The sequence below is a fragment of the Phyllobacterium brassicacearum genome, assembly GCF_003010955.1.
In the GTDB taxonomy this organism is placed as follows: domain Bacteria; phylum Pseudomonadota; class Alphaproteobacteria; order Rhizobiales; family Rhizobiaceae; genus Phyllobacterium; species Phyllobacterium brassicacearum.
Window position 1 is genome coordinate 114,497 of sequence record NZ_PGGO01000010.1, and the last position, 81,786, is coordinate 196,282.

72 protein-coding genes and 4 pseudogenes (1 of these 76 running past the window's edge) are annotated in these 81,786 nt (G+C 56.6%); 36 read left to right on the plus strand and 40 right to left on the minus strand.

Annotation, left to right across the window (positions count from 1 at the left end; all coding sequences use genetic code 11):
• Nucleotides 1-2,418, plus strand: a pseudogene (locus CU102_RS14830) (ABC transporter transmembrane domain-containing protein) (it extends 299 nt beyond the left edge of the window).
• Nucleotides 2,419-2,473: 55 nt separating this feature from the next.
• Nucleotides 2,474-2,938 (plus strand): cyclic nucleotide-binding domain-containing protein, encoded by a 465-nt coding sequence (locus tag CU102_RS14835; RefSeq protein ID WP_106711880.1) that lies wholly within the window; start codon nt 2,474-2,476, stop codon nt 2,936-2,938.
• 65 nt (nt 2,939-3,003) lie between these two features.
• Here CU102_RS14835 and CU102_RS14840 read toward each other — a convergent pair whose 3' ends face one another.
• Entirely contained in the window at nt 3,004-4,194 is a 1,191-nt protein-coding gene (locus CU102_RS14840) for a ZIP family metal transporter (protein WP_106711950.1), read from the minus strand.
• Entirely contained in the window at nt 4,194-5,315 is a 1,122-nt protein-coding gene (locus CU102_RS14845; RefSeq protein WP_106711881.1) for a multicopper oxidase domain-containing protein, read from the minus strand. Before CU102_RS14845 ends, CU102_RS14840 begins: the two co-directional genes overlap by 1 nt.
• A 208-nt stretch (nt 5,316-5,523) precedes the next feature.
• On the opposite strand from CU102_RS14845, the gene mntR reads away from it, so the two are divergent.
• A complete protein-coding gene (gene mntR, locus CU102_RS14850; RefSeq protein WP_106711882.1) occupies nt 5,524-5,991 on the plus strand; it encodes a manganese-binding transcriptional regulator MntR in 468 nt (155 codons plus the stop codon).
• 35 nt (nt 5,992-6,026) lie between these two features.
• On the opposite strand, the gene CU102_RS14855 is transcribed toward mntR, so the two are convergent.
• Complete coding sequence (locus CU102_RS14855; protein WP_106711883.1) at nt 6,027-7,799, minus strand: metallophosphoesterase family protein; 1,773 nt, start codon at nt 7,797-7,799, stop codon at nt 6,027-6,029.
• Nucleotides 7,800-8,012: 213 nt separating this feature from the next.
• On the opposite strand from CU102_RS14855, the gene CU102_RS14860 reads away from it, so the two are divergent.
• Nucleotides 8,013-8,843 carry an MBL fold metallo-hydrolase gene (locus CU102_RS14860; protein WP_106711951.1) on the plus strand — a complete coding sequence of 277 codons (831 nt, stop codon included), beginning with the start codon at nt 8,013-8,015 and terminating at the stop codon, nt 8,841-8,843.
• A gap of 58 nt (nt 8,844-8,901) precedes the next feature.
• Here CU102_RS14860 and CU102_RS14865 read toward each other — a convergent pair whose 3' ends face one another.
• Nucleotides 8,902-9,654 (minus strand): polysaccharide deacetylase family protein, encoded by a 753-nt coding sequence (locus CU102_RS14865; RefSeq protein WP_106711884.1) that lies wholly within the window; start codon nt 9,652-9,654, stop codon nt 8,902-8,904.
• Nucleotides 9,651-10,745 (minus strand): glycosyltransferase family 4 protein, encoded by a 1,095-nt coding sequence (locus tag CU102_RS14870; protein WP_106711885.1) that lies wholly within the window; start codon nt 10,743-10,745, stop codon nt 9,651-9,653. Before CU102_RS14870 ends, CU102_RS14865 begins: the two co-directional genes overlap by 4 nt.
• A 205-nt stretch (nt 10,746-10,950) precedes the next feature.
• Between CU102_RS14870 and CU102_RS14875 the strand changes: the two genes are divergently transcribed.
• A complete protein-coding gene (locus CU102_RS14875) occupies nt 10,951-12,672 on the plus strand; it encodes an adenylate/guanylate cyclase domain-containing protein (protein WP_245425352.1) in 1,722 nt (573 codons plus the stop codon).
• Nucleotides 12,669-13,535: an FkbM family methyltransferase gene (locus tag CU102_RS14880; RefSeq protein WP_106711886.1), complete on the plus strand. Its 867-nt coding sequence runs from the start codon at nt 12,669-12,671 to the stop codon at nt 13,533-13,535. The genes CU102_RS14875 and CU102_RS14880 overlap by 4 nt, the downstream gene beginning before the upstream one ends.
• On the opposite strand, the gene CU102_RS14885 is transcribed toward CU102_RS14880, so the two are convergent.
• Entirely contained in the window at nt 13,515-13,997 is a 483-nt protein-coding gene (locus CU102_RS14885; RefSeq protein WP_106711953.1) for a class I SAM-dependent methyltransferase, read from the minus strand. The genes CU102_RS14880 and CU102_RS14885 overlap by 21 nt on opposite strands.
• Nucleotides 13,998-14,405: 408 nt before the next feature.
• Between CU102_RS14885 and CU102_RS14890 the strand changes: the two genes are divergently transcribed.
• Nucleotides 14,406-14,924 (plus strand): sigma-70 family RNA polymerase sigma factor, encoded by a 519-nt coding sequence (locus tag CU102_RS14890; protein ID WP_106711887.1) that lies wholly within the window; start codon nt 14,406-14,408, stop codon nt 14,922-14,924.
• On the opposite strand, the gene fhuB is transcribed toward CU102_RS14890, so the two are convergent.
• From fhuB to CU102_RS14925, 7 genes are all read right to left on the minus strand, one after another.
• Nucleotides 14,911-16,905: a Fe(3+)-hydroxamate ABC transporter permease FhuB gene (fhuB, locus tag CU102_RS14895; RefSeq protein ID WP_106711888.1), complete on the minus strand. Its 1,995-nt coding sequence runs from the start codon at nt 16,903-16,905 to the stop codon at nt 14,911-14,913. The genes CU102_RS14890 and fhuB overlap by 14 nt on opposite strands.
• Complete coding sequence (locus CU102_RS14900) at nt 16,902-17,849, minus strand: iron-siderophore ABC transporter substrate-binding protein (RefSeq protein WP_106711889.1); 948 nt, start codon at nt 17,847-17,849, stop codon at nt 16,902-16,904. The genes fhuB and CU102_RS14900 overlap by 4 nt, the downstream gene beginning before the upstream one ends.
• Nucleotides 17,776-18,555 (minus strand): ATP-binding cassette domain-containing protein, encoded by a 780-nt coding sequence (locus tag CU102_RS14905; protein ID WP_106711890.1) that lies wholly within the window; start codon nt 18,553-18,555, stop codon nt 17,776-17,778. Before CU102_RS14905 ends, CU102_RS14900 begins: the two co-directional genes overlap by 74 nt.
• Before the next feature lie 10 nt (nt 18,556-18,565).
• Nucleotides 18,566-20,671 (minus strand): TonB-dependent siderophore receptor, encoded by a 2,106-nt coding sequence (locus CU102_RS14910; protein ID WP_166648430.1) that lies wholly within the window; start codon nt 20,669-20,671, stop codon nt 18,566-18,568.
• Between the two features lie 239 nt (nt 20,672-20,910).
• Nucleotides 20,911-22,095 carry a PLP-dependent transferase gene (locus CU102_RS14915; protein ID WP_106711892.1) on the minus strand — a complete coding sequence of 395 codons (1,185 nt, stop codon included), beginning with the start codon at nt 22,093-22,095 and terminating at the stop codon, nt 20,911-20,913.
• The gene (locus CU102_RS14920; protein ID WP_106711893.1) at nt 22,092-23,504 is read right to left on the minus strand and encodes an MATE family efflux transporter; all 1,413 of its coding nucleotides are present in this window, start codon (nt 23,502-23,504) and stop codon (nt 22,092-22,094) included. Before CU102_RS14920 ends, CU102_RS14915 begins: the two co-directional genes overlap by 4 nt.
• Nucleotides 23,501-24,523 (minus strand): GNAT family N-acetyltransferase, encoded by a 1,023-nt coding sequence (locus tag CU102_RS14925; RefSeq protein ID WP_106711894.1) that lies wholly within the window; start codon nt 24,521-24,523, stop codon nt 23,501-23,503. Before CU102_RS14925 ends, CU102_RS14920 begins: the two co-directional genes overlap by 4 nt.
• A gap of 175 nt (nt 24,524-24,698) precedes the next feature.
• Between CU102_RS14925 and CU102_RS14930 the strand changes: the two genes are divergently transcribed.
• Genes CU102_RS14930 through CU102_RS14940 form a run of 3 tightly spaced genes read left to right on the plus strand, consistent with a single transcriptional unit; the run spans nt 24,699 to nt 30,317 of the window.
• Complete coding sequence (locus tag CU102_RS14930) at nt 24,699-24,947, plus strand: MbtH family protein (RefSeq protein ID WP_106711895.1); 249 nt, start codon at nt 24,699-24,701, stop codon at nt 24,945-24,947.
• On the plus strand, nt 24,944-28,936 hold the full coding sequence (locus tag CU102_RS14935; protein WP_106711896.1) for a non-ribosomal peptide synthetase: 3,993 nt from the start codon (nt 24,944-24,946) through the stop codon (nt 28,934-28,936). The genes CU102_RS14930 and CU102_RS14935 overlap by 4 nt, the downstream gene beginning before the upstream one ends.
• A 34-nt stretch (nt 28,937-28,970) precedes the next feature.
• Entirely contained in the window at nt 28,971-30,317 is a 1,347-nt protein-coding gene (locus CU102_RS14940; RefSeq protein WP_425351554.1) for a lysine N(6)-hydroxylase/L-ornithine N(5)-oxygenase family protein, read from the plus strand.
• Here CU102_RS14940 and CU102_RS14945 read toward each other — a convergent pair.
• From CU102_RS14945 to CU102_RS14965, 4 genes are all read right to left on the minus strand, one after another.
• Nucleotides 30,311-31,069: a 4'-phosphopantetheinyl transferase family protein gene (locus CU102_RS14945; RefSeq protein WP_166648429.1), complete on the minus strand. Its 759-nt coding sequence runs from the start codon at nt 31,067-31,069 to the stop codon at nt 30,311-30,313. The two genes, CU102_RS14940 and CU102_RS14945, sit on opposite strands and share 7 nt — an antisense overlap.
• Before the next feature lie 16 nt (nt 31,070-31,085).
• The gene (locus CU102_RS14950; RefSeq protein WP_106711898.1) at nt 31,086-31,985 is read right to left on the minus strand and encodes an alpha/beta hydrolase; all 900 of its coding nucleotides are present in this window, start codon (nt 31,983-31,985) and stop codon (nt 31,086-31,088) included.
• Between the two features lie 198 nt (nt 31,986-32,183).
• Nucleotides 32,184-32,507, minus strand: coding sequence for a hypothetical protein (locus tag CU102_RS14955; protein WP_106711899.1), 324 nt, complete (start codon nt 32,505-32,507; stop codon nt 32,184-32,186).
• A gap of 632 nt (nt 32,508-33,139) precedes the next feature.
• Nucleotides 33,140-33,469: a cupin domain-containing protein gene (locus CU102_RS14965; RefSeq protein WP_106711900.1), complete on the minus strand. Its 330-nt coding sequence runs from the start codon at nt 33,467-33,469 to the stop codon at nt 33,140-33,142.
• 447 nt (nt 33,470-33,916) lie between these two features.
• Between CU102_RS14965 and CU102_RS14970 the strand changes: the two genes are divergently transcribed.
• Nucleotides 33,917-34,426 carry a hypothetical protein gene (locus CU102_RS14970; protein WP_106711901.1) on the plus strand — a complete coding sequence of 170 codons (510 nt, stop codon included), beginning with the start codon at nt 33,917-33,919 and terminating at the stop codon, nt 34,424-34,426.
• Nucleotides 34,427-34,553: 127 nt separating this feature from the next.
• Here CU102_RS14970 and repC read toward each other — a convergent pair whose 3' ends face one another.
• The 3 genes from repC to repA all read right to left on the minus strand — a co-directional run bounded on the left by repC (nt 34,554) and on the right by repA (nt 38,159).
• Nucleotides 34,554-35,771, minus strand: coding sequence for a plasmid replication protein RepC (gene repC / locus CU102_RS14975; RefSeq protein WP_106711902.1), 1,218 nt, complete (start codon nt 35,769-35,771; stop codon nt 34,554-34,556).
• A 181-nt stretch (nt 35,772-35,952) separates the two neighbouring features.
• Nucleotides 35,953-36,939, minus strand: a complete 987-nt coding sequence (gene repB, locus CU102_RS14980) for a plasmid partitioning protein RepB (RefSeq protein ID WP_106711903.1) — start codon at nt 36,937-36,939, stop codon at nt 35,953-35,955.
• Entirely contained in the window at nt 36,936-38,159 is a 1,224-nt protein-coding gene (repA, locus tag CU102_RS14985) for a plasmid partitioning protein RepA (RefSeq protein WP_106711904.1), read from the minus strand. Before repA ends, repB begins: the two co-directional genes overlap by 4 nt.
• A gap of 397 nt (nt 38,160-38,556) precedes the next feature.
• On the opposite strand from repA, the gene CU102_RS14990 reads away from it, so the two are divergent.
• Nucleotides 38,557-39,216, plus strand: a complete 660-nt coding sequence (locus CU102_RS14990) for a dihydrofolate reductase family protein (protein ID WP_106711905.1) — start codon at nt 38,557-38,559, stop codon at nt 39,214-39,216.
• 83 nt (nt 39,217-39,299) lie between these two features.
• Here the strand turns inward: CU102_RS14990 and CU102_RS14995 are convergent, their stop codons facing one another.
• Nucleotides 39,300-40,100: a class I SAM-dependent methyltransferase gene (locus CU102_RS14995; protein ID WP_106711906.1), complete on the minus strand. Its 801-nt coding sequence runs from the start codon at nt 40,098-40,100 to the stop codon at nt 39,300-39,302.
• Between the two features lie 704 nt (nt 40,101-40,804).
• On the opposite strand from CU102_RS14995, the gene CU102_RS29885 reads away from it, so the two are divergent.
• The 3 genes and pseudogenes from CU102_RS29885 (at nt 40,805) to CU102_RS30840 (ending at nt 42,034) form a co-directional block, all read left to right on the plus strand.
• A complete protein-coding gene (locus tag CU102_RS29885) occupies nt 40,805-40,966 on the plus strand; it encodes a hypothetical protein (protein WP_166648428.1) in 162 nt (53 codons plus the stop codon).
• 116 nt (nt 40,967-41,082) lie between these two features.
• A pseudogene (dapA, locus tag CU102_RS30835) lies at nt 41,083-41,601 on the plus strand (4-hydroxy-tetrahydrodipicolinate synthase); the annotation flags it as partial.
• Between the two features lie 37 nt (nt 41,602-41,638).
• Entirely contained in the window at nt 41,639-42,034 is a 396-nt protein-coding gene (locus CU102_RS30840; RefSeq protein ID WP_245520343.1) for a dihydrodipicolinate synthase family protein, read from the plus strand.
• A gap of 473 nt (nt 42,035-42,507) precedes the next feature.
• On the opposite strand, the gene CU102_RS15020 is transcribed toward CU102_RS30840, so the two are convergent.
• The 7 genes from CU102_RS15020 to CU102_RS15050 all read right to left on the minus strand — a co-directional run bounded on the left by CU102_RS15020 (nt 42,508) and on the right by CU102_RS15050 (nt 51,200).
• Entirely contained in the window at nt 42,508-42,957 is a 450-nt protein-coding gene (locus tag CU102_RS15020) for a PTS sugar transporter subunit IIA (RefSeq protein ID WP_106711955.1), read from the minus strand.
• Between the two features lie 56 nt (nt 42,958-43,013).
• Nucleotides 43,014-43,706, minus strand: coding sequence for a response regulator transcription factor (locus CU102_RS15025; RefSeq protein ID WP_106711909.1), 693 nt, complete (start codon nt 43,704-43,706; stop codon nt 43,014-43,016).
• The gene (locus tag CU102_RS15030) at nt 43,703-46,405 is read right to left on the minus strand and encodes a sensor histidine kinase (RefSeq protein WP_106711910.1); all 2,703 of its coding nucleotides are present in this window, start codon (nt 46,403-46,405) and stop codon (nt 43,703-43,705) included. Before CU102_RS15030 ends, CU102_RS15025 begins: the two co-directional genes overlap by 4 nt.
• Nucleotides 46,406-46,466: 61 nt before the next feature.
• Nucleotides 46,467-47,036, minus strand: coding sequence for a potassium-transporting ATPase subunit KdpC (kdpC, locus tag CU102_RS15035; RefSeq protein WP_106711911.1), 570 nt, complete (start codon nt 47,034-47,036; stop codon nt 46,467-46,469).
• A gap of 12 nt (nt 47,037-47,048) precedes the next feature.
• Nucleotides 47,049-49,151 (minus strand): potassium-transporting ATPase subunit KdpB, encoded by a 2,103-nt coding sequence (gene kdpB / locus CU102_RS15040; protein ID WP_106711912.1) that lies wholly within the window; start codon nt 49,149-49,151, stop codon nt 47,049-47,051.
• 221 nt (nt 49,152-49,372) lie between these two features.
• Nucleotides 49,373-51,076, minus strand: coding sequence for a potassium-transporting ATPase subunit KdpA (gene kdpA / locus CU102_RS15045; RefSeq protein WP_106711913.1), 1,704 nt, complete (start codon nt 51,074-51,076; stop codon nt 49,373-49,375).
• A gap of 34 nt (nt 51,077-51,110) precedes the next feature.
• Nucleotides 51,111-51,200, minus strand: a complete 90-nt coding sequence (locus CU102_RS15050) for a K(+)-transporting ATPase subunit F (protein ID WP_106711914.1) — start codon at nt 51,198-51,200, stop codon at nt 51,111-51,113.
• A gap of 710 nt (nt 51,201-51,910) precedes the next feature.
• Here CU102_RS15050 and ccoN point away from each other — a divergent pair.
• The 12 genes from ccoN (at nt 51,911) to CU102_RS15105 (ending at nt 62,514) form a co-directional block, all read left to right on the plus strand.
• Nucleotides 51,911-53,566, plus strand: a complete 1,656-nt coding sequence (ccoN, locus tag CU102_RS15055) for a cytochrome-c oxidase, cbb3-type subunit I (protein WP_106711915.1) — start codon at nt 51,911-51,913, stop codon at nt 53,564-53,566.
• A gap of 3 nt (nt 53,567-53,569) precedes the next feature.
• Nucleotides 53,570-54,301 (plus strand): cytochrome-c oxidase, cbb3-type subunit II, encoded by a 732-nt coding sequence (gene ccoO, locus CU102_RS15060; RefSeq protein WP_106711916.1) that lies wholly within the window; start codon nt 53,570-53,572, stop codon nt 54,299-54,301.
• A gap of 1 nt (nt 54,302) precedes the next feature.
• A complete protein-coding gene (locus CU102_RS15065) occupies nt 54,303-54,473 on the plus strand; it encodes a cbb3-type cytochrome c oxidase subunit 3 (protein WP_106711917.1) in 171 nt (56 codons plus the stop codon).
• The gene (gene ccoP, locus CU102_RS15070) at nt 54,464-55,357 is read left to right on the plus strand and encodes a cytochrome-c oxidase, cbb3-type subunit III (RefSeq protein WP_106711918.1); all 894 of its coding nucleotides are present in this window, start codon (nt 54,464-54,466) and stop codon (nt 55,355-55,357) included. The genes CU102_RS15065 and ccoP overlap by 10 nt, the downstream gene beginning before the upstream one ends.
• The gene (locus CU102_RS15075; RefSeq protein ID WP_106711919.1) at nt 55,354-55,542 is read left to right on the plus strand and encodes a hypothetical protein; all 189 of its coding nucleotides are present in this window, start codon (nt 55,354-55,356) and stop codon (nt 55,540-55,542) included. The genes ccoP and CU102_RS15075 overlap by 4 nt, the downstream gene beginning before the upstream one ends.
• Before the next feature lie 45 nt (nt 55,543-55,587).
• Complete coding sequence (locus CU102_RS15080; RefSeq protein ID WP_106711920.1) at nt 55,588-56,376, plus strand: DUF2189 domain-containing protein; 789 nt, start codon at nt 55,588-55,590, stop codon at nt 56,374-56,376.
• A gap of 156 nt (nt 56,377-56,532) precedes the next feature.
• A complete protein-coding gene (locus CU102_RS15085; protein ID WP_208113833.1) occupies nt 56,533-58,632 on the plus strand; it encodes a heavy metal translocating P-type ATPase in 2,100 nt (699 codons plus the stop codon).
• Nucleotides 58,629-58,796 (plus strand): cbb3-type cytochrome oxidase assembly protein CcoS, encoded by a 168-nt coding sequence (gene ccoS, locus CU102_RS15090; protein ID WP_106711921.1) that lies wholly within the window; start codon nt 58,629-58,631, stop codon nt 58,794-58,796. The genes CU102_RS15085 and ccoS overlap by 4 nt, the downstream gene beginning before the upstream one ends.
• A 681-nt stretch (nt 58,797-59,477) precedes the next feature.
• A complete protein-coding gene (locus CU102_RS29890; RefSeq protein WP_166648427.1) occupies nt 59,478-59,627 on the plus strand; it encodes a hypothetical protein in 150 nt (49 codons plus the stop codon).
• Between the two features lie 58 nt (nt 59,628-59,685).
• A complete protein-coding gene (locus CU102_RS15095) occupies nt 59,686-60,252 on the plus strand; it encodes a hypothetical protein (RefSeq protein WP_106711956.1) in 567 nt (188 codons plus the stop codon).
• Between the two features lie 611 nt (nt 60,253-60,863).
• Nucleotides 60,864-61,709, plus strand: a complete 846-nt coding sequence (locus CU102_RS15100; protein WP_245425353.1) for a response regulator transcription factor — start codon at nt 60,864-60,866, stop codon at nt 61,707-61,709.
• A 214-nt stretch (nt 61,710-61,923) separates the two neighbouring features.
• Nucleotides 61,924-62,514 carry a sulfocyanin-like copper-binding protein gene (locus CU102_RS15105; protein WP_106711922.1) on the plus strand — a complete coding sequence of 197 codons (591 nt, stop codon included), beginning with the start codon at nt 61,924-61,926 and terminating at the stop codon, nt 62,512-62,514.
• 54 nt (nt 62,515-62,568) lie between these two features.
• Here the strand turns inward: CU102_RS15105 and CU102_RS15110 are convergent, their stop codons facing one another.
• Nucleotides 62,569-63,441 (minus strand): calcium-binding protein, encoded by an 873-nt coding sequence (locus CU102_RS15110; protein ID WP_166648426.1) that lies wholly within the window; start codon nt 63,439-63,441, stop codon nt 62,569-62,571.
• A 13-nt stretch (nt 63,442-63,454) separates the two neighbouring features.
• Complete coding sequence (locus tag CU102_RS30845; protein WP_208113832.1) at nt 63,455-64,090, minus strand: calcium-binding protein; 636 nt, start codon at nt 64,088-64,090, stop codon at nt 63,455-63,457.
• A 452-nt stretch (nt 64,091-64,542) separates the two neighbouring features.
• Here CU102_RS30845 and CU102_RS15125 point away from each other — a divergent pair, with 452 nt between their 5' ends.
• Nucleotides 64,543-65,826, plus strand: coding sequence for a Na+/H+ antiporter NhaA (locus CU102_RS15125; RefSeq protein WP_106711926.1), 1,284 nt, complete (start codon nt 64,543-64,545; stop codon nt 65,824-65,826).
• 133 nt (nt 65,827-65,959) lie between these two features.
• Here the strand turns inward: CU102_RS15125 and CU102_RS15130 are convergent, their stop codons facing one another.
• Both CU102_RS15130 and CU102_RS15135 read right to left on the minus strand, forming a co-directional pair.
• On the minus strand, nt 65,960-66,931 hold the full coding sequence (locus CU102_RS15130) for a DMT family transporter (protein WP_106711927.1): 972 nt from the start codon (nt 66,929-66,931) through the stop codon (nt 65,960-65,962).
• A gap of 100 nt (nt 66,932-67,031) precedes the next feature.
• On the minus strand, nt 67,032-67,754 hold the full coding sequence (locus tag CU102_RS15135) for an alpha/beta hydrolase (RefSeq protein ID WP_106711958.1): 723 nt from the start codon (nt 67,752-67,754) through the stop codon (nt 67,032-67,034).
• Between the two features lie 192 nt (nt 67,755-67,946).
• Here CU102_RS15135 and CU102_RS15140 point away from each other — a divergent pair, with 192 nt between their 5' ends.
• Nucleotides 67,947-68,384, plus strand: a complete 438-nt coding sequence (locus CU102_RS15140) for a MarR family winged helix-turn-helix transcriptional regulator (protein WP_106711928.1) — start codon at nt 67,947-67,949, stop codon at nt 68,382-68,384.
• A gap of 245 nt (nt 68,385-68,629) precedes the next feature.
• Here the strand turns inward: CU102_RS15140 and CU102_RS15145 are convergent, their stop codons facing one another.
• A complete protein-coding gene (locus CU102_RS15145; RefSeq protein ID WP_106711959.1) occupies nt 68,630-69,085 on the minus strand; it encodes a phasin in 456 nt (151 codons plus the stop codon).
• Between the two features lie 198 nt (nt 69,086-69,283).
• Here CU102_RS15145 and CU102_RS15150 point away from each other — a divergent pair, with 198 nt between their 5' ends.
• Nucleotides 69,284-69,943, plus strand: coding sequence for a LysR substrate-binding domain-containing protein (locus CU102_RS15150; protein WP_280951904.1), 660 nt, complete (start codon nt 69,284-69,286; stop codon nt 69,941-69,943).
• 65 nt (nt 69,944-70,008) lie between these two features.
• Here the strand turns inward: CU102_RS15150 and CU102_RS15155 are convergent, their stop codons facing one another.
• From CU102_RS15155 to CU102_RS15165, 4 genes are all read right to left on the minus strand, one after another.
• Complete coding sequence (locus CU102_RS15155) at nt 70,009-70,980, minus strand: dienelactone hydrolase family protein (protein ID WP_166648425.1); 972 nt, start codon at nt 70,978-70,980, stop codon at nt 70,009-70,011.
• A complete protein-coding gene (locus tag CU102_RS29900; RefSeq protein WP_166648424.1) occupies nt 70,980-71,162 on the minus strand; it encodes a hypothetical protein in 183 nt (60 codons plus the stop codon). The genes CU102_RS15155 and CU102_RS29900 overlap by 1 nt, the downstream gene beginning before the upstream one ends.
• 407 nt (nt 71,163-71,569) lie before the next feature.
• On the minus strand, nt 71,570-74,044 hold the full coding sequence (locus CU102_RS15160; RefSeq protein WP_106711931.1) for a spermidine synthase family protein: 2,475 nt from the start codon (nt 74,042-74,044) through the stop codon (nt 71,570-71,572).
• Entirely contained in the window at nt 74,041-74,793 is a 753-nt protein-coding gene (locus CU102_RS15165) for a protein-L-isoaspartate(D-aspartate) O-methyltransferase (RefSeq protein WP_106711932.1), read from the minus strand. Before CU102_RS15165 ends, CU102_RS15160 begins: the two co-directional genes overlap by 4 nt.
• Before the next feature lie 357 nt (nt 74,794-75,150).
• Between CU102_RS15165 and CU102_RS30415 the strand changes: the two genes are divergently transcribed.
• The 3 genes from CU102_RS30415 (at nt 75,151) to CU102_RS15175 (ending at nt 77,418) form a co-directional block, all read left to right on the plus strand.
• Entirely contained in the window at nt 75,151-75,300 is a 150-nt protein-coding gene (locus tag CU102_RS30415) for a DUF2332 domain-containing protein (protein ID WP_245425354.1), read from the plus strand.
• Between the two features lie 274 nt (nt 75,301-75,574).
• The gene (locus CU102_RS15170) at nt 75,575-75,754 is read left to right on the plus strand and encodes a YdcH family protein (protein ID WP_106711933.1); all 180 of its coding nucleotides are present in this window, start codon (nt 75,575-75,577) and stop codon (nt 75,752-75,754) included.
• A 359-nt stretch (nt 75,755-76,113) separates the two neighbouring features.
• Nucleotides 76,114-77,418, plus strand: a complete 1,305-nt coding sequence (locus tag CU102_RS15175) for a mechanosensitive ion channel family protein (RefSeq protein ID WP_106711934.1) — start codon at nt 76,114-76,116, stop codon at nt 77,416-77,418.
• Between the two features lie 47 nt (nt 77,419-77,465).
• Here CU102_RS15175 and CU102_RS15180 read toward each other — a convergent pair whose 3' ends face one another.
• On the minus strand, nt 77,466-77,651 hold the full coding sequence (locus CU102_RS15180; RefSeq protein ID WP_106711935.1) for a hypothetical protein: 186 nt from the start codon (nt 77,649-77,651) through the stop codon (nt 77,466-77,468).
• A 636-nt stretch (nt 77,652-78,287) separates the two neighbouring features.
• On the opposite strand from CU102_RS15180, the gene CU102_RS30850 reads away from it, so the two are divergent.
• Nucleotides 78,288-79,724, plus strand: coding sequence for an LTA synthase family protein (locus CU102_RS30850; protein ID WP_280951902.1), 1,437 nt, complete (start codon nt 78,288-78,290; stop codon nt 79,722-79,724).
• On the plus strand, nt 79,724-80,215 hold the full coding sequence (locus CU102_RS30855) for a sulfatase-like hydrolase/transferase (RefSeq protein ID WP_280951903.1): 492 nt from the start codon (nt 79,724-79,726) through the stop codon (nt 80,213-80,215). Before CU102_RS30850 ends, CU102_RS30855 begins: the two co-directional genes overlap by 1 nt.
• Before the next feature lie 106 nt (nt 80,216-80,321).
• On the opposite strand, the pseudogene CU102_RS15195 reads toward CU102_RS30855, so the two are convergent.
• Nucleotides 80,322-80,828: pseudogene (locus CU102_RS15195) on the minus strand (GTP-binding protein); the annotation flags it as partial.
• Between CU102_RS15195 and CU102_RS15200 the strand changes: the two are divergent.
• Entirely contained in the window at nt 80,817-81,158 is a 342-nt protein-coding gene (locus CU102_RS15200) for a MarR family transcriptional regulator (protein ID WP_106711960.1), read from the plus strand. The pseudogene CU102_RS15195 and the gene CU102_RS15200 overlap by 12 nt on opposite strands.
• Nucleotides 81,159-81,256: 98 nt before the next feature.
• Here CU102_RS15200 and CU102_RS15205 read toward each other — a convergent pair.
• A pseudogene (locus CU102_RS15205) lies at nt 81,257-81,786 on the minus strand (DUF5801 repeats-in-toxin domain-containing protein); the annotation flags it as partial.

Here is an 81,786-nt window from a genome sequence, read left to right on the forward strand (position 1 = left end):
AAACGGCCTGTTCAAGCTCTATATCAACACCTACAAGGGCCGTCTTGGCGAACGCATGCTACGGCGAATTCGCTTCGAACTGATCGACCGTGTGCTACGCTTTCCGCCCGCCAATTTCAAACGAGTGAAATCGGCTGAAATTGCGACGATGATCAAGGATGAGGTTGAGCCTATGGGCGGCTTTACCGGCGACGCTTTTGTCCAGCCGGCATTGCTCGGTGGTCAGGCGCTCACTGCCCTTATCTTCATCATTATGCAGAACTTCTGGCTCGGCATGATTGCAGCCGCCATCGTGGCCGTTCAGGGCGTTGTCATCCCGCGCATGCGCAAGCGGCTGATCGATCTTGGCCGGCAGCGCCAGCTGACGGCACGAGAACTTTCAGGCCGTGTCGGCGAAATCGTCGATGGCATCGGCACAATTCACGGCCACGATACCTCGAACTACGAACGCGCGGATATCGCAGCCCGATTGGGGCTGATTTTCTCCATTCGCTACGATCTTTATCAGTGGAAGTTCCTGGTCAAGTTCATCAACAACTTCCTCGCGCAGGTCACGCCGTTTCTGTTTTACTCCATTGGCGGTTATCTCGCGCTGCAGGGGCGGCTCGATATTGGTCAGCTGGTTGCCGTCATCAATGCCTACAAGGACCTGCCCGGACCGCTGAAAGAACTGATCGATTGGGATCAGGCACGGCAGGACGTACAGGTGAAATATGCGCAGGTTGTCGAGCAGTTCAACGTCGACCGCCTGGTCGACCCGCAGATTCAGGCTTTGGTTCCTGAACCCGTCGATCCTCTCCAGCATTCGATCAACGCCGTCAATCTGACGCTCCTGGATGATACCGGCGCCCCGCTTATCGAGCATGTGTCCCTGGAGATCAAGCCTGGTGAAACCGTCGCTATCGTCGGAACCAGTGGCAGTGGCGGTGAGGCCCTTGCCGAAGGCTTTGCGCGGCTTATCTGGCCCGAGCAAGGCCGCATTACCATCGATGGCAAGGACATCCTTGATCTGCCGGAATCGATTACCGGCCGGCGTATAGCCTACGCATCATCCGACACATATTTCTTCCATGGTACATTGCGCGACAACCTTCTCTACAGCCTCAAGCACGCGCCTCTGACCAAGGTCGAATATGAAGGAAAGAGCGCAGCGCAATATAAATGGAACATCAATGAGGCGCGCCGTGCCGGTAATCCCGAGCTCGACCTCAACAGCGACTGGGTCGATTACGTTTCAGCAGGCGTAACCGGCCCGCACGATCTTTTCACAGTGGTGCGGCCCGTGCTCGACGCCGTGCTGATGTCACAGGATATCCTCGATATGGCGCTGCGTTCAACGGTGAACACGGCGGCGCACAGCGGCCTGACCGATCGTATCGTTGAATTGCGTCAAGCCTTGCGGAAACGTCTGAAAAAAGAAGATCTCGAAGACCTGGTCGTTCCCTTAAAGCTCGATGCCTATAATCCGCAGGCAACGGTCGGCGAAAACCTTTTGTTTGGAACGATGAAGCGGCCGATGATGACCAACCGGAAACTGGCAGCACATCCTTATTTCCGTTCCATCCTCAGGGAGACCGACCTTCATCTTGATCTTTATGCGATGGGACTGGAGATCGCTGCCAATGCGGTTGAACTCTTTCAGGATTTGCCCCCTGACCATCCGTTCTTCCAGCAACTTACATTCATGACTGCCGATGACATTCCGCATTACCAGCAACTTCTGCAAAAACTGGAGGGTCGCGGATTTGACGACGCATCGCAGGACGAGCGCTCCAGCATCATCAGATTGAGTTTTTCTTATGTGGAGCCGAGACACCGCTTCGGCCTGCTGACCGACGAACTCATGGCGAAGATCGTCGATGCACGCGCACGGTTCCACAACAACATGCCGGACGAACTGAAGGCTGTTATCGAACGTTATGATCCGGAGCGCTACACCGCTGCGGCGACGCTCATGGATAACGTGCTTTTCGGCAGGGTTGGCTTCACGCAGGTCGATGGCTCGAGCGTATACGCGTCATCTTGCGCGAGATTTTCGACAGGCTGCAACTTTATGAAAACGTTCTCTCCATCGGGCTGGATTTTGATGTCGGCTCTGGCGGCAAGCGCCTGACCAACGTGCAGCGCCAGAAGCTCAACGTTGCACGGGCATTGCTCAAACGAGCCGACTATGTGATTTTCAATCGTCCGCTCCCCGCGCTGGACCAGCGCGTTCAGGATCAGATCACGCGCAATATCATGCAGGATCTGCATGAGGAGGGTCACGCCCCAGCGATTATATGGGTACTGGGCAATTCTTCGCTGGCAAATCTGTTCGACCGGATCATAGTATTCGATCGGGGCACGTTGGTTGAAGATGGAACGCACGCGACTCTTCTGGAGAAAAACGGTATATTCAAGGAATTGGTGTCATCATAAGCTGATACTCAGGCGGGGAACCAGATGGAGCGCTATAAGGGGGTAGTGGACGTTCATGCTTCTGAAAGATGAAGTCGAAATGTTGCGGCGGGTTCCGCTGTTTTCTGGAGTCGCGCCAGCCAAGCTCAAGCTTCTGGCGTTTACTTCTGATCGTGTCAGCTACAAGGCAGGGCAGACGCTGTTCCGGCAAGGAGACCCGGCAGATGCCGCTTACGTCATCCTGACCGGCGCTGCAGACATTCTATCCGATAGTCCAAGTGGCGAAATCAAGGTTGCAGAAATCGAACATGATTCCATCGTTGGCGAAATCGCCATCCTCTGCGACGTATCACGCACCGCCACCGTGCGGGCCAATTCAGCGTTGGAAGCTTTGCGTATCAGCAAGGAACACTTCCTCAAGCTCCTGAGCGACTATCCGGAGATGACCATTGAGATCATGCGGGTGCTCGCTGACCGGTTAAGCCATACGACAACCGAGCTCAGTGAAGCGCGGAGCAAGCAGAAGCAGGCAGCAAAGTAGCTGGCTGCCTGATTGTGCTGGGCAAGAGGCGCCTCTGCTGCGCCAATTGTTCCGCCATTCCAGCATCAAATTTTTACAAGCATGGCCGTGACGTACATGAAGGCCGTCCCGGCGGCCAGCCCGCCAAATGTTGAGGGGGTCAGCAGTGCAGCAGCGCCCAGATTGCGCGACCGGACGATCAATGCACTGACCTCGACAATGACCTGGGCGATGGCCCCGGCACCGATCGCGAGTGCAATCGCGGTCCACTGTGGGGCATAGGCAAGACTTCCAATCCATATTCCGAACACGGCGGGGCCTCCCGCGAGCAGCGTCAAGCCGACGAATGACTCGAGTTTGGGCGTCGTTTTCAGGAGCGGCGCGGCAATGCCGATCCCTTCGGTAATATTGTGCAGGGTAAAGCCGAGCACCAGGAACGTTCCGAGTCCCGCCGCACCCGCAGTGAAAGCAGCACCGATCGCCAACCCTTCACCAAAATTGTGCAGTCCGATACCGAGCGCAATATATGTCGCCAATGCAAGACCTGTTGGCGTTCCGTGCCGCCGCCCGATACTCATCAGCACGAGGAAGCTCGCCACAGCGACCAGCATAACCATCACACTGCCTTGGAACATCGCGGCCGACCGTTCAGCAAATTCGAGAGCTTCCACCATGGTATCGACCAGAAGGAATGCGAGAAGACCAACAGTCATGGCCAGAAGAAACGCCATCAATCCGGGGCCTGCTCCGCGCAAGGCCGGATAACACATCAGGCCAATGGCGACGGGCAGAATCCCCACGAATGCACCAAGAATAGCCTGAGACCACAGGCTTGCGGACGTGACGGCTGACGACGGCACTGCCACGGCAATCTCGTGCTCGAACGTTGCCCCGGTATTGGTGACGAAGTTCACTCTGTGCGTCTCGCCAAGAACCCACGGAAAAGGCAAGCTGATCCATGCGGTATCACCCCTTGCAATCGTTCCTTGTGGTGTTTGCTCGAATTCCCAATAGGCGTCGTCGACCTGGACCTGCGCGATTGTCATCGGTTCCGAACCACCCGCTCGAACGAGCAACTGCAATCCGTTGTGATCAAGTATGGTCCGCTCGATGGTCAGGTTTTCAACAGGCGGCGCACCATTGTTGAAACTCTGAAGAGGGTTTGCCTGCAAGAGCCAAACGATTGCCAAGGCCAGCACGGCTGCGGGGATCAGCAACCAGAAGAGGCGCGACGGCACGGCGACGTTTGACCGCCTGGAATTGACTGGTTCGTTCATCATGACAGCGTCTCCGAGACGTCGAACATGCCCATCCAGCCAAGTTCGGTGAATTCCGATTGATGGGCATGGAACATGTAAAGACCAGGCTCGTGTTCCTTGAACGTGAACTCAAGAATGCCGCGCTGCGCCTGACACTGCATGATCAGGTCCACTGTCTTCAGCGTCGGGGTCAAGGTCGTACCCTGATCGTAATAATCGAAAAAATTGGCATGCAGGTGGAACGAATTGATCGGGTCAAACTCGGTGATATTGACCAGGTAGATGCGAACAGGGCGGTTGCGATCGATCTTGATGGGCTCCTTCGCGTAGCAGTGAGCGATCGTGTTGCACGCGTAGAATTCATTCTCGCCGTCGAAGTTCGTGTCGAAGGCGTTCATGACCATGGCCATTTCCTGCCATTGTGCATTCTCTGGTGAGCCAAGGAGACGCGATTGTGCAACGTCGGCATATTCAAGATGGCGGGCTGGATCGGGATCGATCACAAACAGGCCATACATGCCCTTGTGGAGATGCCTGGTCAGCGGCAGTGCGTGACAATGATACAGATGGCAACCGAACGGCTTCGCATCGAACTCATAGACGAACTCTTCGCCGGGATCGATGACGCCAGCGCCAGGAACGCCGTCCATGCGCGCAGAATGGATTCCGTGGAAATGCAGCGAATGGGGATGTGACCCATTGTTCTTGAGGGTGATTTTCAGGCGGTCTCCCTCGGTCGCCCGAAGTGCGGGACCAGGTACGCGGCCGTTGTAGGTCCAGGCCGGAAACATAACGCCCGGTGCGATTTCGATTTCCTTTTCCTCGACCGTGATTTCGAAGCTGCGTTCTTTGCGCCCGTCCGGCAGTTCGCTGACGACGCCGGTGTACCAATCCGTTAACATTGCCGTCGGATCGAAGCCGTTGCGCTCGTTGTCAACCGCGCCAACAGTCATCATCGCACCATGCGCCGACCTGTGCGCCGGTATAGCAGCGTCAACGCCCGGCGTGGCGTCCCCGTGATGTGCATGGGTATCTTGCGCCGGCGCACTGCTTGTGCAGATCGCCGATGCGCCGATCGTTGCGATCCCTCCCCCCAACAGACGTCGTCTGTTTAGATTCGTCTGCGCCCATTTCAACATTATTCAACCATAACTCCGATTAGCAAATTAAATGAATTAAAGCATCGTAGTTACATTATAGCAAGTGCTATATTGGAAAAGTCGTCGGTGCGGATCCTGGATTTCGATTTTTCCGCCGGTTTAGATATTTGTCGTGTATGCTGGAAGAATAGCTGTGGCTATACAAGCGAATCCCTGGCTTAGAAAGACTCCGGAACTGAAGATCGAAATGAACCTTGACGAAAACTTGGACAGCGAACCCGAAAGTTCGCTTGTTGACCCCAACACCCATATGGAGAGCTTCCGGCAGACCCGTCACAATCGCCGGACCGAGCTCATCGAGGACTATGTCGAACTGATCGCTGACCTCATTGAAGATGGGGGCGAGGCCAGGCAGGTCGATATTGCACAGCGTCTTGGTGTGGCTCAGCCGACCGTAGCGAAAATGTTGAAGCGGCTGGCGACCGACGGTTATATCCAACAGCGCCGGTATCGGGGCGTATTCTTGACCGACATTGGTATGCAGCTTGCGGAACGGAGCCGCGAGCGTCATCACATTGTAGAGTCGTTTCTATGCGCCATAGGCATCAGTGTTGAAACTGCGCGGATCGATGCGGAAGGCATCGAGCACCACGTGAGCCCGGAAACCCTGGAGGCCTTCAAGCGGTTTGTGGCAAGGGGCGGTTCATCCCTCTAGCGCTTGAGATTGCCCTGCATAGTAAGCGCGTCTTGCTAAACCCGTTCCGTTGCGCCGGTTGCGAGATCAACCGTGAAATTGCGCGATGGCAGGCCGGACAAATAGCGATCCATTATCCGCAGCATCCGCGCAAAGCTTCCCTGAGCACCGCCGATTTCAATTGTAGCGGAACCGGCAAACGTAGAGATCAGGAAACGGTAGGCTGCAAGCCGCTCAGCCGAAATCCGATCGAGCGCCATCTCACTGCCCAGGCGTAGGCGATACCAATCTCCGAGCAGATCAAGCACCGGAATTGCGTCCAGCCCATCCAAAGTCATACCGCTCGCCCGCAGCAGCCGCTGTATGCCGGCTATCATAGGCGCGCGCGCCCGCTCCGCATGAATGAGCGCAACCGCTTCTACGACGGCAACGGGCTGCTCGCTGTCACCGAGTATCAGGAGGTCGCCAAGGTTGAGCTGCGGCATAATCCGCGCCAGGTCTTCGGGCCATTCGCGCCGCAGATACCTGTGCACCACAAGCTGGCTGATGTGCTCGGACAGGAATTCACCATAGTCGGCCGCATCGAGCATTCCGCCAACCTTCTTTCCCGTCAGATTGATTTCAATCCGGTATTGCTCGTTGATCGCGGGATCTATCGGAAGATGATCGAGGCTTACCGTTTCAACCTGCAGCTTCGGGCCACCTGGCGTTATCACCTTGAACGCTGGCGGAAAGGCAACAAGCGACGGTACCCCGATATTGACCAGCCAACCATTGTCCCTTCGCATCATCGCCGTATCATTGACATGGAGATGCCCGCTGAAATGGATGCGAAGGCCCGCATCAATAGCGGCACTGGCCACCGCTTCCGACGGCGTGCGCTCGGTCGAACTGGTCCTGCCAATCAACGCCAGTTCGTCTTCTGCCGTGCCATTGAGCATGTCCAGCATTGGGTAATGCGAAAATGCGAGCAATTGCTTGCCTTCACGTTTTGCCCTTGCGGCAACGTCTTTGACCCAATCCAGGACAAAGCCCTTGTGCCTGAGCATGGCATTCCAGCCGGCATTGGTACTGTCGACAAATGCGCCCGCATCGCCCCTGGCAAACTCGCCATTGCGCGGCTCGAATACATTCGCGTCGATCATCAATAGCCACAGGCCCGCGACCGGCTCGATCAGATAGGAGGCGTCCATCAACCGGTATTCGTTCTGGCCGTCGGCCGAGCGAGCTGTATAGAGCCTCGCCGCGGGATCGTCATTCGTGCCGAAAGGCGTTTCCCAGTAAAGGTCATCGGGTCTGCGGAAGAAGCCGATATCCGGCAGCATCTGCAAGCCATCTGGATAACCCGGGCAATACATCTTGCTGGTCACGACCATCCCGTCCGCATCGTCGTCGACGAACTCGCCGTCGCTCGCCACGATCGTATAGGTACCGTCGAGATTGAGCAGGCGCTTGGCATGGTGGCGGCCCTTCGGCCCGAAAATGTCATGATTGCCAGGCGTCGCGATAAAGACGAGACCATGGTCTCGCCGGTAGCCATCAAGCAGCTTGCGCAACGCGCCGAGCGTCGCCGCCTGGCCGTCATCGGAATAGTCGCCGAGCAGGACGACGTGGCGGATTTCCCGAGCCACCACCTCGTCAAGCGCCGCCCGTAGGGCCCGATAACTCTCATTGAAAACACGGGTGGAACGCACGGTATCGGTCAGCCGGCGCGCCGTCATCCTGCGGTCGCCGCCCATATCGATGCCAGCAAAATCATAATCGCCATAGAGATCGTGAAAATGCGGATCGGCAATAACGGCGACCGGCGGAAATTCCGAAAAAGACATGAATCTGGCGTCCCGTTGAAATGACTGCCGAACTTATACATTTGTAACGACAATTGTCATGAAGCTTAAAAAACAAATCGTTATCGCCTATATAGAGGCCAAGGCGGGGTTTTATTGCGCCGCTGACAAATAAAACGAAATCCAAGTCTCGCATTACGGATGCGGTTTGGTTACGATGCCCTGAAAAACGGGGAATTGGGTGTAAAGAGCGTAATGAACGACGAAATATTTCGGGTGAAGTTCTGGGGAACGCGAGGTAGCGTTTCCGTCTCGGGTCCCGAATTCAGGCGATACGGCGGCAGTACCGCTTGTGTCGAGGTGCAGTGCGGCAAGCACAAGCTGATCTTTGATGCTGGCTCCGGTGTGCGACAGGCAGGCGAAGGTATTTCCCGGGAGGGTAGCGATCAGGTCGACATTTTCTTTACGCATTGCCACTATGACCACATCATCGGCCTCCCCTATTTCATGCCAATGTACAATCCCATGATGAATGTGCGCCTGTGGTCCGGACATCTCGCCGGTGTCATGACCACCCGCGAGATGGTCAAGCAGTTCATGCGCCCGCCATGGTTTCCCGTCGACCCCGATATCTGCAAGGCGAGCCTCGGTTTTCGCGATTTCCGTTCTGGCGATGTGCTCGAGCCCTATGAGGGCATCAAGATCCGGACCGAGAGCCTGAATCACCCAGGCGGCTGTATCGGCTACCGGATCGAATGGGCAGGCCGCGTGCTCGCGCTTGTCTATGACACGGAACACGAGGCCGGAAAGCTCGATCCCGCGGTGATGCGCCTTATCGAGGGTGCAGACCTTGTCGTCTATGACTGTACCTATACGGAAGATGAGATGCCGCGCCGTTTCGGCTACGGCCATTCGACATGGCAGCATGGCGTCCTCCTGGCGGAGGCAGGCAAGATCGGCAAGCTGGCACTCTTCCACCATGCTCCATCGCGCACGGATGACGAGCTTGACGAATTCGAACGCTTGTCCAAGGAGCGTTTCGCCGGGGCCTTTTCCGCTCGCGATTTCCAGGAGATCGAGCTCTAAGGCGATTCCAGGAAAAGTGTGACGCGGTTTTCCGTCCGGAATTGCGTAAAACCAACAGTTAGAGCAATTCCCGGATCGAGACCCAGCGGCCACCCGGCGTCTCCGCCGTCACGGCAAAAAGCATGCGCAGGAACGTCCAGGCCGATTCATCATGCACCAGATGATGCGTGAGGATGCCGACCGGCTCGTCACTGCCGTCAAAACGCTGCTGCAATTCGCCGACCAATGCGGCGACCAGCTCGCCATGATCGCGGCAACCACCCGTGCCATGCCAGTCCATCAGATCCACATGCGTGTTGATGATCGGCAGGAAGGCCGCTTGCTTTGCCTTGACCCGTCCGAATACGGACAAGCCTTCAAAACCCGATGTTGCCAACTCCGGTAGCAGCAACGGATCAATTCGGTTCCAAGGGGGTACCAGGACCGGTACAAATCGCTCTGAAAACTGCTCCTTGAGGAACGCAAAACCACTGCGGAGTTCACCGGTCATGGTGCTCAACTGCCGGTGCGGGCCAAGCTCCTGCTTTTTTTCATGCGACGGTGCATGGTTTTTATGCGACCAGCCATGCACGGCAACAGTCGTGCTCTCCTCGCCCCTTAGACGTATGGCAAGCGCCTCGCCTGTATTCGCCGGGATCACGGCAAGCGTCAACGGCACTGTGTGTTTCTTGCCCAGCGCCAACAGCTGCTCCAGTGCATCGCCCGGCTTGACTGCATCATCATCACGCAGCCAGAAACGGGCACAGCGGTTCGCATGGATCCAGCGCGCAAGTTCGGCCCGCAATGGTCTCCACACTGCATCATCTGTCATTCGCCACGCTCCACACAGTCTCGCAACAGTTGATCCAGTCGTTTTGAAGCAACTTCCAGCGAACGTTCCTCGAGCACGAATCTGCGCGCCTCCCGGCCCATTGCACTGCGCCATTCGTCGCCATCCAGCATCTGCGCAATGGCATCCGCATAGGCACGGATATCGCCCGTCTCTGTCAATATCCCCGTCACGCCATGCTGGACTACCTCGGGCACGCCAGCAGTCGCCTGTGCCACCACCGGCAAGCCGGCTGCCTGCGCCTCCATATAGGCGATGCCGTAGGCCTCGCCGGTCCCGGGCCACACATACGTGCCCCCTTGGCCAAGAAGCTCTTCAATCTCCGCGGCCTGCTTCTGACCTAGCCATTCGACGCGATGCTGGCCGAAGTCTGCGAACATTGCCCGTACTTCGTCACGTGCTGGACCATCGCCGATGACAGTCAGTCGCCATTGCCTGCGCACGATAAGGGCCAGAGCCCTGGCGAGCATCCTGTAACTCTCGAGCTTGTCTCCCGGTCGCATCATTGCAACTGTTACAAGGCGTTTTGGATTGTACTGTGCAATTTTGGAGCGAAACGCCGAAACGTCGATAAAAGGCTCAAGGCGTTCCAGACGCGCTTCGGGGATACTGGCGGCAAGTCCCACCTCATCGCGCCTGGTGAAGCAAATGTTGACAGCAGCCTTCCGCACCATGTCAACCACCAGCGATTGCAATCCGGCCCAATCGGTGTCGGCCCGCCGTCTGGAATAGGAAGCTTCGGCAGTCACACAAGGAATTGTCCACGCGGCCACGAGCGGCGGTCCTATGAGATCCGGCGCCTTGTAATAGGGGTGATAGCAAAACCAGAGATCGGGCTTCCTGTCCCGGCGCCATTCGTTTGAAAGGCGTTCGACCTCGCGTCGCGCCAGCACAGCGAGCTGCCCTCGCCCCCCGGCCTCCGGCGTAGCAGAAAAGCTTCGCAGCTCCGAGGCAATCTCAACACTATGCCCCGCCAATCGTAGGGCCGCTATCAGCAGCCGTGCCATCTGCCGGTCGCCCGAAGGCACCGGATGATTGGGCGATTTGAGCGGGGCGTAGAAGGCAATGTGCATGTGGCTTTATGGATCATGAAAGCGGATTCGTCCTGCAAGAAGCTTGCACACCCATTTGCGCGCAATTGCAAGCAACTACACATAAATGTCATCCGGCTCGAACCTTGTGCTGCCATCATTGGAGAGCAATGCCGGAAGCGGAGTTCATCTCGCCAAATCAACATTCGTCGCTTAAGTTAGTTTGATTGAAATCAATCCGGTATCCATGACAGCAGCCTACACAGTGCCCCGCTTTTCCGAACGCTCCCTGCGCAGGGCACGACTGGCTTCCGGGCTGATCATGCTCGTCTTCGTGACGTTGCATCTTGGAAACCATGCGCTGAACCTGATTTCCCTCAACGCCGCGGAAGAAGGCCGACTGTGGTTTACGGCTATCTGGCGTAACCCGATTGGCACAGCCCTGCTCTACGGTGCCGTGTTCGTCCATATTACGCTTGTCATGCGATCGCTCTACCTGCACCGGACGCTTGTCATGCCGGTACGCGAGGCTCTGCAGGTCATTCTTGGGTTGCTGATTCCACTCCTCATTATCGAGCATGTCGTTGCAACGCGCGTACGCTTCGAAATGATGGGGCTGCAGGACAGTTACGAGTCTGTCATACGCGCACTTTGGATCGACTCTCCCATGGGCGGCCTGCGTCAATCGATTGCCCTCCTTGTCATCTGGACCCACGGCTGCATAGGCGTCCATTTCTGGTTGCGTTATCGTGATTGGTACTCAAGGGCCGCGCCATTCTTGCTGACGTTCGCAATCCTTCTGCCCGTGCTCGCTCTGCTTGGCTTTGCAGACACGGGGCGGATCCTTGAGAGTGAGCCCGTTCAGTCCAGCTACGGTAGCGGCTACGGCAGGACCTATGGCTCTACCGGATATGACCATGCGTCGTCGGCAATTGTTGAACATCAAATCCAGCGCGTTCAAACGGCCAAATACACGCTTTATGGCGGATTTGCCGGCGCGCTGATGTTCGTATTTGCCATGCGAACCCGACGCAGCTGGCGCGAACGCGCCAACCAGATTGAAATCCGTTACCCCGAAGGCGAGACCGTTCGTGTTCCGCGCGGCTTCAGTGTCCTTGAGGCGAGCCGTCTCGGCGGGATTCCGCACTACGCGGTCTGCGGCGGCAAGGGACGTTGCTCGACCTGCCGGGTCCAGGTTGTTGAAGGGTCGGCGACCCTGCCGCCGCCGGAATCGATCGAGCGGTCGACGCTGATCCGCATCGGTGCAGATCCCGGAGTGAGGCTGGCCTGCCAGCTTCACCCCATAAGTAATATCAGCGTGGTGCCTCTGCTCGTGCCAGCCGTTGAGGGTATCGTTCCTGTGGGCAGTCAGCAGGTCAAGCCGGGCCGCGAACAGGAAATCGCCATCCTCTTTTGCGATATCCGTAGCTTCACCATGCTCACGGAAGAGCGGCTTCCCTATGACATTGTCTTCCTGCTGAACCGCTACTTCGCCATTGTCGGCCAGGCGGTGGAGCGTTCGGGCGGGCGGTTGGACAAATTCATCGGGGATGGGGCCATGGCGCTGTTCGGCCTCAACAGCTCACCGGAAGAGGGTTGCCGCCATGCGCTCAAGGCCGCAGCTGTCATCATCAAGGAGATAGACCGTCTCAATGAGGAATTGGCCGCCGAACTTCCAATTCCGATCCGGGTTGCCATCGGCATTCATAGCGGACCGGCTATCGTCGGCGCCATGGGTTATGGATCAGTCAAGAACCTGACAGCCATCGGCGACACCGTCAACGTCGCCAGCCGCCTTGAGTCTGTCGCCAAGGAACTCGACGCAACGGTGGTCGTGTCGGAACCCACGATCGTCCGCGCGGGTTCGGATACCGGGAAACTTGAAAGCCGGGAGATCGCTATTCGCGGGCGGGCAGAGCCGCTGCGCGTCTATATCGTTTCCGGAGAGACAAGCGAACGGTTCACATGAACAAACTCTGGAAGCGCCGATTTCGCCGATTTAGAGATCGCCTGGCCGGCAAGTTCTTTGATACGCGTTACGGCCGCGAGCTGCTGATCAACGCGATTGGTCCACGGGTCCAGACCATGACCATCGATTGCGGAGACCATGTCATAACTTTCATGCCGGGCGACTACATCGGCAAGAAAATCTTCCGCAAAGGTCATTTCGAGCGGGACCATGTTGACCGCCTGCTCGCGATCCTCAAGGAACGGCAACTTCTGCGCGAGGGTTGCACCCTGCTCGAGCTTGGCGGCAACATCGGTACGCAGACAATTTACTTCGCCCTGAGCGGATCCTTTTCCCGAATTGTGAGCGTCGAACCCGACCCGCGAAACTTCGAGCTGCTGCGCACCAATATATCCCAGAACAAGCTGGGCGACCTGGTGACACTGGTCAACTCGGCCGCCGGCGAAACAGAAGGCGAGATCGATTTTTTCCAGCACCGGAACAACTATGGCAAAAGCAGCGCGTTTCGGCAGAGTGCAGCGGACAGCAAGATTGTCGTGCTGGTGCAGCCCGTGAGCAAGATCCTTGCTGATGCCGGCACTTCGTTAGACGACATTGGGCTGGTCTGGATGGATATCGAGGGTTACGAACCCCGCGCCTGCCGGTCAATGGAGGCCCTGCTCTCCCGCAAAGTCCCGCTCTATATGGAATTCTCCCCTGTCTTTTATGGGCAGGAGCAAACATCGGCCTTCGTGCAATACCTTGCCGGATTTTACGAAGAAGGCATGATCTTCCGCGAGGACGGCATCGCGTCAGTGAAAGTGAAGGATATCCCTGCCGGAGAACAGCAGTTCGATCTGTTGTTATTCGACACGCCGGTATAGGAAATACCTGCCCACCTCCACGCCAGGGAGCACCGGCAGCGGCTCCAGATGCGGGTGCCGCAATTCCAGTCCGCTGACCGCATAGCCGTGCGGCGCGACGAGGCCGGCCATGAGCTGTGGCAGCCAGGTCAGCGTGATCGCGTCCTTGTCGTCATATCCCGTGCCAATATCGACATGTGCGAGAGCAGCGTTGATACCGATGAACTTCCGGGCGGTTTCCCTGATTTCACCGACAACCATATTTTCAGGTTCGGGTACCGAGGTCTTGTGTGCGCCGACAGCGCGGTCGAAGACAATGATTCTCCGGTCCGGAAAACATTCACGCAAATGATCGAAGGTGCGGCCGTTGCCAAGTCCGAGCTCAAGCACCGGACCACCCAGCCCGTCCAACCTGCCGCGGAGGTGATTGAGAATTTCGCGCTGGGCCGTCATGCGGGAAATGAAGCTGTCAAGACGACTCATGTGAACTCGGTATCCGTATTGATGCAGGTGATCGGGCTTAACACGCGGAAAGCTGATGGTCGACATCCAGTATGTCGCTGGGAAAAACTTTGAACAGTCCAAAGGCCATGTGAGAGAGGTTTGAGATGGATTTGATCCATTCTTGCACGGAAATAACCAAATCCCGGACAAAAAATCGTGACTTCGGTACAAGATTCTCCACCCTGGCTTGCATTTTGGGTGTTGCCGGTTGTGGGCGAACGAGGTGCTGATTATTTTTGATTAGTAACTTGACTCATTTTATCATGTTAAACTATAGCTGCTCTTGCAACATTGACGGCCCACTTTACTCCCTACTTTCTCGAATAGAATGTGGGGCGTGGAGTAATTAATCCTCATTGCAATCATACAGCAAAAGAATTCCAAACAATGGAAAAAGAACAAAACTCCTGCAATGGCAATGTTCTTGTAAACGCTTTGATTCAATATAAGCCAAAACTTATCAAGATTGCCGAAAACGTTCTGCACTCGCATGCACAATCAGAAGATATATTTCATGACGCTATTATCAAGGCATGTACAATGCGTTCCGACTGCATACAGTGCCCGGTGGGGTATGCCTGTCGCATGGTCTACAATCTCGCCCTCGACGAAGCGCGCAAACAATCGCATGAAAGGCACCACAGGATGCCGATTGATGGCGTGGAATCTATCCCGGCGCCGAGTGTGAGCGCACTCGATTGCATGGTGACCACAGAGACTTTACGTGAAGTCCTTAACTCTTTGAAAAGCCTGCCAAAACGAACGCACGACGCCTTTGTCCGCCATCGCATCGACGGGGTTCCGCAGAAGGATATTGCGGAAGAGTTGGGCGTTTCCAGAACGCTCGTCAACTTCATGATCAAAGATGCGCACCGCGCCTGCCAGCGGACCCTCAATGCCGCGTAGACAAGCGGCGGCCGCGGATAAGTAGCACAGCAAAAACCGGACCGCCCAGCAACGTCGCGACAAGGCCCGTCGGCAACTGCCACGGGAAATAGATAGTACGGCCGATGAAGTCGGCTGTTGCCATGAGCAACGCTCCGGACAGTGCCGAACCCATCAGATGCGGCAGGCCCCGGGTCAGCCCAAGCCGTTGTGCGAGGTGCGGAGCCATCAGGCCAACAAAGCTCAAAGGTCCAACGATCAGGGTGGCAACGGCCGTAAGCAGCGCGCCAATGCCAAGGATCAGGATTTGGAGCTTCTTCACGTCAACGCCGTGCGAATGCGCCGATACATCACCCAACGCGAATTGCTGTAGCGGGCGAACGAGGAGTGTAACCGAGATTGCACCGACAATTGCCAATATCAATATTATCAATGACATAGTACTACTCACCCCGTAGGTCGAGCCAGCCATCCAGCTGATCAGTGACAGGGCGCGGGGATCGCCCGAGGCGAGTACGACAGAGATCAGCGCCGTTAGAAATGCACCCAGCGATACGCCGAGTATCAGGAACTGGTTGCCGGAATGGGCTGTGCGGCTCATGGCAAAGAGAATGCCCAGGACCGTCGCTGCGCCCACAAGACCTCCGATGAGTCGATCTCCAATGGTCGGCTCAGCGACAACGAACAAGACACAAAGCAATCCGAACGCCGTACCGGCGCTGACGCCCAGAACCTCCGGGCTTGCCATGGCGTTACCGGTCAGACGCTGCAACAGGCTACCGGCAAGCGCCAGCATTATACCCGCAGAAGTTGCGGCAACGAGCCGTGGCAGGCGCCAGGGGAGCACGGATTTCAAAGTGGCGCCAGTATGGCTTATCCACGATCCGTCGACGCCTCTGCCGACAAATATTGTGACCAATGCTACGGCCAAAACAAGACCAGCAAGAGCTGTTATCAACAATAAGGGCCTTCTGATTGTGGTGGGGCTTAATCTGCCTTGAACCGCCGTTTGCAGGGAACCGCCGCGCTTCATCATGACCAGCAGCAGTACCGGCATACCGATGAGCGCAGTCGCGGCGCCAGTAGGCACGTAACTGCCTGTTTTTGCCGTGTAAACTTGCATGATCTGGTCAACGATGATCAGGAGAGCCGCCCCGATAAGCGGAGCCACAATGAGCCGGGTATTGATCCGCCGGGCACCTACCGCCCTCGCGATAGCAGGCGCGGCCAGACCGAGAAATCCGATCACACCGACGGCGCTGACTGTGAACGTTGTCAGGGCCACGGCAACAAACAGCGCAGCGGCCCGGACAAATTGCAGTTTGATTCCAATGCCTTGCGCTGCCTCACCAAGCGTCAGCACACCCAGCTGCCGGACGAGCAGTAACGCAAGGATGGAACAACCGATTACTTTCGGGAAAAGACCAGAGACCGCGCGCCAGTCATTCTGGTTCAGCGACCCCCCACCCCAGACAAACAGACCTGACAGGTAGTGGTCATTCATCAGGGTCAGCAGCGTAACGATTGCCGTACAGTACAGGCCAGTGACCAGTCCTGTCAGGATCACAGTGACTGGCTGGAATTTGAATCGCCATGCGACTGCAAAGACTACGGCCATCGCGGCGAAACCACCGAAAGCCGTTGCCGTGTCGCGGCTCCACCCGAGAAGCGCTGGAAACCACAGCATCGCAACACCGAGTGCGAGCTGCGCTCCTGCCTCCACGCCCAGGGTCGAAGGTGAAGCGAGCGGATTGCGCAGCACATGCTGGAAAAGAACGCCCGATAGTCCTAGCGCAAAACCGCAGACGCAAGACATCGCAAGCCGCGGCAACAGGCTGTAATGCAGAAGGACTGCCTGGCTATCACCGGCCGACGGCATAGAAAAGAAGGCACTGACTCCGGTGCTGCCGATCAAAGGACCGAGGTTGATCGCAGTGATGGCAGCGGCCAGGCACCACAGCAAAGCGGTTGCGAATGAAGGATGGGCCGTAACATATCTCATGTGCTTGCTTCGGCGAGCAATCGGGCGAAACGGGTTGCCGCAGGCAGTGTGCCAAACATCAGCACGCTTGCCATGCGTTGAACGTGTCCTGCCTGGACAAACGGCATGCTTTGCCAGAGCGGACTCCCCGGCAGTTTTGCAAGCACGTCCGGAGGTATCGGATCCATGTAGAAAAGCCTCGCGTCGCCGAGATCAAACAGATCGGCCATGCCGATATCTGCAAATCCCCACTCGTTGGTTGACCGCGTCCAGGCGTTTTGCAGCTCAAGCCTGTCGAACACATCCTGAAAAATGCCGCCAGGTCCATATATGCGAATGTTGCGTTCATCGATGAACGTAATGACCGCGAGCTTGCCAAGATGCCTGGTCGCCGTCTGTGCTGCACGTAATTCCATCTCCGAGCGGTCGATCAGCGCTTCCGCCTCTGTCGTGCGCCCAAGCATACGTCCAAGTTCCCGCGTTGCATCAATGATATGCGGAAAAGGCGACGAGCCAAGCGCATGAATCGGGAACGATTTGACCGGCGCGATCTGTTCCAGCTGTGGCCTGACCCATTCAAGGTACGGCGTGGAGACAATCAAATCCGGTCTCAATAGCTGCAACAGCTCCATGTTGACCTCATGGGCGGAGCCGAGATTGACCACCTTTGCCGGCAAAGGCGGTTCCACTGTCCAGTCCGCCCATGCCGGCGTGTCAACCAGTCCGACGGGCGGCACGCCAAGCTCAATCATCGTTTGTGCCAGACCGTAGTCCAGCGAAACAACTCTCGAGGCAGAGGTTGCTTCCTGCGCCCTTAAAGGCACACAAGAACAACCAAGCATTGCCGCCGCCCCGAACAGAAAGTCGCGTCTACATATTGAGAGCATTTGCCTAAAGCACGTAGCTGATGGGAGTCTGTGTTTCCGGATGCCGGAATATCCCCATGCGCACGCCATAGATCGCATCGAGCCTGTCCGTCGTGATCAGTGCTTCTGTCTCGTCATGAGCCACCAGCCTGCCGCCGGACAACGCAATAACCTGGTCGCAATAGCGCGCCGCCATGTTGATATCGTGCAGGACGATGAGCACAGATCGATTATGGTCGTGTGCCAGCGACTGGATCAGACGCATCACCTCGATCTGATGATTAATGTCCAGAGCCGAGATCGGCTCGTCAAGAAGCAGACATTCTGTGTCCTGTGCAACCAGCATCGCCAGGAAGGCGCGCTGGCGTTCACCGCCCGACAAAGTATCCACAATACGATCAGCCATCGCCGTCATGGATGTCAGCTCCAGTGCTTCCTCGACCTTGGCCCTGTCGTTACCGGAGAAACGTCCAAGCGCTCCATGCCAGGGATAGCGGCCGAGAGCAACGACCTCCTTTACCGTCATACCGTCGGTGTCGGGAGCCTGTTGCGGCAGATAGGCGACCTTCCTGGCATATTCTTTGGCTCGGAACGAACCCAAGGCCTGCCCCAGACATTCGGCGCGCCCTCGCGTGGGCGTTTGAAAGCGCGCCAATATCTTCAACAACGTCGATTTGCCCGAGCCGTTGTGACCAAGGATGCCGACCACTTCGCCCCGCGGAACGTCCAGCGTCAATGGATGCAGCAATGTTCGCCCATCCACATCGTAACCGATACCGTTCAGCGAAAAGGCCGTTCCGTTCATCACATACTCGCTAGAACTTGGCCGAAAGCGTCGCTTTGACGGCGCGTCCTTCACCATAGATACACATGGGATTGCCATCATTGTCGCCGGCGCAGGTCGAATAATATTCCTTGTCGAAGACATTGCTCGCCTTGAGCGACCCCTTCCAGCCGTTCTTCTCGTAGCTGATCGCCGCATCGACGAGGGTGTAATCGTCGACTTTGATCTGATTGGCGTTATCGCCAAACGAACTGCCGACATAGCGCACACCTGAGCCGACATTCAAGCCTTCAAGAACCCCGGTTTCAAAGGTGTATTTGGCCCAAAGAGAAGCCTGATGCTCCGGCACGAGTGCCGGCCGATTACCCGTTTCACCTTCGACGTTACTCGATGTGATTTCGGCATCAAGATAGGTATAGCTGCCCGTCAGGCTGATGCCGTGGAAGAGGTTGACTATGGCTTCTAGCTCGAAGCCGCGATGCCGCACCTCACCGGTCTGAACCTGGAAATTCGGGTCATTCGGATCCGGCGTTAGCACATTGGACTTGGTGATCTCGAAAACCGAGCCGGTGACCGTTCCTGGGAAGAAATCCGGTTCATACTTCACGCCTGCTTCATATTGCTGACCCTCGGAAGGCGAGAACGTCTGCCCGGTAGAGCCTTGACCGATGGTTGGCGTGAAGGATTCGGAATAGCTGACGTAAGGCGTCATGCCATTGTCGAACAGATATCCAAGCCCGACCTTTCCAGAAAAGGCACTGTCGGATTGCTCGCTGGTTGTGCCACTCAAGCGATCATGGGTCTTGTCTTCCACCCAGGACTGGCGCCCGCCCAAAGTTAGCAACCAGTGATCATCGACCTTGGTTTGGGTTTGAGCATAGAGCCCGACTTGATCGATGGTCTGGCGACGATCGAGATAGATTGGAGGGGAAGCAACGTCGATACCAAATACCGGATCATCGATATCCAGGCTTGGCCCGGTATCGAAGCCGTTCTGACCATCAACCGTCTGACGGTCGTATGAAAGGCCCATCAGCAAGGTATTCTTGATGCGTTTGCCTTCATAATCATACTGAACACCATTGTCGACGCTGAAGAGCGTTGCCGTTTCGTCAACCGTGAATGCCGTGCGACCCATCGTGTCATCGTCGATCATGCTGGAATAATAGAGATGCCTGTAATCCGTATCCTGCTGCGAGTAGCGGAGGTTCTGCCAGATCTTCCATGATTCGTTGAAGCTGTGTTCGAACTCATAGCCGATAGAGCCATGGTCTGCATCAAACCGGTCGAAATTCGGATCGGATGCGGTGAAGCTGCGCGAGAATTTCGGAATGTTCGGGAAGGCCGGATTGGCGATCGGCAGGAACGTATTCGGCGTCAATTCATCCCACTGGTAGTTGGCGAGGATTGTCAGCGACGTATCGGCGCTCGGTGACCAGGTGATTGCAGGTGCGATGAACACCCGATTGTTCCTGGAAAAATCCGTTTGCGTCTCCCCATCGCGGAAAAGTCCCGTCAGTCGATAGGTCCACACGCCTTCCTTGTCGAGCGGTCCTCCCGCATCAATCCCGACCTCATAGGTATTGAAGGAGCCATAGCTCGCATAGGCGCTGTAAAGCGGGTCTTTCGTCGGCCTTTTTGTCACGAGGTTGACAATACCGCCAACCTCATTCGAACCATAGAGGACTGATGCCGGTCCCTTAAGCACCTCCACTCGCTCCAGCCCGTATGGCTCGGCTTTGAAGCCAGAGAAGTCGATGGCCTTTTGCGGCAGGCCGTCGCGAAATACCGCGTAGGGGCCAATGTCAAAGCCACGGATCAGGAATTGATCAAAGCGATCATCAACACCCCAGGGCGAGGCTGTCACGCCGGAAGTGTAGGCGATTGTATCCTCGATTTGCTCCGAAAACCGGTCATCCATCTGCTCGCGGGTAACAACGGAAATGGATTGGGGTATTTCACGAATCGGCGTGTCAGTCTTGGCGCCTGTCATCGTATTCTTGGCGATATAGCCTTTGTCGGGGCCAATCGGGCTGGTATCGCTACTGTCAATGACGATCGTGTTCAGCTGGATGGTGGGCGCTTCCTGCGCCGCAGCGACATTTGCCATCAACAACCCGGCGATCGACGTGGTCATCAACAAGCGTGCGCGATGCTTGTACCCGGTTGAACTAACGTCGCTCCAAATCACCGCCCTGCATCCCCGCATGACCACCCCTTGTAAAACTCTGACTCTGCTTGATATTTTATATGAGCTTTGTACTCATGTTTAAAGATGACTACATTTGTCATCTTATATGAGTCAAGGCGCGATCGGTTAATTGCCGACTTTATTCACGCGCCCTGCCAAATCAGGAAGAGGCTGTGTCCTCAATGCTACAGACGCGCCGCATGCAGCGCTTGTTGAATATCGTTCCAGATCACTTCGGGTTCCTCGAGACCCACAGCAAATCGGATGGTCTGCGGATTGACGCCGAAACGAACGAAGGAGGTCATGCGATCGGGAATTTGCAAAGCGGCCTTCGCCGGAACCACGAGCGTTTCGGGCCCGCCCCAGCTGACACCCAGCCTGATGTGGCGCAGTGCGTTTACAAAACGCGCCACATCGACATCGGGGCTCAGATCGAAAGCAAACAAACCGGAAAAGCCGGTCAGCGTCTTCTTGCCCGGATGATCGGAAAAGGCAGGATGACGGACGAGCGCAATGTCCGGATGTTGTTGCAGATGCCTCGCGAGCACCAGGCCGTTATGCATATGTTCTTTCAATCGAACCTTTAGAGTACGCATGCCGCGAAGCAGCAACCATGCCTCGAACGGTGACAGTTTGGCGCCGATATAGGGATAGGTTGAGCTGTTTATTCTAGCGATGAGATCGCGTGGTCCGACGACCACGCCAGCGACAGTGTCGCTGTGCCCGCCGAGATATTTTGATGCGGCATGGATGACGATATCGACGCCGTGCTGGATGGGTTTCTGAAAAAGGGGCGTCGCCCAGGAATTGTCGATGACAGTCGTCACACCATATTCCCTGGCCATCGTCGTCAGCGCTTCGACGTCCTGCAATTCAAAAACCATTGATGTCGGATTTTCGAGGTAGAGCAGCTTCGCGCCTGGCAGTGCCGCTCGTACTTCGTCGTGATTGGAAGGGTCGACGAAGTCCACCGTAACGCCGAACCGAGCAAGCAGTTTGACGAACAGCCGGTAGATATCATTGTAGAGGTGCTGGACGGCCACGACCCGGTCGCCGGCTTCGACAAGGCTCAGAATCGTCGCCGTGATTGCTGCTGTACCACTGGAGAAACCGCGCCCGTCCTCGGCTCCTTCGAGTCGGGCCGTAAGCAACTCAAATTCCCGTACGGTTGGATTATCGCCACGCGAATAGATGTAATTGCGCGAGCGTCCGGCAAAGACGTCTTCCATCGCCTCGTAGCTGTCATAAGTAAACAGGGAAGTTTGAAAAATCGGGGGCGATACAGCATTGAACGCCGCAACATCCACCGGCGAAAAAAGATCGTCCGGCATTGAAAGATCAAACTCTTGGGGTGGCATGGCTTTGTTCATGATGCCCTCTCAGACACGGTGCTGTTGAAACTGGTGATTGTAACGGATGACGAATGGCCACGAAGTTGGCGCATAGTGACGACGAGGAGTGCCAGCGACATGAAAGCTGTCAGCATTGGCGCCAGGAACAAGCTGGCAATTACCCCTGCAAAGGCGAACCAGTGTGGTAGAACCAGCAAAAGCGGCAGGAGGAAATAGCCATTTTGCGCGACGCTGATAATGCCGGCCAGCCGCGCCCTGCCCTGCGCCTGCAAGAGAACAATCAGTATCTGCCGTGCGCCGAAGAAAACAAATGGAACATGCGTGACGACAATGGTGAGCGCGGCGATCTCAGCAATCTCCCCATCATTGGTGAAGATCGCAGCCACCGGATAGCGCAGGAGCACCGCGCCAAACCCATAGAGAACCGCGAACCCCGAGGTCAGTTTGAGGAGCGTAGCGGAGGCCGTGAGCAGCCGCGTAGGATTTTTCGCTCCCCAGGCAAAACTCAACACCGCCTGCCCTCCAAGGGAAAGGCCGACAATCGGCAACATCCCCAGGATGAGGACACGCATGGCGATGCCAACGCCTGCGATACCACTATCGCCGCGGTAGAAGCCGGCAAAAGTGAAGAGCACAGCAAAACTGATGCTGCTCAACATGCTCGTCAAGGTCGTGGGTAAGCCGATCAAAAGGACGGGTTTGAGAATATCCATTCGAAGCGTTGCGAAACGCATCGCAAGATGCAATGTCCCGACCCGTTTGGTGAAATAAAGCAGGTAAGCCGCGAGCGCGGCGATCTGGGACAGAATGGTAGCCACTGCAGCACCCGCGAGCCCGAAACCGAACCAGAAGATCAGGATAGGATCCAGTGCGATATTGAGTGCAAAGCAGCCGATCAGCGTCCACATGCTGAAGCGGGTATTGCCTTCCGAGATGGCGATAAAATCAGCGAGTATCTGTAGCATCGTCAACGTCACCGAGACGGCAACGATGGTGAGGTAATGCTCGGCCAGTGGCAGAATGGCATCGCTTGCGCCGAAAAGGACCAGCAATTCGCGTCTGAACATCAGGATACCGGCGGTCAATGCCAGACCAAGCGGTATTGTCAGGGCGGCCAGTGTCGATGCCGTAACATTGGCGCGCTGCGGGTCGCCGGCCCCAAGCGCACGGCCGATCGCGGTGGCGACACCGACACCCAGCCCTTCGCCTATCGCGCCGATCATCATCAGGATTGGCAAAACGACGGTAATTGCTGCGATTTCATGGCTGCCGATCATACCGACGAACACCATATTGATAGTATGGTGCACGGCATTGATCGACAAACCGGCGACCGCGGGCATACCAAGCCGGAAGATCAATCGGGTCAGTGCCGGATCGTTCAGATTGTCGGGTGCAAAATAGGCCTTCCGTGGCTTGGTGCTCATGGAGCGGGAACCCAAAGACTGTCCCCGAAGAACCTTTCCCGCGTCAGCATCACCAGCATGGCGCGCTTGTGTGGAAAATCAAAATGTTTGACCTTGGCAAATCCTGAACGGTCGAGGTTACGGATCTGCTGCTCGTGGCTTGCGCGCGGCTCGCCAACGATACGTTGTGTGCGCGGATCGTCGAGAAAGATGAAATGCATCAATGATGGGAGCCAGGCAGTGATCCACTGCTTGCCGCGATAGGCCGGTTCGCCAATAGCCACATGCCAGCCGCGATCATAATCCTGCGCATCGTAGTAGGGCCCCAGACGGTTTTCCTTCGCCCAGTAGACCTCGAAATACCCGAATGGCACATCATTGAAGCACCCGATGAGCGCAAGCATGTGCGGGTCGCGAAGACGCTCCTCAAGGATCGCTACGTGCTTCTCCCGGTCGCCGCCGTCCTCCCAGATGACATTGACCTGCTCATCATTCATCCAGCGATGGAAATGCTCGATGTCAACCTGCGGATCGGCAACTCGGAATGAAAGCACCTGATCAAGCCAGGGAATGTACCGTTCATAAACAATGCCTTTGAGCTTGTGCGGCCGTTTTGGGTGAAACTGACCGTTGCTGAAGGCATGAATTTGCGGATTTGGGTAAGCCGGCTTTGCAATCCACGGTGCCGGCCATTGCCAAAACGCTCGCGGATCAACCGTCAAACAATTACCTTCCGGTTCGCCCAGTGGAAAGTCGGATGCAGGAACATTTTCGACCTTGATCATACCGACATCGCGCGATTGGGCGGACACGAATTCGATAGCGGAGGACAGGACCGGAACGATTTCTGCCGGCGCGAGTTCGGGCAAACCTAGTCTTGTCAGGTTCGGCTTGTTCTCCACTACCACAGTATGAGCGCCGCCAGCGGTCGAAATCATCAAGCGGTCCGGCGTTGACAACGCTCCTGCTCTCAGGAACCGGGACAAGCGTGGAAACGGTTCAACACGCGTTTCTGTAACAAGATTGGAAATGAGGGTCATGGCACACTCCGCAGCACCATCGCTGCAACTTTTACGCGTCAGTTTTCTGGAGAGACGAAATTTGCCGGCGACGATTTAGGCCAATCTTCGAAAAAATTTTCTCCTTTTTTGCTTAAATCGCGCGCGGGCGCGTCCGTCTCTTTGTCATGTTTGTCTTGTCGAAGGAGCTTGCGCGATGCCTGCAGCGGAGAAATTGCCCGAGAACTGGCCAGAAACCTGGAGCGTCGTTCGTGATCGGGAAGATCGCCATTCTGTCTGGCCAGACGATAAGGCACTGCCAATCGGCTGGACCAGGGTATCCGTAAGCGGCAAACGCGACGAGTGCCTGCAGAAAATCAAGGAAATCTGGAATGATCCGCGGCCACTCAGCTTGCGCCAGGCAATGGCGGATTCGAACCCCAATAATGGACCGGTGAGCAAATGAACAATTTTTTCGTTCAACCAGAGACCAAAGATTCCATATCGGTAGACAGCGCGTTGGCCGACGCGCCCGCGAGCCACCCGTTGACACTTGCACAAAAGCGCATCTGGTCGCTTGAACAGATCGGCAACAATACCGTTTTCCCCCTGCAGGTTCTGTCGTTGCGTTGGGATCTGTCGATCGCACTCGATCGCATTCAGCAAGTTCTCATCAAACTGGGCGAGCGTCATGTCGCATTGCGGACACGCTTTCGCCGCTTCGCTGGCGGACGTATCGAGCAATTCTGTGTGGCTGGTGACAATCCTTCCATTGAAACACTTGGAAGCGATGGCAATCCTCTGACTGCAGTTGAGGCGGAACAACAGCGGGCCGCGTTCATCTCCCGACCCTTCGACCTCCTGGCTGGCGTATCATCAAGAATCCAGCTCGTCGTCTCCACTGAGGCGCTTATATCGACAGTTGTCGTGCATCCGATCATGTGTGACGCGGGGGCACTTTCGATCCTTCGACGGGATCTGGTAGCCTTGATCGGCGGTGACGCCCTGGTTCCCCTTGATGATGCCGGACTACTCCACGGTGCGCGCGAAGAAGAGTGGTTGGAAACATCCGATTTCACAACGGCTCTCGCGTATTGGCGCGACCTCATCGGCCACGACTACAATGCCACAACCTTGCCCACACGTTTCAACGCAAGTGGCTTCGCGGGAGCCGAGCGCCGTCGAGTACCCTTCCAGCTCAGCGCGACAGTGTGGAACAGTGTCAAGACATATGCGGGACAACAACAGCTTGAGGCTGATCTTCTCTTGAGTGCAACTTTTGCTGTTCTGCTTGCGCGTTACAGCGGCAACTATAGCCTGCAACACGGCGTTCTTCTGACAAATCGCAGTAATAACCATAGCCGGCAAACCATCTGCCGGAACGAGCAGATTCTACCGCTCAGGACCGAACTTGCGTCGCACTCTCGTTTTCTTGATGTTTGCCAGGCCGTGTCCGACGCTATCGCGACCGGCACCCGTAATCTCGTACCATTCGAACGGCTCGTGCAGGAAATCCAGACTCATGAGGAGCGCGAACAGGATGCGATCGTCAAATCGCTGTTCGAATTCCGCGACCCCTCCTTCCCCTCTGGTCCTGCATCAGAATTACTGGCTGCCCTGGCTCCCCGCTCAGACGTCGAGCTCGCACTGATCGTTTCTCCCAATGGTTCAGGGGGTCTCGATGGGCTTTTCGATTACGCAGGAGATCTCTATGAGCCTGCACTGATCGAGCGCGCCGCGGTCCATTTCAGCCGCATTCTGGCACAGTCTGTCGCGAGCACGAGCGTTCGGGTCAAAGACATCGAACTCATCGCCAACGACGAACTCGATGCCCTTTCCGCGCCTTATGATGACGACGGTATCAATGACGACCGTCCCGTCCATGAGCACATCGCGGCCCATGCAGTCCGCACGCCGGATAAGACCGCCATCATATATGCCGATGAGGTCTGGAGTCATGCCAGGCTTGACAGGAGCGCAAACAGGCTTGCCCACAGGCTGATCAAGCTCGGAGTTGGTGCAGAAGTCAGCGTTGCGATTGCCGTGAAACGCTCGCCCGAGGCGATCGTTGGTATTCTCGCGACATTGAAGGCGGGCGGTGCATACATTCCGGTGGAGCCCGACCATCCGACAACACGCAATCATCACATCCTGCGTGATGGCGGTGTGAAAGTAATCCTGACCCACAGCTGGCTACTCGATCGTATTCCGGAGGGTCTGGATGCCATTGTTCTGGAGTTGGACAAGCTTGACCTGACACTAGAGCCGGACACGGCACCTGACGTATCGGTCCACAAGGATCAACTCGCCTATATCATGTACACGTCAGGATCGACGGGATTGCCCAAGGGTGTTGCCGTCGAGCATGGGCCTCTTACTCATCACATACAGAACACGTCTCGCGTCTACGGCATGAGCGAACAATCTCGTGAGCTGCCGTTCCTGCCCTTTAGCTCGGATGGGGGACACGAACGCTGGATGAACCCGCTGATGGAAGGCGGGAGCATCATCCTTCCCGACCAACCTCTGTGGACACCAGAAGAAACATTGACGGCTATGCGAAAGCATGGTGCCAACAATGCCAGCATTCCCACCACCTACCTTCAACAGCTCGCCGAATGGGCCGACCTGACCGACGGAGCTCCGCCAATGCGGCTTTACTCGTTCGGCGGTGAGGGACTTGCCCAACCGACATTCGATCTCCTTTCAAAGGCGTTGAAGTCCGAGTGGCTGATCAATGGTTACGGGCCAACCGAAACCATCATGACCCCCATGGTCTGGAAAGTGCGCGCAGGGCAGAAGTTCGAGGGAACCTATGCACCGATCGGGCGTGCTGTCGGTAATCGCCGGGTTTATGTGCTCGATCCGAATTTGAACCCCTGCCCGATCGGCGTAACAGGGGAGCTGTACATTGCCGGCGAAGGAATGGCACGCGGCTATATTGGCAAAGCGGACACGACCGCCGACCGTTTCATTCCAGATCCGTTTTCAAAAGAGGGTGGACGCCTCTACCGGTCCGGCGATCTGACACGCTGGCGCGAGGACGGCACGGTAGAATTTGTCGGCCGCGTCGATCATCAGGTGAAGCTGCGAGGTTATCGCATTGAGCTCGGAGAAATCGAAGCTGCCCTCCTGCAGCAGGATGGTGTCGGAGAAGCGCTCGTTGTCCTGCGTGACGACGAGGTGACAAAACAAAAGATGCTCGTCGCCTATATTGTACCCAAGCAGGGCCAGGAGCTCGAGGTTGCAGCAATCCATGCAGCGCTCGATCGCGCACTGCCAGCCTATATGGTGCCCTCTGCCATCGTCCCGCTCAAGAGCATGCCAATCAATCCAAACAGCAAGCTCGACCGCTTTGCCTTACCTGCACCGACGCCGTCAAAACGCACCATTATCGAGCCTGACAGCGCTGCCGAAACAGAGGTCCTTGAAGTCTGGGAGCAGATCCTGAACATCAGCCCGATTAGTGTGGAGGACAATTTCTTCGCCATTGGCGGTAATTCGCTTGGCGCTATTCGCATACTCTCGGCTTTGCGCCAGCGAAAGCCACAGAACCGCACAACAATCGCAGATCTGTTCAACAATCCCACGATCCGATCGCTTGCCAGGATCGTTGAAGCCGGCAATGAACAGGCCGGGGGCGAAGTCATCGTGTTGCGCGCCGCGGGCACCAGGCCGATGCTCTACTGCTTCCCCGGTCTGCTGGTCAGCACACGCGAGTATGTCAAGCTGGTAGACTACCTGGGGGCCGACCAGCCAGCGACAGGATTCATCTGCTATTCGCTGTCCGAACAGAAGCAAATCGGCGCTTCCGTTGACGAGATCATCGAGAGTTACGTCGACTACATCAGGGGCCACAGCAAGGGTCAGCCCTGCTATTTCCTCGGCTGGTCCTGGGGCGGATTGCTCGCCTATGAAGCGGCGCGCCGACTTGGCGACGAAATCGATCTGCGCCTGATCACCATGGTCGACGTATGCGATCTCGGTACGGAATTTGCAATCGGCTCGAAGCCACGCTTCAGACCGGGTGAGCGCGATCAATTGCACCTGACGGTGCAGGATTGGTTGTCACAAACGGCGATGCGCGCCGAATGGGACCGGCTGCTCGGCGTCATGGACGCAGACACCTATGACCAGTTCCTGCGCTTTGTGGGCGATGAGAAGGACGAACTTCCAACAGACGGTCCGGACATCAGCAGCCGCGAGCATACATTCTGGATCCTCATCGACAACGCCCTGATCTTCCGGCGCCACCAATTGCAGCCGCACAACGTGCCCATTCATTCGTGGGCGGCTGACGACAGCCTGAACCGGGGGCTCAATCTCATCGACTGGCGGCGCTACTCACCCCTCGCCAACCCGGCGGAAATCATCTCAGGCACCAACCACTTGCACGTGATCGGCTCCCAGGCGTTCCACACCCGGCTGGCCCATCGACTGAATGAGGCTCTCTGAGACCGGAATGACAAGTTCACAGAAAGGAATTCTGATGACTGCCATGTTTGCAAACAATGATAGGGCCAATCCTGTGGGTGAGGCCATGGATCTGGCTGGTATCGGTATCGGTCCGTCAAATCTGAGCCTTGCTTCGCTTCTTGATGGCGTCCCAAATGTACGGGCGCATTTCTATGAAAGCCGGACCAGCTTCGACTGGCATCCGGGCATGATGCTCCCGGATGTCGAACTGCAATCGTCCTATCTGAAGGATCTCGTCACACCAGTCATGCCGACGAGCCCCTGGTCGTTCATTTCCTATCTTGTCGCCCACAAGCGGCTCTATGCCTTCCTGAACGCTCAGTATGACGCGGTACCCCGGCGAGAGTTTGCACAATACCTCGCCTGGGTTGCTAGCCAGCTAAAAAACCTGACGTTCGACGCCACCGTTCGCGAAGTAACCTTCGACAAGGATCACTTCCTTGTCCGGTTCGACAATGGTGCTGTGAGCTCCCGAAACCTCGTCCTGGGTACCGGCACCACACCCTCAGTGCCTTCCTGGGCGATGCCTTTCCTGGGTGAGACTTGCTTCCATAACTCCGAGGCCAGGCGTCGCCTGCCGGCGCTCAATGGAGCACGTATTGCGGTCATCGGTGGGGGCCAAAGCGGTGGCGAGGTTGTCGAAGCGTTGCTCAACTCAAAGCCTGGCCTGAAAGAACTCAACTGGTTCAGCCGTCGTCACAATTTCGAGCCGATCAACGATACTGCCTTTTCCAATCAGGTGTTCTCGCCAGAGTACGTCTACGCCTACCTCAATCTCAATAATGACCAGAAAATTGAGGCCCTGAAGGCATCCATCCTCACAAGCGACGGTCTGTCCATTTCAACCATTAACGCCATTTACCGGCGGCTCTACAGCCTGCGCTATCTGGAGAACCGCAACATCGATGCGAAACTTTCACCCAACCGCGATGTTATCCAGGTGGAATTGGATAAGGGTGGCTACCGCCTGATCGTACGCAACCGCTTCGACAGCGGCGTCGAGGTAGCACATGCTGACGCAATCATTCTTGCAACTGGCTATCAGTTCAAGCTGCCGGACGCATTTGCAGGCCTGCAAGACCGCATCCAGTTCGATCGCAACAACCGTCCGGCCCTGAGCGACGAATATTGCCTGAACTGGAATGGACCAAAGCAGAATCGCATTTTTGCCCAGAACGCCGGGCGGTATAGCCATGGTATCGCAGACTCGCAGCTGAGCCTCATGGCCTGGCGCAGTGCACACATCATAAATTCGCTGCTAGGGCACAGTCACTTCGATCTGGAGCCACATGACTCCCAGGTGAACTGGCAGTCGAGCGGTCACCACGCCGTTGGTCAGTCCATGGCCGTCGATTACTGATAGTCACCAGGCAGCGAGCTGAATTCTCGCTGACGAAGGATTAATTGCGCTCGATCCGTTTGAGCGGAAATCGCGATCAGATGTCCGGGGCCCTGAAGCAGGTGGTGATGCCAACTGGTGTTACCATTGGCTATCGGGTTGTCGAAACGGATGGCATTTGTCGGCCGATCCAGTCGTATAGTCAATTGGTTCGGCGCAGTCACGAAACCGGTACCCGTAGCTTTCACGAGGCTCTCCTTGAGGACCCAGTAGCTGAGACGCAATGACCGGGATTCGCCTGGCGGAAGTGTCGACAAAATATCCAGCTCCGCAGATGAGCAGAACAAGGATGATGCCTCCGTTTCAATCACTCTCGCCATCGGCTCGGCATCAATTCCCACCGCCGAGCAGTCCCGGCTGATTGCCAACGCAGCCAGACCTTCGGCATTTGTCAAGTTGAAGGCAATGACCGAATTGGTAAGACAGGGCTTACCATGTGGTCCAGCAGCGATATGTAGATCCTGTACAGGAATTGAAGTGTACTTCGAGACGGTGGCACGCTGCAAATGACGTCCCGCGATGAACGAAATCGCATCCTTTTCGTAGTGGAACGTCGCCGCTCGCGACTTTTCCTCCAACGTCAGCCCATCGCAGATTCTATGCCAATCCACGTCGGCATCGTAAGGCCACCACCAGATGTCGACACATGCCTGACTATTTGCAGGCGCGTCCGATACTTGCGGCACGTCCAGTAGCGGACTGCGCGGGAACATGGTCACTCCTCGGCCTTCAACCGGCTCGTACGGGTTTCCTGATGGCAAAGGCATTTTGAATGGCGCGGTTGACCACGACCGGCAACAACGACATGTGGTTTTCGCCAAGATGAATTTCAAACTGTGCCCGTATTGGCCTGCCCGGCAAGTCGTTGAGCCGGTTCATAAGTTCAGTGGCATAGACATCATTAAGGGTTACTTTCTTATGCGCACGCCTCTCAGCTTCATCCTCCGCACCTATCTGGAATGGAGCAAGTTCTTCGGTCTCGTATTCTCCGCAGGAGAGGAAGAGCTCCGCACCTTCCCTGACCGCACTCGAGGCGGCAAATCTCGGGTAGAACTGCTCGATGGATTTGCTTTCCCAATAGATCGAAGGGCTGGCGGCAATCCAGGTCGTAAAAGCAGAAGGACGGGTGAATAGGCTGTAGAGCACGAAGAGCCCACCGAAGGAATGCCCGAACAGCGCCTGGCGACTTCGATCGATCGGCAAAATGGCCTCCACCATCGGTTTTATCTGGTCCTCCACGAAGCTCAAAAACTCTTCCGCCCCGCCGGTCTTCACCACCGGGCTGTTCTCAAAGAAAGGCGGATAGGTCTGTCCTGGCGGCGGCCCCAGATCCCAGGAACGTCGCAGCGGATCGTAGGCAGCGTCAAGCGGATAGCCGATAGTCACGATGATACCTGGCTCGACGTTCGTACCACCTGGATAGCTTGCCTGTGCCCGCATCACATCTACAGCTGTTCCAATCACGGCATTGCCATCCGTCATGTAAAGTACCGGCCAGCCGCCCGCCGGCGCGTCACCGATCGGACGATAGATGAAAACCCGATAAATCTGTCCATTCTGGCTGGATTCGACGTCGTGGAATGTCGTGTTGCCAATCAGTGCCGGGTTTGAATTTGGAAAGTCTGCCATAATTCCATCATGCAAGGAGTAACTCAGTAGGAGTTATAAAACATGACAAGTCGGGTCAATATTTAATTTGGTTCCTTCCGCTTTCCTGGAACTACAGAACATGGCAACGCTGCATAGCGGGCTATAAATGATAAGGGCCGTTGTCGCGATCACGGGCCATTGCGGTAGTTGTCATACATTTCAAGCAGTGCGGTTACCTTAAGGCCTGTACTCCTCGTACAACCGGTCGACTTTCTCCTGTGCTTCAGAGATGAGAGCGATGCAGTCCCCCCGGTTCAACGGTACGCTCAGTTTGACAGCGTTGTTTTTTAGGTTGCTGTCGAGATCCATGATGTTCTCGATTTTGAATGACGTTTCAAGTTGCGCGATCGAACGCCGAGTAGCATCTCTCTTGCTTCGATAAAGCGGGTCGTCACAGAAGTAAGACAGCTTCATCAATTCGAGCTGAGCACTGACGATCTCATCGCCCTTTTCGATATTTCCTCCGGCCAAATAAGTGCCGAGTAACAGTAAAGATAGCATGAAACGCTCCGCAGTTGATGGCTGCAGTTATCGTGTATACGGTTCATTACCAATTGGTTGAAACACAAAGGATTAGTACTAATCCTTTCGAGCTATACTCAAGGATGCGCACTTGTAACAAACCATGCCACCAGCAATTTCAGGCCCCACTATCAGCAGCTGTCATGTACAAAAAGGTTCCAGCGGGGCGCGATAGTTCCAGTTTGGCAGGATTTTTTGTCATTTGTAATAGCTTCCAACCCAAGGAGTTTCAAACAATGGCCACTCAGAGCTCGCTCATGTGCGATGAGCCGACAGTCCGGTCAAACTTCGCCAACCTGGAACATGGTGACGGAGGCGGATTCTTCGTACACGTTGCCGATGATGTCGACTGAACAGTGATGGGCACCCATCCACTCGCCGGGCGGTATCATTCAAAAGCGGCCTTCATAGCGGGCACCTTCGACAAGCTCAACAAAGTCCTGCCTCAAGGCACGCTGTTGCTGGATAGTCCGATTTGCAGGCGACGCCATCGTCGAGGTGCGAGCCTATCTTGACTCTGCAATGGTTGCCGAGTTGTTCCGACAAAACCCGATCTGAAGTCAGGTTCGAGCCAAGCCGTTCAACTCACACACTAGGGCCGGCACCACCGGTTATTTCTCCGGAACGACGAGGAGTGTTTCCTTTCTGACAAAATACGTTGCGAGTTCCGACGCCTTGCCAGTACCAACATTCTTCGCCAAGTGTGCCACCCCGTCCGGAATGAAAAGAGCCTCGCCGGTCTTGAGCGTTACTGGTTGCCTACCCTCGAGCTGATACTCCAGCAAACCTTCAAGTACATAAGCGACCTCTTCACCCGGATGAGAGCGCTTGATGGAAACTGCGCCCGGAGCGATATCGACGCGCGCCTGGACGACTTCGTGTCCTGGCACGCTGACATCGTTCTGCAGAAGATCGGTGCGCTCAATTGCTTGTTGCTGCAGTGCGGAACCCTGTTAGTCCGGCACCGGTGACAACATGGCGATGCCAAACCCGCCAGCCGCGGCCGTATGTTATGCTTCGTAACCCCAGTAACTGCGGTCCAGCATTCGACTTCGAACCAACGTTGTGATTTGAGCAGGCGTATGTATGGACGATGTGTCAGCCTAGCGGGACTTATGTAACCCACTGTATCTGCAGTAGCGGCAGACACGCTGGATCACACGCCTGCTGCGCACGGGCGCACTCTTGATCCCGGATTAGGAGTTCACAATCGATTGACTTATGAACAAATAGACAGAGCGTGCGTTTGTTTCCAATATGCAGGTCGCCAAGCGGCGGTTTTGCGTCGATACTGTTGAACGGTCCAAGTTAGGCTTTACAAAACGCCGGCAATTTCGAGATCTGCTGCTGTTGGCGTCGGTTCCGCTGCACAAACTGGGAATGCCGATATGACAAAGTTTTTCTTCATGCTTTTGCTTGCGAGCACATTGACAATTGTCGCCGAGGCTGTTGGAGCGGACGAGTCCATTTTTCTTCAATCTCTCCAGGGAAAGTGGGCAGGTAAAGGCATGGTCAAACTGCGGACGAATTCGGCCGCCGTTTCTGTTGCTTGCCAATTCGATTCAAACACCACGGATACATCCCTTTCACTTGACGGGAGTTGCCGCAGCATGGTTGTCCTCTCGCGCCTTATTGGTGCTGATCTGAAGTTCAACGGTGCCACATATACCGGATCCTACACCGGATCACGCTCCGGCACGGCAGGTCTCGCCGGTAGCCGACGCGACAACGCTATCAATCTGGATATCCGCTGGGCCAAGGAGGTGAACGGCGACCGTAATGCGAAGCTGCTCCTGGAAAAGGTTGGGAGCAATGGCATGAAGCTCACCACTATCGACGTTGACCCTCGCTCGGGCAAAACGGTTGTAACCAGCGAAATCAACTTGTTGCGGCAGTGATAACTTCTTACAACCACGATGTCATCCGTGACAAATAATCCCCGTCGGGCTTGGTAGCATCGGTTGCCAACCATCTTTGCAGACCCGGCGACAAATCTTGGCCTGTTGACCGATAGCAGAGCGTCCATCATGTCGCCTTCACCAGATGAATATGTGCGCCCTGTGTTTTCAAGGCCGCCATCAGCATCGGCCCAACGGAGAATTCCCCGGCCTTGGCCTTTTCTGTCAATGCCCGCAGGTATCCGCCAGCTGAGTTAATGCTTTGGGCCCGTTGCAGGATGCAGGCAATGACGATGGCCGTGTTCTCTTGGCCGAAGACATCAAGCGCCTCCTCATAGGCCGAGGGCGAAATGCCGAGATACCCCCTCACCTGCGCGGCTGTCGCCATCAGATCCCGCCAGCTGCCGATACTGCTTGCTGCATAGTCGGCAATTTCCGGACAGGCCTTCAGCACCAATCCTAACGGATAGGACTTTGTCGGATCCTCAACCCTGGTTGGTTTAGTCTCGGGTTTCGATCCTTGGCTTGTTCTTGAGCCAGGTTCAAAATCAGGGTGAAAGTCGGTGTTTGAATTCTGTTGCTGCGGATCAATATGAGACTCATTGGCGCTCAGATTCTCAGCATTTATATGATTTTCCAACAGGATAGCGACTTCATCATGTAGCAGCGCCAGTTCGCTCAGGATCGGCTCCAGCGTGGCAAGCACGGCTTGCCGCGGAATTGCCTCCACGATCGATCGCAAACGCTTCCACAGCGTTGCCCAGTCGCCGGGAATCTCTTCCGCTACCGCCACCTCGATGAGTTTCGCGATATCGCGCCGGTGCAGCGTGATCCGCTCGCGGACGAGCTTGAGCGCCCTGGTGGCTGCTCGCACGTTCTCTGCGGCCGCCTGCAACTCCTCTGCGCGTGCCAGCAAAGGCGCCAGGGAGAAGCCGAAAGCGTCAGTAATCTCTCCTCCTCTCCCCTTGCGTGAATAGCGCTTGCCGTTCGGGCTGTCCTTGCGGATGATCAGGCCGCATTCGAGCAACGCTGCCAAATGCCGGCGAAGCGTGGCGTTGGCCATGCCGTGGGCACGCATGGAGAGCTGGACATTCGAGGGAAAAACCACCAGACCGTTTTCGGTCGATAGTTCATCAGCGGGCAAAAACGACAGCAACGCATTGAGAACGGCGAGCGAACGATCCCCTACGCCGATGATTTCCTTGCCCTCGCACAACCAGCGATAGATCTGCCATTTGTCGGCGGTCTTGCCTTCTTCGATTTCATGCGCTTGTGCCTGCGTCTTCAGTTGGCCAAGCGACATCGCGCACCGCCCAAAAGGCGTCGTTATCAGATTTCCAAGCATCTCCGTTCACCTTTAATCAGGCAAAAGAAATGTGCTCGCCGAAACAGCGCTTAACGCTTGACAGTGATTCTCGGAAATGCGATTCTCAAGCTGCTTAGACTTTGAGAGGGCTTCCGGGACGCAGTTTCGGGGGCCTTTTCTTTTGTGATCTCGCTCCAGTTAGAGTTGTGTTATACGCGGTTCAACTGTGTTCGCGGCGATTGAAAGCCGCGTAGATTTCCGGCAAGTGCTCAATCAGGTAGTGTCCGAAACCCGGCGTCATCGCTTCATTGATAATCACCCGGGTTTTGGCGTCAGCCTGCTCGATCCTGGCAAACGCCTGGCCCTCCCTGGATTTGAGCGGGTAAATATAGGCTCCCGATTTCTTCTTCGGCATCAGGCTTTTGAGAAGCAGCGCGAAGCGTGCATCGCTGTCCAATCTGAAGAGCAACTCCATATCGACACGCTCTTTCCAGTGACCCGGAGTCTCCTGCAAAAGCTGTGACAGCTGCTCCCAGCGCGGCCGGCCAACCTTGGGCGCGGGACCAATGGCCTGTATCAGATCTTCTGGCAGCGAATTAGCAACGGCAATCATGGTCGACAGATTGCCCTTATGCACCGACAAAGCTGCCATCAGCGCTTGTCTCTCAATACCATGCGCCTCAAGTCGCGCCGCAAAGAGGGCTCGCTCGATAAAGGACAGATCCTTGCGCTCGAGGTTTTCCTTGCCCTGCGCTACAATCAGATCTTCATCGGACAGATCGCGGACAATCGCCTTGACCGGGCGACCAATAGCTTTCAGTGCAGCGAGGCGGCGATGTCCATAAGCAACCTGGTAACGGCTGTCGTTCCGTGGATTGGGGCGCACGAGGATCGGCACTTGCTGGCCATGCTCCTCAATGCTTGCCCTCAATTCTTCGAACTCGGCTGTATCAACATCATCGAGACGGTCCCGGATGAACGAGGCGTCAATCAGGTCGGGCTCGATGGTGATCACATGTTCGCCGGAAGCTAATTTTTCGCGCAACGCCTGTGCTTCGTCGGCATCGTCCGAAAGGCTTTGCAGCGACAAACCCATGGCTTTCAGGGATCCGGACTTCTGCGCCGGTTTCGCCAGGCGATGCTCGGTTTGCGACGCCTCATTGATAGGCGCCATCATGGCTTTCAGGGCATCTCTGCGTTTATTCATGGTGATCTGCCCCACGCTTCGCGCACCAGACCCTCAATCTCGAAATTGACTGCATCGAGCGCCTCAATGGCTCGGTCATAGGTCGCGCGGGTAAAATATTCGCGGCCGACTTCGTAAAGAGTCTGCTTTGTGAGGCCCGCATCGGCAATGGCAGTGGACTTCAACAAGGCATTGGTTAAAACGCGTTCGCCGAACAGGCTCTTCATAAGTCCCACGATCTGACCCTGCGGACCGTCACTCGGCTCGTAGCGTGTAATCACATAACGAAAGAAGTCGTAGTCAGCATCGCCGCCCGCCTGCTCGACCACGTCCAGTAATCCGGCAGTCATATGAAGAAACTGCGACATGGATGCCACGTCGAGCATCTGTGGGTGGATCGTAACAAGGACACTACGAGCGGCGCACAGCGCAGACAACGTCAAGAAGCCCAAGGACGGCGGGCAATCGAGCACGACCACATCATAGCGATCATCCACGGTATTAAGGGCGCCGGCGATACGGGAGAAAAACAGGCGTTCCGCACCACGCCTTTTTTCGGCAAGAATGCGCGGCGTATCGTGCTCGAATTCCTGCAGCTCCAGATTGCCCGGAATGATGTCCAGCCCGGCAAAATAGGTCTTGCGGATGATGTCAACGAGAGGGCGTTGCTGATCATCGTAGCGGATTGCGCCATAGATCGTATCGTTCTCTTCAAGATCAAATTCCGGCTGAATGCCGAAGAGGGCAGAGAGCGAAGCTTGCGGGTCGAGATCGATAGCGAGTGTACGATATCCCCGCATGGCGAAATATTGTGCCACGTGTGCAGCGGTCGTGGTTTTGCCGGAGCCGCCTTTGAAGTTGGTCACGGCGATAACCTGCATATGTTCATTGCCCTGGCGACCGGGCAGGTAGCTCTTTTTCGATTTCGCCAGATGGCGGCGTATTTCATGAACTTGGTCGAGCGAGTAAAGCCTGCGCCCGCCAGGAGTCTTTTCCGCCTCCGGACCTTCACCTGCTAATGATAGATGCCGTATATAGGCGTCTGTAATGCCGATCAGCTTGGCTGCCTCGCCGGACGTGAACTTGCGCAATTCCTTTTGTGCCGTAGGTGGAAAAGCACGCGAACGCAGTTCCTGGAGCTGGGCGCTCAGCAGATCGGCGTCTGCTTCGACCAGACGCGTCAGGGAACGCACCTTCTTGCCGGTACGATGACTCTGGTCTTTTTCAGCTGGAGACAACATAAACGCTCTAAATCCAATTTCTGCGATCAAAGCGTAAATTCAACTGAGTCTGCGTGAGTCGTCAAGCTGTTTAAGGCTTCAACCGAAGTCCGCCGGCTCCAGGCTGACAGTACTCTAATTTTTTTAGAATATTTCGCAGATCCCAACATTACTCGATTCGACTCTCGATTCTGTGCGCTCTACGTTTTCCCCACAAGGTCAGCTGCAGTGTTTTTCCAAAGCAATTCAATAGAATAGGCACCGGTCAGCAACCGCTACCCCTCCGTGCGGAGTCCCAACTCCGAAGACCAACCGCTATGGTGGGCTTCGATATTTTCTCTTGATCATTGTCGGCATTGGTCAACCCCGGACGTTCTTGGTGTAGGAACATGACTTTAACGACCGAGGAGAGTGAAAAATGAGAAAGGTTATTGTTGGGGCATTTGTAAGCCTTGATGGAATCATGCAGGCCCCAGGCGGGCCGCACGAAGATCCTGTTGGTGGTTTCAAGTATGGCGGCTGGCTCGTTCCTTATTTTGACGAGACGTTGGGAGAAGCGGTGGGTGAAATGTTTGAGAAACCGTTTGACCTTCTGCTCGGCCGAAAGACGTACGACATTTTCGCGGCACATTGGCCCTATGCAGGCGCCGACGATCCAATTGGTTTCACGTTCAATCGCATTGCAAAGTATGTCGCGACACGAAATCCGGGCTTGAAACTCGGCTGGCAGAACAGCCAACCCCTTGGCCCTGACGCAGCCGGAGCAGTCAATAACCTGAAGAATGAGGAAGGACCGGATCTGTTAACGCAAGGCTCGACTGACTTCCTGCAAACCCTTTTCAGCAATGAACTCGTCGATGAGCTGAATGTTTTCATCTTTCCGGTTGTCCTTGGGAGCGGCAAGAAGCTATTCGGTGAAGGTACCAACCCAACCGCTTTGAAACTCGTCAGTTCGAAAGTTTCCGGCACCGGCGTTACGATCAACAAATATGTTCGCGGCGGCCAGGTCATGACCGGTTCATTTGCATTCGAACAACCATCAGAAGCGGAATTAGAACGGCGAAAGAATTGGAGGTAACCCTTGGGGCGGCTCTGCAGTCAAACTTGGCACCCCCGGCGTCCCAATTTCGGAATGACCGTGGACGCGTTCCAGGCGCCGGGTCATGGCACGGTGCCCCGGCAGGCCCAGGCGACGTTGGCAAAAGACCTCGGGCCGTCGGGCTGCCCGGCCTCGTAGGCGTCGCGCACAGCGGCGTCGGCCCGCGCCCGTTCGTCGGCGTCGAGCGTGGCCACGTATTTGCCAAGCGGCCCTTCGCCTGCGGCAATTGGCGCCCAGTAATCGTCGAAGCTTGAGTAGTCCATACGGACCATAAGCTGGGTTTCCGTAACGTCCCTGAGACCCTGTTCGACAAAAGTCTGTTTCATTTCGCCTGGTCGCATCATGGGCTGGAAGCAATAGCGTGCGCGCAGCTGGCGCCCACCTTCGCTGAGTGCCGCCACCGTGTCGACCATCATGCGCATGCCGGGCATTCCACCGAGATGGTCCCAAACGGCCGCCGCTACGATACCGCCCGGGCGAACTGCACGACGCATCTCGGCGACTGCCTTGCTGGCCTCTGGCACGAAGTGAAGCACGAGCAGCGCCAGGGCACGATCGAACATGCCGTCCTCGAAAGGCAAGGCGCAAGCATCCGCTTGCCGGATATTTATGCGTGGGTCGGTGTTGCGCCTGATCGCCTCCGCGACAAAGACTGGAGAGTAGTCGATCGCGGCGATCTCTTTGAGATCGCCAGTCCTGGCGAGCGCGAAGGTCAAGCTGCCTGTGCCGCAGCCGACGTCGAGAATTTTTTCGCCATCCGCCAATCCGGCGAAATCGATGAACAGGGGCGCCAGTCTTTGGCTCCAGCGGCCCATGAGTTGCTCATAGCCAGCCGCATCGTGGACGTTGAAACTTGAGGTCATCGAAATCTCCACACATGTGCACGCACAGGAACGTAGACCCTTTGTCGGGTTCTTGCCAAGGCACGGGAGCAACGCAGGTGCTCGGATAACCGATCGAGAATTGGACGTCAGTTTGGCGATTGGTCGCATCGAACGAGCAGTTTCGACCGCAATACGTCAGGGAGCGTTTCCAATGCGGGCAGGCACGCGAAAATACAACGCAATCAGCGCCCTCCTGCCTGGCGCGGCGGTTGGAATCATCCACCAAACATCAGACAGACAGCGCCATCGCCGTCACCAGTACGGCAAGCGAGGCAGTAAAGACCCATACTGCCAACTCAGCATCGTTCGGCCTGATCTTGGCGGTGTTAGAGGCAGGCAATCTGGTGCTGGGTTTTGCTTAATAGGCAAGCAACACGGCCACAACGAAAGCCAGAAAAAGTGTAAGGTCGCGCATCGCATTCATCTCTACGAAATCGGTCATTAGCGGCGATACTATAGAGTAATGCGGCATATGAATTCCATTGGAGGTCACGTTCTCTGATATAAAGATCCCATATAGTTTTATCTCTTGATAGATTTCGATGGAGAAGTATTGCAGACAAAACCTTATCGGCAGAATGATTTTATACTTTCTTGATACCATTGCTTAGGGCCCGCAATGGAATTCCTATCGACGGCCATGATATTTCTTCCCATGTACTCAACAACCAGGAGTGCGTGGAATGACCACGACATCTAATGCCGTCTTGCCACACAACCAAACGGCCGCAACGAACTTCCTGCGTAGACACCGGGTAACGCTGATGACCTTAGCGGCGCTTGGCGCGCTGCTGTCAGGCGTCGTTACCCTCAGACTCTGGATCGCCCTGTCTCATATGCTCTGACACGTGAAGTGGATTCCGATCCTTCGCCGCCTGCGAGATCGTGTGGGTCCAGGCGTCAACACACACAATCCAAGAGAAAACTCATGATCAGCAAATCTTCACGACTGACGGGCGTGATGACCGCCCTCATCACGCCCTTCAAGGACGGCATCGTTGACTATGATGCCATTGCCAGCCTGTCGGATTGGCACATACAGTCCGGCATCAGCGCTGTTGTCCCCTGTGGAACCACGGGAGAAGCAGCCACACTGGCGTGGGACGAACGCCTGAAAATCATCAGAACCTGTGTCAAGACTGCGAACGGCAGGGTTCCGGTGATCGCGGGTACGGGCACAAACAGCACTGAACTCACCATCGCCCACACTTCCGCGGCCCAATCGTGTGGTGCAGACGCTGCACTCATCGTAACCCCATACTACAACCGGCCGAGCCAGGAAGGTATCGTGCGCCACTTCGAGGCGATTGCGCAGCGCGTGAAGCTGCCGATCATCGTCTACAATGTGCCATCCAGAACCGGCGTCGATCTATCGTTGCAGACACTCGCCAGGCTTGCCGAGATCCCCACGATCATCGGGATCAAGGACGCTACGGGAGAAGTCAGGCGCGTTGAAGAGATGCGCCGGGCCTTTGAGGACCGGTTTGTCCTTTTGTCCGGCCATGATGCGACCTGCCATGCCTTCAATCTGTTGGGCGGCGACCGGGACCATCTCCGTCATCGCCAACGTGCTGCCGCACGTTTTTGTTGCCCTGCACGATGCTTGCCGAAAGGGCGATTGGTCGACCGCGCGATACATTCAACAGCGAATGCAGCGAGTCTTGAAGGCCTTCGACCTCGATACAAACCCATGCCCCGTCAAGTATGCGCTAAAGCATCGTCGCGGCATGAGCGATGAGCTTCGCCTACCGCTGGTTCCTGTATCAACCGAGACTGAGTTGCAGATCCGATCCGCGCTGGACCAGCTCGGCGGTACCGGCAGCCAGGATCAAAGTGACCCGACCGACGCGATTTTCAATTCGATCGAAACCCCTGCCGAACCTCAGCCTGTTCCGTTGGCCTGGCGGCTGTAGGCCGAGCCGAGATCGGCTTGATACGATTGAAGTCAACAAATCAAAAACAAATTGAAGCGCTTCAGGCTGCCTGAAGCTGAAAGTGAGAAATCATGGCATATGCCCTCAGAGATCACGACAACTCAAACTTGTGTTGCCGCTTCCTCGTCGGTCGCAATATGGACGGCTGCTGGATCGTTTGCGATCGGAAGCGCTTGATCGGCGGCCTTTTTGCAGACAGGCAATCAGCCGTGCACTTCGCTATTGCTCAAAGCGATCATCTGCCGGGCGCTGTGTGGTGCGCCGATGACAACGACTGCCTCATCGCCGATCCGTGGCAAGATCTGAACGATTCGAGCTCTCCTTCCAGAGCTGCCATCGGGTCAGCTTCCATTTCCACGATCACCCGGAGCCCGCGTCGAAACGTTGATCGCGCTCAGCGCAAACGCGCCTGACAATAGTTACCGGAAAGGAGCTGAGGGCCGAAGGTACAACTACGGCAACGAAACAAATAAAGTATACAGTGATTGCGCATCTTTGGCCGTCCTCATCTGCTTGAGTGCGCCTGGTGACCGCAGCTTCCTGGAGAAGGCCGCCAGGACATTGAGATGCTTGTTTGTGTCCCGGTTCGGTGTCAGCAACACAAAGATAATATCCACCGGCAGGTCATCGATCGATTCAAAATCGATCGGTTTCCTCATCCTTGCGAGCAACCCGATCGGCTTTTCAATTCCGTCAATGCGTGTATGCGGAATGGCGATGCCCTGCCCAACTCCGGTAGATCCGAGATTTTCCCGCTTTTGCAATGCCGTCAGAATTGCGTCCACCGGAAGTCCCGAAGGTTTGCTCAGGCCGGCCGACATTAATTGCAGAGCCTCTGTTTTGGACGAAGCGTCGAGGTCGAAAAGGACACCCTCCGGTGCGATGTAATCGGCCAGTTTCATTTTCATTTCAACTCTCAAATTGCGCCATTCGCGATAATCGGGAAATGCGCATATTCCTATTCCGTTTCCCTGAGGCGGTAGCCGACGCCTGTTTCGGTCATGATATATTGTGGCTGGTCGGGCAATCGCTCGATTTTTTGCCGAAGCTGGCGCACATACACGCGTAAATATTGCACGTCTGTCGTGTCACCCCACACCCGGTCGAGGAGAAACCTGTGGGTCAGGGCCTTACCAGCATGTTGTACAAGAACGCGCAGGATTTCATATTCCTTCGGTGACAGTTTCACCTCGTTCCCGTCCACTTTAACGATGCGTTTGACCAGATCGACCGAAAGCCCGCCGGTCTCGAAGATCGGTCTTTCCCCCTGTTGCTGCAGCCGGTGTCGTAACGCAACGCGAATCCGGGCGACGAGTTCATTCATGCCAAATGGCTTCGTCACATAATCGTCTGCACCAAGCTCAAGCGCTTCGACGATACCCTTTTCATCCGTCCGGCTCGAAAGAATGACAACCGGAAGCTCCGCCCCTTCGTCGCGCCATCGCCGGAGCAGGTCGTGACCGGACATGTCGGGAAGTCCAAGATCGAGAAGAATGAGATCTGGTTGAATAATTCGGACCTGTTCGATCGCAGTACGGGCACTCTGCGCCTCAGAGACACTATAGTCTTGCGTACTGAGGCCTACCCGCAGCAACTTGCGGATCGGCGCTTCGTCATCGACGATCAATATTTTGACGTTCGAGTTGGTCATGAATATTCCGGATTCGGCGTTTCTTTCGGTATGGGCATTCTGATCGTGAAAATCGCTCCCGAACGATCAGCCCTGCGTTCTGCTGTAATTGTGCCACCCATGGCTTCGATAAAGCCGCGTGATATTGACAGGCCAAGCCCCGTGCCGGCTGTCACCTGATCTCCCTTTCTCACGCGATAGAACGTATCAAATACTCGCTCCAGATCCTCAGCGGGGATGCCGGGCCCCTCGTCCATCACGTGCAGGACGACCCAACCGGCATCGGTCCAGGCCCGAATTCGCACCAAAGATCCTTCCGGTGCATATTTGGCGGCATTGTCCAGGAGGTTGAAGAGCACCTGTTCGAATAAAACCGGATCCGCTCTCAGCATCGGCAAGTCGGGTGGGATGGCGACCTCCGTCTTGCGCAGACCTATAATTTTCTTCGCACGGCTCAAGGCTGTTCCCACGATGTCGCCCACATAATGAAGGCCGACGTTCGGTTCCATCGCTCCAGATTCGATTCTGGTCATGTCAAGGAGGTTGGCAATAAAGCGATTGAGTCTTTCGGACTCATCAATAACCGTGGAGAGTAGCTCTACCCTCGCCTCGTCGGGAAGCGCGGGCGCAAATTCCTTCAAAGTGCCTGCGGCCCCCAAAATCGCGGCAAGCGGGGTCTTCAGGTCGTGAGAGATCGAGGTGAGGAGCGCCGAGCGAAGGCGGTCGGCTTCCGCAGCGAGTTTGGCACGGTCTACATCGGCAGCAAGCTGTGTTCGTTCAATGGCGACTGCTGCCTGGTCAGCCAGGGCGTCGAACAATCGTTGCTGTTCAGGTGTGAGGAGCGGTCCCTGCTTGTCATTATCCAGACCGATGACGCCGACGGCCATGCGTCCAGTCCGCAGCGGGAGATAAAGTCGTTTAGCACCTGGCAATGTGTCGGCACCTCGGCCCGCGGCCCGATTGTTCTCCCAGGCCCAGCGTGCGGCAGCTATGTCTGCATCGACCAGTGTATCATCAGGCGGATATCCCGCCTTTACCTCAATGGTACCATGTTCCGGCAAGAGGAGCACAACCCGCAGCTTCAGCATGGATGCGATCTGGAACGCAGTCGCCCAGAGTACATCATCGAGCGTTCCGGTTCCTGCCAACTTCTTGCTGAACAGATAAAGATCTTCGGTCGTTCGCGCGCGCTGGCGCGCTGCTGCAGCCTGGCGCTGAACCCGGGCCGTCAGATTACTGGCGATCACGGCAACGCCGAAGAAAAACCCCAGTGCGATCACGCTTTCCGGATCACTTATGACAAGCGTATAAAGGGGCTCGAGGAAGAAAAAATTGAGGACGGCGGCACTCAATACGGAAGCAAACAATGCAGGCCAGAGGCCAACTGTCACCGCCGATGCCAAAACGGCCATGAGAAACACGAGGGCGATATTGCGCACATCCAGCACCCGCGACAGCAGCAAGCCGACCATGAGTGCGCTTGCGACATACGCCGTGCTGAGCAGATAGGGTTGGAGCTGAAAACTCTTGCCTGGAGCATCTGCAACGCCGCGGTTTGGTATAGCGGGATCCTGCTCGTTTCCCGATATGACGTGGACGCTGATGTTGCCGGCGTAGCGGATCAGATCGTGACTTACCGACCCTTCAAACAACTCGCGCCAACGTGGCTTACTGGGCTTGCCGGTGACAATGTGCGTGACATTGTTTTCTCTGGCATGGCGTGCAATCTCTTCGGCAGCGTCACGTCCAGGCAATGTCACGGCATCACCGCCCAACTGGGTCGCAAGGCGCAAGGTCGATGCGATACGGTCCCTGTCTGTTTCCGACAGCCGCGTTGAGCGGTGTGTCTCAATGTGGACTGCCGTCCACGGCGCGCGAAGTCTGTCGGCCAGTCGCCTTGCATAACGGACGAGGGACGCACCTCGCGGTTGCTCGTCTATGCAAACCAGGACCCGGTCACCCGCGGCCCAAGGTCCCGATATCGCATTCGCCTGCATGTGAGTGAGGAGCTGATCGTCGACACGCTGTGCAGTGCGCCGAAGCGCCAGTTCCCTCAAGGCGGTCAAATTACCCGGCGAGAAGTAGTTTTCGATCGCACGCTTGGCGGTGACCGGGACGTAGACTTTCCCCTCCTGCAGACGCTTGATCAGATCTGCAGGCGTCAGGTCGATGATTTCCACCTCATCTGCCTGGTCGATGACAGAATCCGGCACCGTTTCCCGGACCCGTACTTTTGTTATCTGCGCAACGACATCATTCAGGCTCTCGACATGCTGAATGTTCATCGTGGAAAAAACGTCGATACCCTGGGCCAGAATTTCCTGGACATCGATGTAACGCTTTGGATGACGGCTGCCGGGGGCATTGGTGTGGGCAAGTTCGTCAACCAGCACCAGGCTCGGCCGCCGCGCCAGGATCGCGTCGAGATCCATCTCTTCGAGGTGATGGTCCTTATAATTGACCGGCCTGCGGGCAATAACCTCAAAACCGTTTACCAGGGCCTGGGTCTCTTTGCGGCCGTGCGTCTCCACTACTCCGATCACCACGTCCCGTCCGTCGGCAATCGCGGCCCGGCACGCCATCAGCATTTCATAGGTCTTGCCCACACCGGGCGCTGCTCCGAGAAAAATCTTCAATCGCCCGCGGGTCTCACGCTCCGCATTCTCAAGAAGCGCATCCGGTGATGGTCTTCTCTCGGTATCGCGGCTGTCGTCGGGCATTTGTGGTTTCTCGCATGAAGGAGCCGGAGATCTGCTACCAAGATCCCCGGCTCTTATTCAACTACTGTGCCGCCAGGCCATCAAGTGCCTGATTGAGCGCCAGAACGTTGACTACCGGCTCACCCATGAAGCCGAGTTCACGGCCCTGAACATGCTGGTCGACCAGCTGGCGGATACGTGTCTCGTCCAGGCCACGAGCCCCGGCTACTCTTGATACCTGGAAATAGGCCGCTTCCGGTGAGATATGGGGATCAAGGCCGCTACCCGACGTGGTAACGAGATCGATCGGAACAGCCGCATTCGGATTGGTCTCCTTCAACGCGGCCTGGTCGGTCCTGATGCGATCGATCAGTTTCGGATTGGTGGGTCCGAGGTTCGAGCCACTGGAGGCCGCAGCATTGTAACCATCGCCCGCCGCGGACGGCCGACCATGGAAGTATTTGTCACTTGAGAATGCCTGACCGATCAATTCCGAACCGATGACAGTGCCGTCCTTTTCGATCAGGCTGCCATTGGCCTGGCGAGGAAATACGGCTTGTGCAATTCCGGTCATGCCCAGAGGGTAGATGAGGCCGGTGATGACCGTAAGAGCAATCACAATGACGATCGCGGGTCTGAGTTGTTTGAACATTTGTATCATCCTTTAAGCGAGGCCAAGGCTCGTGATGACCACGTCGATGGCCTTGATGCCGACAAAGGGCACAATGACACCGCCGAGGCCGTAAATGAGGAGATTGCGTCGCAGAAGAGCGGCTGCACCGATGGCCCGGTATTTGACGCCCTTCAGCGACAATGGGATGAGCGCAACGATGATTAGAGCATTGAAGATGATCGCCGACAGGATGGCGCTCTGCGGGGTCTGCAGTCCCATGATATTAAGAGCACCGAGCTGCGGGTAGAATGCCAGGAACATCGCCGGGATAATGGCGAAGTATTTCGCGATATCATTTGCGATGGAGAACGTCGTCAGCGCACCGCGGGTCATCAGCAACTGCTTGCCGATACCCACGATCTCGATCAGCTTGGTCGGATCGCTGTCGAGATCAACCATATTGCCGGCTTCGCGCGCTGCCACTGTACCAGTGTTCATCGCCACGCCAACGTCCGCCTGAGCGAGTGCCGGTGCATCGTTGGTGCCGTCGCCGCACATGGCGACGAGCTTGCCCTTCGACTGTTCATCGCGGATGAGGGAAAGCTTGTTCTCAGGTGTGGCCTGGGCAAGGAAATCGTCCACGCCAGCTTCCGCCGCGATGGCTGCCGCCGTCAGCGGGTTGTCGCCGGTGATCATCACCGTTCTGATACCCATCTGCCGCAATTCGGCGAAACGTTCGCGAATGCCGCCCTTGACGATATCCTTGAGGTGAACCACGCCCAGCAGCTTGCCGTCGCGCACGACTGCGAGCGGCGTACCACCGGCCTTGGCGATCTGATCAGAAATGCTCTGCAAATCGCGTATGGTTTCGGAGCTGGCGCGCGTTCCGATTGTTGCAACCGCTCCTCCCCCGGCGACCGCTGCGCCGGCCGCGGATTGATTGACATAGGCGAGAACGGCATCGACAGCCCCCTTGCGGATCGACGAGCCATCGATGTCAACACCACTCATACGGCTCTGCGCCGTGAATGGCACAAAATGGGCATGCAGGGTTTGCATGTCGCGGGCGCGAATGCCGTATTTTTCTTTCGCAAGCACAACGATCGACCGGCCTTCAGGCGTCTCGTCGGCCAGCGAAGCAAGCTGCGCGGCATCAGCCAGTTCCTGTTCCGTCACGCCTTTGACCGGAAGGAGTTCCGTAGCCTGGCGATTGCCAAAGGTGATCGTACCGGTCTTGTCGAGAAGCAGCGTATCGACGTCACCGGCGGCTTCAACCGCACGCCCGGACATGGCGAGGACGTTGAATTGGATCAACCTGTCCATGCCGGCAATGCCGATTGCCGACAAAAGCGCACCAATCGTCGTCGGGATCAGTGTCACAAACAGGGCGACAAGCACGACGACCGGAATGGCACCACCCGCATAGGCAGCAAAGCTTGGGATGGTTGCCGTTGCCAGAACGAAGATCAGCGTCATGCCGGCAAGCAGAATATTGAGGGCGATCTCGTTAGGTGTCTTCTGACGCTGCGCGCCCTCGACAAGGGCAATCATGCGGTCGATGAATGTCGAGCCCGCTGCTGCGGTGATGCGGACACGCAGCCAGTCGGACAGAACCTGCGTTCCTCCGGTGACCGCAGAACGATCGCCGCCCGACTCCCGGATGACGGGCGCTGATTCACCGGTGATCGCCGATTCATTCACCGATGCGACACCTTCGATGACCTCGCCGTCGGACGGGATAATGTCGCCAGCTTCGACGAGAACCAGATCGCCAACCTTCAGGCGTGTGCCGGGCACCAGCTTGAAACCGGTGTCTTTCTCGCTGGAGAGCAGCTTTGCCTGGGTCTCGGTCCGGGTCTTGCGCAGCGAATCCGCCTGCGCCTTGCCGCGGCCTTCAGCCACCGCTTCGGCGAAATTGGCAAAGAGCACTGTGAACCAGAGCCAGAGGATGATCTGGAACGTAAAGCCGAGACTTTGACCGCCGGTGACCACGTCCTTGAGAAACAACACCGTGGTCAACAAGGAAACCACAGCGACGACAAACATCACCGGATTGCGGATAAGGCTGCGTGGGTCCAGCTTTTTGAAGGCGCCGCCGATAGCGGGTAACAATATGCGAGAATCCATGAGGCTCGCTGATTTGGACTGGCTCATAATGAGACTCCAGTTTGAAGTTCCTGTGGTTGCAGACTGGCCATTCAGGCCGCTGCAAATATGTGGGAAAGGACGTAGGCGGCCAGCCACATGATGAACATCATCACTGCCATGCCAAGGAGGATATCCGAGGCCCGGGCCCGGCGGCTCGCCCCTCGCGCCCGTTTCCCGGCATGAGGTTGATGTTGAACTGCAGATGACTGGGGCGCATTGCTCCCTCCTTAGAATGTCTGGCCGAGGCCGAGAGCGAGGTGTTCGACGATCGGTCCAACGGCAAGCGCCGGGAAGAAAGTTAAGCCACCGACAATCAGGATGACACCGACCAGCAGACCGACGAACAGCGGACCATGGGTCGGGAACGTGCCTGCAGATTCCGGCACGGTCTTCTTCATCACGAGAGATCCTGCGATCGCCAGGGCCGGGATGATGACAAAGAACCGCCCCATCCACATGCCGATGCCGAGCGTGATGTTGTACCAGGGCGTGTTGCCCGTCAGGCCACCGAAAGCCGAGCCATTGTTCGCTGCCGCGGACGTGTAGGCATAGAGGATTTCCGAGAAACCATGTGGACCGGCATTTGCTATCGAAGCGACCGCAGAGGGCAGAACGGTGGCAACTGCGGTAAAGCCAAGCATTGCCAAAGGCAGGCAGAGAACGGCCAGCATCGCCATCTTGACTTCCTTGGCTTCGATCTTCTTGCCGAGATATTCCGGTGTGCGGCCAACCATCAGTCCGGCCACAAAGACCGCGATGATCACGTAGAGCAGGATACCGTAAAGGCCCGCGCCGACACCGCCGATGATCACTTCGCCGAGCATCGTGTTAATGAGCGGGATCATGCCGCTGATCGCCATGAAGCTGTCATGCATTGCGTTGACCGCACCGCAGGACGCGGCCGTGGTGATGACGGCAAAGAGCGCAGACAGGGCAATACCGAAGCGCGTTTCCTTGCCTTCCATGTTGCCGCCATCGATGCCAAGGGCATGGACCAGCGGATTGCCAGCGGCCTCGCCCCAATAACAGACGGAGACGCCCGCGAGGAAAAGCACGCCCATGGCAGCAAAGATCGCCCAGCCCTGGCGCTGGTTGCCGACCATCCGGCCAAACACATTGGTCAATGCCGCACCGATCGCAAAGATCGTGACCATCTGGATGAGGTTGGAGATGGCATCGGGATTTTCGAAGGGGTGGGCTGAGTTGACATTGAAGAAGCCGCCGCCATTGGTACCAAGCATTTTGATCGCGAGTTGCGAGGCAACCGGACCGACGGCAATCGTCTGCCTGGCACCTTCTAGCGTTGTTGCATCAACATAGGTCCCGAGCGTCTGCGGGACGCCGAGATACACGTAAACGAGCGTCAGCACGATGCAGAGGGGCAGCAGGATATAGAGCGTGCACCGGGTCAGATCGACCCAGAAGTTGCCGATCGACGTGCCCGACGCGCGGGAAAAACCGCGGATCAGCGCAATGGCGATGGCAATGCCGGTTGCTGCAGAAACGAAGTTCTGAACGGTCAGGCCGGCCATTTGCACGAGATAGGACATCGTGCTTTCGCCGCCATAATTCTGCCAGTTGGTGTTCGTTACGAAGCTGACTGCGGTGTTGAACGCAAGGTCAGGTTCGGTCGCGCCCATTCCTGCAGGGTTGAAGGGCAAGCCCCCTTGAAGCCGCTGCAGAAGATAAAGAACGATGAACCCGGCCAAGCTGAAAAACAGCAGCGCTGCCGTATAGGTGGTCCAATGCTGTTCTTCGCGTTCGCTTGTGCCGGCAAGACGATAAAGGCCTCGCTCAACGCGAACAAAAACAGGCGAAAGCAATGTGCGATCGCCATTGAAAACACGCGTCATGTAGCCGCCGAGCGGCTTCACGAGCAAGATGATGATCCCGCAATAGACGAGGATCTGTAACCAACCGTTGAGAGTCATGGGAATAGCTTTCCAGGCCTGGCGTCAGATGCGATCAAAAGCGCTCTGGGCGAATAAGGGCATAGGTGAGATAGGCGAGAAGGAACAACGTCACAGCGCCGCCGAGAATATAATCGATAGTCATCCGGCCATCCTTCCAGTCAAAGAATATCGCAGGCTTTGGTATAAGCCAGTGACAGAACAAGGAACAAAATCCCTAGCCCGAGAACAATAACGTCCATCGAATCGAACTCCTTTTGCATTGCTGTGCCGGCGTCAGATCGGACATTGGGCACGCAGTAAGACGTTGAATTTACGCACCCTGGAGTCGCGCGCTCGTCGCCTCACGAGCCCGATCAAACCTGCCCGCAAGACGCAAAATGAATCTCATCAGCTGCCAAAGCGCTATTGCTCAAGCTCACTGATTGCGCGGAGTATCATTCAAAGGGGCATATCAATTCGAGACGGGATGAATATGAAAGATATAAAATTACTATAAGGATTCTCATATTGGCGGTTGCGGATCAGTTGGCTACCCCCAACCTCGAAGCGACGGTAGCCGGGCAACGATCCTCGCAACGACATCATAGACTTTGACCGCTTGAAGGTCAGAGATACGCTGCAAATCCAAGCAATGACTGGGAGTATCCGACGCCTTCTCTGCTCAGGCGTCGCAGTCATTTTATCCTGCTGACCGTTTGTTACAGTAACGTACTTCACCGACAGCCAATGATAGGAAATGCTTTCACGGATTGCAGGTATACCGTGAAGTGAATGCGTTGGACGAGTTGCAATGGTCTCTACGCCTCGCGGCTGCGATTTAGATGCGCACATCATTCTCGGGGGTAATTCGGAATGATCTCACAACTCACCGGGACCGAGCGCGTCCTTGCGGCGCTGACGTTTCTCCTGCTGGTACTGTTCGGCATGGCGATGGCGGTCGCCGGCCGCGACGATCTTATCGGACCGCATGGCTGGATTATCGCGCTGAGCGGAATGGCCGGGATCATCGCCCTGCTCCGCGCCTATGGCGCGCCTGAGCCTTCGCCTTCCCGCCTGTCTGAGTATTATGATGACCCCAGTAAAGCCGGCATTGTCCTGACTCTAATCTGGGGCGTTGTCGGCATGCTCATCGGCGTGTGGGTGGCGGCCCTCCTCGCCTGGCCGGAGCTGACGTTCGATACAGAATGGGCAAGCTTTGGCCGTCTGCGTCCCGTTCATACGAGTGGCGTCATCTTCGGATTCGGCGGCAACGCACTCATTGCGACGTCATTGCACGTCTTGCAGCGCACGACCCGAGCACGGTTGCCCGATCAGTTCAGTCCGTGGTTCGTCCTTTTCGGCTACAATTTGTTCTGCGTGCTCGCCGCAAGCGGCTATCTGATGGGCATCACCCAATCCAAGGAGTACGCTGAGCCGGAATGGTATGCGGACATCTTCCTGGTCATTGTCTGGGTCGTATATTTTTCGATATATATCCGCACGCTGATGCGCCGCAACGAACCACATATCTATGTGGCGAACTGGTACTACATGGCCTTCATCCTGGTGATTGCCCTTCTTCACATCGTCAACAATCTGGTGGTTCCGGTCTCGCTCGGCCATGCCAAGAGCTACTCGCTGTTCTCCGGTGTCCAGGATGCGATGACGCAATGGTGGTACGGGCACAATGCTGTAGCATTCTTCCTGACCGCCGGCTTCCTCGGCATGATGTACTATTATCTGCCCAAGCGGGCCGGCCGTCCGATCTATTCGTACCGGATGTCGATCATAAGCTTCTGGGGCATTACATTCATGTACATGTGGGCTGGGTCGCATCACCTCCACTACACGGCGCTTCCGCATTGGGTGCAGACACTTGGAATGGTATTCTCGGTCGTCCTCCTGGTCCCGTCCTGGGCTTCGGCAGGCAACGCCCTTCTTACGCTCAACGGGGCCTGGCACAAGGTCCGCGACGATGCGGTCCTGCGCTTCATGATGCTCGCGGCCATCTTCTATGGTCTGACGACATTCGAAGGATCGTTCCTGGCGATCCGCGCGGTCAATTCGCTGTCTCACTATACGGACTGGACCGTTGGCCATGTTCACGCGGGCGCGCTTGGCTGGGTGGCCCTTATTTCCTATGGGTCGCTTTACGCTCTCACCCCGTGGTTGTGGAAGCGTCCCGCCCTCTACTCGGCCAGACTGGTCGAGTGGCACTTCTGGCTGGCCCTGGCTGGAACGGTCATCTACGTCTTCGCAATGTGGAATTCGGGCATCATTCAGGGGCTGATGTGGCGCACCTACAACGACAGCGGGACCTTGAATTATTCCTTCGTCGATTCGCTCGTCGCCATGCATCCCTATTATATTGCCAGAGCCTTTGGCGGTCTGTTGTTCCTGATCGGAGCGGTCATCGCCCTTTACAATATAGCGATGACCATCCGGGAGCCGAGACCCGTCGCAACGGAATCGGCTTCAGATATTCCGCTGGTTGGGCAACCAGCCTCTGCTGTTCAGGCAGGAGAATAGCTGATGTTCAACCTCCACTACAGACTTGAGCGCAATGCCATCGGGTTCGTCGTTGCTATTCTCGTGGTTGCCAGCATCGGGGGCTTCGTGGAAATCGCCCCCCTGTTCACAATTGATGAAACAGTGGAGAAAGCACCGGATATGCGGGTCTACACGCCGCTCGAAGTTGCTGGACGCAACATCTACATTCGCGAGGGCTGCTATGCCTGTCATTCGCAGATGATCCGGACGTTGCGGGACGAGGTGGAGCGCTACGGCCCCTATTCGCTGGCAGTTGAATCCCAATACGATCACCCAATGCTATGGGGATCGAAGCGTACCGGACCCGATCTCGCCCGGGTCGGGGGCAAGTATTCCAACGATTGGCATGTGGCTCACCTCAACAATCCCCGCGATGTTGTGCCGGAGTCCAACATGCCAGCCTACCGCTGGATGTCCGAAAAACTCCTGAGGACGAAGGACCTGGGCGGGCATCTTGCCGCGCTCCGCGATGTCGGCCTTCCCTATACGGATGAGATGATCGCCAACGCCTCGAACGATGCCATCGGCCAGGCAAATCCCGATACGGACCTCGCGGCCGGTGTCGCTACCCGCTACGGCGACAAAACGTATGTGGCCCTCTTCGATGCCGACCTGTCGAAGGTCACGGAAATGGATGCGTTGGTTGCTTATTTGCAGGTGGTCGGCCGCCTTACCGAAGTCGCGCACCAACTGCCCCAGGACGAGGTAGAGTGATATGATCGATCATGAGACCCTGACGCATATCGCCAAATCCTTCGGGCTATTCTACCTGATTGCCATGTCGATCGGCGTGCTCATTTATGCGTTCTGGCCCGGCAATAAACACAGGTTTGAAAGAGCCGCAAATACGGTTGTTTCCGACGAAGAGGACAGGCCATGTCCGTAGGCGAACGCGATCCCTTCACGGGCCATATGACGACCGGCCATGAATGGAACGGTATTACCGAGCTCAATACGCCGGTTCCACGAGTAGTCATACTGTCCCTGATCATTACCGCTGCCTTGGGTCTTGTCTGGACGGTTCTGATGCCGAGTTGGCCCTTTGTCACCAGCTACTTCCCTGGGGTGCTCGGTATTGATCAAAGGAATGTGGTCGCAAATTCTGTAGCTGAAGCCCAGGCCGAACGTTCCCCGTGGATGTCGAGTATCGAGGACCAGGACTTCAGTGCGATCCTGTCCAACCCGGAGCTGATGCGTATCGTGCGCGAGAACGGACGCACATTGTTCGGCGATAATTGCGCTGCTTGCCATGGTCACGATGCGAAGGGCCAACGCGGGTTCCCCAACATTGCGCAATCGCCGATGCTCTGGGGAGACAGTCCTGAAGCGATCCTGCAAACGATCACAGTCGGGATCAACAGCACCGATCCGAACACGCGGGTGTCGCAGATGCTGGCGTTCGGTCGCGATGGAACGCTTACCCCTCCCCAGATCTCACAGGTGACAAGCTATGTCCAGTCGCTGTCCGCGACCGGGTCCGCTGCACCATTGGACAAGGACCAGGTTGAGCAAGGCAAGGCTGTTTTTGCGGCCAATTGTGTAGCATGCCACGGCAAGGATGCGAAGGGATTGACCGACATGGGCGCACCAAACCTCACGGACTCATACTGGATATACGGCGGAGAGCGTCAGGACATGTACGGCTCGATTTACCATGGCCGTCAGGGTCATATGCCGAACTGGGGTGCACGATTGTCGCCAGCGGCGATCAAGATACTGACGCTCTATGTGCTTGATATGAGGAAGCAAGCGGTGGGAGCCGGATCATGAACGGCATGCTGTTCGGGCCAAGGGTTGTCATTTCCGTTGCCGTTGCTTCAATCATCGCCATCGTGGTGATTGGCAATGTTCATCTTGTGTATGTTGCCATGCAGTCCCGACCTGACTGCGTCGGACATCTGAAGGAAAAAGGTGATGAACCGGGCACGTTCCGCGCGGCAAAATCCGCATGCTAGGCTGAGGTCGGTGCCGGCCACTTTTTGGCCGGGGAAAGGCTGCAGATGAAGATACCAGCGACTGTTCCACCACTGCCGAAGGCAGTCGACCGTAACAGGCACATGGCGGCTAGCCAGGCTTTCACATGGATTGCCGAAGGTTGGAGGGATCTCTGGACCATCCCTATGCCGAGCCTTGCGTATGGTGCTGGGGTGGCCCTAGTTTCACTAGCCATAGTGTGCAGTCTCATGTTCTATTCGCTGGATTTTGCCTTCTTTCCGGCTCTGGCGGGCTTTCTTGTCGTTGGTCCAGCCCTCGCAACGGGACTCTATGTGAAGAGCCAACGGCTCGCCAAAGGGCTGCCGGTCACGTTTGCCTCGATGATCGTGCCGGAGAAAGGCACGGCACAGCATGTGCTGTTTGTCGGTGCGGTGCTTATGGGACTTATGCTGCTGTGGATGCGCGCGGCGGTGCTGATATATGCGCTCTTCTTCGGCTGGCGGCCCTTCCCCGGAATGGACCATATCGTCGAAATGTTGTTTGGAACCCCGGTCGGTATCGCGATGCTGGTTGTGGGTATTATCATCGGCGGTGTCTTCGCCGCATTCGCCTTTGCAGTCAGTGTTTTTTCCATCCCCATGGTCCTCGACAAGAGATTTGACGCCTTTACAGCAATGGGAACGAGCATCAGCATTGTCTGGAACAACCTTCCGGTGATGATGCTGTGGGGCGCTATCGTCCTGCTGTTCACCTTGCTCAGCCTTGCGACCGCAATGCTGGGCTTTGTCATCGTATTTCCGCTGCTCGGGCACGCCACCTGGCACGCTTATGTATCAATGCGGGATCCGGATTAGTGTGATGAGCTGCTGTCCGCCCGCACCTTCCGCTGTCTCGCTGGACCATCCGGATCCACCGGGCAACGCGTTGGAGGAGTTCAAACTGGCAAGCAGGCCAGTTGGCGGAGGCGTTTTCCAGACCGAGATATCGGTTCCCTCCATCCATTGCGGGGGATGTATCAACAGGATCGAGCGGGGTCTGCCAAACTTGCAGGCGTGCAGCACGCTCGGGTTAACCTGACCAACAAGCGTGTCTCCCTGCGCTGGGCAGGCAAAGTTGCTCCCGACGCAATCATGGCATTGAAGAAGCTCGGCTATGAGGGATACCTTTTTGACAACAACGCGGCGACCGGTACGGATCGCGAACTTCCGGGCATGATCAAAGCGCTTGCCGTAGCGGCATTCGCATCGATGAATATCATGTCCCTGTCGACATCGGTGTGGTCGGGCGCGGACGAATCTACCCGAGCCATGCTCCACTGGATCTGCGCGGGCATCGCGCTGCCAACCCTGCTCTATTCAGGGCGCATCTTCTACCTGTCGGCCTGGCGCAGCCTGAAGCATTGGCAGACGAACATGGATGTGCCGATCTCCATCGGCGTCATCATGGCGTTTGCCCTTAGTGTGTACGACACCTATCACGGCTATGAACACGCCTATTTCGATGCTGCCACCTCGCTCGTGTTTTTCCTGCTGATTGGACGCACGTTGGATCATGTTATGCGGGAGCGGACGCGAAGCGCCGTCAAGGGTCTGGCAGTGCTTTCCCCACGCGGGGCACTGGTAATCCGCCCGGAGGGCGGGCTGGAATATCTGCCGCTGCAACGGATCACGTCCGGCATGAAGTTGCTGCTTCTGCCCGGCGACCGCGTACCTGTAGACTGTACCGTCATCGATGGCGTTTCTGACGTGGATTGTTCGCTTGTCACTGGCGAAAACGCCCCGCGGCAAGTCCAGCCCGGGTCAAAGCTCCAAGCGGGGACACTCAACATCACTGGATCGATCAAGACCGAGGCGTGTGCCGCTGCCGGAGACTCCTTTCTCGCCGAAATGTCGCGGCTGATTGAAGCTGCCGAATCCGCAAAATCTCACTATCAGCGTATCGCAGACCGGGCGGCCCGATATTATGCGCCCGCCGTTCACACCGCATCGTTGCTGAGCTTCATCGGATGGATGTTCTTTCGGGGTGACATGCACGAGGCTGCAACCGTTGCCATCGCCGTGCTGATCATCACTTGTCCCTGCGCGCTCGGACTAGCAGTTCCCATGGTGCAGGTCATGGCGGCACGCCGCCTGTTCGAAAATCGCGTCATGGTCAAGGATGGCTCGGCCCTCGAGCGCCTCAACGAAATCGACACCGTCGTCTTCGACAAGACCGGAACCCTTACACTCGGGCAGATGCAGGTGACAAATGCGGGGACGATTGATCCAGCCACATTGTCGCTGGCGGGGAAACTGGCATCCAACTCGCGTCACCCCAACGCCCTTGCGATCGTCGATGCGGCTTTGGCTCTGACCGACACCGCACCGCAGTTCGAGCAGGTCAGAGAATATCCAGGCCTAGGTATCGAAGGCGTGCTTCAGGGGCGTGTCTATCGCCTCGGACGCGCTTCTTTCGCCTGCCCCCATGAGTCGGCACGCCTGTCCGACACGACATTTGCATGTGAGGGAAGCAAACTCGCGTCATTTGCCTTGTCCGATACGGTCCGGCCGGGTGCACGCGGACTTATCGAAAACCTGCTTGGCTCGGGTATCGCCGTTGAGGTCATGTCCGGTGACAACCAACAGGCTGTGCACGATATAGCCCTACAGCTCAACATTCCTCGCTACACTGCGGAAATGTTGCCAGCGGACAAGGTCGTTCGTATCGAGACGCTGACAAAGGCCGGGCGCAGAGTTCTGATGGTTGGCGATGGTTTGAACGACGCTCCCGCGCTCATGGCGGCGCATGTTTCGATGGCACCGGCAAGCGCAGCGGATATGGGCCGCAACAATGCCGATTTCGTATTTCTGAGGGATGGGATGGGCAGTGTTCTCCTCACGTACCGGATTGCGAGAGACTCAGGCAGACTGATCCGGCAGAATTTCGCAATCGCGATCGGATACAATATGCTGGCACTGCCAGTTGCCATCCTTGGCTACACAACACCGTTCATCGCCGCCATAGCCATGTCGTTGTCGTCCATCGTTGTCGTCGCCAATGCCTTGCGCTTGAGAGCCGGGCCGGCATCCGACGGCGATGAGCATTTTGAATTTGGGCACGTAACACGATGAGCGGATACTTCTTCCTCATCCCCGTCTCGCTTGCCCTGGGTTTCGCCGGGCTCGCATTGTTCCTTTGGACTCTCAAGAACGGTCAGTATGACGATCTCGACGGAGCTTCGGAGCGCATTCTGTACGACGAGGATCGGCCGCTCAACGACCATGGCAATGATTGAGGCTTGGCCTTATCTGACCTTCGTGTCAAACTTGCCGGTCGCGTGGTTGCGGTGGTTTTTTCCCGGATGGCTCGTCCCATCAGTAACGGGTGAGATATGGGCGAGCCATGTTGATGTTCATTGAACATCAACATAATGCAGTCCCAGTTTTGCACCGATCAGCAATATTATGTAGGCGTCAATGGTGCATTCAGCCTATCAAATGATCCGACTGGTCCTGCATGGTATCAGCGCAGGAGCTCCAATTCCTACATCGAAATGGCTAACCGCCCACAAGTTCCGTTATCAACGAATTCGTAGTATAGTTAAAAGTTGAGGAGAAATTCGCGCGTTGACGCGTGGGGGTGGCCATGATTTTCACAGATTGCCATCGCATTTTCCTGGCAATCTCCGGCACTGTCGGAGGAAGTATTCTTCGACGTTGTCATCAGGGTGACTTCTGAGCAGAACATGGGAAACGAGGCAGCAGTGCTGCCTGCGTATTTGCGTACATCTTGGATATTTCGAAGCTGACCGTCAGTAAGTGATCTTACGGAGCGCTGAGTTGTGTCTAGATGCGTTGTAATTCAATCGATTAGAGCGATTTTGGCTTTTTTGCTGACGTGCGTTGCTTACGCGCGAAGGTTCCGTGCGGCTCGCAAAGGCGGGCTGGGTCACGGTGTTATGACAGGGCGCGCTACGATGTCAATCATTCGTATCGAGAGCAAATCCACTACTTTGGATGAAACAACGGGATTGCAAAACACTGGTATCGCAATACCCGGTGAAGACAATGACGACAATGACGCTGGTTTTTCTACATTAAATGCCAGTTTCGGCTGCGCAGGCTGATCGCATTGCAAATTTCACCGAGGATGCCGCGGCGCATCCGCAGTCAAGGGAGGAACCAATGAAACCCGCAAACCTGAGCATAATCGCTGCACCCTCCGCGGCAAGGACGCTGATCAAATCTGCGATTCTCGCCGGAGTTCTCATGGCCTTTGCCCCGGGGATTGTACTCGGACAGGCGATCGAAAAGAAGGGAACGACGCCCTATGTGACGCACTTCATTTTTCGACCTTTGATGAACATTGACATTGCCGAGCTCGGTACGGCCACCTCGCTCGAGGCGGTCGGCACCACCGAGAACATGAAGGGAGAAAAGATGTTCGACAAGATGTCAGCACATTGCACAGCGCTGAGCGTTGCGACGGGCGACAAGAAATATATCGACGGCGCCTGCGTGCTGGCCGATAGCGACGGCGACAAGATTTTCTCGACCTTTGATACTCGCGACCTCGACAAGTCCCAGCCAGAAATGGGTTGTGGCACCCATATCATCACCGGCGGCACCGGCAAGTACGCGGGAATTACTGGTAGTGAGCCATTCGCTTGCATAGCAATGCCGGCCCTGTCTGGTCCCGGCGGCTACACTGCGATGGACATCCCGCATAACACGACTTGGGAGATCAAATGACCGCGAGGGAATATGCCAATCAACCCAACCGCACACTTTGAGGAAGACACCTAGCATGCTGGCAAGGCCAGTACGGTAATAGTTCGGTGACTGTTCCATGCGTGCGTTATGAAACGGTCCCATTGCAAATCTATTAAACCGAACGCGCGAAATTGATGCACTGCAGGCGTAAACCGGATGCTCGCGACAACCAATCCACGATCCTGCGAATTCGCGACGAAACGCGGCTTTACCTGTCGCGACGGGTATTGTGTCGCCGTTTTCGGCAATTCTGGCGGACCTTTCACAATGAAGAACACGGTCAGTCACGGACCGGATTTCATGAACCAGAAGCGGACGTGTAACCCGCACCTGTTTACTGTTCAGCCATTCACGTTGGTTTCACGCTGGGGTGACAGATGCACTATATGGTTCTGTCGCATGTTTTGTGGTGCACAAAAGATTTCGTGCACGCAACCAGGAAAGGGTCGAAAGCACCCGTTTTGGGTGTGCCGGATCGATGCACCCGACCACCGCAGCGGTACTATAAAGTAAAAATATGAACTTCGCAGTTTGCATGGAGCAATCTGGAAGCATAGGGGGGATCAATGTCAGGCTCATTTGCTGCCGAAATGCACGGCTTCAACAATTTGCGCCGTATTGCCAGTGGACACGCTTCAATTGTTATTATCGATAGCCAGACCTGGTCGCGAACTTGTCTTGCTCGCACCTTGAGAGGAGACCTTCCTGAAGTCGCCATCCACGATGTTGCCACTTCGGACGGGTTGGTTGGCATCGTTGGGGAAAATATCAATCTCGCTGTTCTCAACGTAGAAAACAGTAACCTGACCGATCAGTGGGCATCGGTAAATCTTGCCTACATTCACCGATTGCTGCCAGAAGCATCGCTCATGTTGTTGACCCAGCTCGATGAGGCATTGATAACCGATACCACCGTTTCAGAAGTCGCCAGATTCGGCGTGAAGGGCTATACGACCAATACCGCGCCGGTCGAAGTCGTTCTCGCGGCCATCCGCCTGATTCTGGCCGGTGGTGCCTACTATCCGCGATCGATGGTTATCGACGACGGGAATTGTGTGAATTCGGTACCGGCTTCGCCCGACGCAATCAACTCGCTGCCAATGCCGGCCGCCAATGGAGAGGTCGATGAACCACTCGCCTTGATCAACGCGCCGACGGTAGCCTTCACAGAGCGCGAAAAGCAGGTGCTGGCGACCTTGCGACGGGGGCTTCCGAACAAGATCATCGCCAGCGAGCTGGATTTGTCGGAAAATACGGTCAAGGTGTACATCTCGCAAATTATGCGGAAACTCAACGCGACAAACCGGACTGAGGCGGTGGTTTTTTCCCAAAAGTTTGCGCCCGTTGACACCAGCTCCATTCGTGCGCCGGCGCCGCGCGGCCCAGCGCGATACGATCTCACTCGCTTCCGCGACGTGCTGGAAAGTGTGGCCTGACCACTTTGCAAACTAACGTATGAACGCAAAAGCTGTCCGGCATCCGGTCAATCGTCAAGGGTCGAAATGCATTCGACTTCATAGCCGCGCATCAGGGCCTTGCTGGTGTGGCGCTAATTTCGAGAGTATTCTCATCGCCACGAGATTGGCCTGGTCGACTTCGCATGTGGTCGCATATGCCCGGCCACTGCCCTCAGGAGGAGATCCGGCTGCAATGGCGCGCTATGCCCACATTGCCCTTCTCGCCTTCACCGCTCTGGGATTGTTGGCTGGAATTGCACTGGCCGGGAAGCCTTTCGTCCCGAGCTGGATCAAGAATTTTCCCGCAGACAAAACGGTGGCTATAGAGATTGTTGCCGATTGGAACCAGGTCGAACGGTACCGCAGGGACAACATCCGGACCGACATTATCGACTTCAACGGATACTGGGGCGGGAACCTCACGATTATCGTCCCGGCCAATTGGTCGGTAGAGGTCACGTTCATCAATGGATCGTTGTCTTTCCGGCATAGCCTGATGGTGACCAGGGTTTTTGCCCAGTCAGAAATGCCGGTGAAGTTGACGGCCAAGGATGCTATCTGGGGCGCGTATACTGATCCGCCCGAGGGAATCAAAACCAATGAGCGGAGACAACTCAACTTTGTTGCTCAGCAGGCCGGAAACTATTTCCTCGCCTGTGCGAGGCAAACGCATCTTATGGACGGTCACTGGATCGGTTTCGAGGTGAGAGACAATCTCGAGCGGGCCGAGGCAGTCATCCATGACAACAAATTTCCGCAGGACCAGCCCGCGGGACGCCCGTAGGCGCCTGCGAGCAGTTCTCTTCGGAATGTGGCGCGACTTACACATGCGGGAGCACTACCACGTGACATGCGCCTTGAGCAGGGCCTTGCGTCCTTCACCGTATGAGCAGACCAGGAGCCCCTGGCAGCCCGATGCATAGTCTTTATCGAACAGATTGGTAACATTGAGATCTATGCCCCAATTGTCCTTCTTGTAGCCAAGAACGTCGTCGCCACCCTCACCGGACAAACTGTCATTTCCGCCTCTTCCGGAGAGGTAATTACTGACATCGCTCCCCCCCAGCGCGTCACGGTAAACCGATCCGATGGCATTCTCGATGCTGGTAATTCTGTCATAGGAGGCGGCGGCACCGGAGACCCGGCTTGCAGCAAGGTCGACCGATACGCCAACCCCGTAACCGCTCCCATCGCCGCCGATCCACGCGCCATTATAGACGACGGTGTCCGAACCGCCTTTGCCATCGATAATATCGCCGCCTTCATAGCCGGTGAAAATATTGTCGTTCTCGTCGCCGTAAAGGAAGTCGTTATACTGGGTTGCATTGACACCCTCTATGTTGCGAAACGTGTCACCCGGATCAACTGCGCCACCGGAGGCAGTGCCAGCCGCCAGATCGACGGTCACGCCACCTGGCACGTCCTCAAAGGAATAGAGAACCATTGTATCCTGCCCCGCGCCACCATCGATCTGATCGGCACCTTCCCTTCCCTCGATAAGATCATCGCCATCACCGCCTTGCAGGATATCGTTGCCCTCACTGCCGATCAAATGATCCTCACCGCCGCCACCTTTGAGCGTATCATTGCCTTCATTGCCGTAGAGCTTGTTATCGCCATCATTGCCAATCATCGTATCGCCAAAGGCACTACCGCGAATGACCTCGATATTGCGGATGAAATCGCCCTCCGCATGCCCGCCATGTCCCATACCGGTTGCCAGATTAAACTGTGACTGCTGCGTCGGAACTGCGGTAGTCGAGATAGTCCAGTGTCCTGCCGGTGCCACCATCCATCACGTCAGCGCCCGGATCGCTGTACAATACGTCCTGCCCGCCGCCACCCATGAGCACGTCATCACCGGCACCACCATAAAGGGAATCACTCATGCCACTACCGATCAGCGTATCGTTCCCGGCGTCGCCATAGAGCCTGTCGCCATCTGTGTCGCCAGACGTCCCGGAGTTGAGCCTTGGATGGCCGCTGATGAGTACATCGTCGCCGTCGCCGCCATGCAGATTGTCGTTGCCATAACCAGAGTTGAGGATGTCATCTCCGGCGCCACCATAGAGCGCGTCGTCCCCCAATTGATCGCCAACGTCCGTATTGAGCCAATCGTCCCCGTCACCACCGTCCAGAAAATCCGATCCGCCACCGCCGCCATTGAGCGTGTCGTCTCCGCCATGCCCATACAGCACGTCTTCGCCGGCATTGCCGTTGATCGTGTCGCTCTGTTCCGTTCCACGCAGCGTGTCATTGCCATTGGTGCCGTTGATAACGGCCATCGGTCCGATACTGGAAAAACCAATCCATGTGTCATTATTATCCGCAGTTGGCAAAGCTGGACTATTGATAGACATAACCATAGTTCTTCCTCCATCTTTCCAGGCTTACCGCAAAATTGGCCATGTCAAATGGCTTACACTGCTCCATCAGTGTAATTTTATTCACGGCAATGTTTAGTAAGCCTCCTCCCTTGAAGATCACAACTTACAATATTTCTTGACAAGGTCCAACTATGTTTCAATAAAGAATACAATATTAAAACATATCAATACTTAAAAATTCGAATTACTTCTGAACTTTATTGTCATAACCTGAGTTTCTCTCAACATTTCCCAAGTGAGTGCAATGTTTGACGCTTCGTCGAGTTATCGCTTCACGGTCGATCCAATTCCGTTACGACGACGTCATCGAATCGACTTTGGGGCTCTCGCCCTTTGAGCCATTTGATGAAGCAGTTGCCGCCAATTGAAAACTCAATAAGTTACTGTAGTTGCGGGAGCCAGGATTTGTACTGGAGGAGAACAGAATGTATCGCGTATGGAACCTGCTGGAGAAAAATTCGCAGTTCCTCCTCGTTGGCGCAGTGACGGCCCTTATCTGGGCGAATGTCTCACCCGGCAGCTATCATGCCCTTGTTGATTTCCCACTCCTGGAAGACGGGCTTATAGGACACTTGAGTGTCGACGCGGACGGACATGCGCACCGGACGGTGACACTCCATTATCTCATCAACGATGTTTTGATGGCGCTTTTTTTCGCCGTTGCCGGAAAGGAAGTCTGGGAAGCTGTTGCACTGCGGGGGGGTGCCTTGCGTGGCAGGAAGGCAATTACGCCGCTAATTGCGACAGCCGGCGGCATGCTTGGACCGATTGCGGTCTACCTTGTTGGCGCCGCACTGCTCGGCAAGTTCGCAGCCCTGGCGGACGGCTGGGCTATCCCTACCGCAACAGACATCGCATTTTCCTATCTTGTAGGCCGCCTCGTTTTCGGCGCCGGGCATCCGGCTGTGAAGTTTCTGCTTCTTTTGGCAATTGCGGACGATGCTGGTGGCCTGCTGATACTCGCCACGTTCTACCCCCAAGGCAATCTGAAGCCTGAGTGGCTGATCCTGTCGCTCGCGGCAACGCTTGCCACATATTTCCTTGTCAACCGTCTGCCACGTGTGCTGGACGGCGATCGCCAGGACCGACCCGTCTCGACCATCGTGCGGCAGAAATTATCCTTCTGGCCCTATCTGATTGCCGGTATCCTCAGTTGGTTCGGATTCCAGCAGGCGGGCATTCACCCCGCGCTCGGCCTCTTGCCCATAATTCCGGCAATACCACATTCGGATATCGAGTTCGGTATCTTCGCTAAAGAGGAGGAACACCAAACTGACTTGCTCAACTGGATTGAGCACCGATTGAAGGCGCCCATACAGATCGTGCTGCTGCTCTTTGGTGTTGCCAATGCAGGCGTTGAATTCTCCGTCATCGGCGAGGCCACATGGCTGGTCTTCGCGGGCCTAATCATAGGCAAGCCGAGCGGTATCCTCCTACTGGGATGGTTTGCGGCGCGACCGCTGGGGCTTGGCTTGCCTGAAGGGATGCGAATGAAAGACCTTTTCGTCCTTGGCTGTGTTGCGGCGATCGGATTTACAGTCTCGCTCTTTGTTGCAGGCGTTGCGTTCCCGCCCGGCCAGGTTCAGGATGCCGCCAAGATGGGGGCATTGTTCTCCTTCGCGGCTACCGCGATCGCAATCGTCGCCGGAAAGATCGCCGGTGTCGAACGTCGCGACCTTCCCGTCGCCGCCCCCGTGGTAAGTGGCTGAAGTTGACACAGGTATGGGTCGCCTGCCGCCCTCAGTTTAATGTTCAGCTCCTTTGACTTCGTCAACATATCAGAGTTGGTCCGCACAGTGTGGCCAAGCCGGCTAACCCGATGGTTGAACGACGCTACGAGCCTCATGATTTTGTCGCCGCAGGCCCGGTCCGAGGCTTGAGCAAGATGACAAAAAGCAGGCCAACGACGATGATCGCCGCACCCTGGAGATGATAGGGTTGCAAGTGCTCGCCAAGGATGAAATAGGCGAGCAAGGCAGTAAATATCGTCTGGAGGTATAGCAGCACCCCGGCCCGGGCTGCACCCAGTGCTTCGACGCTCCAATTGAAGAGGTAATACATCAGCGCCCCGCCGGGTATTGCCACATAGGCCAAGGCGATGAGCCCGCTGCCGTCGAGCGCCGAGCGTTCGTCGGAAACAATCTCCCAAAGGTAGAAGGGCAGCGCAGTAAGCACTGCAGCGCCGAGCAGCAATACCAGGAGCGGAAGACGCTCCGACTCGAATTTCGCGCGGCGAAGCAGAACAGCATAGAGGCCGAAGCAAAAAGCCCCAGCGACAACCCACAGTTCACCGGGATTTACGTCGAGCCGCATCAGCAGCGCCGGGCTACCCTTGACAACGATGACCACGATCCCGAGGAACGCGATGATCGATCCGATCACCTGCCAGGTTCCCATCGGCTCACCCAGGATGAAACGGGCGAGGATCATGGTAATGATCGGGATCAGAGCCATGATAATGCCGGCCGTAGTGGCGTCGGCATATTCGAGGCCGGTGAAAACCAGACCCTGGCAGATCGCGAGCCCGATGCCGCCGACGAGGAGCAGTTCGAGCGGACGCGCACGCACAAGCGCGGTCATAGAACTGAAATGGCCGCGCACAATCGGAATCAGGATCGCCCAGGCGATCAGCACGCGCCAGAAACAGAACGCCCAGGGGGGCATCTCGGGAGAAACCCATTTTGCGGCGATATAGACGCCGGCCGACAGAAGCCAGCAGAGGACCGCCACGGAATAGGCGACCGCAACCGAATTGCCCGCCGCCTGTTCCGTCCCAACCACGCCGCTGTGGACTGCCAGGACATTTATCGCCATGACTTCAGTTATGCCACAGTTCCGGTAACCTGCACAGACGATCGCGTGGCCCCGGATGATAAACCGGGGCGTGTTGGGACGCCCGGAAAAGACCAAATGGTCACTCTGCGGTTGCCGCCTGCTTGATGAGGTTGGCAACGGCTTGCGGCCTGGAAACATAGACGGCGTGGCTGCCAGCCGTTTCAACGACGGTCGATCCGGCGCGTTCGGCCATCTTGCGCTGTGCAGGTGGCGGGATCATGCGATCGTCCGCAGCGACCAGATAGTAGCTCGGCTTGCTCTTCCAAGCCGGTTCGGTCACCGTGCCAGTCAGCGCTTCGACGCCCCATGGGACCTGAGCGTCGGCCATGAACGACGCGGCTGCGGCATCGACGTCCGCGGCGAAGGAGGCCGCAAAGGAGGCCTTGTCGAGGAACAGGAAGCCATCGACCGGCGCCAGGATCGGCGGCACGGGAGCACCGGCGGGCGGATTGGCGATCAGCGACGAAACAGACTCGCCTTTGTCAGGTGCAAACGCCGCAATGTAGACGACAGCCTTTACCTTCGTATCAGTGCCGGCTTCGCTGACGACGACTCCGCCATAGGAATGCCCGACCAGGACTACAGGGCCATCCTGCCGGGCAATCGTGCGCCTGGTGACGGCGACATCATCGGCAAGGGAGGTCGTCGGGTTCTGGACGATACTGACGTTGTAGCCGTCCTTTTTCAAGATGTTGTAGACACCTTGCCAGCCCGAGCCATCGACGAAGCCGCCATGGACAAGGACGATGTTCCTGGCACCGGCTGGTGCAGCGTGGACAGGGTTCAGAGCGGTTGCGGCCATTGCCAGCGTGGCAGCGGCGGCGGTGATCAGGGTTTTGGTCATTTGCGTAGCTCCATTTTATATTCGCGATAATGATTATCGCGATAACTAACAAAATAGGACACGCCCCTGCCCTTGTAAGCGATTTCTTTATCGCGATATCATTTTATGTAATAAGGGTTATCGCAACCTGACCTGATCAAGGAGATAACAATGACCGAGGCCACCCCGCTTCCGCTCGACAGCCAGCTCTGCTTTTCCATCTATTCGGCGTCGATTGCCATTCACCGCCTCTACAAACCGATGCTCGACGAGCTCGGCGTTACCTATACGCAGTATCTTGTGCTCAGCACGCTTTGGGAGAAAGAGGGACTGACGATCACGGCAATAGCCGACAGATTGGGGCTGGAGCCAAGCACCATCACTCCGGCCGTCAAGCGGTTGGAAAGCGCCGGGTTTGTGACACGCCGGCGCAGCACATCGGATGAGCGACAGGTGCGGGTTCATACGACGGCCAGGGGCAGCAACCTTCACGCCAGGACGGCCTGCCTCACCGATGCGCTATTCCACCGTTCCGGATTGACCGTGCCGGAGATGATCGACCTCAACCGCAAGGTTCAGGCGCTGCGCGAGGGGATGATCAAACCATAAGGGGAAGACGTACCGGGACTTTGACCTCGATCAGGGTCAAGACAAAGCCAGTTTCGTCGCTGGTTGGCAGACGCATCACCTCCGCCCTCTTGACCGTTGCCGAGATCGCTCATCGGCTTATCGGCTCGTCTGCCGGCATGGAGCGTGGGTAGCATCATTCCGATTTAAGAACGATCCGATCAACACCTGCGCCATCTGTTCGCTGGGCGCGCAACGCGGCGCGCCCCAATTACAACAATCCGAAATCAGGCGACCTTGACGTCCTTGATCGCCTTCTCGACAGCCGACTTTACCGGTGCGGAGATTTCTTCGACAGCCTTGGTGGCAACAGCCTGAAATTCCTTGGCCTGACCGGAGATGGCTTCTGCCTGCTTGCGGACAAATGCGGTCTGCAGTTCGATCACTTCACCGAAGGACTTCACGCCGATCAGCGCTTCGATATGGTCGAAGCTGGCTTCGGTGTTGGCGCGGAGCGCAGCCAAAGCCTTGAGCGAAAGAGCAGCAGCGTTGGACTGAGCGGTTTCGAAAGTGGTTTCGAGCGTCTTCTGGGCAGCTTCAGTCTGATCCTGAATCTTGGCATATGCTTCCTTGGACTGAGCAACGCCCTTCTCGGTGAATTCGCGTACCTGGTCGGTTACAGCGGTGGCATCAAAAGCGGGGATTGAGAACGCATCAGCAGTCTGTTTGGCAGTCTTGCTCATCGTAAGATCCTCTGTGCTGCAGCCGGTCTTTGCCGGTGCCTGGGTTGACTTCAAGTTTAAATACATTGATTTAGTACATTGGTTTATTGTGCAATGCAATATTTCAATTGCGTTGCACAATAAAAATCTTAAAGTCAAAACATTGGAGCCTTCTAATCCAGACTAACTCGGCTAACTATATTTGCCATCCTCGTCTTAATTGCTGTTACGGACAGCCTCGCGGCTGAAGCTGTTAGCGGCATTGCGCTAAGGCTCAGGGCGACGTCTCCTTTTGCCCGGGTCGCGTTTTCTTTCCACACCAATGCCAGCTCTCTCGACGGAATCGAGCGCGGCACACTGGACTGCGCAGTTGGCATGTTTCCGGCGCTTCCGCGTGACATCCATGTGCACGGTCTTCGTACCGATCACTATGTGTGCGTGATGCAGCGGGACCACGCGTTAGGGCAAGAGATGACGCTGGATCAGTTCGTCGCAGCTTCCCATGTGTTGGTGACCCCATCAGGCATGGATCTGGGCGTGGTTGACGGCTGGCTGAGTTTGCATGGTCGTACGCGGACGATCGTCACCGTCGTCAACCACTTTGCTGATGCCTTGCGGATTATCGCGGAAAGCGACTTGCTGACCTGCGTGCCAAGCGGTTTCATCCTTGGCCATGGCCAAACGCTTGTCGCGCAGCATGGATTGATGGTCCGCCCCTTGCCCTTCGAAACCGAGAAGCTGATTTACAAGCTTGTCTGGCATGAACGGCTGCACACCCACCCCGCTCATCAATGGTTCCGTTCACTGGTTGCCGGCGTTTGCGGAATACCTGCGGAGACGACCGCGCCAGGACCAAAACACGTCCGTCGCATCTCATAAACTTGACACCGCGATCCAGCCTCCCTCGACCATGAGCAATGGTTGCTATAGCCACAGGTGTTGCCCTAATTCAGGTGGAACAGTTTGGTCAGGAACTCCTTGACCGCTGCCTGAGCTTGGGAATTTGCGGCATCGTTGTATTGAACGGGTGGCCCGAGTTGGACACACTCATCCCTCCATGAAAACGGTTTGCCCGTTGCGACATTCATTAGCCGGCCATTCTCTTCGCGCCGCATGCAGGTCCGCGAGGTCTGCGCATCGCTCATGACGTTGTAGGCCGGACTGTTGGTATGGTCGAAAGCATGGCGCGCGCCAGGATACACGGTGATTTGCGCATCGTGGCCAGCAGCCGCGAGACGTTCGATATAATCACGGCAGCGCGGCAACGGATTCCATTCATCTTTCGCACCGTGGAAAGCACGGATCGGCGCATCCACCACCTCCATCTCCCCGACAAGCTCGAAATTACAGGGTGGATAAAACGGCAGATAAGCGGCGATACCTCCGCGCTTGGGACCGTAAAGATCGTGGAAGCGGTTGAGGCTGGCGTAGAGGGCAACCAATCCGCCCCGCGAAAAGCCCATTATCGCAATGCGGTTTGCATCAAGGCGTGGATCGGCCACAAGCACGTCCACCGCCCTGTAGACGTCGTAGATGGGATTGAACTCGCCCACCCGCGACTGATCCGTATAGATTTCGCTGTAACCACGGGCAGTGTAGCTGTCGATTCGAAGCGTCGCCACGCCGAGCGGCTCCAGGAAATTGGCCCAGCTCCACGGCCCCGAACTCGTAGGGCCACCAGACCCGTGCAAAAGGATAACGACAGGCAAGCGTGCGTCGATAGTGGGAACCTGTAGTCTGCCCGTCACCGTGACCACTGTTGCCCCCGCAATATCGCCCTGCAGAAACTGGTCGTCCGAAAGAGTGAGCGAAGGGATTTCGATCACTTCGTCTGGAGTTTGGGCGTCAGAACCGGGCGCATACACGACCAACAGAACCAGGATCGAGCACACGAGAATATTACGCGCAAATCTCATTAGCATCCCTCCACACCCACCAGGACTCCGGCGCCGCAGGCAATGTCCAAAACGCGGTCGCCGCTCCTGATCTTGGCCGCATTTGCCACCACTGGGGCCCATTGCCGAAAGAGTGCCGGAACAAACAGCGCCTCGTAGGCATTCGCGGCGTCGATCAAGGTTTGCGAAATCGGAGCGGTCATCGTGTCGCCTCAATGTCTGGAGCGGCGCGCCGAACTATGGTGCGGGTCAGGCGGCGATCGCCTTCACTTTTTCCGAGGTTAGCATTTCTCCGCCGATTGCCCAATCGCCGCTTTCGACCTCGTTGATCTTGACCTAGGTGACGCCGCAAATCATTCGATGCAACCTTCTCGCGGCCGACCGGAATGGACTTGAGACCGGGCGTGCATAGGGCGTATCAGAAAATGCGCGCTTCGACACCGCGTTATGATGGCAGTTTACACATCTGACGCTGAAACCTTTGAATCCGCGGTTGGCCTTGCCTTAAACGAAGAGAAACGGAATCACGCGGCAAGTCGTGATCCCATGTCGGCTATTCGCGCGGAGATATGACGTTTCAAAAGCTGACACCGAACCGGAGGCGGTTGGTTTAACTCTGCTCTGGAACAAAGCCTTGCGACGTCTGCCGATCGTGTCGATCCCACCACCCGGCGAGTAAGGCCGGGGCGACAAGATAGAGCGCGGTGGCGATCGCCACGACGCCAGTGAAACCGACATGCATTGCAAGCAATGCGGCCAAGATCGCACTCAACACCGACGCACAGCCATTGATTCCCCACGCCCAGGGAATAAATGCCTCCGAGCGTGCGCCGACGTGGCCGAGGCCAAGGGGGAACGGCATGCCCATGAAGACGGCGAGCGGCGCTATGAGGAGGAGTGCGACCGCGATCTTCGCGGCATCCGGGAGTGCCAGCAGCCGTTCGAATATTAAGGGCAGCGCGAACAGGTAGCTGGTAGCCAGGAATGCGATAGCCACGACAGCGAGAGCAATGCCGCGCACCGCCGATCCGCGTCCGACCGTCGCCATCCAGCGAGCAGCTACGGCGCTACCGAGACCGGCGAAGGCAAGGAAACCTGCAAGAACGACAGCGACAGCGTAGAGCGGATAGCCGAGAAACAGCACGAAGCGCTGTATGAAGGCGATCTCGATGAAGAGGAAGGCCAGGCCCAGGACAAGGAAATAGAGCCCGAAGCGCAGCCGGTGCACGGCTCTCTCGAATGCGCGCCCGCGAAGCCTGAGCGGCAATATGATCAGGATGGCGCTGAGGATCGCGGCCTGGACGAGCGTCGTCACCAGGATCAGGTAACCCCAGTCGAGCATTGCGGCCCCACCTTCGGTGCGCAGCGCCAGGAGTTCGGGCAGGGCGCGCCAGCGGAAAAAGTCGAAGAAATAGGGCCGATTGTCAGTGGCCGGTGCAATATCGAACTTGTACCGCTCGGTGAACTCGGCTCGCTTAGGGCCGAGGAGGGCGATGGCTCCCTCGTAGAGATATTCCTGGTCGAGCTGGTTGTAGCGGTTCACGTCGCTCGCCGAGATGCCCGGCGCCCAGGAGATGTCAAAGAAATTATCGGTCGCGAAGCCGCGGATGGATGCGACGTCTTCGCCCGTGAACGGCGACTTGGCGACGAGCAGGGTTGCAGTGTTCCAGCTTCGGATCAGCGCCAGGTGCCGGCCTGGTTCGGCCACGCCATCCGCTTCAAGCGCTGCCGTAGCAGTGGCGAAAAGCTTGAGGATGTCGCGCGGCGGCACCCGCAGCCATCGCGTGATGGCGATGACTCCATCCGGTCTCAGCGCGGCCAGGTAATCCTGCAATGCCTCCACGGTGTAGGTGTAGTTCTCATGCATGCTTTGCACGCCGGCCGCTGCCGCGCTGAAGGAATCAAGGAGTGGCATCTGGATCAGGTCGTAAGACTCGGCTGTGGTCGCAGCGAAGGCGCGTGCCTCTGCTAGATGCAGATGCACGTTCGATCGGCCGAAGATGCCACCGATGAACTCGGCGAAGCGATTGCGAGCCAGGTCGATCATCTGCGAGTTGACCTCTACGGCATCCACGGTTTCGGCTCCGGCGCGCAGCGCCAGCAGCACCTGCTCGCCACCGCCGGCACCAAGGATTAGCGTTCGCGGGCGCTCAAGGATGCGGTACGGCAACGCCGCCGTTGTCCGGTCGAGATAAGCGACCGTCGCCGGATCGCCGCCATAGGCGGTGATCGCCGTAATACTGTCGCCATCGATGAAGACGGCGAGCTGCGCGGGCGGCTCTTGGGTGTTGGCGAGGCTGAGGCCCGGTGCGTACCGGAAGGGGACGGTCGGGCTCTCGACAACCGTCAGTAGTCCGAGTGGGCCCGATCGCTGCTCGACCACCCGCGCGTTCGGCACTTCGAGAGCCATGCGTAGGCCCTTGTACTGCGACATGTGTGGGCCAAGGGCCGTCCAGGACGGTGGTAGCCACACCGCGATGACCGCGGCTGCAAGTCCAAGGCTGCCCACGGCGAGCCACCGATGGCGTGCCATGCCCGTCGCGGCGAGGGTTGCCGCCGCGAATCCCAGTGCTGCGACGAAGCGCAGCGCCGTAGTGGGAAAGACCAGGAACAAGAGACCGACGGCGCCCAGCGCGCCGATCCCTGCGCCGATTAGGTCGAAGGCATAGACGTGCCTGATCTGGCGAGGATAGCGGCTGAAGGTAAGGCCGATACAGGTTGCACCGAAAAAGAACGGCAGCATCAGCAGAGCATAGCTGGCCGCGAGCCAACCGAGATGCCACGGATTCCAGACGATCTCGAGAGCGTTGAACGGCAGGCGTTCGGCGCCGGCGAAGCTGACAATGGCAGTAATGCCGAACATCGCTGCCGACGCTGCGAAAGCGGCCGGGTATCGTTCCACCAGCGGGCGGCGGGCGAACGCAACGAATGTACCGCTCGCGCCAAAGCCCAGGAGCGCGATGCTTATGATCATATAGGCAAAATGATGCCACTGAATAATCGAAAAGAGCCTCATCAGCAGCACTTCGTGGGCAAGGGTCGCCGCCGATATGAGACTGACCGGCAGCAAGCGCCCCGCTCTCATCGGGATTTGCCTCCCCTCAATGGAACAAAGCTCACCGGCAGCAGCTGCCGGGTCGTGATGCTTCCGTCCCGTCGCTTCTCGACCAGCATGAGAAACTGGGTTGAGAAGGGACCTCCCACGGGAACGACCATCCGGCCCCCCTTGGCAAGCTGTTCGACCAGAGGCGGCGGGATGTGACTCGCAGCGGCCGTCACCACGATGCCGTCGAACGGCGCGTGCTCGGACCAACCATAGTAACCGTCGTCTACCTTCACCTCGACATTGTCAAAGCGAAGCTCCTCAAGTCGGGCGGCTGCTCTTTCGCCCAGTTCCGGTATGATCTCAATTGAGTAAACCTTCGCTGTAAGCGGCGACAAGACGGCGGCCTGATAGCCCGAGCCAGTGCCTATCTCGAGGACAGCGTCACCAGGCCCGGCCTTGATCAGGTCGGTCATCAGCGCGACGATGAAGGGCTGTGAGATCGTTTGACCGTATCCGATCGGCAGTGGCCGATCTCGATAGGCCGCGCCACGTTGCTCCTCGGGTACGAAAAAGTGACGCGGAACGTTCCCCATCGCCTTCAGTACCGCCGGATCGATACCCTGTGCCTCGACCGCTGACGGCGCTGAGCGGGCGTGCGATTTGATTGTTTCGATCATCGCCGCACGCTCGGCGAGGCGATCCTGCGCGGGCGCGGATGTCGAAACCACGGCGGCAGTGCCCGCGAGAACCGCGGCCAGTAACGCTTGGCACTGGGCTAGTGGACGCATGAACCCCTCTCCCGGCTAACACGCCGAGTATAGTGGCGGTGAAGGCAATTTTGAACAAACTTCGATCGGCGCTCGCCAATGATGGCTGCTATCAGAAATCGGCGTCAAGGATTGCGTTGTTGATGCAGATGGGCGAAGAAAAAGTGCCGACAGATGCTCGACATCGTGGCCGTTGACCGGCGCCCTTTTGCCGGATGCTGCGTTGCGGGCGGCCTTGGCCAGTGCAATTTTCCGTCATGGTGCGCGGTTGTGCGAAGACCTTGAGCGCGCGCCGCAAACGAATGAGATCGCGCGCGTCGCAGCCATACTGTTGCCCGGCTTGCGACCATCTGCAGTGAGATTGGGCTGCCACTTGCTGTGCGCGAGATCAGCTCAAGCGCCGGACTCAAGCTTTTGTTCGACCGGTTTTATTCCGCTATGGCGTGGGGTGAGTGCGAGAGCTTTTCGGTGTGGGCTTCCAAAAGGAAACACGATCAAAATGACAGCAATTCAAACATCCGCAATTAAAAAAGACATGTAATCGGAGCGTTGCAACGTCCGATTCTCACACTGAATTGAACATCATCGAAGCCCAGGCAACTGCTGGGGAGAAATGCCAATTGATTGCCTGCGACGATGTCTCGAAGCAGAAGCCAATTCGTGAGCCGGCAAGAGAACTTTATCGAGCAATAATTTGCACGACTCTGTGCTTGTCCCTACATTGGGAATGGTGGTGCGTTCTGCGTCACCTTCCGGAGGCCCCCGTTCAGACCATCGACAACGAGCAGAAGGAACATGCTATATGTCCATCGAAAATCTCCTGACAACACTTCGAAGCAAACATCAGGAACTCGACCGTGCTGTCGCTTCACTTGAGGCAGCCCCATCGGCAGATAGTCTCCATATAGCTCAGCTCAAGAAAGAAAAGCTGCAGCTCAAGGAGGAGATTACCGACCTCGAGGCCAAAATCACCCGCCACTGAAAAGTTGGTACTAGTGTGAGGCCCCGGCAAGTCGTTGGGGCTTTTCAATGGATTCATGGCTGGAACGTCACGACCCATTCCCTCAGGACACTAGGCGAACCTCTGATGCCAGCAACTACGCGGCATTTTCAGAACTAACGAAGCACCGAGGTTTATTGTTTGGCTAAAACCCCAGGAGCAGCTCGGATTCTCCTTCATCTGCATCAGGGCAACTAACTGTAACGGCTCACGAATCGGCGTATGATTTGAAACAGTTCTTGTCGTCGCTCCTTGATGGTCGGCTTGACCATTCACGAGACCGACGTCATTGTGGATGGTGAGTTGCTGTCAGCTAGCCAGTCCAAAACGGTGGTGTGGGAATGGATTTTCGCAACGCCATTGATGAATCGCTGACCTGGGCCAGCGGGTGGTTCGACTACGCCGCCACGCCGTGGTTTTTCTATCAGACCGCTATCATCGTCGCGCTCTTCCTCGCGGCGAAGCTCGCGGCGCAACGCATCGAATTGCTCGTGGAGAATCGGGCACGCCAGATCAAGGGGCATCCTGGACTGTTGAGGGTCGTCGTCGCCTTGTTGCGGCGCACCGACTGGATCCTTTTCACGGCCTTCTTGCTTGCCGCGCTTATTCTTTTGCGCAGCGTCACTTGGCCAAGCCGTACTCATTTCATCTCTATCGCGCTCTCACTATCTATCGCGTGGCTGTTCGCGTCAGTGCTGTCGCGGATTATCCGCAACCGTCTCGTCGCGCACATTCTCGGCTGGCTTACCTGGATCTATGCGGCGCTTGTAATCCTCGGCATCAATGACGACACTGCGGCTTTTCTGGACAGTCTCGCAATACCTTTGGGTGCGGTTCGCCTTTCGGCTCTCACGGTGCTGAAAGCGGCGCTACTGCTGATCGCGACGGTTTGGCTTGCCGTCGTTGTCGGGAATTATATCGATGAGCGCGTCCGAAACTCCGACGAGCTGACACCATCGATCCGCGTCCTCGTTGGTAAGATCGCAAAGATCGCCCTTGTGTTGGTGGCTGGTGCTATCGCTCTTTCTTCCGTCGGTGTTGACCTGACGGCTCTGACCGTATTTTCAGGCGCTATAGGCGTCGGTCTGGGCTTCGGGATGCAAAAGGTCGTTTCAAATTTCGTCTCTGGCGTAATCATCCTTCTCGACAAGTCAATCAAGCCGGGTGATACCATTTCGCTCGAAGGCACCTTCGGTTGGATACGCGAATTGCGGGCGCGGTTTGTCTCAGTGGTTACACGCGACGGCCGCGAATACCTAATCCCGAACGAAGACTTCATCACCCAAAGGGTCATCAATTGGTCGTTCAGCGATAATCTCGTACGGCTCGACGTGAATTTCGGGGTCTCCTACGACGCCGACCCACATAAGGTCCGCCAGTTGGCGATTGAGGCCGCCATGAGCGTCGGCCGGGTGGAAACGGATCGGCAGCCGGTCTGCTGGCTCACGGACTTTGGAGAATCCTCGCTCGATTTCGTCCTACGCTTCTGGATCCGCGACCCTCAACAAGGTCTGACCAACGTGCGTGGCAAGGTCCTGCTGGCGCTTTGGGACATATTCAAGGAGAACGGAATAAACATCCCCTATCCGCATCGCGAGATTATAATGCAGCGGGATGCACGCGTTGGTAGATCAAGCCGGCCTTAACAGAGCAGTTGCCAGCGTGCTTTAAAAGCCTCGGAAAACCCTCTTTTTCAGGAATGAGCTTCCTCCTGTTCGCGTGCCCGATATAGGGCATCAATTGCTGTCTGGATCTCCACCAGATTTTTGAGCGGTCCCGGGTTTGCGCCATTCTGTGCAATTTGCAGGATTTCCTGACGACGCGAGGATATCAATTCCTTTATCGCCGCGTCGATTTCCCTGACGTGCTGTGCTGCCATGTGGGTCCTCCGAAACTGTTGAAGTCGTGATGTGCCGCCGGGGGAAGTCGAAGTCAACCAAACAGTCATAGGTGTCGAGGGCATAGCGTGGTTCCGTCGCAAAATTTTGACAGAAGTTGGCCGTGGCTCATACCGCGACAGAAAGAGACCGGGGCAGGTCAGCCAGGGGCGGGAAAAACGCCAGGTCTCGCGGTCCCTGGAGAAGGAGTGCTGGCATCTTGCTGCATCTTGGACTGCAGGACGGCGCCGCCATCGAACCGATGTCACCAGACCGGTTCAAGCGGCTCCTTCATAAGTATCTCGGTCCCGAAGAAAGCTGGAACCAGTGGTTCATCGATAACGTGGCCCGATATTTCGGGAAGCGCCGCCCTCCGAAACCCGGCCGAGCTCGGTCACAAGCAGCCGGCGTGCATTCCAACGGTTCTACGGTGATATCCGGGTGCAGCTAAGCGATCTGCGGATTTTGGTGTCTTATCAAATGGGTAAACATGACATTCATGTAACAGTGCTGCTGCATCAGTGATCGATTCTTGTCAAAGCGACAGTATTCCTCATTTCCAGATTACCCTCGCCGTTATATGACGATTTGATGACGATTGCATAACGACCATTGTCGCCAACGGCGGGAGGCAGCTATTGGCCGAGCGAGTCCAGCAGATCGAGCGTGAAACGGATGCCATTGAGCGGCAGGAAAAAGTGTCCGTCCAGTCGCAAGCTCTCGCAGGTTCATTGCGCATCACCAGCTATCTTGTTGCGACGAGCGTCGTGTCGACGATTCTGGTCTTCTCCATTGAAATCATCGCGCGCGGTTCTTTTGTAGAGACAATACTGTTCTTTGAACAGACGAATCGCCCGGCATGGACCACCGTTGGCTTCTACGCGTGTATAGCAATTGGTCTTGATGCGGTTTTGGGGCGCTCGCACAATGGCTCGCTATTGATCGCGCCGCTTGCCTTGCTGCTTGCATGGATCGGGCGGGAAAAAGCACAGTATCTTGGCGACCCGATTTATCCTTCTGACTTTCTGTATTCGCGGCAGCTCGTTGACCTGTTTCCCCTTCTTGCGCGCGAGCGGCCTTGGACGGCCATGGGTATCGTCGTTGCTACGGTCATTGTCCTGTTTCTGCTTGTCTTCCTCTGGCGTATCTTGTGCCGCCGCGCACCGCCTCTGAACTTCAAAGCGAGGCTTTGGCGACTGGGGATAACCATGCCCTTGCTGGCAGTTTTTGTTTCGGCGATGGACCATTCCACGTTTTCGTGGATGAGGGACCGTCTGCGGGTGCTTCCCATCATGTGGGATCAGAAAGAGAATTATGCCTACAACGGCTTTACCATGGCCTTCGCGCTCAACATGCCAATGGCCAATGTGACGGTTCCAGAAGGTTATTCGGCACAGGCGATCGAAGCGGTTGCAACGCCGTTACCCAGGCAGTTTTTCGCCTCGGAAAGGCCCGACATCATCATCGTGATGAGCGAGTCTTTCTGGGACCCGACCCGACTGCCGGGCGTGGATTTCAATCGAGATCCTATCCCTGCCGTCCGCGCCAATCAGGCGGGCGCGATCTTTTCGCCGGAATTCGGCGGTATGACCGCCAATGTGGAATTCGAGGCACTTACCGGCTTTTCCAATGCGTTCTTGCCCTATGGCAGCATTCCGTACCAGCAGTATGTGCGCCGACGTCTGCCGTCGCTGGCGACCTTCCTGAAAAGCAAGGGCTATACGACCAAGGCGATCCATCCCTTTCGTCAATGGTTCTGGAATCGCCGCAATGTCTACAAAAACTTCGGTTTCGACATCTTCATGTCCGAGGAAAATCTGCCGAAGCTTGCAGTGCGGGGCCCGCTTGTGTCCGATCAGTCTCTGACCGAGGAGATCATCAGGCAAGCCGACGAGACGAACCGACCGTTCTTCTTCTTCACCGTCACGTTGCAAGGTCATGGTCCATACGAACCCCACAGGTATAAGCATCCGTCGATCGACGTGACGACACAAGCCGGCGAAGCTGAACGCGCGACAATTCGCACATTTTTGCCGAAGGTGCATCGGACGCCGACAGCAGCCTCAGGTATTTGATGAATTGGGCAAACAAACGCTGGCGTCCCACGGTCCTCGTTTTTTTCGGCGATCATCTGCCACCGCTCGGACAGGCTTACGTAGCAACTGGCTATATGAGAAACCGGGTCGCCGATCGGCGGGCACCGCTGTCCGACATGCTGAAGCAGCATGAGACGCCTCTGGCTATCTGGTCGAACCGCACCGGATCGGATTTTGGCGCCGGCACCATCAGCCCCGTATTCCTTCCGTTGCATGTGCTCGAACTTGCCGGCATCAGCCATCCATATTACACGGATTTTCTCGGTTCGGTCCGCGACCAGTACAAAGTCATCGACCGGCACATCCTGTTGTCTTCCGACAATTCAGCAAAGGAAGATTGGAAGAGAAACCCACATAGCGATACGCTCATTAGAAATTTTCGTCTGCTGCAATATGACATGATGTTCGGCGAGCAACACGGTAGGCAAAAATTCTTCCCCGAAATGAATGCACGTGCGCCCGCGATGTGAGATGGCGGGATGGGGCCGCCCGAAGCCTCTGCATCGAGGGGCTCCGCCATGCCAGCCCGTTAACATTTGTCCTGGGAAAACCGGATTTCAGTCAAATGCTCTACCACTATTTGACTCGTGCATTGGGCTTCCTGCCTGAAGGATCCTTCTGGCCGCGCCATGCTCTCGGATCGAAATGCGTATCGGCGATGAGGCAAGAGTCGAGCGCAGCGCGGATCGCCGCCTCGTCGATGCCGGTTCCGATGAAGACAAGCTCCTGGCGGCGATCGCCCCAGAGAGCGTCCCAGTTGCGCTCGAACATACGCTGCCATTCAGGATCGTCGGGCCAACAGTCCTTCGGCACGGCGGCCCACCATCTGCCGAGCGGCGTCGAACGAGCGATGGCGCCGGCCAGCGAGAATTCGCCGACCCAATCGGGCCGGGTGGCCAGCCAGAAGTGGCCCTTGGCGCGGATCAGGCCAGGCCAGGTCTGGTTGATGAAGGCGTTGAAGGTTCCCGGATGAAAGTGGCGCCTGGCCCGATAGACGAACCTCTGGATGCCGTACTCCTCCGTCTCGGGAACGTGATCTTTGAAGCCGTAGAGTTCCTTGAACCAGAGTGGATGCCGCTCGGCGTTACCTACACGCAATATCTCGTCCTGAGTGCCCTTTGGGAAAGAGATGGTCTAACCATCACTGCAATTGCTGATAGATTGGGGCTGGAGCCAAGCACCATCACGCCGGCCGTGAAGCAGTTGGAAAGCGCAGGGTTTGTGACGCGCCAGCGCAGCACATCGGATGAGCGACAGGTGCGGGTCCATACGACCACCAGGGGCAGCGACCTCCACTCCAGGACGGCTTGCCTCACCGATGCGCTGTTGCACCGTTCCAGATTCACCGTGCCGGAGATGATCGATCTCAACCGCAAGGTACAGTCGCTGCGCGATGGGATGATCAAACCATAAGGGTAAAAGATACCGGGATTCTGACCTCGATCAGACACGTCAAAACAATGCCATGCGACGAACCGGGGGCAGCATTGGCCGCCCCCGTTGGTCAAGTGTCAGGCGACGTCAACAAGTATGTGCTGCATCGCTGTCTGGTCCGCGTCCGCGTCTTCCACCTGGAAGGCGAAGTCGAGCTGGGCTTCCGGCGTCTCGGTCACGGTCGTGGTGAAGGCGATGTCCGTGATCTTCAGCACGTCGTTATCGGCAGCGTCGAAGTTCACCAGACTGGTGGTCGCATTGCTGCCGCCGCCAGTGCCGGTCGTCCTGTTCAGGTCGATCGCAGTGTTGTTGCCGGTGATCCCGTTGCCCGACTGCATGATCTGCGCACCCTGCAGCACGTAGTCTTCGCCGGCTGCGTTGTAGTCATTCTGCTCGATGATCACGAGGCCGTCATTGTTGTCGAGCGTGAACTCGGTGTTGTACGGGGCCGGGACCTGACCCGTCTTGAAGATGTCGGCATTCGACACGTACACGGCCCGCGTGATCGTGGCGTTGTCGTCCGCGGTGCCGGCGATGTTGTCGGCACCGTTCTTGTCGATCAGGTCGAGGATCAGCATCAGGTCCTCGCTGTTGCCGATGCCGTCGA

What these genes read in the sequence shown, in the direction of transcription:
- CU102_RS15100 (WP_245425353.1), top strand. Translation starts at nt 60,864, where the DNA reads ATGCACGGCTTCAACAATTTGCGCCGTATTGCCAGTGGACACGCTTCA.
- CU102_RS14970 (WP_106711901.1), top strand. Translation starts at nt 33,917, where the DNA reads ATGACAAAGTTTTTCTTCATGCTTTTGCTTGCGAGCACATTGACAATT.
- CU102_RS14880 (WP_106711886.1), top strand. Translation starts at nt 12,669, where the DNA reads ATGAACAAACTCTGGAAGCGCCGATTTCGCCGATTTAGAGATCGCCTG.
- CU102_RS15020 (WP_106711955.1), bottom strand. Translation starts at nt 42,957, where the DNA reads ATGAAACTGGCCGATTACATCGCACCGGAGGGTGTCCTTTTCGACCTC.
- ccoS (WP_106711921.1), top strand. Translation starts at nt 58,629, where the DNA reads ATGAGCGGATACTTCTTCCTCATCCCCGTCTCGCTTGCCCTGGGTTTC.
- CU102_RS14940 (WP_425351554.1), top strand. Translation starts at nt 28,971, where the DNA reads ATGACTGCCATGTTTGCAAACAATGATAGGGCCAATCCTGTGGGTGAG.
- kdpB (WP_106711912.1), bottom strand. Translation starts at nt 49,151, where the DNA reads ATGAGCCAGTCCAAATCAGCGAGCCTCATGGATTCTCGCATATTGTTA.
- CU102_RS30845 (WP_208113832.1), bottom strand. Translation starts at nt 64,090, where the DNA reads ATGTCTATCAATAGTCCAGCTTTGCCAACTGCGGATAATAATGACACA.
- CU102_RS30840 (WP_245520343.1), top strand. Translation starts at nt 41,639, where the DNA reads ATGCCTTCAATCTGTTGGGCGGCGACCGGGACCATCTCCGTCATCGCC.
- CU102_RS15050 (WP_106711914.1), bottom strand. Translation starts at nt 51,200, where the DNA reads ATGACTATCGATTATATTCTCGGCGGCGCTGTGACGTTGTTCCTTCTC.
- CU102_RS15130 (WP_106711927.1), bottom strand. Translation starts at nt 66,931, where the DNA reads ATGGCGATAAATGTCCTGGCAGTCCACAGCGGCGTGGTTGGGACGGAA.
- CU102_RS14845 (WP_106711881.1), bottom strand. Translation starts at nt 5,315, where the DNA reads ATGTTGAAATGGGCGCAGACGAATCTAAACAGACGACGTCTGTTGGGG.
- fhuB (WP_106711888.1), bottom strand. Translation starts at nt 16,905, where the DNA reads ATGAGATATGTTACGGCCCATCCTTCATTCGCAACCGCTTTGCTGTGG.
- CU102_RS14955 (WP_106711899.1), bottom strand. Translation starts at nt 32,507, where the DNA reads ATGCTATCTTTACTGTTACTCGGCACTTATTTGGCCGGAGGAAATATC.
- CU102_RS15080 (WP_106711920.1), top strand. Translation starts at nt 55,588, where the DNA reads ATGAAGATACCAGCGACTGTTCCACCACTGCCGAAGGCAGTCGACCGT.
- CU102_RS15140 (WP_106711928.1), top strand. Translation starts at nt 67,947, where the DNA reads ATGACCGAGGCCACCCCGCTTCCGCTCGACAGCCAGCTCTGCTTTTCC.
- CU102_RS15145 (WP_106711959.1), bottom strand. Translation starts at nt 69,085, where the DNA reads ATGAGCAAGACTGCCAAACAGACTGCTGATGCGTTCTCAATCCCCGCT.
- CU102_RS14910 (WP_166648430.1), bottom strand. Translation starts at nt 20,671, where the DNA reads ATGACCACGTCGATCGCCGGGTTGTTGATGGCAAATGTCGCTGCGGCG.
- mntR (WP_106711882.1), top strand. Translation starts at nt 5,524, where the DNA reads ATGAACCTTGACGAAAACTTGGACAGCGAACCCGAAAGTTCGCTTGTT.
- CU102_RS14925 (WP_106711894.1), bottom strand. Translation starts at nt 24,523, where the DNA reads ATGACCCTCATTTCCAATCTTGTTACAGAAACGCGTGTTGAACCGTTT.
- CU102_RS14875 (WP_245425352.1), top strand. Translation starts at nt 10,951, where the DNA reads ATGACAGCAGCCTACACAGTGCCCCGCTTTTCCGAACGCTCCCTGCGC.
- CU102_RS14935 (WP_106711896.1), top strand. Translation starts at nt 24,944, where the DNA reads ATGAACAATTTTTTCGTTCAACCAGAGACCAAAGATTCCATATCGGTA.
- CU102_RS14900 (WP_106711889.1), bottom strand. Translation starts at nt 17,849, where the DNA reads ATGCGATCTATGGCGTGCGCATGGGGATATTCCGGCATCCGGAAACAC.
- CU102_RS14835 (WP_106711880.1), top strand. Translation starts at nt 2,474, where the DNA reads ATGCTTCTGAAAGATGAAGTCGAAATGTTGCGGCGGGTTCCGCTGTTT.
- repA (WP_106711904.1), bottom strand. Translation starts at nt 38,159, where the DNA reads ATGTTGTCTCCAGCTGAAAAAGACCAGAGTCATCGTACCGGCAAGAAG.
- CU102_RS14995 (WP_106711906.1), bottom strand. Translation starts at nt 40,100, where the DNA reads ATGACCTCAAGTTTCAACGTCCACGATGCGGCTGGCTATGAGCAACTC.
- CU102_RS15160 (WP_106711931.1), bottom strand. Translation starts at nt 74,044, where the DNA reads ATGAGAGCGGGGCGCTTGCTGCCGGTCAGTCTCATATCGGCGGCGACC.
- CU102_RS14945 (WP_166648429.1), bottom strand. Translation starts at nt 31,069, where the DNA reads ATGTTCCCGCGCAGTCCGCTACTGGACGTGCCGCAAGTATCGGACGCG.
- CU102_RS29900 (WP_166648424.1), bottom strand. Translation starts at nt 71,162, where the DNA reads ATGACCGCTCCGATTTCGCAAACCTTGATCGACGCCGCGAATGCCTAC.
- CU102_RS14950 (WP_106711898.1), bottom strand. Translation starts at nt 31,985, where the DNA reads ATGGCAGACTTTCCAAATTCAAACCCGGCACTGATTGGCAACACGACA.
- CU102_RS14870 (WP_106711885.1), bottom strand. Translation starts at nt 10,745, where the DNA reads ATGCACATTGCCTTCTACGCCCCGCTCAAATCGCCCAATCATCCGGTG.
- CU102_RS14885 (WP_106711953.1), bottom strand. Translation starts at nt 13,997, where the DNA reads ATGAGTCGTCTTGACAGCTTCATTTCCCGCATGACGGCCCAGCGCGAA.
- CU102_RS15170 (WP_106711933.1), top strand. Translation starts at nt 75,575, where the DNA reads ATGTCCATCGAAAATCTCCTGACAACACTTCGAAGCAAACATCAGGAA.
- CU102_RS15095 (WP_106711956.1), top strand. Translation starts at nt 59,686, where the DNA reads ATGAAACCCGCAAACCTGAGCATAATCGCTGCACCCTCCGCGGCAAGG.
- CU102_RS30855 (WP_280951903.1), top strand. Translation starts at nt 79,724, where the DNA reads ATGAATTGGGCAAACAAACGCTGGCGTCCCACGGTCCTCGTTTTTTTC.
- CU102_RS14920 (WP_106711893.1), bottom strand. Translation starts at nt 23,504, where the DNA reads ATGAGCACCAAGCCACGGAAGGCCTATTTTGCACCCGACAATCTGAAC.
- CU102_RS14990 (WP_106711905.1), top strand. Translation starts at nt 38,557, where the DNA reads ATGAGAAAGGTTATTGTTGGGGCATTTGTAAGCCTTGATGGAATCATG.
- CU102_RS15165 (WP_106711932.1), bottom strand. Translation starts at nt 74,793, where the DNA reads ATGCGTCCACTAGCCCAGTGCCAAGCGTTACTGGCCGCGGTTCTCGCG.
- CU102_RS29890 (WP_166648427.1), top strand. Translation starts at nt 59,478, where the DNA reads ATGTCAATCATTCGTATCGAGAGCAAATCCACTACTTTGGATGAAACA.
- kdpA (WP_106711913.1), bottom strand. Translation starts at nt 51,076, where the DNA reads ATGACTCTCAACGGTTGGTTACAGATCCTCGTCTATTGCGGGATCATC.
- kdpC (WP_106711911.1), bottom strand. Translation starts at nt 47,036, where the DNA reads ATGTTCAAACAACTCAGACCCGCGATCGTCATTGTGATTGCTCTTACG.
- CU102_RS14840 (WP_106711950.1), bottom strand. Translation starts at nt 4,194, where the DNA reads ATGAACGAACCAGTCAATTCCAGGCGGTCAAACGTCGCCGTGCCGTCG.
- CU102_RS15065 (WP_106711917.1), top strand. Translation starts at nt 54,303, where the DNA reads ATGATCGATCATGAGACCCTGACGCATATCGCCAAATCCTTCGGGCTA.
- ccoN (WP_106711915.1), top strand. Translation starts at nt 51,911, where the DNA reads ATGATCTCACAACTCACCGGGACCGAGCGCGTCCTTGCGGCGCTGACG.
- CU102_RS14865 (WP_106711884.1), bottom strand. Translation starts at nt 9,654, where the DNA reads ATGACAGATGATGCAGTGTGGAGACCATTGCGGGCCGAACTTGCGCGC.
- repB (WP_106711903.1), bottom strand. Translation starts at nt 36,939, where the DNA reads ATGAATAAACGCAGAGATGCCCTGAAAGCCATGATGGCGCCTATCAAT.
- CU102_RS14905 (WP_106711890.1), bottom strand. Translation starts at nt 18,555, where the DNA reads ATGAACGGAACGGCCTTTTCGCTGAACGGTATCGGTTACGATGTGGAT.
- ccoO (WP_106711916.1), top strand. Translation starts at nt 53,570, where the DNA reads ATGTTCAACCTCCACTACAGACTTGAGCGCAATGCCATCGGGTTCGTC.
- CU102_RS15155 (WP_166648425.1), bottom strand. Translation starts at nt 70,980, where the DNA reads ATGAGATTTGCGCGTAATATTCTCGTGTGCTCGATCCTGGTTCTGTTG.
- CU102_RS14915 (WP_106711892.1), bottom strand. Translation starts at nt 22,095, where the DNA reads ATGAACAAAGCCATGCCACCCCAAGAGTTTGATCTTTCAATGCCGGAC.
- CU102_RS14890 (WP_106711887.1), top strand. Translation starts at nt 14,406, where the DNA reads ATGGAAAAAGAACAAAACTCCTGCAATGGCAATGTTCTTGTAAACGCT.
- CU102_RS15030 (WP_106711910.1), bottom strand. Translation starts at nt 46,405, where the DNA reads ATGCCCGACGACAGCCGCGATACCGAGAGAAGACCATCACCGGATGCG.
- CU102_RS15105 (WP_106711922.1), top strand. Translation starts at nt 61,924, where the DNA reads ATGGCGCGCTATGCCCACATTGCCCTTCTCGCCTTCACCGCTCTGGGA.
- CU102_RS15200 (WP_106711960.1), top strand. Translation starts at nt 80,817, where the DNA reads ATGCCGCTCGGCGTTACCTACACGCAATATCTCGTCCTGAGTGCCCTT.
- CU102_RS14860 (WP_106711951.1), top strand. Translation starts at nt 8,013, where the DNA reads ATGAACGACGAAATATTTCGGGTGAAGTTCTGGGGAACGCGAGGTAGC.
- CU102_RS29885 (WP_166648428.1), top strand. Translation starts at nt 40,805, where the DNA reads ATGACCACGACATCTAATGCCGTCTTGCCACACAACCAAACGGCCGCA.
- CU102_RS15175 (WP_106711934.1), top strand. Translation starts at nt 76,114, where the DNA reads ATGGATTTTCGCAACGCCATTGATGAATCGCTGACCTGGGCCAGCGGG.
- CU102_RS15135 (WP_106711958.1), bottom strand. Translation starts at nt 67,754, where the DNA reads ATGGCCGCAACCGCTCTGAACCCTGTCCACGCTGCACCAGCCGGTGCC.
- ccoP (WP_106711918.1), top strand. Translation starts at nt 54,464, where the DNA reads ATGTCCGTAGGCGAACGCGATCCCTTCACGGGCCATATGACGACCGGC.
- CU102_RS14855 (WP_106711883.1), bottom strand. Translation starts at nt 7,799, where the DNA reads ATGTCTTTTTCGGAATTTCCGCCGGTCGCCGTTATTGCCGATCCGCAT.
- CU102_RS15180 (WP_106711935.1), bottom strand. Translation starts at nt 77,651, where the DNA reads ATGGCAGCACAGCACGTCAGGGAAATCGACGCGGCGATAAAGGAATTG.
- CU102_RS15125 (WP_106711926.1), top strand. Translation starts at nt 64,543, where the DNA reads ATGTATCGCGTATGGAACCTGCTGGAGAAAAATTCGCAGTTCCTCCTC.
- CU102_RS14930 (WP_106711895.1), top strand. Translation starts at nt 24,699, where the DNA reads ATGCCTGCAGCGGAGAAATTGCCCGAGAACTGGCCAGAAACCTGGAGC.
- repC (WP_106711902.1), bottom strand. Translation starts at nt 35,771, where the DNA reads ATGCTTGGAAATCTGATAACGACGCCTTTTGGGCGGTGCGCGATGTCG.
- CU102_RS15025 (WP_106711909.1), bottom strand. Translation starts at nt 43,706, where the DNA reads ATGACCAACTCGAACGTCAAAATATTGATCGTCGATGACGAAGCGCCG.
- CU102_RS15075 (WP_106711919.1), top strand. Translation starts at nt 55,354, where the DNA reads ATGAACGGCATGCTGTTCGGGCCAAGGGTTGTCATTTCCGTTGCCGTT.
- CU102_RS15085 (WP_208113833.1), top strand. Translation starts at nt 56,533, where the DNA reads ATGTATCAACAGGATCGAGCGGGGTCTGCCAAACTTGCAGGCGTGCAG.
- CU102_RS15110 (WP_166648426.1), bottom strand. Translation starts at nt 63,441, where the DNA reads ATGGGACATGGCGGGCATGCGGAGGGCGATTTCATCCGCAATATCGAG.